General features: G+C 64.4%; 110 protein-coding genes (1 of these 110 only partly in view). 45 read left to right on the top strand and 65 right to left on the bottom strand.

Translation table 11 applies throughout. From position 1 onward, the window contains the following. Both PAF18_RS00550 and PAF18_RS00545 read left to right on the top strand, forming a co-directional pair. On the top strand, nt 1-144 hold the 3' portion of the coding sequence (locus tag PAF18_RS00550; RefSeq protein ID WP_271116703.1) for a heavy metal translocating P-type ATPase. It extends 2,304 nt beyond the left edge of the window; the window shows 144 of its 2,448 coding nt (coding positions 2,305-2,448); its start codon lies beyond the left edge, outside the window; the stop codon is at nt 142-144. A gap of 196 nt (nt 145-340) precedes the next feature. Next, nucleotides 341-1,339 (top strand): serine hydrolase domain-containing protein, encoded by a 999-nt coding sequence (locus tag PAF18_RS00545; protein WP_271116702.1) that lies wholly within the window; start codon nt 341-343, stop codon nt 1,337-1,339. A 24-nt stretch (nt 1,340-1,363) separates the two neighbouring features. On the opposite strand, the gene PAF18_RS00540 is transcribed toward PAF18_RS00545, so the two are convergent. From PAF18_RS00540 to PAF18_RS00515, 6 genes are all read right to left on the bottom strand, one after another. Further along, complete coding sequence (locus tag PAF18_RS00540; RefSeq protein ID WP_271116701.1) at nt 1,364-2,554, bottom strand: DUF1501 domain-containing protein; 1,191 nt, start codon at nt 2,552-2,554, stop codon at nt 1,364-1,366. 2 nt (nt 2,555-2,556) lie between these two features. After that, nucleotides 2,557-3,930 carry a DUF1800 domain-containing protein gene (locus tag PAF18_RS00535; RefSeq protein ID WP_271116700.1) on the bottom strand — a complete coding sequence of 458 codons (1,374 nt, stop codon included), beginning with the start codon at nt 3,928-3,930 and terminating at the stop codon, nt 2,557-2,559. A 152-nt stretch (nt 3,931-4,082) separates the two neighbouring features. Further along, nucleotides 4,083-4,568: a copper chaperone PCu(A)C gene (locus tag PAF18_RS00530; RefSeq protein ID WP_271116699.1), complete on the bottom strand. Its 486-nt coding sequence runs from the start codon at nt 4,566-4,568 to the stop codon at nt 4,083-4,085. A 40-nt stretch (nt 4,569-4,608) separates the two neighbouring features. Then, nucleotides 4,609-4,947: a hypothetical protein gene (locus tag PAF18_RS00525; RefSeq protein ID WP_271116698.1), complete on the bottom strand. Its 339-nt coding sequence runs from the start codon at nt 4,945-4,947 to the stop codon at nt 4,609-4,611. Nucleotides 4,948-5,067: 120 nt separating this feature from the next. Further along, a complete protein-coding gene (rpmB, locus tag PAF18_RS00520; RefSeq protein WP_271116697.1) occupies nt 5,068-5,370 on the bottom strand; it encodes a 50S ribosomal protein L28 in 303 nt (100 codons plus the stop codon). A gap of 153 nt (nt 5,371-5,523) precedes the next feature. After that, nucleotides 5,524-6,597 (bottom strand): bifunctional transcriptional activator/DNA repair enzyme AdaA, encoded by a 1,074-nt coding sequence (locus PAF18_RS00515; RefSeq protein ID WP_271116696.1) that lies wholly within the window; start codon nt 6,595-6,597, stop codon nt 5,524-5,526. A gap of 196 nt (nt 6,598-6,793) precedes the next feature. Between PAF18_RS00515 and PAF18_RS00510 the strand changes: the two genes are divergently transcribed. The 3 genes from PAF18_RS00510 (at nt 6,794) to PAF18_RS00500 (ending at nt 9,342) form a co-directional block, all read left to right on the top strand. Further along, a complete protein-coding gene (locus PAF18_RS00510; protein WP_271116695.1) occupies nt 6,794-7,183 on the top strand; it encodes a thioredoxin domain-containing protein in 390 nt (129 codons plus the stop codon). Between the two features lie 85 nt (nt 7,184-7,268). After that, entirely contained in the window at nt 7,269-8,561 is a 1,293-nt protein-coding gene (gene serS / locus PAF18_RS00505; RefSeq protein ID WP_271116694.1) for a serine--tRNA ligase, read from the top strand. Nucleotides 8,562-8,670: 109 nt separating this feature from the next. Further along, nucleotides 8,671-9,342 (top strand): hypothetical protein, encoded by a 672-nt coding sequence (locus tag PAF18_RS00500; RefSeq protein WP_271116693.1) that lies wholly within the window; start codon nt 8,671-8,673, stop codon nt 9,340-9,342. Nucleotides 9,343-9,346: 4 nt separating this feature from the next. Here the strand turns inward: PAF18_RS00500 and der are convergent, their stop codons facing one another. Genes der through PAF18_RS00485 form a run of 3 tightly spaced genes read right to left on the bottom strand, consistent with a single transcriptional unit; the run spans nt 9,347 to nt 12,904 of the window. After that, nucleotides 9,347-10,828, bottom strand: coding sequence for a ribosome biogenesis GTPase Der (gene der / locus PAF18_RS00495; RefSeq protein WP_271116692.1), 1,482 nt, complete (start codon nt 10,826-10,828; stop codon nt 9,347-9,349). Next, on the bottom strand, nt 10,825-12,156 hold the full coding sequence (locus PAF18_RS00490) for an outer membrane protein assembly factor BamB family protein (RefSeq protein WP_271116691.1): 1,332 nt from the start codon (nt 12,154-12,156) through the stop codon (nt 10,825-10,827). Before PAF18_RS00490 ends, der begins: the two co-directional genes overlap by 4 nt. Nucleotides 12,157-12,169: 13 nt before the next feature. Beyond that, the gene (locus PAF18_RS00485) at nt 12,170-12,904 is read right to left on the bottom strand and encodes a tetratricopeptide repeat protein (RefSeq protein WP_271116690.1); all 735 of its coding nucleotides are present in this window, start codon (nt 12,902-12,904) and stop codon (nt 12,170-12,172) included. Nucleotides 12,905-13,062: 158 nt separating this feature from the next. Here PAF18_RS00485 and PAF18_RS00480 point away from each other — a divergent pair, with 158 nt between their 5' ends. Beyond that, nucleotides 13,063-13,629: a hypothetical protein gene (locus tag PAF18_RS00480; protein ID WP_271116689.1), complete on the top strand. Its 567-nt coding sequence runs from the start codon at nt 13,063-13,065 to the stop codon at nt 13,627-13,629. On the opposite strand, the gene PAF18_RS00475 is transcribed toward PAF18_RS00480, so the two are convergent. The 4 genes from PAF18_RS00475 to PAF18_RS00460 form a co-directional block, all read right to left on the bottom strand. Further along, a complete protein-coding gene (locus tag PAF18_RS00475) occupies nt 13,626-14,084 on the bottom strand; it encodes a MarR family winged helix-turn-helix transcriptional regulator (protein ID WP_271118164.1) in 459 nt (152 codons plus the stop codon). The two genes, PAF18_RS00480 and PAF18_RS00475, sit on opposite strands and share 4 nt — an antisense overlap. 5 nt (nt 14,085-14,089) lie before the next feature. Beyond that, a complete protein-coding gene (locus tag PAF18_RS00470) occupies nt 14,090-14,941 on the bottom strand; it encodes a carbon-nitrogen hydrolase family protein (protein WP_271116688.1) in 852 nt (283 codons plus the stop codon). A gap of 1 nt (nt 14,942) precedes the next feature. Continuing rightward, the gene (gene grxC, locus PAF18_RS00465) at nt 14,943-15,200 is read right to left on the bottom strand and encodes a glutaredoxin 3 (RefSeq protein ID WP_271116687.1); all 258 of its coding nucleotides are present in this window, start codon (nt 15,198-15,200) and stop codon (nt 14,943-14,945) included. Between the two features lie 90 nt (nt 15,201-15,290). Continuing rightward, nucleotides 15,291-16,052, bottom strand: a complete 762-nt coding sequence (locus tag PAF18_RS00460) for a ComF family protein (RefSeq protein ID WP_271116686.1) — start codon at nt 16,050-16,052, stop codon at nt 15,291-15,293. On the opposite strand from PAF18_RS00460, the gene PAF18_RS00455 reads away from it, so the two are divergent. From PAF18_RS00455 to PAF18_RS00445, 3 genes are all read left to right on the top strand, one after another. Continuing rightward, a complete protein-coding gene (locus PAF18_RS00455) occupies nt 16,051-16,884 on the top strand; it encodes a methyltransferase domain-containing protein (RefSeq protein WP_271116685.1) in 834 nt (277 codons plus the stop codon). The genes PAF18_RS00460 and PAF18_RS00455 overlap by 2 nt on opposite strands. Then, nucleotides 16,881-17,918 (top strand): ferrochelatase, encoded by a 1,038-nt coding sequence (gene hemH / locus PAF18_RS00450; RefSeq protein ID WP_271116684.1) that lies wholly within the window; start codon nt 16,881-16,883, stop codon nt 17,916-17,918. The genes PAF18_RS00455 and hemH overlap by 4 nt, the downstream gene beginning before the upstream one ends. Nucleotides 17,919-17,991: 73 nt before the next feature. Beyond that, nucleotides 17,992-18,291 (top strand): 4a-hydroxytetrahydrobiopterin dehydratase, encoded by a 300-nt coding sequence (locus PAF18_RS00445; RefSeq protein WP_271116683.1) that lies wholly within the window; start codon nt 17,992-17,994, stop codon nt 18,289-18,291. Between the two features lie 66 nt (nt 18,292-18,357). On the opposite strand, the gene PAF18_RS00440 is transcribed toward PAF18_RS00445, so the two are convergent. Then, the gene (locus PAF18_RS00440; RefSeq protein ID WP_271116682.1) at nt 18,358-18,963 is read right to left on the bottom strand and encodes a L,D-transpeptidase; all 606 of its coding nucleotides are present in this window, start codon (nt 18,961-18,963) and stop codon (nt 18,358-18,360) included. Between the two features lie 205 nt (nt 18,964-19,168). Here PAF18_RS00440 and dalA point away from each other — a divergent pair, with 205 nt between their 5' ends. Continuing rightward, nucleotides 19,169-19,681 (top strand): divisome-associated lipoprotein DalA, encoded by a 513-nt coding sequence (dalA, locus tag PAF18_RS00435; RefSeq protein ID WP_271116681.1) that lies wholly within the window; start codon nt 19,169-19,171, stop codon nt 19,679-19,681. Nucleotides 19,682-19,701: 20 nt separating this feature from the next. On the opposite strand, the gene PAF18_RS00430 is transcribed toward dalA, so the two are convergent. Next, on the bottom strand, nt 19,702-22,734 hold the full coding sequence (locus PAF18_RS00430; protein ID WP_271116680.1) for a M10 family metallopeptidase C-terminal domain-containing protein: 3,033 nt from the start codon (nt 22,732-22,734) through the stop codon (nt 19,702-19,704). 262 nt (nt 22,735-22,996) lie between these two features. Here PAF18_RS00430 and rfbC point away from each other — a divergent pair, with 262 nt between their 5' ends. The 4 genes from rfbC to rfbA are packed head-to-tail and all read left to right on the top strand — an operon-like array spanning nt 22,997 to nt 26,311. Continuing rightward, nucleotides 22,997-23,557, top strand: coding sequence for a dTDP-4-dehydrorhamnose 3,5-epimerase (gene rfbC, locus PAF18_RS00425; protein WP_271118163.1), 561 nt, complete (start codon nt 22,997-22,999; stop codon nt 23,555-23,557). Continuing rightward, a complete protein-coding gene (gene rfbB, locus PAF18_RS00420; RefSeq protein WP_271116679.1) occupies nt 23,554-24,591 on the top strand; it encodes a dTDP-glucose 4,6-dehydratase in 1,038 nt (345 codons plus the stop codon). The genes rfbC and rfbB overlap by 4 nt, the downstream gene beginning before the upstream one ends. After that, nucleotides 24,591-25,442 carry a dTDP-4-dehydrorhamnose reductase gene (gene rfbD / locus PAF18_RS00415; protein ID WP_271116678.1) on the top strand — a complete coding sequence of 284 codons (852 nt, stop codon included), beginning with the start codon at nt 24,591-24,593 and terminating at the stop codon, nt 25,440-25,442. Before rfbB ends, rfbD begins: the two co-directional genes overlap by 1 nt. Next, nucleotides 25,439-26,311, top strand: a complete 873-nt coding sequence (gene rfbA, locus PAF18_RS00410) for a glucose-1-phosphate thymidylyltransferase RfbA (RefSeq protein ID WP_271116677.1) — start codon at nt 25,439-25,441, stop codon at nt 26,309-26,311. The genes rfbD and rfbA overlap by 4 nt, the downstream gene beginning before the upstream one ends. Nucleotide 26,312: 1 nt before the next feature. Here rfbA and gph read toward each other — a convergent pair whose 3' ends face one another. The 12 genes from gph to PAF18_RS00350 form a co-directional block, all read right to left on the bottom strand. Then, nucleotides 26,313-26,957 carry a phosphoglycolate phosphatase gene (gph, locus tag PAF18_RS00405; RefSeq protein ID WP_271116676.1) on the bottom strand — a complete coding sequence of 215 codons (645 nt, stop codon included), beginning with the start codon at nt 26,955-26,957 and terminating at the stop codon, nt 26,313-26,315. Then, entirely contained in the window at nt 26,954-27,646 is a 693-nt protein-coding gene (gene rpe / locus PAF18_RS00400) for a ribulose-phosphate 3-epimerase (protein WP_271116675.1), read from the bottom strand. Before rpe ends, gph begins: the two co-directional genes overlap by 4 nt. Nucleotides 27,647-27,718: 72 nt before the next feature. Beyond that, a complete protein-coding gene (locus PAF18_RS00395) occupies nt 27,719-28,648 on the bottom strand; it encodes a glycosyltransferase (RefSeq protein ID WP_271116674.1) in 930 nt (309 codons plus the stop codon). Nucleotides 28,649-28,891: 243 nt separating this feature from the next. Then, the gene (locus PAF18_RS00390; protein WP_271116673.1) at nt 28,892-29,440 is read right to left on the bottom strand and encodes a hypothetical protein; all 549 of its coding nucleotides are present in this window, start codon (nt 29,438-29,440) and stop codon (nt 28,892-28,894) included. An 8-nt stretch (nt 29,441-29,448) separates the two neighbouring features. Beyond that, entirely contained in the window at nt 29,449-30,174 is a 726-nt protein-coding gene (flgH, locus tag PAF18_RS00385; RefSeq protein WP_271116672.1) for a flagellar basal body L-ring protein FlgH, read from the bottom strand. Further along, entirely contained in the window at nt 30,171-30,602 is a 432-nt protein-coding gene (gene flgA / locus PAF18_RS00380; protein WP_271116671.1) for a flagellar basal body P-ring formation chaperone FlgA, read from the bottom strand. The genes flgH and flgA overlap by 4 nt, the downstream gene beginning before the upstream one ends. Further along, entirely contained in the window at nt 30,602-31,387 is a 786-nt protein-coding gene (flgG, locus tag PAF18_RS00375) for a flagellar basal-body rod protein FlgG (protein ID WP_271116670.1), read from the bottom strand. The genes flgA and flgG overlap by 1 nt, the downstream gene beginning before the upstream one ends. Nucleotides 31,388-31,399: 12 nt before the next feature. Then, nucleotides 31,400-32,119: a flagellar hook-basal body complex protein gene (locus tag PAF18_RS00370; RefSeq protein ID WP_271116669.1), complete on the bottom strand. Its 720-nt coding sequence runs from the start codon at nt 32,117-32,119 to the stop codon at nt 31,400-31,402. After that, on the bottom strand, nt 32,119-32,388 hold the full coding sequence (locus tag PAF18_RS00365; RefSeq protein ID WP_271116668.1) for a flagellar biosynthetic protein FliQ: 270 nt from the start codon (nt 32,386-32,388) through the stop codon (nt 32,119-32,121). The genes PAF18_RS00370 and PAF18_RS00365 overlap by 1 nt, the downstream gene beginning before the upstream one ends. A gap of 1 nt (nt 32,389) precedes the next feature. After that, nucleotides 32,390-32,671: a flagellar hook-basal body complex protein FliE gene (gene fliE / locus PAF18_RS00360; RefSeq protein WP_491899797.1), complete on the bottom strand. Its 282-nt coding sequence runs from the start codon at nt 32,669-32,671 to the stop codon at nt 32,390-32,392. Between the two features lie 8 nt (nt 32,672-32,679). Beyond that, nucleotides 32,680-33,072 carry a flagellar basal body rod protein FlgC gene (gene flgC / locus PAF18_RS00355; protein ID WP_271116666.1) on the bottom strand — a complete coding sequence of 131 codons (393 nt, stop codon included), beginning with the start codon at nt 33,070-33,072 and terminating at the stop codon, nt 32,680-32,682. A gap of 18 nt (nt 33,073-33,090) precedes the next feature. After that, nucleotides 33,091-33,480 carry a FlgB family protein gene (locus tag PAF18_RS00350; RefSeq protein ID WP_271116665.1) on the bottom strand — a complete coding sequence of 130 codons (390 nt, stop codon included), beginning with the start codon at nt 33,478-33,480 and terminating at the stop codon, nt 33,091-33,093. A 99-nt stretch (nt 33,481-33,579) separates the two neighbouring features. On the opposite strand from PAF18_RS00350, the gene PAF18_RS00345 reads away from it, so the two are divergent. Both PAF18_RS00345 and PAF18_RS00340 read left to right on the top strand, forming a co-directional pair. Continuing rightward, nucleotides 33,580-34,902: a FliI/YscN family ATPase gene (locus tag PAF18_RS00345; protein WP_271116664.1), complete on the top strand. Its 1,323-nt coding sequence runs from the start codon at nt 33,580-33,582 to the stop codon at nt 34,900-34,902. A gap of 103 nt (nt 34,903-35,005) precedes the next feature. Continuing rightward, the gene (locus PAF18_RS00340) at nt 35,006-35,734 is read left to right on the top strand and encodes a Crp/Fnr family transcriptional regulator (protein ID WP_271116663.1); all 729 of its coding nucleotides are present in this window, start codon (nt 35,006-35,008) and stop codon (nt 35,732-35,734) included. Between the two features lie 6 nt (nt 35,735-35,740). On the opposite strand, the gene PAF18_RS00335 is transcribed toward PAF18_RS00340, so the two are convergent. From PAF18_RS00335 to PAF18_RS00325, 3 genes are read right to left on the bottom strand one after another with little or no spacing between them, the layout of a single operon-like run. Continuing rightward, the gene (locus tag PAF18_RS00335; RefSeq protein ID WP_271116662.1) at nt 35,741-36,595 is read right to left on the bottom strand and encodes an extensin-like domain-containing protein; all 855 of its coding nucleotides are present in this window, start codon (nt 36,593-36,595) and stop codon (nt 35,741-35,743) included. 3 nt (nt 36,596-36,598) lie between these two features. Beyond that, nucleotides 36,599-38,101 (bottom strand): L,D-transpeptidase family protein, encoded by a 1,503-nt coding sequence (locus tag PAF18_RS00330; protein ID WP_271116661.1) that lies wholly within the window; start codon nt 38,099-38,101, stop codon nt 36,599-36,601. A 57-nt stretch (nt 38,102-38,158) separates the two neighbouring features. After that, the gene (locus PAF18_RS00325) at nt 38,159-38,887 is read right to left on the bottom strand and encodes a GntR family transcriptional regulator (RefSeq protein WP_271116660.1); all 729 of its coding nucleotides are present in this window, start codon (nt 38,885-38,887) and stop codon (nt 38,159-38,161) included. A 269-nt stretch (nt 38,888-39,156) separates the two neighbouring features. Between PAF18_RS00325 and rnhB the strand changes: the two genes are divergently transcribed. Together rnhB and PAF18_RS00315 are read left to right on the top strand one after the other, a co-directional pair. Then, nucleotides 39,157-39,807, top strand: a complete 651-nt coding sequence (rnhB, locus tag PAF18_RS00320) for a ribonuclease HII (RefSeq protein WP_271116659.1) — start codon at nt 39,157-39,159, stop codon at nt 39,805-39,807. Between the two features lie 89 nt (nt 39,808-39,896). Further along, complete coding sequence (locus PAF18_RS00315; protein WP_271116658.1) at nt 39,897-41,009, top strand: site-specific DNA-methyltransferase; 1,113 nt, start codon at nt 39,897-39,899, stop codon at nt 41,007-41,009. Between the two features lie 112 nt (nt 41,010-41,121). Here PAF18_RS00315 and arsB read toward each other — a convergent pair whose 3' ends face one another. The 4 genes from arsB to PAF18_RS00295 form a co-directional block, all read right to left on the bottom strand. After that, nucleotides 41,122-42,168: an ACR3 family arsenite efflux transporter gene (gene arsB, locus PAF18_RS00310; RefSeq protein ID WP_434802265.1), complete on the bottom strand. Its 1,047-nt coding sequence runs from the start codon at nt 42,166-42,168 to the stop codon at nt 41,122-41,124. 48 nt (nt 42,169-42,216) lie between these two features. Further along, nucleotides 42,217-42,561 (bottom strand): ArsR/SmtB family transcription factor, encoded by a 345-nt coding sequence (locus PAF18_RS00305; protein WP_271116656.1) that lies wholly within the window; start codon nt 42,559-42,561, stop codon nt 42,217-42,219. Between the two features lie 71 nt (nt 42,562-42,632). Beyond that, nucleotides 42,633-43,757, bottom strand: coding sequence for an alkane 1-monooxygenase (locus tag PAF18_RS00300; protein ID WP_271116655.1), 1,125 nt, complete (start codon nt 43,755-43,757; stop codon nt 42,633-42,635). A gap of 126 nt (nt 43,758-43,883) precedes the next feature. Then, nucleotides 43,884-44,753, bottom strand: a complete 870-nt coding sequence (locus PAF18_RS00295) for a branched-chain amino acid aminotransferase (RefSeq protein WP_271116654.1) — start codon at nt 44,751-44,753, stop codon at nt 43,884-43,886. 148 nt (nt 44,754-44,901) lie between these two features. Between PAF18_RS00295 and PAF18_RS00290 the strand changes: the two genes are divergently transcribed. Both PAF18_RS00290 and PAF18_RS00285 read left to right on the top strand, forming a co-directional pair. Continuing rightward, nucleotides 44,902-45,426 carry a MarR family winged helix-turn-helix transcriptional regulator gene (locus PAF18_RS00290; protein WP_271118162.1) on the top strand — a complete coding sequence of 175 codons (525 nt, stop codon included), beginning with the start codon at nt 44,902-44,904 and terminating at the stop codon, nt 45,424-45,426. Continuing rightward, complete coding sequence (locus PAF18_RS00285; RefSeq protein WP_271116653.1) at nt 45,423-46,124, top strand: response regulator; 702 nt, start codon at nt 45,423-45,425, stop codon at nt 46,122-46,124. Before PAF18_RS00290 ends, PAF18_RS00285 begins: the two co-directional genes overlap by 4 nt. Before the next feature lie 57 nt (nt 46,125-46,181). On the opposite strand, the gene PAF18_RS00280 is transcribed toward PAF18_RS00285, so the two are convergent. Then, nucleotides 46,182-46,505 (bottom strand): DnaJ family domain-containing protein, encoded by a 324-nt coding sequence (locus tag PAF18_RS00280; protein WP_271116652.1) that lies wholly within the window; start codon nt 46,503-46,505, stop codon nt 46,182-46,184. Beyond that, nucleotides 46,505-49,558, bottom strand: coding sequence for a valine--tRNA ligase (locus PAF18_RS00275; RefSeq protein ID WP_271116651.1), 3,054 nt, complete (start codon nt 49,556-49,558; stop codon nt 46,505-46,507). The genes PAF18_RS00280 and PAF18_RS00275 overlap by 1 nt, the downstream gene beginning before the upstream one ends. 112 nt (nt 49,559-49,670) lie before the next feature. Between PAF18_RS00275 and PAF18_RS00270 the strand changes: the two genes are divergently transcribed. Together PAF18_RS00270 and PAF18_RS00265 are read left to right on the top strand one after the other, a co-directional pair. Further along, the gene (locus PAF18_RS00270) at nt 49,671-50,603 is read left to right on the top strand and encodes a diacylglycerol/lipid kinase family protein (RefSeq protein ID WP_271116650.1); all 933 of its coding nucleotides are present in this window, start codon (nt 49,671-49,673) and stop codon (nt 50,601-50,603) included. Further along, nucleotides 50,600-51,355, top strand: coding sequence for a metallophosphoesterase family protein (locus PAF18_RS00265; RefSeq protein WP_271116649.1), 756 nt, complete (start codon nt 50,600-50,602; stop codon nt 51,353-51,355). Before PAF18_RS00270 ends, PAF18_RS00265 begins: the two co-directional genes overlap by 4 nt. A gap of 20 nt (nt 51,356-51,375) precedes the next feature. On the opposite strand, the gene dapB is transcribed toward PAF18_RS00265, so the two are convergent. Continuing rightward, entirely contained in the window at nt 51,376-52,185 is an 810-nt protein-coding gene (gene dapB / locus PAF18_RS00260; RefSeq protein WP_271116648.1) for a 4-hydroxy-tetrahydrodipicolinate reductase, read from the bottom strand. Nucleotides 52,186-52,257: 72 nt separating this feature from the next. Here dapB and rbfA point away from each other — a divergent pair, with 72 nt between their 5' ends. From rbfA to PAF18_RS00240, 4 genes are read left to right on the top strand one after another with little or no spacing between them, the layout of a single operon-like run. Next, on the top strand, nt 52,258-52,677 hold the full coding sequence (rbfA, locus tag PAF18_RS00255; protein WP_271116647.1) for a 30S ribosome-binding factor RbfA: 420 nt from the start codon (nt 52,258-52,260) through the stop codon (nt 52,675-52,677). After that, entirely contained in the window at nt 52,661-53,422 is a 762-nt protein-coding gene (locus tag PAF18_RS00250) for a phosphodiester glycosidase family protein (protein ID WP_434802230.1), read from the top strand. Before rbfA ends, PAF18_RS00250 begins: the two co-directional genes overlap by 17 nt. Before the next feature lie 40 nt (nt 53,423-53,462). Further along, nucleotides 53,463-54,356 (top strand): tRNA pseudouridine(55) synthase TruB, encoded by an 894-nt coding sequence (truB, locus tag PAF18_RS00245; protein WP_271116646.1) that lies wholly within the window; start codon nt 53,463-53,465, stop codon nt 54,354-54,356. Then, on the top strand, nt 54,353-54,862 hold the full coding sequence (locus PAF18_RS00240) for a GNAT family N-acetyltransferase (protein ID WP_271116645.1): 510 nt from the start codon (nt 54,353-54,355) through the stop codon (nt 54,860-54,862). The genes truB and PAF18_RS00240 overlap by 4 nt, the downstream gene beginning before the upstream one ends. 133 nt (nt 54,863-54,995) lie before the next feature. Here the strand turns inward: PAF18_RS00240 and PAF18_RS00235 are convergent, their stop codons facing one another. From PAF18_RS00235 to PAF18_RS00225, 3 genes are all read right to left on the bottom strand, one after another. Further along, a complete protein-coding gene (locus PAF18_RS00235) occupies nt 54,996-55,829 on the bottom strand; it encodes a C40 family peptidase (protein WP_271116644.1) in 834 nt (277 codons plus the stop codon). Next, on the bottom strand, nt 55,826-57,205 hold the full coding sequence (locus tag PAF18_RS00230) for a leucyl aminopeptidase family protein (RefSeq protein ID WP_271116643.1): 1,380 nt from the start codon (nt 57,203-57,205) through the stop codon (nt 55,826-55,828). Before PAF18_RS00230 ends, PAF18_RS00235 begins: the two co-directional genes overlap by 4 nt. Before the next feature lie 148 nt (nt 57,206-57,353). Then, nucleotides 57,354-57,722, bottom strand: a complete 369-nt coding sequence (locus PAF18_RS00225) for a hypothetical protein (RefSeq protein ID WP_271116642.1) — start codon at nt 57,720-57,722, stop codon at nt 57,354-57,356. A gap of 144 nt (nt 57,723-57,866) precedes the next feature. Here PAF18_RS00225 and PAF18_RS00220 point away from each other — a divergent pair, with 144 nt between their 5' ends. The 4 genes from PAF18_RS00220 to PAF18_RS00205 are packed head-to-tail and all read left to right on the top strand — an operon-like array spanning nt 57,867 to nt 61,354. Continuing rightward, nucleotides 57,867-58,514, top strand: coding sequence for a carbonic anhydrase (locus PAF18_RS00220; RefSeq protein ID WP_271116641.1), 648 nt, complete (start codon nt 57,867-57,869; stop codon nt 58,512-58,514). Continuing rightward, nucleotides 58,514-59,701 (top strand): MFS transporter, encoded by a 1,188-nt coding sequence (locus PAF18_RS00215; RefSeq protein ID WP_271116640.1) that lies wholly within the window; start codon nt 58,514-58,516, stop codon nt 59,699-59,701. Before PAF18_RS00220 ends, PAF18_RS00215 begins: the two co-directional genes overlap by 1 nt. After that, a complete protein-coding gene (locus tag PAF18_RS00210; RefSeq protein ID WP_271116639.1) occupies nt 59,694-60,734 on the top strand; it encodes a glycosyltransferase family 4 protein in 1,041 nt (346 codons plus the stop codon). Before PAF18_RS00215 ends, PAF18_RS00210 begins: the two co-directional genes overlap by 8 nt. Then, nucleotides 60,731-61,354: a glycosyltransferase family 29 protein gene (locus PAF18_RS00205; RefSeq protein ID WP_271116638.1), complete on the top strand. Its 624-nt coding sequence runs from the start codon at nt 60,731-60,733 to the stop codon at nt 61,352-61,354. Before PAF18_RS00210 ends, PAF18_RS00205 begins: the two co-directional genes overlap by 4 nt. 290 nt (nt 61,355-61,644) lie before the next feature. On the opposite strand, the gene pheT is transcribed toward PAF18_RS00205, so the two are convergent. The 8 genes from pheT to PAF18_RS00165 all read right to left on the bottom strand — a co-directional run bounded on the left by pheT (nt 61,645) and on the right by PAF18_RS00165 (nt 72,071). After that, on the bottom strand, nt 61,645-64,050 hold the full coding sequence (gene pheT, locus PAF18_RS00200; RefSeq protein ID WP_271116637.1) for a phenylalanine--tRNA ligase subunit beta: 2,406 nt from the start codon (nt 64,048-64,050) through the stop codon (nt 61,645-61,647). A gap of 118 nt (nt 64,051-64,168) precedes the next feature. Continuing rightward, nucleotides 64,169-65,521, bottom strand: coding sequence for an alanine/glycine:cation symporter family protein (locus PAF18_RS00195; RefSeq protein WP_271116636.1), 1,353 nt, complete (start codon nt 65,519-65,521; stop codon nt 64,169-64,171). A 138-nt stretch (nt 65,522-65,659) separates the two neighbouring features. Further along, nucleotides 65,660-66,145, bottom strand: a complete 486-nt coding sequence (locus PAF18_RS00190) for a hypothetical protein (RefSeq protein ID WP_271116635.1) — start codon at nt 66,143-66,145, stop codon at nt 65,660-65,662. Nucleotides 66,146-66,246: 101 nt separating this feature from the next. Continuing rightward, on the bottom strand, nt 66,247-66,597 hold the full coding sequence (locus tag PAF18_RS00185; RefSeq protein ID WP_271116634.1) for a DUF6173 family protein: 351 nt from the start codon (nt 66,595-66,597) through the stop codon (nt 66,247-66,249). Nucleotides 66,598-67,071: 474 nt separating this feature from the next. Next, complete coding sequence (gene pheS / locus PAF18_RS00180) at nt 67,072-68,154, bottom strand: phenylalanine--tRNA ligase subunit alpha (RefSeq protein WP_271116633.1); 1,083 nt, start codon at nt 68,152-68,154, stop codon at nt 67,072-67,074. 130 nt (nt 68,155-68,284) lie between these two features. Continuing rightward, entirely contained in the window at nt 68,285-69,763 is a 1,479-nt protein-coding gene (locus PAF18_RS00175) for an alanine/glycine:cation symporter family protein (protein WP_271116632.1), read from the bottom strand. Nucleotides 69,764-69,894: 131 nt separating this feature from the next. Continuing rightward, a complete protein-coding gene (locus PAF18_RS00170) occupies nt 69,895-70,992 on the bottom strand; it encodes a pyridoxal phosphate-dependent aminotransferase (RefSeq protein ID WP_271116631.1) in 1,098 nt (365 codons plus the stop codon). After that, nucleotides 70,992-72,071: a zinc-ribbon domain-containing protein gene (locus tag PAF18_RS00165; RefSeq protein WP_271116630.1), complete on the bottom strand. Its 1,080-nt coding sequence runs from the start codon at nt 72,069-72,071 to the stop codon at nt 70,992-70,994. Before PAF18_RS00165 ends, PAF18_RS00170 begins: the two co-directional genes overlap by 1 nt. Before the next feature lie 114 nt (nt 72,072-72,185). Between PAF18_RS00165 and PAF18_RS00160 the strand changes: the two genes are divergently transcribed. The 4 genes from PAF18_RS00160 (at nt 72,186) to PAF18_RS00145 (ending at nt 75,001) form a co-directional block, all read left to right on the top strand. Next, entirely contained in the window at nt 72,186-72,863 is a 678-nt protein-coding gene (locus PAF18_RS00160) for a cell division ATP-binding protein FtsE (RefSeq protein WP_271118160.1), read from the top strand. Continuing rightward, nucleotides 72,860-73,786 carry a cell division protein FtsX gene (locus PAF18_RS00155; protein ID WP_434802229.1) on the top strand — a complete coding sequence of 309 codons (927 nt, stop codon included), beginning with the start codon at nt 72,860-72,862 and terminating at the stop codon, nt 73,784-73,786. Before PAF18_RS00160 ends, PAF18_RS00155 begins: the two co-directional genes overlap by 4 nt. A 35-nt stretch (nt 73,787-73,821) precedes the next feature. Beyond that, nucleotides 73,822-74,607, top strand: a complete 786-nt coding sequence (locus tag PAF18_RS00150; RefSeq protein WP_271116629.1) for a lysophospholipid acyltransferase family protein — start codon at nt 73,822-73,824, stop codon at nt 74,605-74,607. A 103-nt stretch (nt 74,608-74,710) separates the two neighbouring features. Then, the gene (locus tag PAF18_RS00145) at nt 74,711-75,001 is read left to right on the top strand and encodes a hypothetical protein (RefSeq protein ID WP_271116628.1); all 291 of its coding nucleotides are present in this window, start codon (nt 74,711-74,713) and stop codon (nt 74,999-75,001) included. Nucleotides 75,002-75,013: 12 nt separating this feature from the next. On the opposite strand, the gene metH is transcribed toward PAF18_RS00145, so the two are convergent. Further along, nucleotides 75,014-78,745 (bottom strand): methionine synthase, encoded by a 3,732-nt coding sequence (metH, locus tag PAF18_RS00140; protein ID WP_271116627.1) that lies wholly within the window; start codon nt 78,743-78,745, stop codon nt 75,014-75,016. Nucleotides 78,746-78,863: 118 nt separating this feature from the next. Beyond that, entirely contained in the window at nt 78,864-80,006 is a 1,143-nt protein-coding gene (locus PAF18_RS00135) for a hypothetical protein (protein ID WP_271116626.1), read from the bottom strand. A 147-nt stretch (nt 80,007-80,153) separates the two neighbouring features. Between PAF18_RS00135 and metG the strand changes: the two genes are divergently transcribed. The 5 genes from metG to truA all read left to right on the top strand — a co-directional run bounded on the left by metG (nt 80,154) and on the right by truA (nt 85,599). Beyond that, the gene (gene metG / locus PAF18_RS00130; protein WP_271116625.1) at nt 80,154-81,860 is read left to right on the top strand and encodes a methionine--tRNA ligase; all 1,707 of its coding nucleotides are present in this window, start codon (nt 80,154-80,156) and stop codon (nt 81,858-81,860) included. A gap of 97 nt (nt 81,861-81,957) precedes the next feature. Further along, nucleotides 81,958-82,719, top strand: a complete 762-nt coding sequence (locus PAF18_RS00125; RefSeq protein ID WP_271116624.1) for a TSUP family transporter — start codon at nt 81,958-81,960, stop codon at nt 82,717-82,719. A 66-nt stretch (nt 82,720-82,785) separates the two neighbouring features. Then, complete coding sequence (gene rocF / locus PAF18_RS00120; protein WP_271116623.1) at nt 82,786-83,706, top strand: arginase; 921 nt, start codon at nt 82,786-82,788, stop codon at nt 83,704-83,706. A 157-nt stretch (nt 83,707-83,863) separates the two neighbouring features. Next, complete coding sequence (locus PAF18_RS00115; protein WP_271116622.1) at nt 83,864-84,817, top strand: 5-bromo-4-chloroindolyl phosphate hydrolysis family protein; 954 nt, start codon at nt 83,864-83,866, stop codon at nt 84,815-84,817. After that, nucleotides 84,817-85,599: a tRNA pseudouridine(38-40) synthase TruA gene (truA, locus tag PAF18_RS00110; RefSeq protein ID WP_271116621.1), complete on the top strand. Its 783-nt coding sequence runs from the start codon at nt 84,817-84,819 to the stop codon at nt 85,597-85,599. The genes PAF18_RS00115 and truA overlap by 1 nt, the downstream gene beginning before the upstream one ends. 95 nt (nt 85,600-85,694) lie before the next feature. Here truA and carB read toward each other — a convergent pair whose 3' ends face one another. The 7 genes from carB to PAF18_RS00075 form a co-directional block, all read right to left on the bottom strand. Beyond that, nucleotides 85,695-89,030: a carbamoyl-phosphate synthase large subunit gene (gene carB, locus PAF18_RS00105; protein WP_271116620.1), complete on the bottom strand. Its 3,336-nt coding sequence runs from the start codon at nt 89,028-89,030 to the stop codon at nt 85,695-85,697. Between the two features lie 386 nt (nt 89,031-89,416). Beyond that, the gene (locus PAF18_RS00100; RefSeq protein ID WP_271116619.1) at nt 89,417-90,154 is read right to left on the bottom strand and encodes a DUF1217 domain-containing protein; all 738 of its coding nucleotides are present in this window, start codon (nt 90,152-90,154) and stop codon (nt 89,417-89,419) included. An 80-nt stretch (nt 90,155-90,234) separates the two neighbouring features. After that, a complete protein-coding gene (gene flbT / locus PAF18_RS00095; RefSeq protein WP_271116618.1) occupies nt 90,235-90,636 on the bottom strand; it encodes a flagellar biosynthesis repressor FlbT in 402 nt (133 codons plus the stop codon). Next, nucleotides 90,633-91,004 carry a flagellar biosynthesis regulator FlaF gene (flaF, locus tag PAF18_RS00090; RefSeq protein ID WP_271116617.1) on the bottom strand — a complete coding sequence of 124 codons (372 nt, stop codon included), beginning with the start codon at nt 91,002-91,004 and terminating at the stop codon, nt 90,633-90,635. The genes flbT and flaF overlap by 4 nt, the downstream gene beginning before the upstream one ends. 97 nt (nt 91,005-91,101) lie before the next feature. Continuing rightward, nucleotides 91,102-92,343, bottom strand: coding sequence for a flagellin (locus PAF18_RS00085; RefSeq protein ID WP_271116616.1), 1,242 nt, complete (start codon nt 92,341-92,343; stop codon nt 91,102-91,104). Between the two features lie 160 nt (nt 92,344-92,503). After that, nucleotides 92,504-92,812, bottom strand: a complete 309-nt coding sequence (locus PAF18_RS00080) for a hypothetical protein (protein WP_271116615.1) — start codon at nt 92,810-92,812, stop codon at nt 92,504-92,506. Further along, the gene (locus PAF18_RS00075; protein ID WP_271116614.1) at nt 92,805-93,035 is read right to left on the bottom strand and encodes a hypothetical protein; all 231 of its coding nucleotides are present in this window, start codon (nt 93,033-93,035) and stop codon (nt 92,805-92,807) included. Before PAF18_RS00075 ends, PAF18_RS00080 begins: the two co-directional genes overlap by 8 nt. A gap of 81 nt (nt 93,036-93,116) precedes the next feature. Between PAF18_RS00075 and PAF18_RS00070 the strand changes: the two genes are divergently transcribed. Beyond that, the gene (locus PAF18_RS00070; RefSeq protein WP_271116613.1) at nt 93,117-94,919 is read left to right on the top strand and encodes a flagellar hook-length control protein FliK; all 1,803 of its coding nucleotides are present in this window, start codon (nt 93,117-93,119) and stop codon (nt 94,917-94,919) included. Here the strand turns inward: PAF18_RS00070 and PAF18_RS00065 are convergent, their stop codons facing one another. Next, complete coding sequence (locus tag PAF18_RS00065) at nt 94,920-96,116, bottom strand: IS256 family transposase (RefSeq protein ID WP_271115968.1); 1,197 nt, start codon at nt 96,114-96,116, stop codon at nt 94,920-94,922. Between the two features lie 314 nt (nt 96,117-96,430). Here PAF18_RS00065 and PAF18_RS00060 point away from each other — a divergent pair, with 314 nt between their 5' ends. Beyond that, nucleotides 96,431-97,093 carry a flagellar hook capping FlgD N-terminal domain-containing protein gene (locus PAF18_RS00060; protein WP_271116612.1) on the top strand — a complete coding sequence of 221 codons (663 nt, stop codon included), beginning with the start codon at nt 96,431-96,433 and terminating at the stop codon, nt 97,091-97,093. Nucleotides 97,094-97,274: 181 nt separating this feature from the next. Here PAF18_RS00060 and PAF18_RS00055 read toward each other — a convergent pair whose 3' ends face one another. Continuing rightward, the gene (locus tag PAF18_RS00055; protein ID WP_271118158.1) at nt 97,275-98,252 is read right to left on the bottom strand and encodes an SDR family oxidoreductase; all 978 of its coding nucleotides are present in this window, start codon (nt 98,250-98,252) and stop codon (nt 97,275-97,277) included. 426 nt (nt 98,253-98,678) lie between these two features. Then, entirely contained in the window at nt 98,679-99,668 is a 990-nt protein-coding gene (locus PAF18_RS00050; RefSeq protein ID WP_271116611.1) for an LLM class flavin-dependent oxidoreductase, read from the bottom strand. A 112-nt stretch (nt 99,669-99,780) separates the two neighbouring features. Between PAF18_RS00050 and PAF18_RS00045 the strand changes: the two genes are divergently transcribed. The 3 genes from PAF18_RS00045 (at nt 99,781) to PAF18_RS00035 (ending at nt 102,795) form a co-directional block, all read left to right on the top strand. Then, entirely contained in the window at nt 99,781-101,259 is a 1,479-nt protein-coding gene (locus PAF18_RS00045) for an AMP nucleosidase (protein WP_271116610.1), read from the top strand. A gap of 187 nt (nt 101,260-101,446) precedes the next feature. After that, a complete protein-coding gene (locus PAF18_RS00040) occupies nt 101,447-101,743 on the top strand; it encodes an HU family DNA-binding protein (protein WP_271116609.1) in 297 nt (98 codons plus the stop codon). Nucleotides 101,744-101,865: 122 nt separating this feature from the next. Continuing rightward, nucleotides 101,866-102,795, top strand: coding sequence for a DMT family transporter (locus tag PAF18_RS00035; RefSeq protein WP_271116608.1), 930 nt, complete (start codon nt 101,866-101,868; stop codon nt 102,793-102,795). A 110-nt stretch (nt 102,796-102,905) separates the two neighbouring features. On the opposite strand, the gene PAF18_RS00030 is transcribed toward PAF18_RS00035, so the two are convergent. Both PAF18_RS00030 and gyrB read right to left on the bottom strand, forming a co-directional pair. Further along, on the bottom strand, nt 102,906-103,643 hold the full coding sequence (locus PAF18_RS00030) for an outer membrane protein (RefSeq protein ID WP_271116607.1): 738 nt from the start codon (nt 103,641-103,643) through the stop codon (nt 102,906-102,908). A 179-nt stretch (nt 103,644-103,822) separates the two neighbouring features. Continuing rightward, nucleotides 103,823-106,258 carry a DNA topoisomerase (ATP-hydrolyzing) subunit B gene (gene gyrB / locus PAF18_RS00025; RefSeq protein ID WP_271116606.1) on the bottom strand — a complete coding sequence of 812 codons (2,436 nt, stop codon included), beginning with the start codon at nt 106,256-106,258 and terminating at the stop codon, nt 103,823-103,825. 164 nt (nt 106,259-106,422) lie between these two features. On the opposite strand from gyrB, the gene PAF18_RS00020 reads away from it, so the two are divergent. Next, nucleotides 106,423-107,970, top strand: coding sequence for a phospholipase D family protein (locus PAF18_RS00020; RefSeq protein WP_271116605.1), 1,548 nt, complete (start codon nt 106,423-106,425; stop codon nt 107,968-107,970). Between the two features lies 1 nt (nt 107,971). Here the strand turns inward: PAF18_RS00020 and recF are convergent, their stop codons facing one another. The 3 genes from recF to dnaA form a co-directional block, all read right to left on the bottom strand. Then, complete coding sequence (gene recF / locus PAF18_RS00015; RefSeq protein ID WP_271116604.1) at nt 107,972-109,045, bottom strand: DNA replication/repair protein RecF; 1,074 nt, start codon at nt 109,043-109,045, stop codon at nt 107,972-107,974. Then, nucleotides 109,042-110,160, bottom strand: a complete 1,119-nt coding sequence (gene dnaN / locus PAF18_RS00010; RefSeq protein ID WP_271116603.1) for a DNA polymerase III subunit beta — start codon at nt 110,158-110,160, stop codon at nt 109,042-109,044. The genes recF and dnaN overlap by 4 nt, the downstream gene beginning before the upstream one ends. Before the next feature lie 88 nt (nt 110,161-110,248). After that, nucleotides 110,249-111,604, bottom strand: coding sequence for a chromosomal replication initiator protein DnaA (gene dnaA, locus PAF18_RS00005; protein ID WP_271116602.1), 1,356 nt, complete (start codon nt 111,602-111,604; stop codon nt 110,249-110,251). Nucleotides 111,605-111,855 lie beyond the last annotated feature (251 nt).

The raw sequence follows: 111,855 nt of genomic DNA, 5'->3' as shown, positions 1-111,855 counted from the left end.
AACGTCTTGCTGATCCCGGTGGCGATGGGGTTGCTGGTGCCGTTCGGCGGGCCGCAGCTTTCTCCGATGCTGGGTGCGGCGGCGATGGCGCTGTCCTCGGTCTTCGTGGTCACCAACGCGCTGCGGCTGCGCCGGTTCTCCTGACCGGCGGTCACGGTGTCGGGCGGGGATTGAACCCCGCCCCCCCCCCGCCCGGCATCGGAACAAGCCTCTGCAAGCCCCATCGCGCCGCGCCGATTGCGAAAACGTGAAGCCGCGCCGCCAGCGGATCTGGCCGACGATGTTGAAACCGGACGGCGAAGATCCCCAATTGGGATGAGAGGATTTGAGGGAGATGTTCATGCCGGGTCTGTCGCGCCGTCACCTGATCGCCACCACTGCGGCAAGTCTTGCCGCCCCGCTTCTGTGGCAACCCGCACGGGCGCAAACAGCCGCGCTCGGCGGCGCGGCCGAGCAGGCGGCGCGACTGGATCAGCTTTGGGCGCTCGTGGTGCGGCAGAACGGCGAACAGGTCTTTGCCCGCGCCTTTCGCGGCCCGGCACTGGAACGCCCGGCCAATGTGAAATCCGTGTCGAAGACCCTCGTCGCGCTGCTGACCGGCATCGCGATCGAGCGCGGGGTGATCTCGGGCGTCGATCAGCGGGTTCTGCCTTTGCTGGGTTACGATCGTTTCGGCGACGCAAGGGACGAGATGACCATCGCTGACCTGCTCTCGATGCGGGCCGGGCTGGCCAGCACCTCGGGCGGGGATTACGGCGCCTGGGTGTCGAGCTCAAACTGGGTGGATTACGTGCTGAACCAGCCGTTGGAATCTCAGCCCGGCGGGCAGTTCATCTATTCCACCGGCGGCTGGCATATTCTCGGGGCGGCCCTGGCGCGAGCCTCGGGGCAGAGCCTGCACCGGCTGGCGCAGTCCTGGCTCGGCAACCCGCTCGACATCGTCATCCCGCCCTGGGTGGCCGACCCGCAGGGACGCTATCTCGGCGGCAACGACATGGCGGTCAGCCCGCTGGGCCTCGCCCGGATCGGGGAGATGGTCCTGAACGGGGGCCGGATCGGCGGGCAGAGCGTCGTGCCGCAAAGCTGGCTGGAACGGTCATGGGAACCTCGCGCACGCTCGCCCTTCTCGGGGGACATGTATGGCTATGGCTGGTTCCTGACCCGCTTCGGCGACAGCCCGGCGGCTTATGCGCGCGGCTATGGCGGCCAGATGCTGGTGGTCGTCCCCGAACGGCGCATGACCATCGCGATGACCTCGGATCCGAACCGACCCGCGCGGAGCGGCGGATATTTCGGAGATCTGCGCGGTCTGGTGAACCGGATCGTCGCCGCAAGCTGAGCCTGCTGCCGTCGCGCCTCTGCCCTAAAGCAGGATGCGCGGCGGAGCGGCGAAGTCGAGACCCGGAAAGATCGACGTCTCGATATCGCTTGCGGATAGGCCGAACAGGCCCGAGATCGCGGCCCCGGCATAGCTGCGCACATCCGCCGTCGGCATCAGGTCGCGCCCGGCATAAAGATCGGATTCACCAAGTCCCGGCCAGCTTCCATAGACCTGACGTCCCTTCACCGCGCCGCCCGCCATCACCATCAGCCCGCCCGTGCCGTGATCGGTGCCGCGCGTGCCATTCTCGCGCACGGTGCGGCCGAACTCTGTCATCGCCATGACCACGGTGTCGTCCCAAGTTCGCCCCAGATCGCGCTTCAGCGTCAGGATCGTCTGCGCCAGAACCTCGAGCGGCTCGGAAAGCGCGGCAGTCTGGTTGCGATGCGTGTCCCAGCCGGTCAGCGAAAACGCGGCGATCCGCGTGTCTCGGTTCAGCCGGTCGGCGGCAAAGCTGGCAAGCGCCTCGGCGTCGCGCGCGCCACGATTGGCCTCGGGCATGGCGGTTTCCGCGCTGATGCGGATCGCGGCCTCGGCGGCGCTGTGGAATGGGGCGTCGCTCTCGTAGATCTGCTGCAAGAGACGCTGCGCCTGGGTCGACAGCGCCAGTCGCGACTCGGGGGACCAGCTTGCATGGGGTGCAGCGCCGTCGAGGATCGACAGCTGATCCGTTCCCACTGCATAGGCGGTTTCAAAGCGCGCGCCGGGGATCAGCGGCAGCAGCCTGTTCAGCCACCCGCTCGACATCTCGGCGCCCGGCCCGGAACCGATATCGGCACCGCCCGTGCCTGCCTCGAGAATATCCTGCCCGTCAAAGTGACTGCGACGGTCGCGATAGGGGGTCGAGACGGCATGGGCGAACCCAAGCTCGCCGGACCGCCAAAGCGGCATCAGCGGCGACAGCGCCGGATGCAGCGCGAAGAATCCGTCGAGGTCGAGCGCGCCCTTTTCTGGGCCGCCCGACAGATTGCGCCTCAGCTTGCGCAGAAGCGGGTCGCCATAGGGCTGAACCGCATCGAGCCCGTCCATCGCGCCGCGCAGCAGGATGGCGACGAAACGCCGGTCTCCGGGAACCGAGGCGAGGCTCATCGGGACAAAGGCCGGCATGGCCGCAGCCGAGCAGGCACCCCCCATGAGCGCGTGAAGAAAGCGGCGGCGATCGATCTGGATCATCGTCATCTCCGGTTGAATTGCGGCGAGGCGAGGATCACGCCAATCCCGTCCGACAGCGTTTCGGCCCGCGCGGCCATTGGCCCGATTTCGGCGGCCTGTTCGGCAGGCAGCGCCGCGTTCACGAAGTCGCGCGGGTCGGGCAGACTATCGCGGATCAGTCCCGGCCAGTTCATCGCCCAGTCGATCCGCGCCGCCAGAAGCTGCGGTGACAGCCAGGCATCGAGCCGCTCCGGCCATCCCTCGGGCTGAGGTGCGCCCTCAGCCGTCTGCCCCATCCGCTCGACCGGGTTGAACAGGCCCTGCCGCGTGCTCGGTCCGCGCCAGGCCATGATCTCTTTGCCCGTGACGCCGAGCGCACGCAGCCCGGCCTGGATCAGATCATAGGGCTGGCGCAGCTTCAGACCGAATGTCTCACGCGCGAGGGGATGGGCGACCATCACCGCATAGACCTCCATCAGGTCGCCGCCCGTGGCGCGGAAACGGTCGCGCATATCGGCGACGAGCGCCTGTGGCGGGTCGTCAGCGCAAAAATGCGTCGCCAGCTTGCGCGAGATATAGGTCGCGGTATCGGGATGGGTGGCAAGATCCTCGAGAAACGCTTCGATGTCATCCAGCTTGGGCGGGCGCTCGCCGCCATAGCTGGCCCCGAGCACCTCTTCCGCGCCCGGCTCGACCCGGCGGGTGTTGAACTCGAAGCGGCGATTCTCGCTGACCGTCAGCCCGGTCATCAGCTCGGCGAGCTGGCGGACATCCTTCTGCGCATAGCTGCCCTCGATGCCGAGGCTGTGCAGCTCCAGCAACTCGCGGGCATGGTTCTCGTTCAGCCCCCGTCCGCGATTGCCCTTCCGGCGGGTGGCGCTGACCGAGCCCGGGCCCACAGAGACATATTGATCGAGATAGAGCAGCATCGAGGGGTGCAGCGTCGCCGCCTTGAGCAGATCGGCGAAGCGCCCGCGAAGATTGGCGCGGATGGCATCATTTTCGAAAGCGCATTTCAGGGCGCGCTGCCTGGGACCATCTGGCCGGATGCTGAAATGGTTCGACCAGAACTGCACGAGACGTTCGGCAAAGCCGGTTCGGTCATCCATCGCGCGGGCCAGCCGGGCACGCGACGCGATATAGATCGCATCCAACAGGGCACGGCGCGCCTTGTCGAAAGCTTCTTCACTGCCCGGGACACCCTCGCGCTCGGCGGCGCGGGCCAGGTTGAATTCCGCGATCATGTCGTTGACGGCACCTGTGCGCAGCGGCGCATAGGACTTCAGCCCCTTGTCGCGGCGCAGCGAGCGCATCAGTGCCTCAGGCGAATCCGGGCCGCTCTGGCGCGGTGACAGCCCCCCACCGAAGCGGATCATCGAGAATTCGGCATAGTTCATCGCGTCGTTCCTGGTCCTTTGCCAGCCTTCGGTCTCTCTGTGCCATAAAGCGTCGCGCGTCAGGATCACATCCGCGTCGAAATGACGTTACGGCATCATGAAAGACGGGGGCCGGACCTGCCCCCGCTGAAATTGCGTCACGCGATGCGATCTCAGCCTGAGTGGCCGGGCTGATGTCCGCCTTCCATGGTGCTGTCTTCCGTGCCGCTGCGCTTGTTGTCGACAGGGACAGTCAGATCGACCATGCCGCAATCGCCGAAATCAAGCGTGAGGGCCAATTCGTCGCCTTCTTCCAGGGGCTCGGTCAGCCCCATCAGCATGACGTGGTCGCCGCCGCGGGCAAGCGCATGTTCCCCGCCTGCGGCGATCTCGATCCCGCCCTCGATGGGCAGCATCCGCATCATGCCCTGATCGTCTTCCTTGCTGGTGTGCAGCTCGGCCTTGTCGGCGCGTTCGGTCGAGACAAGGCCGAGCGTGCAGTCCTGATCGCCGGTATTGCGGATGGTCATGAAGGCCGCCCCGCTTTTCGGGTTCGAGCTGCGCGCATAGGCATCGGCGATTTGCAGGTCAGAGCTCTCGGCGAGGGCGGCGACGGGCGAGCAGAGCGCGGTCAGCGCCGCGATGGTGAGGAGTTTCATCGTGTAATCCTTGGGTTCGGGTGATGTGAGTTGGATATGGTCACACCGCCAGCGGGGGCGCGCGCGCATGCGCCCGCGGCGCATCGCGTCCGGCGATCGCCGGCATGCTCACATCTGGATCAAGACAAAGCCCGCTGCGCCGCAACAGCGGTTCCGGCGCGTCAGATTCAATCGCCGCCATCAGGTTCAGCGCCATGTCGGGGCAGATCACCACGCGCGAGACGGGCTCTCCGTTCTCGTCGACATAGACGGTCACCAGCTCGCCGCCCGCGCAGATCGCCATCTGCCCCGCCACGCGCGGCTGGCCCCGCGCCACGGCGAGGCTGTGCGAGGTCATCACCATCAGGACGACCAGCAGAAGGCGGAAGGCGATCTTCATGCGCCGAGGTTTAGCCCGCGTCCGCGCGCCGCGCCAGTGACCAAAGCGCGCAGCCCGCCAACGCAAAACGCCCCGCCGGTCGAGCCGTGGGGCGCTTCGCAATCGGTATCGAGCTAGGGCTCAGGTCTCGAGATTCGCCGCAGTGTCGCTCGACTTGGCGATCTCTTTCTTGATCTTCAGCGCGCGCGCCGAGAGATCCGCATCCTTCGCCTTCGCCAGGAACTCGTCCAGACCGCCCCGGTGATCGACCGAGCGCAGCGCCGCAGCCGAGATGCGCAGAGAATAGCTGCGGCCGGTCTTTTCCGAGGTCAGCGTGACATCGTTCAGGTTCGGCAGAAAGCGGCGACGGGTCTTGTTGTTGGCGTGGCTGACATTGTTCCCGGTCATCGGGCCCTTGCCGGTCAATTCGCAGACGCGCGACATGGTGTTATCCTCGTTTAACGTTCGCGGGACGGCGCGTCCCAATGTGAAAGGGCGCCGCGAGGCAGCGCCCGGAAATCTGATCGCGGCTGATTACTGGCTCGCGCATGAAAGGTCAAGCCGAATCGGCCAGACAATCCGCCATGACCGCTCTGCTCAGCTGCGAGGCCCATAGCTCCGTTCGACCGCGATCAGCTTCTGCTTGCGCCACAGCCCGCCCGCATAGCCGGTCAGCGTCCCATCCGCACCGATCACGCGGTGGCAGGGTATGATGATGGCGATGCCGTTCGTGGCATTGGCGCGGGCGACCGCGCGGGTCGCGGTGGGCTGTCCGATGGCGCGGGCGATTTGGGCATAGCTGCGGGTCTCGCCGGCGGGGATCTGTTGCAGAGCGGCCCAGACACGATTCTGGAAATCGGTGCCGTGCGGAGCAACAGGCACCTCGAAACGGGCGCGATCGCCGCTGAAATAGGCCTCGAGTTCCTCGGCGGTGCGGCGAGTGACTGATGTCTGGCCTAGCCCCACCTGCCCGCCCGCCGCGCGCGAGACCCGCGCCAGCTGCGGCTTCAGCGCCTTGCGGTCGGTGAACTCCAGCAGATGCAGCGCCTCATCGTCGGCCACGGCGATCATCCCGCCAAGCGGCGTGTCGATCCAGTCGGCGACCAGACCCGCCCCCTTGCGCATCGCTGCGGGCGGATGGCCGAACAGCCGCGCGAAAGCCTGGCGGAACCCGCTGGCCGATTCGAAGCCGGCATCGAGCTGCGCCTCGATCACCGCATCGCCGCTGGCCACGCGACGGGCGCCTTCGCGCAGCCGGGCCTCGCGCGCCATTTGCAGGAAGGTCATGCCGAAATGACGGCGGAAGGCGCGGCGAATCGTCGAGGGGTCATGGCCCATTTCTTCAAGATCGGCCTCGGACCAACGCCGCCCCGGATCGGCCTCGATCGCGGCGCGCAGCGCGGTGACCGCGGCCTCGCCCTCGGCCGCGATGCCCGACGGATGGCAGCGCTTGCACGGCCGGAACCCGGCCTCGGCGGCCGCCTCTGACGTGCCGAACCAGCGGCAATTCTCGGGGCGCGGCTTGCGCGACGGGCAGGTCAGCCGACAAAAAATCCCGGTCGAGGTCACACCGACAAAGGCGCGCCCTTCAAAGGACGGGTCGCGCGCGGTCAGCGCGTGGTACAGCGTTTCAGGGTCTGGCAGATCAAACATGGCGGTGTCCTTGGTCATCCTGCCTCCTGTCTAGCGCGCCGCGACCGCACCCGCGCCGCCATTTCGGGCGTTACATCCGGGATCGGCGCACGATGCCGGTATCGTTACGCATCCGCGTTGCCAAAAGGAAGCCGCCGACTGTAACGCTTGTTGCATTCAGCCAGTCGCGGCACCATCCTGCCCGGGCTTTCGACCCGCCGGAGTCCGCTATTTCATGATGCGATTTGAGATCCTTTGCATGTTGGCCGCGCTGATTCTGGCCTCGGTCGGAATGGCAGCCTATGCCGGGATTCGCGTGTCACCGGTGCAGCTGCTGATGATCCGTCAGGATGGCTGCCTCTATTGCGCAAGATGGGAGAGCGATATCGGAGCCGCCTATGATGACCGGCCCGAAGGGCGCGCAGCACCGCTGATGCGCATCAATATGCACGGGCCCTGGCCTGACGGGCTGGCGCTCGACCGGCGGCCGCATCTGACGCCGACCTTCATCCTGGTTCAGAACGGCCAGGAAACCGGCCGGATCGAGGGCTATCCCGGCGAGGATGAGTTCTGGCGCCGGTTGAGCGGAATCCTGACCGAGAACGGCGTCGAGATTTCGCGCTGAGCCATTCTCAGCACAGCGCCGTGGATATTTCATTCCGCCGCGCCTTGGGCTAACACCCGAGCCATCAAGCAAGACAGGATCCGCCATGCACGACATCCGCGCCATTCGCGACAATCCGGACGCCTTCGACGCCGCCCTGCAACGCCGCGGCGCGGCTCCGGTCTCGGCGGAGATCCTGTCGCTCGACGAAGATCGCCGCGCCAAGATCCGCGCCGCCGAAGAGGCCCAGGCCGAGCAGAACCGCGCCAGCAAGCAGGTCGGCGCAGCCAAGGCCAAGGGCGACGAGGCGGAGTTCGAACGTCTTCGCGCGCTGGTGGCAGAATCAAAGGCGCAGATTGCCGCCATGCATGGCGAAGCCTCGGAGCTCGACGGCAAGCTGCGCGATCTGTTGATGACCATCCCGAACCTGCCTCTGGATGCCGTTCCCGATGGGGTGGACGAAAACGACAATGTCGAGCTGCGGCGGTGGGGCAATCCGCGCGAGTTCGACTTCACCCCTGTCGAGCATTTCGAATTGGCCGGGGTCGTGCCGGGCATGGATTTCACCACCGCCGCGAAACTCTCGGGATCGCGCTTCGTCGTCCTTCAAGGCGCCGTCGCGCGTATTCACAGGGCGCTTGCACAATTCATGATCGACATGCATGTCGATGCGCACGGGCTGACCGAAACCTGGGCTCCGGTGCTTGTCCTGCCCGAGATGATGGAAGGCACCGGCCAGCTGCCCAAATTCGGCGAGGACAGCTATCAGACCCGCGAAGGCTGGTGGCTGATCCCCACGGCCGAAGTCACGCTGACCAATATCGTCAACGGAGACGTGGTCGAGGCCGCGTCCCTCCCCCGCCGGATGGTCGCGCATTCGCAGTGCTTCCGGTCCGAGGCCGGCAGCGCCGGGCGCGACACCGCCGGGATGCTGCGCCAGCACCAATTCGAAAAGGTCGAGATGGTCTCGATCACCGCGCCGGATGCGGGTCTGGAGGAACATGCGCGGATGACGGGCTGCGCCGAGGCGGTGCTCGAGGGTCTCGGGCTGCCCTACCGCACCGTCTTGCTCTGCACCGGAGATATGGGCTTTGGCGCGCGTATCACCCATGACATCGAGGTCTGGCTGCCAGGTCAGCAGAGCTATCGCGAGATCAGCAGCGTCAGCTATTGCGGCGATTTCCAGGCGCGGCGGATGAATGCGCGCTTCCGTCCGCAGGGCGGCGGCAAGCCCGAGTTCCTGCACACGCTGAACGGTTCGGGCCTTGCCGTGGGGCGCACCCTGATCGCGGTTCTGGAAAACGGGCAGCAAGCGGATGGCTCGGTCACGCTGCCAGAGGCGCTGCAACCCTATCTGGGCGGGCGCACGACACTGCGGGCGGATGGCCAACTGCACTAGCTTGATGTTAATATGACGCAACCTTCCAGCATTCAGGGGGTTGAACTGCATGAAGCACTTACGGGCGTCCCTTGTGTGCATCTCGGTACTGATTTTCGTCGCGAGCAGCATGCTGCTCGCGTTTTACGAGGATCAGAATAAGCTGCCGAGCTATATCGTCGATATGGACGAGATCGAGCCGAACCTCATCGCGGCTGTGTTCCTGATCCCGAATGATCCGGCAATGTGGATCATGATGAGCTGTGTGTGGCTCGCGGCGCTCGCCTTTGCCTGGCAAACGGTCACGCAATACCGAAACGAGCAGGCGCTGCCGCTGGCCGATATAGGGTTGTTGGTCGGTGCGTTTCTCTGCGCCGCGATCTGGCCATGGGTAGGTAAGGCGGTGCCACTGGCCGGATTGCTGATCAGCATCCTGACGCTGATGTCGCTGATCGCTGCGGTGAGCCGGAAGCTCTCGGACGGGCGGCTCGGACGCAATCCGCTGATCGGCATATTGCTCGGCTGGTCCACCATGCTGAGCTTCAGCGCCTTTGCATCCTTCATCAACGACGCCATGGCGATCCCGTCCGAGATCGCTTCGCTGGTCGGCGCGATCCTTGCCTGCACCACCACAATGGCAATCCAGCTTCGTATCCCGCAAAACGCGCTTTACGCGATCACGGTGATGTTCGCTTTCCTCGCCATTGCCGCGACCATGATCGAGGCGGCCCCGGTCATATCGGTCATCGCGGTGCTGTCGATCGCGTCGCTGACATTCCTGCTGGTCCGCGTGACAACCTGAACTTCTAGCTGCCCTTGGGCTTTTGCCGGTTCTTGTGCTTGGCCAGAGCGCCGGATTGATTGATCTTCTCGGCCTTGTGCCGATACGGGTTCACCTTGCCCTGATCGCGGAAATAGATGCGAATGGGCGTGCCGGGCATCTCGAAATCGACACGCAGGCCGTTCACCAGATAGCGGTGATAGCTCTCGGGGATCTTGTCGGTATGCGTGGCCTTTACCACAAAGGCCGGGGGCCGCGTCTTGACCTGAGTCATATAGCGCAGCCTGATCCGCCGCCCGCCAGGTGCTGGGGGCGGATGCGCCTCGGTCATCGCCTCCAGCCAGTTGTTCAGCTTCGAGGTCGAGACGCGGCGATTCCACACCGCATATGCCTGCATGATCGCGTTATGCAGCCGCTCCAGCCCCTTGCCGGTCCGCCCAGACACCGTCACCAGCGGCGCGCCCTTCAACTGAGGCAGCAGGCGTTCGAAGGACTGGCGCAGCTCTTTCAGCTTTTCGGGCTTATCCTCTTCGAGATCCCATTTATTCGCCGCCACGACCACCGCCCGGCCCTCTGTCTCGGCCAGATCGGCGATGCGCAGATCTTGCTGCTCGAACGGGATCGCCACGTCCAGCAGAACCACCACCACCTCGGCAAAGCGCACCGCGCGCAAACCGTCCGCCACGGACAGCTTTTCCAGCTTTTCCGTGACCCGGCCCTTCCTGCGCATCCCCGCCGTGTCGAAGATCCGCATCGGCGTGCCCATGAGTTCCGTCCGCACCGAGATCGCGTCGCGCGTGATCCCCGCCTCTGGCCCGGTCAGCAGCCGGTCCTCGCCCAAGATCTTGTTGATGAGCGTCGATTTCCCGGCATTCGGGCGACCGATCACCGCAAGCTGCAAGGGCCGTTCTTCGGTGGGCATCCAGTCGGGCGTGGCATCCTCGTCGAACTCGGCATCTTCGGGTAGTTCGACATCCACGGAAGGCTCATGCACCGCATTCTTGACGCTGAGATCCTCGGCCAGAGGCTTCAGCGCGGCATAGATATCTTCCATCCCCTCGCCATGTTCAGCCGATATGCGCAGCGGCTCGCCGAGACCAAGAGCATAGGCCTCCATCGCACCCGCCTCACCGGCGCGGCCCTCGGATTTATTGGCGGCGAGGATCACATGCTTGGCGCGCTTGCGCAGGATGTCGGCGAAATATTCATCCGCCGCCGTCACCCCGGCCCGCGCGTCGATCACGAACAGCGCAACATCGGCCTCGTCCACCGCGCGTTCGGTCAGGCGGCGCATACGGCCCTGAAGACTGTCATCCTCGGCCATCTCCAGCCCTGCGGAATCGACGACGATGAAGCGCAGATCACCCAGCCGGCCCTGCCCCTCGCGCAGATCGCGGGTGACGCCCGGCTGATTATCGACAAGGGCCAGCCGCTTGCCCACCAGCCGGTTGAACAGCGTCGATTTGCCGACATTGGGCCGGCCGACAATGGCGAGCGTGAAGCTCATCGGAAGGCGAACAGGCGGCCATCACGGCCGGTTACGTAAAGCGTGTTGCCCGCGACGACGGGTGCGGTGGCCGCGCCGCCGGGGATCTCGGTCTGCCCGACAAGGCTGCCCGAGGCCGGGTCAAACGCGCGCAGCGCGCCATCCGACGAGGTGACGTACAGCTTGCCCCCCGCGAGAACCGGGCCGAGCTGGGCATAGATGCGGTCCTGCTTGCGGATCCGTTCATCCGCATACCAGGGCAGATTGCGCGCCCACAGAATCCCGCCGGTCGAGCCATCCAGCCGGATCAGCTGGTTCTGATCGTTCACCGCGAAGATCGCATTGCCCACAGGCAGCACGGGCGAGACGGCACCTTCACGCGCCGACCACAGCTCCATCCCGGTCTGCCGGTCAAATGCGGCGATCCGGCCCGAAGACGTTCCGGCATAGACCGCGTCGCCGGTGATGACCGGCTCGCCGGTCATGTCGCGGATATAGGCGACGGCACGGCCCACGCGGTTGCCCGCGACCTGCGCCGACCATCGCTCGATCCCTGTCTCGGCATCGACAGCCAGAAGCTGGCCCGAGGCGAAGGGAAACACCACCAGATCGCCATCGACCGCGGGCGCCGCGACCCCCATGACGCCGGTCGGCTGGGGAATGCCGGCGACCTGCCATTGCAGCTTGCCGTCCGAGGCGCGCACCGCATATCCGGTCGCGCTTCGGTCGGTGACATAAACCACGCCATTCTGCACCGTCGGCGCGCCGCCGATCGGCGCGGTCACCCGCTGCCGCCACAGAACCCCGCCAGATGCGGCGTCAAGCGCGACCAGCTCTCCGAAGCCGGTCGTCACGAAAACGCGACCGGCCTCATAGGCTACGCCGCCGCCCGAGACGCTGGCGGGGTTCTCGCCCGCCGGGGTCAGATCGACGGACCAGCTCTGCCCGCCCGATTGCGAGGTCGCAGTCACGCGCGCACGGCTGTCCATGGTAAAGACCCGCCCCGCGGCGACGATGGGATCTGCTGTGATCCGGTGGCGCTTGCCGTTCGGCTGGCCGATCTGCGAGGCGAAGGCGAGATTGGTGCCCGCCCCGATCGCGACATGGCCGCTATAATGCGAGGCGCTGCCGCCGCGATGCGTCCATTCGGCATTCGTGCGCATCGCTGGCAGCGAGAGCGCCGAAGTGGTCGGCGCGGGCTCTTCCACCGCGGGGCCGTCGGGCGAGGTCACGGCGCGCGGGTCCAGACGCGGGCCCGGCAGGATCGTCTCACGCTCCTGACAGGCGGCGAGGAACAGGGCGGCCAGAAGCGCCACGCGCCCGGAACGAAGCACAGTGTTGAGCGTCATCGCAGTCCTCATCTCAGTCCGCCGGCACGGCCATTGCGGCCGCGTCATCGGAATCACTCGTCATCTCGGTATCGCTGGACCCGGCCGGAGTCGGCGCCGGATTTTCCAGCGGCTCGGCACCAAGCGCAATCATCAGCTCGAACAGCCGGGCCCGCAGCGCCTGACTGACGCCACTTTCGGCCAGAATCTCGCGGATCAGCGTCACCGCGTCCTCGGCGCGCCCGGCCTCGGCCAGGGCAACCGCCTTCTGTTCCAGGGCCAACAGCCGGAACGGCGCACCGGGTTCGGACAATTCGGTCAGCGCCGCATCGCGGTCGGCGGCATCCATGCTGTCCCCAGCCGCGAGCAACGCCTTGAACCGCGCGAGATCGCGCAGAACTGCGTCCTCGGCGCTTTCGGCGGCGCTGTCCAGCAAGGGCCCCGCCGCCGCGTCGTCGCCCGCCTCGACCGCGGCACCTGCGGCCAGCAGCGCGCCGAGTGCCGCGCGATCGCCATTGCCACCCGCATCCAGCTCCGACAGGGCGGTTGCCGGGTCTTCGGCCTGCTGCGCGGCAAGCACGGCATCGCCCCAATCCTGCGCCGCCGCGCGCCGCTGCGCATTGGAATATTCGCGCCACGCCGCGCCGCCGACAATCACCGCGATGACCAGCAAGGCGATCCAGCCATAGCGCCGGAACACCGCATAAAGACGGTCACGGCGGACTTCTTCGGTGACTTCGTCGATGAAACTGTCGCTCTCGTGGCTCATATCGTCCTGCCTTGTGCTCGCCGACCCTTATAGCTGAGACACCGCAAGGGACAAGCCGCAGGGCGTCGCCGCGCGGCGCGAAATCGGCGCATGGCCTTGACGCGGCAGGGCGGGCGAGGTTTGCAGTGGGGTCGGAACGTCACGCCAGAGGGGCTTGCATGACTGCGGACGAGATCACCGAGCTGTTCACCCGTGACGGGAGCTATCTCTGCGCGCGTTGGCGGCGCCCCGTGGCGCCGGTGATCTTCGGGCTGGCGGACGAAAGCCTCGGCATTTTCCGGTCCGTGATCCACGCCGCCTTCGCCGATGCCGGCCACCCGGTCACCGACACCGATCCCGAGATGGGCGCGAATCTGATGATGTTCTTCTGCCGGGACTGGGACGAGCTGGCTGGCATCCCCGATCTGGACCGGCTCAGCGGGCAGCCGGATCTCGTGACCCGGCTTCGCGGTGCAGATGCGGATGCCTATCAGATCTTTCGCTTCGAAGAAGATGGCGCAATCCGCGCCTGCCTTTCATTTATGCGGATGCAGGGCGCGATGGCCGGGCAGCACCCGGCGATGCTGGCCGAGACACTCGCCACGAGGGCGCTGCTGACCTTCTCGCGTGAGGTGACTGCCTCGACCGAGCTCGCGTCGCTGATCCGCGCCGCCTATGATCCGGTGATGCCGCATTCCGCCCGGGACCCCAGCCATGCGCTGCGTCTCGCGGCGAGGCTCGGCTAACCGTCGCCCTCCAGCCGATCCCGCAGGGCGCGCAACACCGGCAGAGCCGCGCGCACGCGCTCGGCCCCGATATCCCGGACCACATCCGACATGGCGGGCAGGATCGCCGCCAGCGCCGCATCGCGCGCCGATCGTCCTGACGGGCTGATCGAGACGAATTTGCGCCGCGCATCGTCCCAGTCGGGCCGGATATGGACATGACCCGCCCATTCCAGACGCGCCAGCGTGTTGGTCATCGCCCCGCGGGTCACGTGAAACGCCTCGGCAAGCTGCGCGGGCGTGCGTTCCTCATTGATATGGGCGAGCAGGTTCAAAACCGAGAAATGCGAGATCTGCATCCCGTTCGGCAGGGTGCGACCGATCAGCGCCCGGGCAAGCTGTTCGACCACCAGAACCTCGGCAAAGAGGCTCGCCGCGACAGAGGCGCGGCTCGGGTCGTCGGTCGGGGCGGTCAGGTCGGTCACGGCATCTCGAAAGGCTGGTCGGCATTCATCGACGGAATGCGGGACCGTGCCTTGCGAACATCGTTCAAGTCAAGCGAAACGACGCTGATACCGGGCTGTTCCCCTGCGTCGGACATGACTTCGCCCCAAGGCGTGACGGCAAGGCTGTGACCAAAGCTGCGCCGCTGCGACGGCTTCGCGCTGTGCGCCGCCTCGTGCAGACCGGTCTGCGCGGGGGCAAGCACGAAGCTGCCGGTCTCGATGGCGCGGGCGCGCAGCAGAACCTCCCAATGGGCGGCGCCGGTCGTGTCGTTGAAGGCCGACGGCACAGTGAGAATCTCGGCCCCCGCCTGAGCGAGCGCGCGGTAGAGATACGGAAAGCGCAGGTCATAGCAGACGCTCATCCCGATCCGCACCGGGCCACCCGCGACCACGGCGCGGCTGCCGGGTCTGTAGGCCTTCGATTCGCGGTAGGACTCACGCTCGGAGATGGTCACGTCGAACATGTGGATCTTGTCGTAGCGGGCCCGGATCGCGCCATCCGGGCCGATCAGGAAGCTGCGATTGACGAAGCGATCCGCATCGGCTTCGTCCTGTTTCAGCGCGAGAGAGCCGATCAACAGCCAGATCCCCAGCCCATCGGCCTGGGCGCGCAGGGCGGCGAGCGTCTTATCCTCGGCCTCGGGGCAGAGCACCTCATTCTGCCAGCGCCGGTCGCCAGAGACCAGATTGGTGCATTCCGGCGTCAGCACGAACTGCGCGCCCAGCCCCGCCGCCTCTGCGATCAAGGCGCGCGTGTCGGGCAGGTTCGCAGCCGGGTCATCCCCGACCGAGAGCTGCACCAAACCCGCCCGGAGCGCCAGGCTCATCTCATGCCGCGAGCATCTGGTCGAGCTTGCCCGACTTGTCTATTGCGTGAAGCTCGTCCGAGCCGCCGACATGCTGATCGTCGATGAAAATCTGCGGCACGCTGCGCTTGCCGCCCGCCCTTTCGGTCATCGCCTCGCGCAGCGACGGATCGCGGCTGACATCGATTTCGGTGAACGAGACCTCTTTCGCGTTCAGCAGCCGCTTCGCGGCGAGACAGAAGGGGCAGGTCGGGGTGGTATAGATCTCGACATTGGCCATACGGCTATTCCTTCAAATTGCTTACATTTGCATCTAAGCGGTCAGGCAGCGATTTTCCAGCACCCGCCGAGGCATGACGATGCACGGCGATCAGAGCGTCTTGACGGCGCGGGCAAGTACCGCAACCGAAACCGGCCCGGCCCTAGCTGCGGCGAGCACCCGGCTGGCCGCATCAAGCGTTGCGCCCGAAGCCATGACATCGTCCACGAGCAGCACGGGACGCCCGGCAATCCTGTCCCGGTGACGCGGGGCCACGGCGATGGCGCCTTCCAGATTGCGGTGACGCTCTGCATGGCTGCGATGATCCTGCGCGCCGGTGGCGCGGATGCGGCGCAGAAGCCCCGGCAGATGGGTCAGCCCGTGAGCGCGCGCCAGCCGATCAGACAGCAGCGCGGCTTGATTATAGCGCCGCTTCATCATCCGGGTCGGATGCAGCGGGATCGGCGCCACGATCATGCCCGGCGCGATCAGTGCAGAGGCCGCATTGCTCAGCCACGCCCCAAGAGGCTCGGCGAGATCCGGTCGGTCTGCATGCTTCAGAGACAAAGCCAGCGCCCGGCCCACATCGCCATAGACGAGCGCGGCCCGCCCGCGCTGCCAAGGCGGCGGCGCCGTCAAACAGTCGTCGCAGCGCAGATCGGTGACGTTCTCCTGCTGCCCTGCAAGACCCGGCAGGGGGACCCCGCATAGATCGCAGGCGCATCCCGTGATGAAATCGCAATCGCGCCAGCATTCCGGGCATAGCGCGCCTGTTGCATCCACCGCGGTGCCGCAGGCGATGCATTGCGGCGGATAGATGAGACGCAATGCCGCTTTCATCACCCCACCGAGCGATTTATGACTGGCGCCCATGAGCTCTGACCCCTCTTCCACCGCCGCGCCCCGCCTGGTCGACCGCCGGGCGCTGACGCAGCATCGCGCCCGCGCCGCACGGATCGGCATGGCCGAGCCGCTGCACAGGATCGCCGCCGATGAGATCGAGGATAGGCTCGCAGAGATTAACAGAAGGTTCACGCGCATCGCCATCGTGACCTCTTGGCCGGAGTTCTGGGCCGCCGCTTTCCCGACCGCCCACATCCGCGCCGATGACGAATTGCTGGATCTGCCCTCGGAGCTCGATCTGGTGATCCACGCCATGGCGCTGCACTGGGCCGAGGACCCGGTCGGGCAGATCGTGCAATGCGCCCGCGCGCTGAAACCTGACGGGCTGTTCATTGCTGCCTGTCTTGGCGGCGACACGCTGGCCGAGCTGCGCGACGTGCTGACCCGTGCAGAGATCGAGGTGACGGGCGGGCTGTCTCCGCGGCTGCTGCCGATGGGCGAGATCCGCGACCTGGGAGCGCTGTTGGCGCGGGCCGGGCTGGCGCTGCCGGTCGCCGATCACCTGAGCCTTCCGGCCAGCTATCGGGACCTGTTCCACCTTGCCGCCGATCTGCGCGCCATGGCCGAGACCAACGCCCTGACCGACCGGTTGCGCATCCCGACGCGGCGCGAGATCTTTGCACGCGCCGCCCTCGATTACGCTGCCCGCTACCCGGACCGCGCCGATCCGTCGCGTATCATTGCGACCTTCGACATGATCTTTCTCACCGGATGGGCCCCCGATTCGACCCAGCAGAAACCGTTGCGCCCCGGCTCGGCAAAAATGTCGCTCTCGGATGCGCTGAATGCGAGGAAACCATGAAACCCGATCACGCCCCGTCCGATCATCCCGAGATCACGCCGGCGAAGACCGGCATCCTGATCGCCAATCTCGGCACGCCGGACGGCTATGATTACTGGTCGATGCGGCGCTATCTGAACGAGTTCCTGTCGGACAAGCGGGTGATCGACTATCCGTCCTGGAAGTGGCAACCGCTTTTGCAGGGGATCATCCTGACCAGACGGCCCTTCAGCTCGGGCGCGAACTACAAGCTGATCTGGAACGAGGACAAGGGCGAAAGCCCGCTGATGACCATCACCCGCGACCAGACCCAGGCGCTGCGCGCCCGCGCCGAGGCCGAATGGGGCGATCAGGTCATGGTGGAATTCTGCATGCGCTACGGCAACCCCTCGACACAGGACGTGCTGGACCGCATGGTCGAGGCCGGATGCCGCCGCATCGTCTTCCTGCCGCTTTATCCGCAATATGCGGGCGCGACTTCGGCCACTGCGAACGATCAGCTGTTCCGGGCACTGATGAAACAGACATGGCAGCCGGCCGTGCGCACGGTCGAACCCTATTTCGGCCGGCGTGACTATATCCAGGCCCTCGCGGCTTCGGTCACCCGCGCGCTTGACGGCAAGACCCCGACCAAGCTGGTCGCGTCCTATCACGGGATGCCGAAGCGCTATCTGATGCAGGGCGATCCCTATCACTGCCAGTGTCAGAAGACCTCGCGCCTGCTGAAAGAGGCGCTTGGCTGGCAGGACGGCATCATCGACACCACATTCCAATCGGTGTTCGGCCCCGAGGAATGGCTGCGCCCTTACACCGTCGAGCATGTTGCGGAACTCGCAAAGCAGGGGCACAAGGACATTGCTGTGATCTCTCCGGCCTTCGCATCGGACTGCATCGAGACGCTGGAGGAAATCAACGGCGAGATCCGCGAAAGCTTCGAGGAAGCGGGGGGCAAGACATTCACCTATATCCCGTGCCTCAACGACGATCCGGCGCATATCGAGGTGATGATGAACGTGCTGCGCGAAAATCTCGGCGGGTGGATCGCGACTGGCTGATGTGGGCGGCGTGATGGAGCCATCGGACCGCCAACCGCGTTGGGCTGTCTGGATCACGCGCAGGAGGAAAATCATGCCCGCAGACGACACCGCCTATGACGCCGCGACCGCGCGGGACAGGCTGAGCCGCCTGAATGGCTGGAACCTGTCGGAGGACGCCACCAAGATCACCCGGCGCTTCGAGTTCAAGGGCTTCCTGAGAGCGGTCGAGATGGCCAATCTCGCCGCCTGGCTCGGCAACAAGCGGGACCATCACCCCGATATCAGCTTCGGCTTCGGTTATTGCGAGGTAACCTTCACCAGCCATGACGTCGGGGGGCTGACAGATCGGGACTTCGACGCCGCGGCTCAGCTGGATGAGCTGACCGCATAGCAGCATCGCGTCTCGCATGAAAAAGGGGCCGCGCGGCCCCTTTTCCCATCCCGGTTTCAGATCAGTCTAGATCAGCAGCACCTGCGTGCCGATCTTGGTCAGATCATACATTTCCTTGATATGTTCGTTGTAAAGCCCGATGCAGCCATTGGACGACTTGCGGCCGATCTTGCGTGTGTCATGGGTGCCGTGCAGCCGGTAGTACTGCCAGCTGAACCACAGCGCATGGGTGCCAAGCGGGTTGTCCGGCCCGGGAGGCACGAAATCGGGCCACTCAGGGTTGCGCTTTTTCATGTCGGGTGTCGGTGCCCAGCTTGGGCCTTCGACCTTCTTGATGATCTCGGTCCGGCCCTTGCGGGTCAGGTCCTTGCTGACCGGGATCGAGGACGGGTAGAGCCGATATATGCTTTCATCCTCGGACCAGTAATGGACCGCGCGCGAGGTCAGGTCACACAGGATCGCGCCATTGGTCAGCGTGGTGAAGTAAGGGCGCCAGTCCTGCGCCCGAAAGCTCGAAATATTGCGGCGCTGGTCGGCCTCGCTGTCATATTGGACCAGCCCTGCATCCGGCGTATTCTGCGCCAATGCCGGCGCCGCCAGCCCTGCCGCGCCCAGTGCGGCGGCGGCGCCCACGAAATGTCGGCGGCTGAAGCCGCGATATTGATCGGTCATGTCTGTCTCCTGCTCGGGCCGTCTGACGCGGCCTTGCAACTCTGTCATCAGCGATAATCCGCCGAATCGCAGCGGGCAACTCAAACTCTCGTCAGCGGCAGAGATCGGCGCGGCGTTGTGGTGAAAATCACGCAATATTGGCTTTGCCAGCGGCGTTCAGCGCTGTAAACGGGGTAAAAATCACAACAAGACTTCAGAGGGCAGCATGAAGCGTATCACCCTGATTCTCGCCGTCGGCCTGACGCTGGCCGGCTGCGCACCCCGCACTCCCGGCAGCCAGCTTGGCCCGGACGGCCAGCCGATCCCGGTCGCCTATACGATCGGCGCATCCGAGGCTGCGGCCATTCCGAACCGCGTTCTGGAACAGGTGAATATCCTGCGCTCGGGCTCAAGCGCATCGCCGCTGACGCTCGACCCGGCGCTCAGCGCCGCTGCCGCCGCACATTCGCGGGATATGGCGGCGCAGAACCGGGCCTGGCATTTCGGCTCTGACGGGTCTTCGCCGCTCGATCGCGCGCGGCGCGCCGGGTATGCCGGCGAACTGGTGGGCGAGAATATCAGCGAAAGCTATGAAAACGACATCGCGACGCTGCAAGCCTGGATGGAAACGCGCGACACGCGAGACGTGATCATGGACCCGACTGCGACAACGCTCGGCATTGCGTGGTATCAGGAGCCGTCGAAGAAAATCTGGTGGACGCTCATCACGGGGAAATAGGCCGGGCGGGCCGCCGCTGGTCAAAACAACAGATCGAAGGGGCTCAGCCGGGTTCCTTCGATGTCGATGTAAAGATCGCTGTCGCCGTCCCCGTCAATGTCGATCATGAGGCGGGTCTTGCTGCTGTATTCGTGCATTCGGATCTCGGCCCGGCCGCTGGCACGATAGGGCGCGTCGTCGATCCAGGTCAGCGATGACGGCATCGCCGACAGGTCGATTACATCTTCGCCACTGCGGAAATCCGCGATCAAATCCCTGTCGGGACGACCCTTGGCCGAAGGCCGCGCAAAGACGAAATGGTCCGCCCCCGCCCCTCCGCTGAGCGTGTCCCAGCCCGCGCCCCCGTCCAGCGTATCATTGCCCGATCCGCCCGAGAGCCGGTCTGCGCCTGACCCGCCCTCCAGCCGATCGTCGCCGGTGCCGCCGAAAATCTGATCTTTCCCCGAGCCCCCAAAGAGCCGGTCATTTTGATCGCCGCCGCTCATATGATCGTCGCCGCTGCCGCCGAACAGGCTGTCACGACCGTCCTCGCCCTTCATCCGGTCATTGCCGCGATTGCCCTGAATTGAATCGCCGTCGGCGCCGCCAAACAGCAAGTCGCGGTCGGCACCGCCAGACAGCCGGTCGCGACCGGCACCGCCGACGAGCTTGTCATTCCCCATTTCTCCGCGCAGGGTATCGTTGCCGCGATCGCCGCGCAGCGTGTCGTTCCCAGCGCCGCCGGTGATCCGGTCGTCGTCCTCTCGGCCGATCAGACGATCATCGCCGCGATTGCCGGAAAGGCTGTCCGCGCCCGGCCCGCCCTTGATCAGATCATCTCCACTCCGGCCAAAAGCGCGGTCGTCGCCAGCGCCGAGAAAGATGAAGTCGTCGCCCATGCTACCATGCACCGTGTCATGGCCGTTGCCCGCGACCTGCGTGCTTTCCGTGCCCCAGCTTCGCATCATGTCGTTGCCGTCGCCGCCGCGCAGCTTGCTCTTATCCGCGCCTGCGATGAGCCGGTCGTGACCCGATCCGCCATCCAGCGTGTCCCGGCCCCGACCCCCGCGAAGCAGATCGTTGCCGCTGCCGCCGCGGATAAGGTCGTTCCCCTTACCGCCGATGATGATGTCGCCGCCAGTGCCGCCAAACAGCTTGTCGGACCCATTTTGGCCCCAGATGCGATCATTGCCAGAGCCACCCTGCACCACGTCGCCACCCTCTCCGGCAGAGATCCTGTCATGGCCCGACTGTCCCCAAAGCGTGTCATTTCCCGCGCCGCCATCCAGCTTGTCGCCGGCTTTCGCGCCCTTGATGAGGTCATCGCCGCGACTGCCGAACAAGCTGTCCCGACCAGGGCCACCCAGGATCGTATCGTCGCCCGCCCTGCCGAAGATGGTGCTGCCTTCCGGCCGGGCGGCGATCCTGTCTTCGCGCATCGAGCCGACCAGCTTACCTGTCTCGGGGATCTTCGGCAGCGGCGGCGGCGCAACATATCCGGGATGAGAACTGCCGCCACCCGACCCGCCTTTCGACGGGCTCCCCGGATCAGGAACGACCGGAGTCACCAGATCCACATAATCGATATCGTTCACGTAATGTGCCAGCCGGAAAATCTCGTCTGTAAAATGCCACGGCATCAGCGTCTCGCCGCCGGCACTGCGAATCTCAATCCGCAGCTCACCCGCAACGAGCAGAGCGCCCTCTGCTGTCGGCGTGATGCGCAGCTGCGCAACACTGCGAATATAGGCCAGTTCGGACAGATCCAGCACATCGCGCTGGCGATCGAAATCATGGATGATGACCTGCTCGGCGCCGTGGCCCGGCACGAAAATATCCGCCCCCGCGCCGCCACGCAGGGCGGCATTCCCCGTGCGCGCCACCAGAATATCGTCGCCCGCGCCACCAGAGATTGCGGATGAGGCCCCGCGCCCGACGACAATGTCATCCGCCGCAGTGCCGCTGATCCGTCCGCTGCCGACCTTCGATGCGCCGATCTCTCCCGGATCGAGCCGGAGCTGCGTCACCCCGCCCTCTGTCGCGCTCGCGACAAAAAGCGCGATCTGCCCACCGATCACCCCCGCCTCGATCGCAGAGACGTCGGCGAGCGCCATTGCGTGGCTATCCGCCAATACCTTCAGCAAGATCAGCCGGCCATCCCCGTCCAGCGTGAGGACCGAGATCCCGTCATCCGCGCCGCCGACGAAGATAAAGCCGCGCCCGCCGATCTCGACCGTGGCGATCGCGGTCGCGGATTGAAAGCGCGTCAGAAGGGAATCGACCACATGATCGGTCAGATGCAACTTTCCCGATCCATCGAGCCGAAACACGCTGAGCGAGTCGCTCTCTGCCCCGGCGACGATCACGAAGCTGCCGTGATCGGTGACCAGCGTCCCGATCCCGCGCGGCGCGGTGATGCCGATATTGTCGCTTGAATCGACCCGCTCGGTCAGGCGCAGCCCGTCCGATCCGATACGGTAAATCGCGATGACGTCGCCACGCGCCGAGACACCAATGGCGAAATCCCCGCTGCCTGCCTTGAGCGTCTGTATGTCGTCATATTCGGCGTCGACGCGGCGAAGCCGCCCCGGCCCGGCGCTGCCGATCTCGGTCAGATGTGCGTCGCTGCCCATCCGGTAAAGCGTCATCGTCATATTGCCATCGCGCCCCGCGATGAGATAATCCCGACCGCCGACCGAAACTGTCTCCAGTGCCACCACATCACCGGGAATATCGCCGGGCCTCAAAAGCGGCGCGAAACCGGCCATCGAGCCCTTGCTGGTCAGCACCAGACCCTCATGTACGCTGCCATGCTGACCTGTCACGACCAAACGCGGCCCATCCGCGGTGTCGATCAGCTCCAATGTGGGGGCGTCGTAGTAGATGCCGAAATCGGGCGGCATCTGAAGCCGGATTCCCTGTGCCGGCTGGTCAGCGTCGTTAAGGCCGAAGCTGACCAGCCCGCCGCCCTTGTTCGAAGCGGTGATCAGAACCGGGCCGCGCGCCATATCGACCAGCATCATGTCGGCGATATTGCTTGAGAACCCGGCCTTGCGGACGGTCAAAGTCGTCACGTGTTTCAGATACATCCCCGGCACCACCCAAAACCACTCAGAACCCGCCTTTCATGGTGGCAGAAAGCCCTTATCCATTCGCTAGCGCGCGCGCGTTTTCCGCCGCTTTCTGCATCGGAATTGAGATGAACTTTATCCGACCCGCGCGCCGCCTTGAGGCCGCGTGTCTATCGGGGCCGCCCCCCGGCAACGGGCCGCGCCGCTTGTGCAACGCAAGAAGTCGTGGCAGGTGAGACAGGGATCGGAACAGGACCGCGCCGCTATGAATATCGAGACGACCCCCCTGCCCGGTGTCCTGCTGCTGACGCCCGAGCGTCACGGCGACAGCCGCGGCTTCTTCAGCGAAAGCTGGAACCGTCAACGGCTTGAGGAGGCAGGGCTGCATCTGCCGGAATTCGTGCAGGACAATCATTCCATGTCACACGAACCGGGCACGCTGCGCGGGCTGCATTACCAGTCTCCGCCGATGGCGCAGGGCAAGCTGGTGCGTTGCGGGCGCGGGGCGCTTTACGATGTCGCCGTCGATGCGCGGCAGGGCAGCCCGAGCTATGGGCAATGGTTCGGCGTCACTCTGAGCCATGACAATGGCCGTCAGCTTTGGGTGCCGCCCGGTTTTCTGCACGGCTTCGTCACCACCGAAGCCGAGACCGAGATCATCTATAAATGCACCGCGCATTATTCGCGCGAACATGACGGCGCCGTGCGGTGGGATTCCATCGGCATCGACTGGGGCGTCGAGACCCCTATCCTTTCGGAAAAGGATCGCGCGGCGCCGGCCTTCGTGCAATGGTCCTCGCCCTTTACCTATGAGGACGGCGCATGAAGATCCTCGTCACCGGCGGGGCGGGGTTCATCGGCTCGGCCGTGATCCGGCAGGCGATCCGGGACGGGCATCAGGTCGTCAATCTCGACGCGCTGACCTATGCCGCAAATCTTCGCAATGTCGACAGCGTCGCCGGGGCGCCGGGCTATGCCTTCGAACATGCCGATATCCGGGACCGCGCCGCGCTTGATCGTATACTTGCCGCGCATCGACCCGACGCGGTGATGCATCTTGCCGCCGAAAGCCATGTCGACCGCTCGATCGACGGGCCGGGTGCCTTCATCGACACCAATGTGACCGGCAGCTATCATCTTCTCGAAGCTGCCCGCGCCTATTGGGTTGCGGCGGGCCGACCCGCGCAGTTCCGGTTTCATCATGTATCGACCGACGAGGTCTTCGGCTCGCTCGGGCCAGAGGGGCGGTTCACCGAGGACAGCCCCTATGACCCGCGCAGCCCCTATTCGGCCAGCAAGGCGGCGAGCGATCATCTCGTCCGAGCCTGGCACGAAACCTATGGGCTGCCGGTCCTGCTCAGCAATTGCTCGAATAATTACGGGCCGTTCCACTTCCCCGAAAAGCTGGTGCCGGTGGTGATCCTCAAGGCACTCGAGGGGGCGCCGATCCCGGTCTATGGCGATGGCGGGAATATCCGCGACTGGCTGTTCGTCGAGGACCACGCCGATGCGCTGCTGACAGTGCTGACCCGAGGCGAAGTCGGGCGCAGCTATCATATCGGCGGCGAGAGCGAGGCCCGCAATATCGACCTCGTCCGTATGATCTGCGCTCATATGGACGAACGGCGCCCGGATCATGCGCCCCATGAGAATCTCATCACCTTCGTGCCCGACCGCCCCGGCCATGACCGCCGCTATGCCATCGACCCGAGCCGCATTCGCGACGAGCTCGGCTGGCGCCCGTCGGTCTCGCTCGAAGAAGGGCTGCGACGCACCGTGGACTGGTATCTGGAACATGGCGACTGGTGGCGCCCGCTTCTCACTCGCGACGGGGTCGGCATGCGGCTGGGGACCGGGTGATGCGCGGCGCGTTGGTTTTCGGAAAGACCGGACAGGTCGCCACAGAGTTGGCGCGGATCGCGCCCGAGGCGCATTTCGCAGACCGTCACGAGGCCGATCTGACCGATCCCGATGGCTGCGCGACGCTGATCCGCGCCCGCAACCCGAGCGTCGTCATCAACGCTGCGGCCTATACGGCGGTCGATCAGGCCGAAAAGGACGCTCAGGCGGCGCAGCGCATCAATGCTGACGCACCGGCCGCGATGGCACGGGCCTGCGCTGCGATAGGGGTGCCCTTCCTGCATATCTCCACCGATTACGTGTTCGATGGCAGCGGCGATCATCCTCGCGCCGAAGCCGCCGAGACCGCTCCGATCGGGGTCTATGGCCGGACCAAGCGCGACGGCGAAAGCGAGGTCGTCGCGGCGGGCGGACAATACGCGATCCTGCGCACCAGCTGGGTGTTCTCGCCGCATGGCCGGAATTTCGTGACCACGATGCGCAGGCTCGGCGCTGAGCGGGACCGGCTCAGCATCGTCTCCGACCAGATCGGCGGGCCTACCCCGGCCTCTTCCATCGCGCGTGCGCTGATCCGCATGGCAGAGGCGATGTGCGCCGATGCGTCCAAAGCCGGCATCTATCACTTCGCCGGCGCGCCCGACACAAGCTGGGCCGGTTTCGCCCAAGAAATCTTCGCGCAATCCGGCATGGACGTCGAGGTGACCGAGATCGCCACCGCAGATTACCCGACCCCGGCCAGAAGACCGCTCAATTCGCGGCTTCATTGCGCCGCCATCAGCCACGACTTCGACATCCCCCGCCCCGATTGGCGCGCGGCGCTGCGCGACGTCATATCGGAGCTCGACGCATGACGCAGCGCAAGGGCATCATCCTCGCCGGAGGCGCAGGCACGCGGCTTTATCCCATTACCATGGGGCTGTCGAAGCAGCTTCTCCCGATCTATGACAAGCCGATGATCTACTATCCGATCACCACGTTGATGCTGGCCGGCATCCGCGAGATCGCGATCATCACCACCCCCGAGGATCAACACCAGTTTCAGCGGCTGTTGGGCGATGGCAGTCAGTGGGGGCTGGACTTCACCTGGATCGAGCAGCCCTCGCCGGACGGGCTGGCGCAGGCCTATCTGCTGGCAGAGGGTTTTCTTGGCGGTGCGGCCTCGGCGATGGTTCTGGGCGACAATATCTTTTTCGGTCACGGCCTGTCCGAGCTGCTCGCCGCGGCCGATGCGAAACCCGAGGGCGGCACCGTGTTCGGCTATCGCGTCGCCGATCCCGAACGTTACGGCGTCGTCGATTTCGACCGCGACGGAACGGTGAAAGCGATTATCGAAAAGCCAGAACAGCCGCCCTCGCCCTTTGCGGTGACCGGGCTTTATTTCCTCGATGGCAGCGCGCCTGAACGCGCCGCCAAGGTCCGCCCCTCCGCCCGTGGCGAGCTGGAAATCACGACGTTGCTGGAAACCTATCTCCGCGATGGGCTGCTGACCGTGGAGCGCATGGGGCGCGGCTATGCATGGCTCGATACCGGCACCCATGCGAGCCTGCTGGATGCAGGCAATCTGGTGCGCACGCTGGAACAGCGGCAAGGCCTGCAAACCGGCTGCCCTGACGAGATCGCCTTCGAGCAGGGCTGGATCAACCGTGAAGACCTGGCCCGCCGGGCCGAGATCTTCGCCAAGAACGAATATGGGCGCTATCTCGCCGGGTTGCTGAAATAGCTCAGCCCAGCGTCGCAACCAGCCCCGGCAACAGCGCGAAGTCCGAGAACGCAGCCTTGTGCGGCAGCGTGTCGACCGGCGCCTTGCGATAGCCTTCGGTGAAAAGCAGGAATGGCAGTCCGGCAGAAGCCGCGGTCTCTGCATCCACCTCGCTGTCGCCGATAAAAACCGCCCGTCCGTCCCCAAGAAGCCGGGCCGCTTCGTGCAGCATCGCCGGATCTGGCTTGCGCGGCAGACCGCTAACCCCGCCGATCACGACATCGAAGAACCCGTCAAGTCGAAGATGCGCCAGCACGGCCCGCGCCGGTGACAGCGGTTTGTTGGTGCAGACAGCCATGTCATGCCCCGCCTGACGCAATGTCTGCAACGCCTCCGGCACGAAAGGATAGGGCCGCGTCAGGGTCACAGCGCTCTCATAGCGGGCCAGCATCTTCTCGACCATCCGCGCCGCCCGTTGCGGATCCGCGATGCCATGCGCGTCCAGGATCCGGTCGACCAGATGCGGCAGCCCCCGCCCGACGAAACCGCGGATCGTGGCAAGATCGAAACCGGCCAGCCCCTCATCCGCGAGCACCGCATTCGCGGTCGCGTGAATATCCGGCGCGCTGTCGATCAGCGTGCCGTCGAGATCGAAAATCAGCTTCACCCTTGCGCGGCCTCGGCAGCGTCGCGAATGGCGCGGATATTGCGCCCGTAAATATCGGCCTGATCGACCGATCCGCCCTTGAACACCGCCGAGCCCGCAACCAGCACATCGGCCCCCGCCTTCGCAACCAGGGGCGCGGTCTGCGGATCGACACCGCCATCGACCTCGATATGGATCGGCCGGTCGCCGATCATGCCACGCAGCCGGGCGATCTTGTCGATCTGGCTGTGAATGAATTTCTGCCCGCCGAACCCGGGATTGACCGACATGACCAGCACGAGATCGGCCAGATCCAGCACATATTCCACCGCTTCGAGCGGCGTGCCGGGGTTCAGCGCGACCCCCGCCTTCTTGCCGGTTGCGCGGATCGCCTGAAGCGTGCGGTGAATATGCGGCCCGGCCTCGACATGGGCGGTGATCAGATCGGCGCCGGCCTCGGCATAGGCCTCGATATAGGGATCGACCGGCGCGATCATCAGATGCACATCCATGACCCCGGTCACATGCGGCCGGAACGCCTTGACCGCAGGCGGCCCGAAGGTCAGGTTCGGCACGAAATGCCCGTCCATCACGTCGACATGAACCCAGTCGGCGCCCTGGTTCTGCACCGCGGCGATCTCGCGGCCGAAATCGGCGAAATCGGCAGACAGGATCGAGGGCGCGATCTTGATGCGGCGGTCGAAGCTCATGGCGGTCCTCTCGGCTTGGAATGCGGCTGAGCCATAGGGCCGAAACGCCGCGCGCGTCAACCGTCAGCAGTCCTATCGCCGCCGCAGCTTGCCTGCGAGCGCCGCCGCATAGAGAGCAGCCGATCCCGCCCAGCTCTGGCGCCGCACCCCGATCCGCGCGAATTCTGCCGCCATCGCCGGCCCCGTCTTGCCGAGCGCCGCGTAGAAACGGCTCAGCACGGCGCGGTTCTCTGGCGTCAAAAGATCTGACGCGGCGCGCAGAGCAGCGATATTGGCATGAACCCAGCCGCCGTAATCCCCGGCAAAAAGCTGACCGAGACGCGACTTCATCGCCGCTGCCGTGTCGTTGCGCCCCTTGAGATTATCCGCGTGCTGGCGATACAGCAGAACCTCTTCATCGTCGCGGATGACGCCGAAGCCAGCGCCCGAGACGATCTGATAGATCCACCAGTCATGCGATTCGATGCCCGCGCTTGCCGCCGCGCCCGCCGCGCGGCGCGCGATACCGGCAGCGGCAGGTGTCAACACGCAGGTATTGCCCGCGGTGACCGCCTGAACGAGCGCATTGCGGAACCCGTAAGGTCCGGGAAAGCTGCGCGATCCAACGAGCGGCGCGAGCTGCGCATCGCAAATCGTGGTGCGCGCTGCATACACACCGGCCTCGGGCGCGGCCGAAAGCCGCTCGATCGCACGGGCCAGCTTACGCGGCTGCCAGACATCGTCCTGATCGGCAAATGCCAGATATTCCTCCGATGCCGAGCGCGCGATCAACGACAGGAAATTGCGCGTGGCCCCGGCGCGCGGCCCTTCGACCAGCCGGACTTGTCCCTCGGGATAGCGCGCCGCAAAGTCGCGCACGATCTGCGGACCGTCATCGCTCGAACCGTCATCCGACACGACGAGCCGCCACTCTTGATGGCTCTGTGCCGCGATGCTGGCGAGTTGTTCGCCGAGATGTTGCGCCCCGTTATAGAGCCCAAGCCCGATGCAGATCCTCGCCATATGCCTCTCTCGCTTCGTCACAGACCGATTTATCCGGCTTTGCGGCGGTTTCAAAGCATCCTCGGCAGGCTCTTTCTGCGGCCCGTTTTTCCTCCCGGGACAGATCCCAACCGCTTGCTGTTCCTGCGCGGGCCTGATGAACGTCTGTCTCGGCGATGGGCCGTTCGCTTGCAAGCCTGTGGGCGCGCACTTCTCGATTGCGGCGGTGGCATTTCGGCTGCGGCAGATCCGCTTTTTGGCGGTTCACGACGAATCCTGCCGCGCGATATCCTCGATCAGCACGTCGGTTACGACGCCATCGCTGAGGTCCCGCGCCGTCTTCAGCAGCGCCTCGCGCAGACTTCGCATCCGCGCCTCGACGGTGAAGTTGCCGTCGAAACCGCCCGTGTTGGCCTGAATCAGCAACGTTCGCAGCAGCCCGTCACGCAGCCGGAACTCCTGCCGATAGATCTCCTCTTGCATGTCCTTGGGCATTTCGAGCGCGAGGCTCAGCACCATCATCCCATCAAGCCGGCTGCCCCGCATGACCGGCACGAAGAACTGCGAGGGAAAGCGGAAATAGGATCGCTCACCGCCCTTCCCTACCGCCTTGTCCGCGCCGACCACCGCATCATGTTGCGGCGCATCTTTCGCTTCGCTGCCTTCGCCGTGGGAACCGCGATCACCTTCCGCGACTTCCGCCATGTCACCGCTGCCCAGCGCCGGATTGTCGGGACGCAGCAGCTGGCCCCCGATCGCGCCGGCTGCCGCGCAGAAAAGCGCCAGCAGAATGGGCAAAAATTTCTTCAGCATGGGAGACCTCAGTAAGGCAGGATGACGTCGGCGATCTGCTGGCCATAGCGCGGCTGCTGCACATCGGTGATCTGGCCACGTCCGCCATAGGAAATCCGCGCACCGGCGATGCGGTCATAGGACACCTCGTTGTTGCGCCCGATATCCTCGGGGCGAACGAAGCCGGAGACGGTCAGCTCGCGCATCTCGAAATTCACCCGCACCTCCTGGCTGCCTTGTAGATGCAGCGTGCCGTTCGGCAGCCGGTCGATGATCGTCGCCGCCACGCGCAGCGTCAGCTTGTCACGCCGCGAGATCTTGCCGCTGCCCTTGTAGCTCGACGAGGCGTCGGCATCGACGAGGCTGCCCATCGTCGCACCCTCGGGCAGTCGCGCCTCGACACGCTGCGGAAGCCCGGCGAAATCGGGCATGCTGATCTGATCCGCCGCCGATCGCGAACGGTTCGAGCTGTTCGAGATTTCGGCACGGTCGTCGATCTCGATCACCACGGTCAGGATATCTCCGCGGGCGGCGGCACGGCGGTCCCGCACCAGAGAGTTCTGCGCACCGGACCAGAGCGAGGCGCGCGATTCGGGGCGCTGCGGCCCTTGGGGCAGGTTCAGTTCCGGCTCGGTCATGGCGATGAATTCGGGCGTGCTGCGCGACTCGGTCATGCTTGGAGGGCGACCGATATGATCGACGCGATTGCACCCGGCAACGACAAGCAGCAGCAGAGCGGTCAGATAGCGGTTCATTTCCAGCCTCCTGTCCCATGCCCCGCGAGCAACGTGCCGTCCGGCTGGATGCGTGCCGAAATCGTGCTGCGCGAACCGAGGTTCATCACCCGGATCACGTCGCCCTCTGCTCCTTCAGAAAGCGCGCGGCCCTCGGTCTCGATCCAGAGCGGACCGGCGGCGAAATGCACGCGCACAAGCTCATTCCGACCGACGAGAACCGGGTCACGCAGGGCGCCCGCGACAACCGGACGGCCCTCATAGATGGCGATGCGCGCCTGTCGTCCGATAGCCTGCGCGGGATCGGCGATGCCTGCCGTCACGGTCTCGGACAGCGTCACATCGCCCGGCCCGATCACCGTCCCGGCGGGAAGATCTCGCGAAGCGACGATGCCCGCAAAGGCCAGCGAGGGCGACGCGGCGAGGATCAGGGCAAGAAGCAGCCGCATCAGCGCACCTGCACCGTGGCGCCCAGCATCTGGTCGGCGGCGGTGATGACCTTGGCGTTCAGCTCATAGCCGCGCTGCGCCTTGATGAGTTCGGTGATCTCGCGCACCGGATCGACCGAGCTTTCCTCGAGATAGCCCTGCCGCAGCGTGCCGAGCCCCTCCTGTCCCGGCAGCGAGACAAAGGCCGGGCCGGAGGCGTTCGTTTCGAGGAACAGGTTCGAGCCGATCGCCTCCAGGCCTTTCTCGTTTGTAAATCCGGCGAGCGTGACCTGCCCGAGCAACTCGGGTTCCACCCGATCATTGAAATAGGCGTAAACCTCGCCATCGGCATTGATGGCCACGCTGCGGGTCTCATCGGGAATGGTGATATCGGGCGCAACCGGATAACCGTCCGAAGTCACAAGCTGCCCTTCCGCCGAGCGTTTCAGCGCCCCGTCCCTCGTATAGCCCGGCAGGCCGGAGGGCATTGTCACTTCGATATAGCCATGGCCATCAATCGCGAGATCCAGCTCACCCCCGGTCGAGCTGAGCGAGCCCTGCGCGATATTGACCGTCACTGCGGTGGGACGCGCGCCGAGGCCAAGCTGGATGCCGGCGGGCACCGCCGTGCCGTCAGCGGCGGTGATGGTGCCCGGCCGCGTGGCCTGCTGGTAATGGAGATCGGCAAATTCGGCGCGCCTTGCGTTATAGCCGGTTGTCGACATGTTCGCCAGGTTGTTGGAAATCACCTCGACGCGCATCTGCTGAGCGCTCATCCCGGTAGCGGCAATCTGAAGGGCTTTCATCTGGTTTCTCCGTTAACGGGTCATGGCGGTGATGGTGTCGCGGATACGGCGATCCTCGCGGTCAAGCAGGGTCTGTCCGATCTCATAGGCGCGCTGCACCTCGATCATACGGCTGATCTCGGCGATGGGGTCGACGTTGGAATCCTCGAGGAAACCCTGCTGGATCCGCGCCTCTCCGGCCGGTTCGAGCGTGGCGGGATCGGCGGCGAACATGGTGCCGCCCTGGCGCAGCATGGTGGCCGGATCGGGCGCAGCGAAAAGCCCGACCCGAGCGATTTGCTGGCCGTCCGCCGAGACGGTGCCATCCGGCCCGATGGCAATCTGCGCCGCACCCGGCGGAAGCTGGATCGGCGCCAGCCCTTCATCGAGAAGCCGGTGTCCCTCGGCGGTCATCAGCTCGCCCTCGGCCGAGGCCAGAAAGGCGCCTGCACGGGTGAGGCGTGGCCCTTCGGCGGTTTCGACGGCGAAGAAGCCCGGCCCGTCGATGGCCAGATCATAGCTGCCGCCGGTGCGCGTCATGCCGGCCTGTTCCAGATCCAGCAGACGACCGCGCGCATGGGCCATCGACAGCCCCTCGGTGCCACGTCCGGTCGCGCTGAGATATTCCGAGAAGATGACCCCCTCCCGGCGGAACCCATTGGTATTGGCATTGGCGATATTGTTGGCGATGACGCGCATCTCGTTCATCAGCCCGGACTGGCGGGTCAGCGCGGCGTAGATCGCGTTCTCCATCAGCCGAGTCCCGAGATGAGGGGGATGATCCCGTCGGTGAAAAATCCCGACAGGATCGCGGTCATGAAGCTCATGGACACCCAGAACACACCCAGCATCAGACCGATCTTGGGCACGAAGGTGAGCGTCATCTCTTGGATCGAGGTGAGCGCCTGAAACAGGCCGATCAGCACCCCGGTCACCAGCGCCACGGCAAGCAGCGGCGCGGACATGCGCACCGCGATCCACAGCGCCTGACGGACCATATCAAAGATCAGATTCTCATCCATGTCAGACCGGCATCCTCAGGATTTCCTGATAGGCCTCGACCACCTTGTCTCGGATCGCCACCGCCGCATCGAGCGCCAGCTCGGCCTCGGTTAGCGACTGGACGAGCGCATGGGTGTCCGCGGTGCCGGACATGGCGCCGATCGAGCTCTTATCAGCCTGGGAAACAACCCTCTCGAATTCCTGCGCCGCTTCCGTGGCGGGGCTGTCTTGCGGCGCGCCGGGGCGGGCGGCTTCGGCGGCGCGCAAATAGGCGCTCGCGGCGGTCGATGCGTTTATCATCATGGCTCCTTTCAGCGGCGCAGAAGTTCAAGCAGCGACGCGCTCATTCGGCGCGACTGTTCGAACATCTTCAGATTGGCCTCGTAGCTGCGGCTGGCTTCGCGCGCGTCGGCGATCTCGGTGACCAGATCGACATTCGACCCGCTATAGAATCCTTGCGCATCGGCCATCGGATGGGCGGGGTCATAGATCCGGCTCAGCGCGCTGCGGTCGAGAAATGGGCGCGAGGCCGCGACCTGACCGGTCTGCCGCCCGCCTGACATGATCGCCTCGAAGCTGACCAGCTTGCGACGGTAACCCGGCGTGTCGAGATTGGCGATATTCTCCGAGACATGCCGCAGCCGGTCGGCCTGCGCGCGCATGCCCGAGGCGGCGATCTGGCGGGCGGAAATGATCTGATCCATCGGCCCCCTCCCTTGTCCTTACCGTGCCCGTCCAAGCGCGCTGCGCAGCATGGTCAGCGACGAGCGATACACCGCCAGAGACAGCTCGTGCTGGCGGCTTGCATCGGCGCTGCGCATCATCTCGGCCTCGAGAGAGACAGAGTTTCCGTTCGGCGCGCGGCCGCCCCGGTCCTCGACCAGCCGGGCTTGCGCAATGCCGCCACCCGCGTCGCGAAGATGCCCGGCACGGGTGGCGCGCAAGGACGACGTGCCACCGCCGCGATAGGTCTCGTCGAAGGGCCGCAGATCGCGGGCGCGATAGCCTGGCGTATCGGCATTGGCGAGGTTGCCCGCGATCACGGTCATGCGCCGCGCGGCATGGGCGTTCATCGCCCGCGCCATCCGGATCGTTTCGAGGCCGTTCAACATGTCTGTATCTCCTGCTCGGCGATAAACCCGGTCTTAACTCCGAGAGATTTACAAACAGTTTCGACAGCGCCGATTCCCGGCACGGCAGGGGACAGAAAATTGGATAAACTTGATTCCATTGCGGCCCGCATGGCGCGAATACGCCCGGCGCGGCATTTCGGCACCGTGACCGAGATCCGTGGCGGGCTGGTCCGCGTGGCCGGTCTCGGCGCGCATGGGGCCATCGGGGACCGGGTGCGTCTGGGCGGTGGCGGCAAACGCACCGGGGAAATCGTTTCGCTCTGCCGCGACAGCGCCGAGATCCTGCCCGAATCACCTCTGGACGGTCTCTCGACTGGCGCGGGGGCCGAGCTGATCTTTGCGCCGCGTCTCGCGCCGGATGATAGCTGGATCGGCCGCGTGATCGACCCGTTCGGCCGCCCGCTCGACGAACGCCCGCTGCGCGAGGGCGCGCAGCAGCGCCGCTTCCGCGCCCCGGCCCCGCCTGCCGCGACAAGGAACAGGCTGGGCGCACGGCTGGATACCGGGCTCGCGGTGTTCGACACGCTGCTGCCGATCGTGCGCGGCCAGCGGATCGGGCTGTTCGCCGGGTCCGGGGTCGGCAAATCCACCCTGCTGTCCGATCTCTCGCGCGGGGTCGCAGCGGATCTTGTGGTGATCGCGCTGATCGGAGAGCGCGGGCGAGAGCTGCGCGAATTCGTCGAAAACGTGCTCGGCCCCGAGGGGATGGCGCGCGCGGTGGTGGTCGCCGCCACCTCGGATCAGTCGCCGCTGATCCGCCGCCGCTGCGCCTGGGCCGCAATGGCCGTCGCCGAGCATTTTCGCGATGCCGGCCGACATGTGCTGCTGCTCGCCGATTCGGTCACCCGCTTTGCCGAGGCGCATCGCGAAATCGCGCTGGCGTCCGGAGAACCCGCCTCGGATCGGGGTTTCCCGCCTTCGACCGCGCATCTCATCATGTCGCTGGCCGAACGTGCCGGGCCGGGTCCGCAAGGCGCGGGCGACATCACCGCGATCTTCAGCGTCCTGGTGGCGGGTTCTGACATGGAAGAGCCAATCGCCGACATTCTGCGCGGCGTGCTGGACGGTCATGTCGTGCTGGAGCGCGCCATTGCCGAACGCGGGCGATTTCCCGCCGTGGACGTGCTGCGCTCGGTCTCGCGGGCGCTGCCCGTCGCGGCGAGCGAAACCGAAAACGCGCTGATCGGACGCGCCCGCGCCGCCCTTGGCGCCTATGCCGGCTCCGAGCTGATGATCAAGGCCGGGCTCTATGCCGCAGGCTCCGACCCCGCGCTGGATGAGGCGGTGCAGCTTTACCCTTCGCTCGACGCCTTCGTGGCGCAGAAATCACCCGGCGGCTGCGCGGATAGTTTCGCCCTGCTTAGCGATGCGCTGCGCCCGCCACCCCGCAGAGCACATTGAAGTTACTCGGGGAACATGAGACGATTGCTGAATGTTATCCTGTATGCGCATTGCGGTTTTCTGTCGGATTATGCAGTTTCGCCGGGATCTGTAGGGACAAGACGTGGCACTATCTGACTACTTTATCCGGTTTCTCGAGCAGCGGGATTCGCTGTCCGATGCAGAACGCGCCCGGCTGTCTGGCATCCAGACCCGCCGGGTCACATTCGCCTCGGGCGAGGTCATCGTCGCACGTCAGGTCGTGGTCGATCAAAGCTGTCTGATGCTTAGCGGCATGTCCGCTCGGATCCACAATCTGGCGCAGGGCAATGACCGGGTGATCACCGCGCTGCATGTGCCCGGCGATTTCGTCGATCTGCACGGTTTCGTGCTGGCCGGGCTGGAACATACCGTGATCGCGATGGGCCAGACCGAGGTCGAGTTCGTCAGCCATGACCAGCTTCGCCAGCTCACCGATGAATGGCCGCATCTGACCCGGCTTCTGTGGATGTCCACCACCATCGACGCGGCGATTCACCGGCAATGGCTGGTGGCGGCGGCCTCGCTGCGGTCGAGTGCGCATCTCGCGCATTTGCTGTGCGAGATCTATACGAGGCTCAGCAGCGTCGGCGCGGCGGCGGATTACCGCTTTACCCTGCCACTGCTGCAACGGGACCTGGCGAATATCCTCGGCTACTCTCCGATCCATATCAACCGCGCCGTCCGCGACCTGCGCGAACGCGGGCTGATCCGATGGGCGGGGACCGAGCTGGAGATTCTCGATTGGCCCGGCCTGACCAAGCTGGCGCGGTTCCGGCCCGATTATCTCGACATGGAAAAGCTCAGCCGCTGAACGCGCCTATTCGCAAAGCCGCCAGCCGCCGCGCCGCGCGATGATGTCGAAATGCAGGTGATCGTCATGCGCTGCATTCGATCCCGGCCCGAGCACCGTGGTGAAGAACAGGCAGCCGCCATGCCGGATCGCTTTCTGGAATGCTTCTTCGATCCCGCCGGTCTCATTGCGCGGCGCGATCATCATCTCGGTCCCGTCCGAGAATTGCAGACCCGCAATGTCGAACGCGTTGCCGAGCGCATGTTCCGAGATCCGGTCCGAAGTTCCGCCGACCCGCTCCCGGCATTGATAGGTCGAGCCGGGCAGCAGCGCGGTGATCCGCGGCGCGCCGGGCAAGAGCCGCGCGGCGGGCTGCGCTTCCTGGCGGACCCACCGCGCCAGTTGCCGCGCTGTGGCGCAGCGCATCAGCGGCGCGCCTGACAGCGCAAGCCCCGGCTGGATCTCGCGCACCCGGATGGGCCTCGCAATACCGCAATCCCGATCCTCGGCAGAGCTTACCGGCGCGGCGGTCTCATAGGCCACGCCCATCATGCTGAGCCCCAAAAGGCAGGATTGAAATCCGAATTCATCCTCGGCCAGGCGCTGCCAGGCAGGCGGTGCCGCGATCTGCGGCCCGTCCGGCAGCGGCTGCGGCTGGCTCCGGTCGGGTCTGTTGTCGGCGGGAGGCTCTGGCAAAGGATCCGTGATGTCTTTCGACGTATCGGGCGCAGCGGGCATCGGGGGACGCGCCTCGGGCCGGAGGCTTTCGGTCAGCGGCGCGGCCTCGGGCCCCGCTTCGCGCGACGCGTCGCCGGGCCGGTCCTGCGCCGCCACAGGCAGCGCCGTCAGCACGGCCAGCAACAAGGCGGCCCTGCGCGGCATGGCTCAGTCCCCGGCGGTCGCGGCGGGCGGCACCGCCTGCCCCGGCTGCGGCAGCACAAAGCGGCTCCGCTCGGCATCGGCACCAGAGGCGGGCGCGGCGGTGGCAGGCTCTCTCACATCCACATCCGGCACATCCGAGGTCGCCGCCTCGACCGCCGCGGTCAGCGGATCGGCGGGCGCCGTCTCTGGCGACGAAAGCGCTGCGGGGGCCGCCGGCGCATCAGCATTGCCCGTTGCAGAAGCAGCCGTAGCGGGGGCCTCTACCGCAGTCGCATCCGTCGCCGTCCCGGTCGCCACCGTCTCAGCCCCGCTCACCTCCGACGCGACCGTCGGCGCACTCGGCGGCGCCGCAGCCGTCCCGGCGGGCACACTCGGAACAGAGGGCCGACGCGGCGGCGCGGTCGAAGCCGCCAGCGTCAGCGACCCCGCGCTCGCCGGGTTGGTAACAGCCGAGGCCGCCGAAGCCGCCGCCTGCACCGCCTGCGACACCCCCTTTGCCTCGCCCATCACATCGGCAAGCGTCGTGCCGCGTTCCAGAAATTCCACCGCGGTCACGCCGGGCTGAACCATATGGGCAAGCTCCTCGGCGTCCCAGTTCGTCAGACGCACGCAACCATGCGATTCGCCGCGAAACAGCCGCTCGGGGTTAGGCGTGCCGTGCAGCCCATATGTTGGCTTGCTCAGCGCGATCCAGACCGAGCCGACCGGCCCGTTCGGCCCCGGAGGCAGGGTCAGCACCTGTGTATTCTCGCCCTGTGTGAAGTTGACGCGCGGGTTATAGGTGTATTCTGGGTTCAGCGCGACCGTGCGCACCTTGTGCGACCCGCTCGGGGAAGGAGTCTGCGCGGACCCGATCGTGGCGGGGTAATTCACCACCATGTGACCCTCGGAATCATAGGCTGCAACGCGGTTGGTGCCCTTTTCGACAAAGATCCGCGCCACTTTGGCCTTCAGCGGCTTCGACGGAGCGATTACCTTGATCGTGGTGCCCGGGCTCAGCGCCACGCCGGGATTCAGCGCGGTGACGAAACCGTCATCCATGTGAAAACGCTCGCCCAGCTTTTCCGCCACGCTGGTATAGCCCAGCGTGGTCATATTGGCTTTTTCCAGATAATCCGTCGGGATGCTCTGGGTCAGCTCGGCCGCATCGGCCTCGGTGATGGTGTAGTCCATCGTCATCGCGCCGCCCGCAAAGGGCTGCAATGCGGCCCAGACCTGCGGGTCCATCACCCCATCCGCCGGCAGCCCGCTGCGCCGTTCGAAAGCGGCGATGGCGCTGCGGCTCATCCCGCCCTTGATGCCGTCGATCACACCGGGAGATATCCCGGCCCGGTCGAGCAGCACCTGCACCTTGACCGTCAGCGCCGCCTGCCCGCCGGGCAACGCGCCGCCCTGATAGCTGGCCGCCTCGATCGCCTGCGCCGTCACCGGGGCCGCGGCCGCGGCGGCGGGCAGCGATGCGGTCATCAGCGCCGCGAGCGCGGCCGGGCGAAGGGCGGTCATCATCTGTCTTCTCCTGCGTCGATACTGCCTCAACGGCCCGGATTCGGCGCAGTTCCCGGCTTATTTCGCGAGACCGACCTTGTGACCGGGCGGATAGACGCGACGGGAATGCGACAGGGCCAGACCGTCGCACCACAGAGTGCGGTCCAGCGTCAGCACCGGCAAGCCCTTTTCGACCCCGAGGGTCTCTGCACACTCGGTTGTGAGTCGCGTGGCGTGGATCGCGACCCGGCCCGACAGCCGGTCCAGCCTTTCGCGCAGCCATTCCACCGGCTCGGCGCGCTCCAGCATCTCTCCATCCAGCCAGCCCGCCCCCTGCCGGGCGAGATATCCGACCTCGACGCAATAGGGCCGGTCGTTGGCGGTGACGAGCGCGCGATAGCGCAACAGCATCTCTCCGGGCTTCAGATGCATGGCGCGCGAAATGTCCTGCGGCGCGCCCAGCCGTTTCTGCGCCATGAGCCTGTAGCCATAGACGCCGCCGCTGGCCTCGACCTCCTGCCGGATCGGGATGGCCGTGTCGCCCGCGCCAGAAGGCGGAGCGTCGGCGACACGGGTGCCCACACGACGGCGGCGGTGCACGATCCCGTCGCGGGCTAGCTCGGTCAGGGCGCGGTTGACGGTGGCGCGTGCGCAGCCCATTTCGCGGGCAAGGTCCAGCTCTGTCGGGATCAGCTCGCCTGCGGCCCAGATCCCGGCCCGGATGCGGCGCAGGACCTCTGCCCGAACGCTCTGCCATGTATTCGGTCGCGGCCCGTCTGCCGGGGCGAGGCCGCCGCTCTCAAGCATGGACTCTTCCTTCGCGATCAGCATTAACCAACCTGTAATCGTTTTCGAAGCAAGGCTTATCGTGGTTAACCCTGCGTAAGGAAAGCTGTCCAAAGAGGCAGAGGCAAAAAACACAACATGATGATCAGATGTAATGGTATAGTAACGGAATCTATTTCTGACCCTGCCAACGCTATGAGACGTTTTCGCAAACAAATGAACAACAATAAATCGGCCGATCCTACCCGCCGCAACACGACGTCGCGGCACCTTGACGCAGGGCGGGGCTGATGCCCGCGCAAGCGGCAAGGATTTGCCCCGACTACGCCTATGAGCTGGACGCGCGGCTTGCCGGCGCCAGGCGCATCGCCGGCGTCGATGAGGCCGGGCGCGGGCCTTTGGCCGGGCCGGTGACCGCGGCGGCGGTGGTGCTCGACCCGCATCATCTGCCCGAGGGCCTGAACGATTCGAAAAAGCTCTCCGCGCGTCGCCGCGAACGTCTCGCCGCCGAAATCCGAGATACCGCCGATTGGGCCGTGGCGCATGTCACCGTCGAAGAGATCGACCGGCTCAATATCCATCACGCCGCGCATCTGGCCATGTGCCGCGCCGTCGACGGGCTGCGCGCGCCCCCCTGCCGGGTGCTGATCGACGGCAACGCCGTGCCTGCTCCGCTGAAGGATCGTGCCCTTGCTGTGGTCAAGGGCGACTCGCTTTGTCTGAGCATCGCGGCCGCCTCGATTCTCGCCAAGATTGAGCGTGACAAGCTCATGGTGGATTTGGCGCAACAGTTTCCCGGCTATGGCTGGGAGAAGAATGCCGGTTACCCGACTGCGGCGCATAAACACGCGCTGATGACGCTGGGCCTAACCCCATATCATCGGCGAAGCTTCAAGCCGGTCCACAATATCTTGTGTAAACCCACAAACGCAAAGCCCTGATTCAAATAAATAAATTGACGGCGAATCGCCTCTGACTCATCATTCGGAGCATATCAGACCGGGCAAATCCGGCGTTTCGAGAGGCAGAGATGATCGAAGATAACAGCGCATCCGCGCGCGGCTTACCGCTGAACCAGATTCTCGAGGGCGACTGTGTCGAGGTGATGAACGCGCTGCCCGAAGGCAGCGTTGATCTGATCTTCGCCGATCCGCCCTATAACCTCCAATTGCGCGGCGATCTGCACCGCCCTGACAATTCCCGCGTAGATGCGGTCGACGATCACTGGGACCAGTTCGCCAGCTTCGCCACCTATGACCAGTTCACCCGCGAATGGCTGGCCGCCGCGCGTCGCCTGCTGAAACCCAATGGCGCGATCTGGGTCATCGGCAGCTATCACAACATCTTCCGCGTCGGCGCCGAGCTGCAGAATCAGGGTTACTGGATCCTGAATGACGTCATCTGGCGCAAATCGAACCCGATGCCGAATTTCCGCGGCAAGCGCCTGACCAACGCGCATGAGACGTTGATCTGGGCCTCGAAATCCGAGTCGGCGAAATACACCTTCAATTACGAAGCCCTCAAATCGCTGAACGAGGGCATCCAGATGCGCTCGGACTGGGTGCTGCCGATCTGCAATGGCGGCGAGCGGCTGAAGGATGACAAGGGCGACAAGGCCCACCCGACCCAGAAACCCGAATCGCTGCTGCATCGCGTTCTCATCGGCACCACCAATCCCGGGGACGTGGTGCTCGACCCGTTCTTCGGCACCGGCACGACCGGGGCGGTGGCCAAGATGCTGGGCCGCGATTTCATCGGGATCGAGCGTGAATCCGGCTATCGCGCCGCCGCAAGCAAGCGGATGACACGCATCCGCCGCCTTCACGCCGAGGCGCTGACGACCTCGACCGGAAAACGCGCCGAGCCCCGCGTCCCTTTCGGCCAACTGGTCGAACGCGGCATGCTGCGCCCGGGCGAAGAGCTTTATTCCACCGGCAACCGCCACAAGGCCAAGGTCCGCGCCGATGGCAGCCTGGCGGGCGGCGACGTCAAGGGCTCGATTCATCAGGTTGGCGCCAAGCTGGAAGGCGCGCCCTCCTGCAATGGCTGGACCTACTGGCATTTCAAGCGCGAGGGTAAACTCCTGCCCATTGACGCGCTGCGCCAGCAGATCCGTGACGAGTTGGACGAGCGTCCGAACTAGACCAGCTCAACATACCAGTTTCGCCATGTCCGACTGCCTCGCTCGTTCGGCACGGACAAACTTGCCCCGCCATCCCTGATGGCGGGGTTTTTTCGCACAATTTTTCCGTGGATCACCGAGCCGGAAACCAGTGTCTCGTGCGGTTCGCGAATGCGACCAGGGACAGCATCACCGGCACCTCGACCAGCACGCCGACAACGGTCGCCAGCGCCGCGCCCGATCCCAGCCCGAACAGGCTGATCGCCACCGCCACGGCCAGTTCAAAGAAATTCGACGTGCCGATCAGCGCGCAGGGAGCCGCGACGTTGAACGGGATGCGCCATGCCCGCGCCAGCCCGTAAGCGATGAAAAAGATCCCGTAGGACTGGATCAGCAGCGGCACCGCGATCAGCACGATCACCAGCGGTCGGTCAAGGATTACTTCGCCCTGAAACCCGAAAAGCAACACTACCGTGATCAGCAGCCCCAGCACCGAAAAAGGCTGCACCCGCGCCTTGAACGCCTCGACCGCAGCCTCGCCGCCCTGCGAGACGAGACGCTGCCTAGTCAGGTAACCGGCCAGCAGGGGCAGCATTACATATAGCACGACCGAGATCAGCAGCGTGTCCCAAGGCACGGCGATATCGGTCACGCCCAGAAGAAACGCCACGATCGGCGCAAATGCAAAGATCATCACCACGTCGTTCACGCTCACCTGAACCAGCGTATAGGTGGGATCGCCGCGGGTCAGGTTCGACCAGACAAAGACCATCGCCGTGCAGGGCGCGGCCCCGAGCAGAATCACTCCGGCCAGATAGGCCTGCGCGTCATCCGGCGGGATCAGCCCGGCGAACACATGGTTGAAGAAGATCACACCCAGAGCCGCCATGCTGAACGGCTTGATCAGCCAGTTGACCGCAAGGGTCACTGCCAGCCCCTTTGGCTTCTCTCCGATCTGCCGCAGCGCACCGAAATCGACGCCGACCATCATCGGAAACACCATCGCCCAGATCAGCACGGCGACGGGCAGATTGACCGAGGCGATCTCCAGCCCAGCCAGCGCTGAAAAAAGCCCCGGAAACAGGTTGCCCAGCAGGATGCCTGCCGCAATGGCCAGCGCCACCCAAAGCGTCAGGAACCGCTCGAACCGGCCAAGCCCGCCGGGTGCGGGCACGCTCATCTCAGTCAAATCTCGTCCTTGTCTCTGTCGGCGCGGTTCCAGCGCCCTTCATGCCGCGCCCGGGCAGGCGCAAGCAATTTCGTCGATCAGCGGTTGGCACAGCTCGGCCCGCCCACCGCAACAATCCTCGAGCAGGAAGACCAGCAGCCCGCGCAGCCCCTCCATATCCGCGAAATAGCGGATCGAACGCCCCTCGCGGCGGCTATGGATCAGCCGGGCGTTGGACAGCACGGCGAGATTGGCAGACATGGTGTTCTGCCGAACATCCAAAGCCGCCGCGATTTCTCCGGCGGACATGCCTTCCTGCCCCGCTCGGATCAGCAGGCGGAACACATCCAGCCGGGTCGGCTGACCAAGCGCCGCGAAGGCATCTAGAGCGATTTTTTTATCCATATTTCGGGATATATAGATATGATAATGTCGGGTCAATCCCGAAACCAACCCATGCCAGCGACCCGATCAGGTCACAAAGCCTTCTGAGGCATCGGCAACGTCCCGCGATTATACTCGGACCAGTCCTCGATATCGGGATAGAACTGCCGCCGCCATGCCCGCACCCTCGGGTTCATTCGCCGCCGCCACAAAGGCGGGATCATGGCCAGAAACGTCATCCCCGGATAGCCCACCGGCAATTGCGGCGCCTCGTCCTCGCCATAGCTCTGCAACAGAGGAAAGCGGCGATCGGGCTTGTAGTGATGATCTGAATGGCGCTGCAAATTGATGAGCAGCCAGTTCGAGGCAGTATGCGCCGCGTTCCAGCTATGCCGGGGTAGGACATGTTCATAACGTCCCCCGCCGAGATGCCTCCGGCTCAGCCCGTAATGCTCGACATAGTTGGTCAACTCCAACTGCCATATTGCGATAAACGCCTGGAATATTAACAGCATGACTCCCTGCCAGCCGCCAAGGACGAAGGCCAGGATCAGCATGGCAAGCTGCAGCGCGCCATAGCGCCAGAACGGATTGCGCCGGTCGGTCGCCTTGCGCCCGGCCCGTGCCAGAAGGCTCCGCTCGGCCCGCCAGGCGCTACGCGGCGCGTCCCTCAGCACCCGCCAGAAAAACCGGTGAAACCCCTCATTATACCGCGCCGAGACCGCGTCACGCGGTGTTGCCACCCAGGCGTGATGGACCAGCAAATGCTCGGTCCGGAAATGCGAGTACAGCACCGATGCCAGCAGAAGATCGCCCAGCCACCGCTCCCATCCTGGCCGCTGATGCAGCAGCTCATGCGCATAGACGAGCCCCACCGTCCCCGTCGCCACGCCGAGCCCGAAAAACAGGCCCAGCTTCTCCCATCCGCTCAGCCCCGACCGCACGGCATAGAAGATCAGCCCGAAAATCAGACAGAACTGCACCGGAAACCAGATCACCGTGATCGCGCGATACCAGAACAGCTCTGAATCGGGCACGGAGGTATCCGGGTTCTCGCGGTTCAAGCCAAGCGCCGCGTCCAGCCCAGAGACCAGATACCACGCATAGCCCGGCATCAGCACCCACCACCAGCCACCCTGCCACGCGGCCAGAACCGCCAGCGGCACGAGGCCAAGGGACATCCAGAACGGCAGCGCAGAGCGAAGGGAATGCGTCATGGCCCGGACTATAGCCCCGGCGGTCTTGCCGCGAAACCATCCGCGTCGCGCTTCATCCTGACCCAAATATCCCGGGGTCCGGGGCGGCGCCCCGGTCCCCCGGAGGGGCCGGCGGAGGGGATCGGCTCAGCTCCGGACAAGAGCCTCATAGGCATCCGACACATCGCGGGTGATCTGGCCGACCTGGAAGTGATGCTCGCCGATCTGACCGACCGGGGTGATTTCCGCCGCGGTGCCGGTCAGCCAGCATTCGCTGAACTCCGCAAGCTCTTCAGGTCGAATGCGCCGCTCATGGACGACACGGCCGCTGTCTTTCAGCATCGCGATGACGGTCTGCCGGGTGATCCCGTCCAGGAAGCGGTCTGCCAGCGGCGTGTGAATCTCGCCATCCTTCACGAAGAAGATATTCGCGCCGGTTGCCTCGGCGACATATCCTTCCCAGTCATAGAACAGCGCGTCCGAACAACCTTTCGCCTCGGCGGCGTGTTTCGACATGGTGCAGATCATATACAGGCCCGCCGCCTTGGCCGCCGCCGGGATCGTGTCGGGATCGGGGCGCTTCCACGAGCTGATGTCCAGCTTGGCGCCCTGCCATTTCGCATCGCCATAATAGCTGCCCCACTCCCAGGCGGCGATGGCGACGCTGATCGGATTGCGCCGAGCCGAGACGCCCATATCCGGGCCAGAGCCGCGCCATGCAAGGGCGCGGATATAGGCGTTGCTCAGGTCATTCGCCTTCAGCAATGCTGCCTTGGCGGCATCCAGCTCTTCTGCCGAATAGGGCACGGGCATGTCCAATAGCCGGCCGGATTCGATCAGCCGCAGCGAATGCTCATGCCCCTTGAAGATCTTGCCGTCATAGCAGCGCTCGCCCTCGAACACCGACGAGGCATAGTGCAGCCCGTGGGTCAGCACATGAACCTTCGCGTCGCGCCAGTCGAGCAGCTCACCATCCATCCAAATCTTGCCGTCGCGATCATCATATGCGCCGTCCATCGGCACCTCCGCCCTGATTGTCAAATGTTGCGCAAAAAATCCTTATGAGGATCATATATTGCGCTACATCACCGATTTGCTAACGATTGATTCTTGGAAAGTCAACAAGACTGACTTAAAAGCGAAGATGACGACGGCGGAGACATGCATGACGGACCCAGCGATCAAACCCAGCGCCGGACAGGGTGCGGAGAATTTGCTGTTTCTCACGGATGAACAGATCCGGGGCGGGATCGAGGCATTCTTCTTTGCCTACCGCGCCTTCACCTCTGACCCCGACGCGATTCTGGAAGGGCTCGATTACGGTCGCGCCCATCACCGTGCGCTGCATTTCATCGCCCGCAAGCCGGGGCTGACCGTGTCGGATCTGCTGGATATTCTCGGCGTGACGAAGCAATCGCTGAACAGGGTGCTGCGGACGCTGCTGAAGGATGGCCTGGTCGAATCGCGCATCGGGCAGCGGGACCGGCGCGAGCGGCAGCTGTTCTTGAGCGTGCCGGGAACCGAGCTGGAGCAACAGCTGTCCAAGGCGCAGCGGGCGCGGGTCCGCGCCGCCTATCGCGCCGCCGGTCCGCAGGCTGTCGCCGGATTCCGGCAAGTGCTCGAAGCGATGATGGATGAGGCAGGCGCGCGACGTTTCCGCGAAATGCGCAGCGGAGAGGCCGCGGAATGACCGAGGCGGCGCATATTCTCGTCGTCGATGATGATGAACGCATCCGCAAGCTCTTGCGCAAATTTCTCGTCAAGCAGGGCTTCATCGTCTCGGCGGCGACCAGCGCGGAACATGCCCGAAAGATCCTGCGCGGGCTGGAATTCGATCTGATCGTGCTGGATGTGATGATGCCGGGAGAGGACGGCATCGCGCTGACCCGCGACCTTCGCAAGCGGCTCCAGACGCCGATCCTTTTGCTGACCGCGCGCGGCGAGACCGAGGATCGGATCGCCGGGCTGGAGGCCGGGGCAGATGATTATCTGCCCAAGCCTTTCGAGCCACGCGAGTTGTTGTTGCGGATCGGGGCTATCCTGCGCCGTGTGCCGCAGGCGCAGGTGGCCGGGCCGAAATTCATGACGCTCGGTCCGCTGCGCTATGACACGGAACGCGGGCAGCTTTTCGAGGGCGAGGCGCATATTCACCTGACCGGCACCGAGGCGGCGCTGATGCGGCGCCTGGCCGAGACGCCGGGCGAGCCCGTCAGCCGGCTGGATCTGACGCAGGATCTGGGCCGGACCCCCTCCGAGGATGCAGATGGGTCGGACCGCGCCATCGACGTGCAGATCACCCGGCTGCGCCGCAAGATCGAGCCGGACCCGAAAGAGCCGCGCTATCTTCAGACCGTGCGGGGCGCCGGGTATATGCTGATGCCGGATTAGGGGGCGCTGCCCCCGCGGCTGTGCCGCTCCCCCGGGATATTTCTGTCAGGATGAGGGCTAATCGCGCGTGGCGGCGCGGCGGGCATCGGTGATGATATTGGCCTTGAGCTCCATCATCGCAATGCGGCGTTGGAGGGCGCGGCGTTCCTCGGGGTCGTCGATCTGGGCGAGTGCGGCGCGTTTGGCTTCGACATCCTTGCGGATGCGGAATTCCTCGGGGACGAAACCGCCATCCGACATCATCCGGTGCAGCACATCCTCGGGGCGTTCGCGCAGCCGGGCGCGGTCGAGCGGTTTGCCCTCGCCGGCGAGCCCGCAAAGTTCGCCCTTCGCCTCTGCCTCATCCGCGCGGCGGTGGGCGATCCGCTCGAACCAGTGCATCACATCGCCTTGAGCTGCGTCAGCGCGGCGTCGAGCCGGGCAAGATCCTCGTCGAGATCGGCGAGTTTCTGGCGGGTTTCTTCGATCACCTCGAAATCGGCATTCTCGACGAATTTCGGGTTATCGAGCCGCTTGCGCAGCCCATCCGCATCCTTGCGGGTTTTGGCGGCGTTCTTTTCCAGCCGCGCGGTTTCGGCCTCCACGTCGATCACATCGCCGATGGGCAGCGCGAAGGAGGCACCCTGAGCGGGGACCGAGATCATGCCCTTGCCCGCAACACCGTCCCGCGGGGCGTTGACCCGGGCGAGCCGCTCGATCAGCGGGGCGTTGGCAGCAAGCGCAGCGCGGGCGGCCTCATCGGCCTCGGTCACGATCAGGTCGATCCGGGCACCCGCCGGCACGCCCATCTGGGCGCGGGCCGAGCGGATATTCTCGATCAGCTGGATGACCCAGTTCATCTGCCGGTCGGCATCCGCGTCGATCACCTCGCGGCCGAGTTCCGGCCAGTCGCCATGGATCAGCATCCCGTCGCGCTCGCCGGTCAGCGACCAGAGCTCTTCGGTCACGAAGGGCATGATCGGGTGCAGCAGCGCATAGCACTGATCCAGCACCCAGCCCATCGTGGCGCGGGTTTCCTCGGCATATTCGCCGTCAAACAGCGGCTTGGCGAATTCGACATACCAGTCGCAGACCTTGCCCCAGACGAAAGCGTAAAGCCCGTTCGCCGCGTCGTTGAAGCGATAGCTTTCCAGGGCCTCGTCGGTGGCCTGGGTGGCGCGGGCGACCTCGCCGATGATCCAGCGGTTCACCGTATGGCGCGGATTGGGGCGGTCGCCGCCACCGCGCACACCGTTCATCTCGGCGAAGCGGGTGGCGTTCCAGATCTTGGTGACGAAATTGCGGTTGGCCTCGACATGTTTCGGCCCGAGCTTCGGATCGCGGCCCATCGCCGCCATGCTGGTCAGCGTAAAGCGCAGGGCGTCGGCGCCATATTCATCCACGAGCGTCAGCGGGTCGATGACATTGCCCTTGGATTTGGACATCTTCGCGCCTTTCTCATCGCGCACCAGCCCGTGGACATAGACGGTGTGGAACGGCACGTCACCCACCACCTCGAGCTGCATCATCATCATCCGGGCCACCCAGAAGAAGATGATGTCGAAGCCGGTCACCAGCACATCGGTCGGGAAATATTTCCGCATCTCGGGCGTGTCGTCAGGCCAGCCGAGCGTGCCGATGGGCCACAGCCCGGAGGAAAACCAGGTGTCGAGCACATCCGGGTCGCGCCAGACCGGGTAAAGCAGCTTTGTCGGGTCCTGATTGATATTGTATTCGGCCAGGCTTCGGCTGAAGACGTCGATGGCTTCCTCGCGGTCCGAGACCTCGACCACGCGGCTGACCTCCAGCGGTTGCGGCAGACCGGCAATGTCATCGCGGAAGCTGTCGATCACATCCTCGAACCGCGCCGCGGCATGGTGAACCGAGCCGCGATGCACCAGCCCGTCAGCCAGAAGCTCGAGCAGCTCGACCTCGTCGAGCGCGCCGTCGCCTTCGTCATCCGTAAAGCCGCGCACCGCCAAATCCAGCCCGTACCAGACCGGAATCTGATGCCCCCACCAGAGCTGGCGAGAGATCGTCCACGGCTCGATATTCTCCAGCCAGTGCTCATAGACCTTGCGGTGCTGATCGGGCAGGATCCGCGTCCGGCCATCGCGCACGGCGTCGAGCGCCGGGCCGACGATGCGGGCGGTGTCGACGAACCACTGATTGGTCAGCATGGGCTCAATCACCACGCCCGAGCGGTCGCCGAAGGGCTGCATGATCTTCTTGTTCTCGATCACGGGCGCGCCTTCGGCATCGGTCACCGCAAGCCCCTCGGCGGTGATTTCCTCTACCACGCGGCTGCGCGCCTCATAGCGGTCGAGACCGCGCAGATGTTCCGGCACGAGATTCACGTTGGACACATCGCCCACATCCTCTCCCTTCGCGGCACGGGTGGCGATGGCAGCGCTTTCCTCATAGCTTTTGCCGTCGGCGCGCATCGCAGCCTTCGTGTCCATCAGCGCATAGAGCGGGATGTCGTTGCGGGTCGCGACGCCGTAGTCGTTGAAATCATGCGCGCCGGTGATCTTCACCGCGCCCGAGCCGAAATCGGGGTCGGGATATTCATCGGTGATGATCGGGATCAGGCGGCGATGTTCCTTGGGCCCGACCGGGATCTCGCACAGCTTGCCGACAATGGGGGCATAGCGCTTGTCGTCTGGATGCACCGCCACCGCGCCATCGCCCAGCATGGTTTCGGGGCGGGTCGTGGCGATGGAGATATAGTCGCGGGTCTCGCGCAGGGTGACATTGCCGTCCTCGTCGCGCTCGACATATTCATAGGTCTCGCCACCGGCCAGCGGGTATTTGAAGTGCCACATATGGCCGGGCGTGTCGCGGTTCTCGACCTCGAGATCCGAAATTGCCGTCTCGAAATGCGGGTCCCAGTTCACCAGCCGCTTGCCGCGATAGATGATGCCCTTGCTATACAGATCGAGGAATACCCGGATCACTGCATCGTGGAAATTGCCGCCCTCTCCTTCCGGGGCCGAGGGCGCGCCGGACATGGTGAAGGCGTTGCGCGACCAGTCGCAGGACGCGCCGAGCCGCTTGAGCTGGTTGACGATGGTGTCGCCGGATTCCTGTTTCCAGTTCCAGACCTTTTCCACGAAGGCCTCGCGCCCGATTTCGCGGCGCCCTGGCTCTCCGGCTTCGGCCATCTTGCGTTCGACGACCATCTGGGTGGCGATGCCGGCGTGGTCCTGACCGGGCTGCCACAGCACGTCGAAACCGCGCATCCGGTGCCAGCGGGCGAGGATATCGGGCAGGGTATTGTCGAGGGCATGGCCGATATGCAGGCTGCCGGTCACGTTCGGGGGCGGCATCATCATCGCGAAAGTCTCGGCGCCCGGCTGCGCATTGGCCCCGGCGGCAAACGCGTTGCGCTTTTCCCATTCGGCGCTGATGCGGGCTTCGGCACTGGCCGCGTCGAAGGTCTTGTCAATGCTCATCGTGATCCCCTGATCTTTGCCGATGTTCCTATCCCGTCCGGCAGGCAAGGCCAAGACCGGGAACCTCATCCGCTCTGCGCGGGTTGGCCCGCGGGCAGCAGGCGGGAACAGCATGACCGAAACATTCGATTTATCGGGGCTTCGCGTTGCGGTGATCCTCAACCGCAAATCGGGCAGCGGAAATGGCGACGATCTTGCCGCGACGCTGGAAGAGCGGATCGCACCGGCCTGCGACAGCTTCACCCTGCGACGCCCGGAGAGGGGGCAGAACCTTGTGTCTCTCGCCGCCGATACGGCGCGCGAGCATGATGTCGTCATCGCGGTCGGCGGAGACGGGACGCAGGCTGCCGTCGCGCAGGCGCTGGCCGACGCGGACGACGGCACGGTGATGGGGGTGGTCCCCGGCGGCACGTTCAACTATTTCGCCCGCGATCTCGGCGTCGGCGACACACCCGAGGCGGCCATCGACACGCTTCTGAATGCGCGGGTCGAAAACGTCTCGGTCGGGGACATGAATGGCAAGGTCTTTCTCAACAATATCAGCCTCGGCGCCTATCCCGAAATTCTCGAGCGCCGCGAATCCTTCTATAAGCGGTGGGGACGGCGGCGCGTTCTGGCCTATTGGGCGGCGCTGCGCACGCTGATGGATCTGCGCCACCCGCTGCATCTCACCGCGGTGGTGGACGGCGAAAAGCGCGAGTTCCGCACCGCGCTCGCCTTTGTCGCACAAAGCGAGACGCAGCTTGAAAGCTTCGGGCTGGAGGGCGCGGATGATGTGCGCCGCGACAAGCTGCCGCTCTTTGTGGCCAAGGCAGAGCGCGCCTGGCCGCTGATCGGGGCGGCGCTGCGGCTTGCCCTGGGACAGATGTCGCGCGGCGAGGATTTCGAGCTCATCGTCTCAGATCACTTCATCATCAATACCGACCGTCCGACCCGCCACGTCGCCCATGATGGCGAGCGATCCCGCGTCCCGGCCCCGCTCGAGCTGTCGATCCGCAGAGACGCGCTTAGGGTTCTGGTCCCTGCCAGCCCAACGGGGTCATGATGCGCCTCGCCTTGCTGTCAGACCTGCATATCGGGATGCATCGCGCCGCGCTTGTCGAGCCAATGCTTGAGGCGATTGCAAGGGCGAGGCCGGATCACATCGTCGTCGCGGGCGATCTCGTGCAGCGGGCGCGGCGCGAGCTGTTCGACGAGGCCGGGATGTTGCTGAGCCGGACCGGGCTGCCCTGGCTTTGCGTGCCCGGAAATCACGACATTCCGCTGATGAATCTGCCGGGGCGTCTGTTCTGGCCGTTCCGCGCCTATCAGCGCGCGGTGCCCGGCCCGCGAGAACCCCTGCTGGAGCTGCCGGGCTTGAAGATCATCGGGGTGAATTCGACCTTCCCCTATCGCTGGCGGAACGGGCGGATCACCGGGCGGCAGATCGACCGGGTGCGGCACCTGTCGCGCAGCGGGCCGGTAATGGTGGTGCAGCACCACCCGATCAGCCTGCTGCCGGGAGAGACGAAAGAGTTGATGCTCAATGCCGAGGCGGCCTTGTCCGCCTATGAGGAGGCCGGGGTGTCGCTGGTGCTGACCGGGCATCTGCACCAGTTCAACACGGCGATCTCGGATTCGGGCATGACCCAGATTCATGCGGGATCGGCGCTGTGCGACCGTTCCGAAGACCCGCCGAACGAATTCGCCCTGCTGGATGTGGAAAGCAATTCCTTCGCCCTGACGCGGATGATCGCTCCGAAGGGTGGTGGGGAGTTTCTTGCCCAACCGCCGATGAAGCTGCCGAAGCGGCGCTGACCCGACCCGTGACGCGGCGCTCAGTTCAGCCCGAGCACATCCATCATGTCATACTCGCCGGGCCCCTTGTCCTGACCCCAGATCGCCGCGCGCAGAGCGCCGCGCGCGAATATGGCCCGGTCAGTGGCCAGATGGCGCAGAACCACCCGCTCGCCCTCGCCCGCGAAGATCACGTCGTGCTCGCCCACCACGTCGCCGCCGCGAATGGCCGAGAACCCGATGCTGCCGGCCTTGCGTTCGCCGGTGATCCCCTCGCGCGCCGGCGTCCGCAGATCTTCCAGCGACGCGCCCCGCCCTTCGGCGGCAGCCTCGCCCAGCATCAGTGCGGTGCCCGAGGGCGCATCGACCTTGTGGCGGTGATGTGCCTCGACCACCTCGATATCCCAATCCTCGCCGAGCGCCGCCGCGACCCTGCGCGTCAAACCCATCAGCAGATTGACCCCGAGGCTCATATTGCCCGCCCGGATGATCGGCGCATGGCGGGCGGCGCGCGACAGGGCACCCAGATCCCCGGCTGACAGCCCCGTCGTGCCGATCACATGGACCGCACGCGCCTGAGCCGTCAGCTCGGCAAAACCGACCGTCGCCTCGGGCGTGGTGAAGTCGATCACGGCCTGCGCCTTGGCGATCGCGCTCACCGCATCATCGGTGACCAGCACGCCATTGGCCTGCCCGCCCATCGCCTCGCCCAGATCCTGCCCGATCCAGTCGCTGTCCCTGCGCTCAATCGCGCCGACCAGACGCACATCGTCCGACGCGCTGACCACCCGGACCAGCATCTGACCCATGCGCCCCGAGACCCCCGTGATCACCACTCCCGGCTTTTCCATGCCCATCTCCTTCCGCTTTCCCCTTCGCTTAGTCCATTGCGGGCCGGCCCCCAAGCCCCTACATCTGCGGCCATGGCACAGAACCGCTTTCATACCGGCCCCGGTCCGTCGCAGCGCCAGCTTCGCGTGGGCGAGCTGATCCGTCATCGCCTTTCCGAGCTGCTGCTGCGGGCCGAGGTGCACGACCCCGATCTGAACCGCCACTCGATCACCGTGGCAGAGGTGCGCACGTCGCCCGATCTCAAGGTGGCAACCGCCTTCGTCATGCCGCTTGGCGGGCACGAGGAAGAGGCCGCTCTCGAAGCCCTTCGCCGCAATGCGCGCGAGCTGCGCCATCTGGTCGCCAAAGGGCTGAACCTGAAATACGCGCCGGAGCTGCGCTTCCGCCTGGACGAGACCTTCGACCGGATGGACGACACGCGCCGGATCTTCGCCGATGAGCGGGTGCGCCGCGATGTCGAAGCCGGGCAGGACGATGACGAATTGGACTAGGCTGCTCTGCCGGCTGGGCGTGGCGGCGGGCGGGCTGATGGCGCTGACCATTCAGGCCGCGGCCGCCGAATGCGGTCGGATGGAGCATGACGGTCAAAGTTATTCGCTTTGCACGATCACCGCCGATGAAGAACCGCGTCTCGGGCTCTGGATCGACGATGCCGAGGGTAACAAGCTGCGCAACTTCAGCAATCTGCGCGCCGCGCTGCCCGCCGGCCGCGATCTGGTCTTTGCGATGAATGCCGGCATGTTTCATTCCGACTATGAACCGGTCGGCTTCTACAAATCCGATGGAGAGACGCGCGGTCAGCTCGTGACCGGGGGCGGCGGCGGGAATTTCGGCCTCTTGCCCAACGGTGTGTTCTGCACCGGCGGCGCGCAGCCTTTCGCCGTGATCGAATCGCGCGCTTTCGCTGAGAAACAGCCGCAATGCCGCCTTGCCACTCAGTCCGGGCCGATGCTGGTCATCGATGGCGAGCTGCATCCGCGTTTCCTTGTCGACTCGGACAGTCTCTATGTGCGCAATGGCGTGGGCGTATCGGCGGATGGTCAGACCGCCTGGTTCGCGATTTCCGATCGCCCGGTGAATTTCCACAGCTTCGGACGGCTGTTCCGCGACGGTTTGGGGGCGCGAAACGCGCTGTATTTCGACGGCTCGATCTCGCGGCTGCACGCGCCGTCGCTGAACCGTTCGGATTTCGGCTGGCCGATGGGTCCGATCATCGGGCTGGTTGACGAGGGCTGAACCCGGCGCTATGCGCGCAGGCTCCTGACAGAGGTGCGATATGGCACGCAAAAAGGGTCGCGATATTTCCGGCTGGCTGATCGTCGACAAACCCGCAGGGGTCGGCTCGACCGATGTGGTCGGCCGCGTCCGCTGGGCGCTCGACGCGAAAAAGGCCGGACATGCGGGGACGCTGGACCCGGATGCGACCGGAGTTCTGGCGGTCGCCCTGGGAGAGGCTACGAAGACCGTGCCGCTGCTGACCGAGGCGCTGAAGGCATATGATTTCACGGTGAACTGGGGCGCGGAGACGACCACGGACGATGCCTCTGGCGCGGTTGTGGAAACATCGGATCAGCGCCCCGCCAGCGACACAATTCGCGCTGCCCTGCCCGGCTTCACAGGCGAGATCATGCAGGTGCCTCCGGCGTTTTCCGCAGTGAAGGTCGATGGCGCACGGGCCTATGATCTCGCCCGCGACGGCGACGCGCCCGAGCTTCAGCCGCGTCCGCTCTATGTCGATGAGCTGTCGCTGATCGAGGCGCGCGAGGATGACGCGGATCTGCATATGGTCTGCGGCAAGGGCGGCTATGTCCGCGCAATCGCCCGCGATCTTGGGCGCGAGCTGGGTTGTCTCGGCCATGTCGCGACGCTGCGCCGGGTCTGGTCAGGCCCTTTCGAGGTCGCGGATGCGGTGCCGTTCGACCTGATCGACCGCGACAATCAGGCAGAGATCGAGACGCGTCTGCTGCCGATCCAATCTGCCCTCGCCGAGCTGCCCGAACTGCGCGCGACCGAGCAGGGCGCGATCCGCATCCGCAACGGCAATGCCGGTCAGGTGCTCGCCACCGCCCAGTTCGGAGAGACGGTCTGGGTCAGCCATGCCGGGCAGGCGCTTTGCATCGGCCGCTATCTGGGCGGCGAGGTGCAGCCCGACCGGGTGTTCAAGCTGTGAGCGCCGCTGTCCAGATCCGCCGGGAACGTTCCGGCGACGAGGCCGCTATCTTGGCACTCACAACCACAGCTTTTGAAACGGCGGCGCATAGCGACGGCACCGAGGCACAGATCGTCGAAGCCCTGCGCAAGGCAGATGCGCTGAGCCTGTCGCTTGTCGCCGCCGAGGGTGGGGCTCTCGTCGGACATATCGCCTTCTCGCCGGTCATGATCGGGGGCGCCGATTACCGCTGGGTCGGGCTCGGCCCGGTTTCGGTTGCGCCGCGGCATCAAGGTAACGGGATTGGTGCGGCGCTGATCCGCGACGGCCTTTCGCGTATGCGAGGGTCGGGCGCGCAGGGCTGCGTGGTGCTGGGCGAGCCGGGCTATTACGCGCGGTTCGGCTTTCAGGCGAACCCGGCGCTGACTCTGCCCGGCGTGCCGCCCGAATATTTCATGGCGCTGAGCTTCGAAGATTCCATCCCAAAAGGCGAAGTAGCATATCACCCGGCTTTCGGATCAATCTGATCCAGGCGGGGCCGCGGTCCAAATCCGGCCACCCGTCGGACAGGCCGCGCTGCGGGGCGGCGGCAGCAACACACCCGCCAACGGGGTAAGAACTTTTCGATAAGCTCTGCGTGGGAAAGCGTCTTCGGTTCTCTTAAAGATCCAGCGTCACGCCTCCGGCCCGCCGCGCGCCGCGGAAAGGGCCGTCCCCCGCCGCGTCGATGCGGGCGATGCCGGACTCTATATCCTCATGGATGACCCGCATTTTCCACGCAGTGGCATGGATCATCCGCCCGTCACCGCAGGCCATGGCGACATGGCCGGGCCAGAACAGAAGATCGCCGCGCTCGATCCGCTCCACCTGCTGAAATGCCGCCTCTTGCATATCGGCATCACCGGGACAGGCGATCCCGCAGCCATGCAGCGCCGCCTGCACCAGTCCCGAGCAGTCGATACCCGCGCGCGAATTGCCACCCCAGAGATAGGGAGTCCCGATCAGCGCCTCGGCCAGGTCAACCGGATCCGCCGCGAAGGCGTCGCCGATCCCCTGCACCGGAACCCACCCGCCTGTCGCGAGCCGCGCGAAACGACCCTGCGTTTCGACCACCGAGATCCGCGCATTCATCGACAACCAGCCGGTCTCGCGCTGCTTCATGTCCGGGACCGGATAAATATGCGTCGCCGGGGCGCTGACGCGGTGGGTGATCGCGGGCATCTCGACGCTCAGATCGCATTCGAAGACCCAGCCACAATACCCATCGCGCCCGGCCTGAACGAAGGCCCACCCGTCGCGCCGCTCGATCACCGTGACATCGGCGCCGAAATTCAACTGCCGGTCGCGTGCGCCATCGGGTTGCGCCAGCAATTCGGCCAGCGGGACGGCCACACGCGCGGCTTCGCCTTCGGTGTAATCCGGCCGCTCGATCCGCCCGCGCCAGGAAGCGAGCGCCACGCGATCGGTCGCCGGGGTCGCGCGCCGGTCGCTCATTTCAGCAGCGCGGGCAGCGCGCCAAGCAGCGCCCGCGCGCCCTGCTGTACGCCGCCCTTCGTGCGACCCGGCGCGGCAGAGAGTTGCCAGCCGTAAATATCGAAATGGGCATAGCGCCCCGCCCCCTCGGCAAAGCGGCGCAGGAACAGCGCGGCGGTGATCGATCCGGCCATGCCGCCCGCCGGTGCATTGTCGAGATCGGCAATGCCCGGCTCGATCATCTCTTCATAGGGTTCCCAGAACGGCATCCGCCAGACCGGGTCCCAGAGATCCTGCCCGGCCTGCTGGATGGCCTGCGCCGCCGCATCGTCATCGCAATAGAACGGCGGAATGTCGGGGCCGAGCGCCACCCGCGCCGCGCCGGTCAGCGTCGCCATCGAGACCAGCCAGTCGGGCCGGTCCTCGGCGGCATAGGCCATCGCATCGGCCAGGACCAGCCGTCCCTCGGCATCGGTGTTGTTGATCTCGACCGTGAGCCCCTTGCGCGAGGTCAGTATATCGCCGGGGCGCATCGCGTTGCCAGATATGGCATTTTCCACCGCCGGGATCAGCACGCGCAGACGCATTTCCCGCGTCGCCCCAGTTTCCGCCAGCATCTGTGCCAGACCCAGCACCGTCGCGGCTCCGCCCATATCCTTCTTCATCAGCTTCATACCGGCGGCGGGCTTGATGTCGAGACCGCCCGTGTCGAAGCAGACCCCCTTGCCCACCAGCGTCAGCACCGGCCCGGTTTCGCCTAGAGTCAGCTCGATCAGGCGGGGCGCCTGTGCAGCGGCGCGACCGACGGCATGGATCAAGGGGAAATTCCGTTCGCGCAGCGCCTCGCCCGCGATGACCTCGATACCGAAACCGTGTCGCGCGGCCATGTCGCGCGCCGCGGCTTCGAGCGCTTCCGGCCCCATGTCATTGGCCGGCGTGTTGATGAGATCGCGGGTCAGAAACTCGGCCTCGGCCATGGCAATCAGCCGCGCTGCATCCACGCCTTCGGGCGCGACGAGCCGTGCCTTCGCGCCTTCGGCCTTGCGATAGCGGCCAAAGCCGTATTGCGCCAGCAACCAGCCGAGAGCCGCCTCGGAAGGGTCGACATTCTCCGGCCAGCTTTCGATCCGCCAGTCACCCTCGGGCAATGCCGAGGCAGCTTTTGCCAGCGCGAAACGCTGTCGCGCCGGTCGCGCGGTGTTCGGACCGATCCCGACCAGCGCCCCGCCGAGCCCGCCCGCGCCATCCGGCAGCAGACAGATCTGACCCTGCTTACCGCTGAAGCCACTGGCCGATGCCCAGCTTCGCGCATCGGCATCGAGCCCCTCTGGCAGGGAATCACGCACCAGCCAGATCGGGCGGGCGGTGTGCGCATCTGCGGCAAATTCGGCGGTCATCTTCGTCCCTTTCGCTTCTGCGGCTGAGCATGTCACCCCGGCCATTCCCCCGCAAGCCGCGGCGGTCGGCTGACCGTGACTGCCCCGCTGGCCGAGGGGCAGACCGCCCGAAATTCAGTTGCAGCAATGAAGCTCGGCCCCGGCCCGATCACACCCGGTCCCAGATCTCGGTCAATGAGCGGTTCGCCACCCGAATCGCACGCGCCAAGGTCGCGGTCAGCGGGACCCGGTCTTCGTGCCGCGCGCATTGCGCCACATCAGATGCCACCGCCGCCAGCGACACCAGCCCGACCTGCCAGGCGAGCCGCGAAAGCCTGTCCGCCTGCGCCACGATCGCCGGCCCGTCCCCCGCCGTCGCGGCGGCCTGCAAGGCGGTGACGGCAAGCGCCATCTGTTCGAGCGCCATTTGGATGATGCCGTCGGCAGCGACCTGCCCCAACTCGTCGACGATGCTCTGCACGCGCGCCGTATCGACGCGGATATCTTCGGCCAGCCCGAGGGCCGCAATGTTACCCATCACTCACACTCCACACCTTCGTGTCCCCACACGGACATGCAGACTGGCAGCGGGCTGTTACGATTTCCTTACGCGCCCCGGCAAAAATCGCTCGAATTGCGCGCAATACCGGCCTATCAACGGGCCGGAACCAAGGAAAAGACGATGCATAACGCCAAGCTCCTGCCGCATTATCTCGTCAGCCGCTATACGGGCTGGCGCGCCACCACATTCGACGAAAACCGCGCCTGGTATGCGCGTCTGGCCGAGGACGGCCAGCGGCCGCGCGGGATGATCATCTCCTGTTGCGATTCGCGGGTGCATGTCACCTCGATCTTCGGGGCCGATAGCGGCGAGTTCTTCATTCACCGCAATATCGCCAATCTGGTGCCGCCCTACACGCCGGACGGTCAGCAGCATGGCACCTCGGCGGCGGTTGAATATGCGGTCACCGCGCTCAAGGTCGCCCATGTCATCGTGATGGGCCACACCAATTGCGGCGGCGTCGCGGGCTGCCACGCCATGTGTTCCGGCAAGGCGCCCGAGCTTGAAGAGGAATCCAGCTTCGTCGGCCGTTGGATGGATATCCTGCGCCCCGGCTATGACCGCGTGGCCGATCTGCCCGAGGCGGAACAGGTCCCGGCGCTCGAACGCGAGGCGGTGATGGTCTCGCTGGAAAACCTGATGGGCTTCCCTTTCGTGCGAGAGGCGGTCGAAAGCGGACGCATGCAGTTGCACGGGCTGATCCATGACATCGCGGACGGCACGCTGTTCCAGTTCGACGGCACCAAGGGCGAGTTCGTGCGCGTGTGATGCGCAGATTCACCGCCGGGATCTGGGTTCTGATACTGGGCTATACGCTCAGCCAGTTCTACCGCGCCTTCATGGCCGTGCTCAGCCCGGTTCTGCGGACCGAGCTCGGGGCCTCACCCGGCGATCTGGCGGTGTCATCGGGCATCTGGTTCTTCTGCTTCGCGGCGATGCAGATCCCGGTGGGCGGCTGGCTTGACCGCTTCGGGCCCCGTCGCACCGCCTCATCACTGATGCTTGTCGCCGCACTGGGCGCGTCGGTCTTTGCGTTGGCTCAGGCGCCCTGGCATCTTCACGTCGCGATGGGGCTGATCGGCATCGGCTGTTCGCCGGCGCTGATGTCGGCCTATTTCATCTTCGCCCGCAATTTTTCGGCGCGCGAATTCGGCACGCTGGCCGGAGCCTTCGTCGCTGTCGGCTCGCTTGGCAATATCCTCTCGGCCTCGCCGATGGAGGCGTTTGCCACCGCGGTCGGCTGGCGCGTGGCCACCTGGACACTGGTCGGAATATCACTGGCTGTCGCCGTGTCGGAGTTCGCCATGGTCCGCGACCCCGACCGGCTTGACGACAGCCATCCAGAAGGGCGTCTCGGCGATCTCTTCCGGCTGCGCGCGCTGTGGTTCATCCTGCCGCTCTTCTCGGTTAACTACGCAGCCTCAGCGGCAATCCGGGGGCTTTGGGCGGGGCCATATCTTCAAGAGGTCTATGCCGTTGACAGCAGCATGATCGGCTATGCCACGCTGCTCATGGGGCTGGCGATGATCGTCGGCAACTCTCTGGCGGGGCCGCTTGTCGGGCTGGTCGGATCGGTCCGCCGCACCATTCTGATGGGCACCGCAGCCACCGTCCTCGTGATCGCCGCGCTGTGGCAATTGACCGATGTCAGCCTTGCCGTGTCGGTTGCGCTGCTGACCCTGGTCGGCCTTTCCGGCGCGTCCTATGTGCTGCTGATCGCCCATGGCCGCGCCTTCCTGCCGGCCCATCTCGTCGGGCGCGGCGTGACCTTTCTGAACATGTTCTCGATCGGCGGCACCGGACTTCTGCAATTCGCCTCACGCCCGGTTTACCAATGGTCGTCCGCCACTCACCCGCCCAGTGAGGCCTATTCGATACTCTTCCTGTTCTTCACTGTCCCGCTTGCGCTAGGCTTGCTCCTGTATTTCCTCACACCGGAGTCACCGGATGACTGAGCCGACCGAGATCGAGGTCGTCGCCCCCAACCTCAAGCGCCGCCTCTCGGGCGTGACCGCAACCGTGGTGCGGCTGATCCCGGTGCAGGCGCGCATGATCGGCATCCGCGCCACCGGGCCGGGCCTGCCGCCCGAACTGCCGCATATTCCGCTGAGCCGCGCCGCCACCCTGCCCCGCAACCGCTGGCGGGTCTGGCATGCGCGGCGGAATACGGAAATGGCGCTCGGGCTGATCTTCCGCCGGATCCTTCGACGGCGCTATCGGCTGCTGTTCACTTCGGCGGCGCAGCGCGATCACAGCGGCTTCACGAAATGGCTGATCCGCCAGCAGGACGCGCTGATCGCCACATCGCCACAGGCGGCCTCATATCTGGAACGGGAGGCGACGGTGATCCTGCACGGGGTCGACACCGAAACCTTCCGCCCCTCCGAAGACCGCGCCGCGCTCCGCCGCGCGCTGGGGTTCAGCCCGGACGCAGTGCTGATCGGCTGTTTCGGGCGGGTCCGGGCGCAGAAAGGCGTTGATCTTCTGGTCCGCGCCGCGCTGCGCCTGTTTCCCGAGCGGCCCGAGGCGCAGCTTGTCTTTACCGGGCGCATCACCCCGGACAACGCGGAATTTGCCGACGGGTTGAAGGCCGAAATCGCCGCCGCGGGGCTGTCCGACCGCATCCGCTTTCTGGGCGAGCTGCCCTGGGCCGAGGTGGTCCGCCATTACCAGGCGCTTGACCTCTTTGCGGCGCCCGCGCGGTGGGAGGGGTTCGGCCTGACCCCGCTCGAAGCTATGGCCTGCGCTGTCCCGGCGGTGGCGGCGCGGGTGGGCGCCTACGAAACGCTGATCCGCGATGGAGAGACCGGTTCGCTGGTGCCGCCGGATGATCTGGACGCACTGACCGAGGCGCTGCGCCGCTGGCTCGACGACGCCGGTGCGCGCAACGCGGCCGGTGCTGCCGCGCGCGCTCATGTGACGCGGAACCACGCCATCGAAGGCGAGGCAGAGGCCATCGTCGCGATCTACCGCAAGCTGCTCTCATGACGCCGCTGCGCTTCCACGCCGCGCGGCTGTTGCGCAACGAAGCGATGCTGCGGCGGCTCTCGGTGCCTCAGGCAGAGCTGCTGGCGGCGGCAGAGGGCAGGAGCGTCGCGCTTGTCGGCAATGCTCGCGCCTTGGCCGAGGGGAGACAGGGGGCCGAGATCGACGCGCATGATCTGGTGGTGCGGATTAACCTTGCACCGATGCCCGGGTCGGAAAGCCATGGCACGCGCACCGACTGGCTGGGTCTCGCCACGCGGCTGAGCCGGGCAGAGCGGACACGGATCGCGCCCAAGCGGATCCTGTGGATGTCGCATAAGCGCAAGCGGCTCGACTGGCGCAGCGCCCATTCGCCCGGCTTTTATCTGCACCCGCTCGCCGACTACAAGGCGCTGAAAGAGACCCTTGCCGCCCCGCCCACGACCGGCGCGATGCTGATCGAACTTCTGCTGCGCTCTGGCCTCGCGCGTCTGGACCTTTACGGCTTCGATTTCTTCGCATCGCAGTCGCTCTCGGGTCGCCGCAGCGCCGAGCAGGTTCCCCATGATTTCGGCAGCGAAGCGGAATGGGTCGAGACGCTGATCCGCGAGGACGGAAGGTTGCGGCTCAATAAAGTCACGTAAGTTATCGCCGGCAGGCACGAAATCCGCGACCGCGGAAAAGCTTGTCCGCTTGTATCCGCAGCAACCACGGCGAGAAGCTGAATCCTCTCTCGTCGCCGAAAACCGGCAGGATCACTTGAGCACGGCGTCACAGGGGCGGGTCATGAGTGCCGACCACCGCTCATCGGCGCGATCACCTCCCCGCGACGTGTCTGAGCTGAGGGCGGGCGGCGCGTCTGAGGATAACCCCCGAAACAACTGATCCTTTAGAAAAAATCTCGCCGAAGGGCACAGTTCAGCCGGCCTGCCGATCAACTCCGCAAGACGCCTCCGGTCGCCTTCGCAACCTTCTCTACAATCTTCGCAGAAACGGCCTCGATCTCCGCATCGGTCAGGGTCTTGTCGCGCGGTTGCAGCCTTGCGGTGATGGCAACGGATTTCTTGCCCGCCCCCATCTGCGCCTCGGCCTTCTCGCCGGCGAACTGGTCGAAGACCCGCACGCTTTCGATCAGAGCCTTGTCGGCGCCCGTGGCGGCGTTGACAAGCTTCAGCGCCTCGACATCGGCATCTACGACAAAGGCAAAGTCGCGCTCGACCGCTTGCAGCGACGAAGCGTTAAGCGCAGGGCGCGTCGTGGCCGTCGATTTCGGCAGCGGCACATTCGGGATATATATGGTGAACGCCACAGCCGGGCCCTTCACATCCATCCCGCGCAGAACCTTGGGGTGCAGCTCGCCAAACGTCCCCAGACGGTTTGGGCCAAGCTGGATATTGCCCGCGCGGCCCGGATGCCACCAGCCATCAAGCTTGCGGTCGATCTGGACCTTCGACGGTGCGCCGATCGCCGACAGCACCGCTTCGGCATCCGCCTTGGCATCATAGATATCGACCGGGCGGCGCGAGCCATAAGCGTCGCGGGGCGCCGATGCCCCGACGAGAAGCCCGGTCAGCCGCAGCGCCTGATCGCCCGGCTCGCCACCCGAGAAAACCGGCCCGCATTCGAACAGCGCCAGATCCGCGAAGCCCCGCGCCTGATTGCGCGCCGCGGCTGCCAGCAGGCCGGGCAGCAGATCGGGACGCAGATGGGTCATCTCCGAGCTGATCGGATTTTCCAGCCGCACCGCGTCATTGCCGCCGCCAAACAGCGCCGCCGAGGCCTGATCGATGAAGCTGTAGGTCACACATTCGTTATAGCCCAGGGCCGCTGCCATCCGACGCGCCGCGCCCTCGCGCCGCTGCAACGGCGTGAGTATCGGCTGCGGCACGCCGGGCCGGGGCCGCGCCATCGGTGTGCCGACCAGCCGGGTCAGGCTGGCGATGCGCGCGACCTCCTCGATCAGATCGGCCTCGCCCTGCACATCGGGCCGCCAGCTTGGGACATGGGCCATGTCGCCCTCCATCCGGAAGCCGAGCGCGTCGAGCGTCTGGCGCTGCACGTCGGGGTCGATCTCCATCCCGACAAGGCTGACCACGCGATCCGTGTCCAGCCGGTAGGCGCGGCTGTGATCGGGAACCTCGCCCGCGATCACAGGCCCCGACGGCTCGCCGCCGCAGATGTCCAGGACCATTCGCGTGGCCAGATCCAAGCCGGTGAGCGTGAACTCCGGGTCGATCCCGCGTTCGAAACGATAGCGGGCATCGGAATTGATCTTCAGCGCCCGCCCCGTTGCCGCCGTGCTGATCGGATCGAAATAGGCGGCCTCGATGAACACATCTGTCGTGTCCTCCTGCGAGCCGGAGGCCGCGCCACCCATGATTCCGGCAATGGATTCCACGCCATTCTCGTCACAGATCACCACTGCGCCCTCTGGCAGGGTGTATTCCTTGTCATCCAACGCCAAGAGCGTTTCACCGGGCTTCGCGGCACGCAAATGCAGATCGCCCGACACCCTTGCCGCGTCGAAGACATGCAGCGGCCGATTGAGGTCATAGGTGAAATAATTGGTGATATCGACGAGCGCGTTGATGGGCCGCAACCCGATGGCACGCAGCCGTTTCTGCATCCAGTCCGGAGACGGACCGTTCTTCACCCCGCGCAGCATCCGGCCCGAGAAAAAGGGCGCCTTCTCCGCGATCTCGGGCGCGATGGTCACGTTGATGGGGCTGGCGAAACTGCCCTCGATATGTGCCTCTGCCAGCGGCTTAAGCGAACCGAGCCCCCGCGCCGCCAGATCCCGCGCGATGCCGCGCACGCCGAGCGCATCGGGCCGGTTCGGGGTAATCGCGATGTCGAAAACCGGGTCCACCTTGTCGGGGCTGTTTTCGGCCAGCCAGTCGGTGAAACGCTGCCCGACCTCGCCCGAGGGAAGCTCGATGATGCCGTCATGCTCATCCGAAAGCTCCAGCTCGCGTTCCGAGGCCATCATGCCGTGGCTCTCGACGCCGCGGATCTTGCCGACGCTCAGCGTGGTGTCGATGCCGGGGACGTAGTCGCCGGGTTTCGCGAGCACCCCGATCAGCCCGGCCTTGGCATTCGGCGCACCGCAGACGATCTGTTTCTCGCCCTCATCCGTTTCGACCCGCAGAACCCGAAGCCGGTCGGCATCGGGATGCTGCTCGGCGGCGACGACCTTCGCGATGGTAAAGCCCGAGAGTTTCGCGGTCGGATCGATGATCTCTTCAACCTCGAGCCCGAGATCGGTCAGGACCCGCCCGATTTCCTCGACGGAGGCGTCGGTTTCCAGATGGTCCTTCAGCCAGGACAGCGTGAATTTCATGGCGCACCTTGAATGATATGCGCCCGCCCCCGGAAGGGAACGGGCGTCTTCTCACGTCTTGAACCTTTCGCAGGCCGGGGCGTCAACCCCCGCGGCCTCGAGATGGATCCGGTTCGGCTCAACTCCGGGGATCGTTCTCCAGATACTCTCTGGTGAGCATGACAACCACCGGTGACAGCGCGATCAAAGAGATCAGGTTCGGGATCGCCATCAGCGCGTTCAGCGTGTCCGCCACCAGCCAGGCGAAGTCCAGCGTGACCACCGTCCCGATGAAGACCGCGATGGTCCAGCAGATGCGGAAGGGCATCGCTGCCTTGGTGCCGAACAGAAACTCCCAGCAACGCTCGCCATAGAACGCCCAGCCGAGGATGGTCGTGAAGGCGAAGACCGACAAAAGCAGCGCAAGAAGTTCTTCCCCGATGCCGGGCAGCGCCGATTCGAAGGCTGCCGCCGAAAGCGCCGCGCCCGATTCACCCGATGTCCAGACGCCCGTCACCATGATTGCAAGCGCCGTCATGGTGCAGATGATGAGCGTGTCGATGAAGGTGCCCATCATGCCGATCATGCCGGAATAGACCGGGTCCTTGGTGCGGCCGGCCGCCTGCGCGATACCTGCGGTACCAAGCCCGGCCTCGTTCGAAAAGATGCCGCGCGCCACGCCAAAGCGAATCCCGTGCATGACCGCTGCGCCGGCAAAGCCGCCGACCGCCGAGGTCGGGCTGAAGGCCGAGGTGATGATGGTCATCAGCGCACCCGGCAGCGCGGTCACGTTCAGCAGAAGCACGATCAGCACAGCGACGACATAGATCACCGCCATGGCCGGGATCAGCTTTTCGGCCACCGCGCCGATCCGCTTGATGCCGCCCAGGATCACCGCCCCGGTCAGCGCCGCGATCACCACGCCGGTGATCCAGCCGGGCAGACCGAACGCCGTGCCCATCGCCTCGGAGATGGAGTTCGACTGCACCATATTGCCGATCCCGAACCCGGCGAGCCCGCCGAAGATCGCGAAGGCGGCGGCCAGCCAGCCCCAGCCTTTCCCGAGCCCGTTCTTGATCGCATACATCGGGCCGCCGGCATGTTCGCCCTTGTCGTCAACCTCGCGATACCGCACCGCGACGACCACCTCGGCGTATTTGGTTGCCATGCCGACGAAGGCGGTCATCCACATCCAGAACACGGCGCCCGGCCCGCCAAGCGCGATTGCCGTGGCGACCCCGGCGATATTCCCGGTCCCGATCGTCGCCGAGAGCGTCGTCATCAGCGCCGCAAAAGGCGTGATCTCGCCGTCGCCGATATCATCCGGCACCCGGCTCTTGCGGACCATCCTCAGCCCGTAACCGATCTTCCGGATCGGCATGAATCCCAGCCGGATCTGCAGAAACAGACCCGTGCCCAGGATCAGCACGATCATCGGCACACCCCAGACGATGCCATTGATCCAGCCGACGAAATTGTTGATGGCTTCCATCGCCGTCCCTCCTCTTTTTCTTTTGTTTTGAGGGATGAACGCCGGCTTGTCGAGAGTTCTGTTGACCTTATTCGCGTTAGGGTTGATTTACCAAACCGCTTCGCCAACGGTCACTCGGCTGGCCGGGGCGCGTGAAAACTATCCCGTAAACACACCCACCGTCGCGAAAACCGCACCCGCCCCAAGCCAGAACGGCTTGTTCCGCCGCGCCAGCCAGCCAAGCGCGAGGCATGGCACAGCCAGAAACCACGCCCAGTTCCGGGCCATCCCCGGCCCCGCACCGGCCACCCAGTCAGGCGACAGAACCGCCAGAAAGAAGCCGAGAATCGCCAGAAACCCGAAATAACATGACGCCGCGAGACCGATCTCCAGCACGCGGCGCTCGGTGTCTTCGTTGTTCCAGCGATGGCTGCGCCGCAGATGCCCGCGCGACAGCGCCATCAGCGTCACCGCCCAGAAAGTGACCGCCGCGATACCCAGCACCGGAAGCAAAAATGCCCCGGTCACGGCGCTTGCCGCATGTCCGCCCGCACTGTCCATCCGCGCCGCATCAACCAGGCCAAACAGGCTGATCGACGCCATGAACGCCGTCGCATACATGGTCAGAGTCATTGTCCTGGTCATAGGGGCCCTCTGGCTTGGAACGATTGAAGCACTTCCATCGTCGGCAAGATAGCCGCGCCCGTGATCCAAGTCACCTGCCCGGCCGTGATGCGCGCATATAATCAGTCGGTCAGGTCTGCTCCGAAGCCGATCCGGTAGGGCTCTTTTTCAGCGGCGGGCGGCACCGCAACAAGCATGAAATTCAGCTGAGAGACATGCTGCACGACCGCCACCTGCGTCTTGCCGTCAAGCAGGCCATAGAACTCGATGATATTCGGATTGCGAAAGCCCATGCCGCGCACATGCACGGCGCGGCTGCCCCCGAAATTAGCAAGCTGTATGCCCAACTCGTAATTCTCGGGCAGAGTGTCCTGAAAATGCTTCACGCGGGTTTGCAGATGATCGAAAACCTGTTCAGCGGCCTGCATGACCGCCTGATCGGCCTCGTCGCAGATCGCGGCATGATTGGCCACCGCCGGGACGGCGGCGGGCTTTTCCCCGCGCGGCTCTTTCGCAGATGCCGGCGACTTTGTGGCCTTATCTTCACCGCTGGCCGAGGCTTTCGCCTTTCGGCCGGGTTTGGTCTTCCCGCTGGAACTCGGAGTTTTGCGTGTGCTGGGCTTTTTGCTCATTTTTCCTCGGTCGGGTGAACGCGGCCTTCGGTCAGAAAGCCCGGCAACAGCTTACCCCGCCCATTCCGGCTCGACCACCGGCGGCGCGGTGGTCTCTGCTCGGCCCGGTCATGCCGCAGCGGAGCGCAGGGATGGAAATTTCTGGCAGCTCCTCTGCATCCCCTCGCTCTGCGGCGCGCGATTCTGGCTGTGGCATCTCGCGAAGGCCGCAAGATTGGATTGGCGGCAACGCGACAATCGTCTTCGCACTCAGTATCACGTGGCCGGGCCAAGCCTAGAGCCCTGGCGAGAGACTTATACCGCCTGCCTGTAGCCTCACCGCGACAACCCGCCCGACACGCTCGGCACATCGCCCGCAGCAAACCCGTAATGACGCAGCCAACGCAGATCGCTTTCGAAGAAGGCGCGCAGGTCGGGGATGCCGTATTTCAGCATCGCCAGACGGTCGATCCCCATGCCGAATGCAAAGCCCTGCCACTCGGTCGGATCGACCCCGGCGGCCTCCAGCACCTTGGGATGCACCATGCCAGAGCCGAGGATCTCCATCCAGCTATCGCCCTGCCCGATCTTCAGGCTACCGCCCTCCCATGAGCAGCGGATATCGACCTCGGCAGAGGGCTCGGTGAAGGGGAAATGGCTCGCGCGGAAGCGCAGCTCGACCGCTTCGACCTCGAAGAAGGCGCGGCAGAATTCCTCGAGCACCCATTTCAGGTTCGCCATCGAGATGTCGCGCCCGATCGCCAGCCCCTCGACCTGATGGAACATCGGCGTGTGCGTCTGGTCCATATCCATGCGGTAAACCCGGCCCGGCGCGATGACCCGGATCGGGGCTCCGGTCTTTTCCATCGCGCGGATCTGCACCGGCGAGGTATGGGTGCGCAGCACATGGGGCGGGCGGTCGTCGCCCTCGGCGCGGTGCATGAAGAAGGTATCATGCTCCTGCCGCGCAGGGTGTTCGGGCGGAATGTTCAGCGCATCGAAATTATACCAGTCGCTTTCAACCTGCGGACCTTCGGCGACCGAAAACCCCATATCGGCGAAGATCTGGGTGACTTCTTCCATCACTTGGCTGACCGGGTGGATCGTACCCTGCCGACGCGGGCGGCCGGGCATGGTCACATCCAGCCATTCCTCGCGAAGCCGCGCATCTAGCGCGGCATCCTCCATCTCGGTCTTGCGGGCGCGGATCGCGGCGTCGATTTCTGCCTTCAGACGATTCAGCGCGGCGCCGGTGGTCTGACGCTCTTCCGGGGTCATCTTGCCCAATTCGCGCATCTTCAGACTGATCTCGCCCTTCTTGCCAAGTGCAGCGAGGCGGACCTCTTCCAGAGCATCGGCATGGGCGGCATCGGCCACACGGGTGAGATAGGTCGAGCGAAGCTGGTCGAGATCGGTCATCGGCGTCATCCTGAGTTGCCCGCGCGGCTTAACATGGCTTCGCCGGCCGCGAAAGATCCGGGCGGCAGGTCGCGGGGCGTGGAGTGAAAACACCCGCCCCGGCCGAAGCGGGGCGGGTGTTCTTGGATGCTCAGCTCCAGATCTCGCGATTCACGCCAGGCGCGATGTTCGGGTATTGCGAGATCCGGAACACCGGCTCTTCGCCGACCCGGCGCTTGGCCAGATAGTCGCGCGTCACCGCGGCCACGGTCCCCGAAAGCAGCACGATGGCGATCAGGTTGATTGTCGCCATCAGCCCCATCGAGGCATCGGCGAAGTTGAACACCGTCGTCACCGCCTGCGAGGCGCCCCACACCACCATGGCCAGCACCGCGACGCGCAGCGCGATGATGCCGCCACGCCCGCCACCCAGATGAACGATGGCGTTTTCGGCATAGGAGTAGTTTCCGATGATCGAGGTAAAGGCGAAGAAGAAGATCGCCACACCGACGAAGATCTGCCCCCAGGCCCCGAAATGATCCCCGAGCGCCGATTGCGTCAGGTTCACGCCGGTCAGTTCCTCCGAGGGGACAACGTCAGCCAGCAGGATCATCACCGCCGTCGCCGTGCACACCAGGAGCGTGTCGATGAACACGCCCAGCGCCTGCACGAAGCCCTGGCTGGACGGGTGATGCGGCGCCGGGGTGGCGACGGCAGCGATATTCGGCGCCGAACCCATGCCGGCCTCGTTCGAGAACAGGCCCCGCTTGATGCCGTTCATCGCCGCCGCGATCACCCCTCCGGTGACGCCTCCGACAGTTTCTTGCAGGCCGAAGGCGTTCAGCACGATGCCCGACAGGATCCCCGGCACACGCTCGATATTCATCACCAGAGCGATGATCGCGGCCAGCAGGTAAAGCCCGGCCATGATCGGCACGACCAGCTCGGCGACGCGCGCGATCGAGGGGATGCCGCCAAAGATCACCACTGCCGCCAACAGCGCGACCACCGCACCGACGATGATCTTGGCGGCGACGAAGGCGCTGAACCACGCATCCGGGTCGGCAAAATATGTGCTGTTCTCGGCCAGCATCCTTTCGATCGGCAGCGCGACCGCCTCGGCGATGGAATTCGCCTGAACCGCGTTGAAGATCAGCCCGAAGGAAAGAATCAGCGCGACAGAAAAGATCGCCGCCAGCCAGGGCATTCCGAGTCCGCGCGAAATATAGGCCGCCGGGCCGCCGCGATACATGCCGTCCGGCCCATGTGTCTTGTAAAGCTGCGCCAGTGTCGATTCCGCATACGCCGTCGCCATGCCGACAAGCGCGACCATCCACATCCAGAAGATCGCGCCGGGTCCACCCAGGGTCAGCGCCACGGCGACACCCGCGATATTGCCGGTCCCGACCCGGCTGGCGAGGCTGACGGTCAGCGCCTGAAACGGCGAAATCCCGTCCCTGTCGGTCTCGCCCGAGCCGGCGACGCAGCGCCACATCTCTTTGAAGTTCGCGAACTGAATAAAGCCGAGACGAATGGTAAAATACAGGCCCGTCGCCAAAAGACCGTAGATGAGGATATAGCCCCAGAACAGGTCATTGGCGCGGTCGATGATCGAATTGATGAGTTCCATGAAATTCCCCATGCATGATCTTCACAAAAGCTTAACAGCCTCGTGATCGTCGGCAAGCGGCGATCACCGCAGGGGACGGGCGGCCGGGCAAAGTGTTGCGGCCGCGCCGATATCGGTCCGGTGAATACGGCTCAGCCCGCGGCATCTCGCAGCGCTTGGGGCAAGGCGCGGGCAAAAGCGTCCAAGTCGGCTTCGGGGCCGCAGGACACCCGGATACAACGGTCGAGCGGAGCCACGGACGGCATACGCACAAAGATCCCGCCGCTGTCGAGCGCGCGCAGCAACTTGCGGGAGAACTCGCCGTCATGCCCGCAATCCACGGCGACGAAATTCGTCGCGGAAGGCAGCGCAACCAGCCCGTTTTCCGCCGCGATCCCGGCGATCCGCTGCCGTGCCGTCTCGACCTCTTGCCGAATATGGGCCAACCAGCCCGTATCGCCGAGCGCCGCCAACGCGCCCGCCTGCGCGACCCTGTTCACGCCGAAATGGTTGCGGATCCTGTCGAAGCCGTCGATCAGCGCGGGCGCACCGATGGCATAGCCGATCCGCGCGCCGGCCATGCCGTAGGCCTTCGAGAAGGTGCGCATCCGGATCACACGCTCATCTGCCGGGTCGATGCGGGGAATGGCGCGGTCGGGGGCGAATTCCGCATAGGCCTCGTCCAGAACCAGCAACGTGTCGCGCGGCAATCTCTCCAGCATGGCCTCGATCACCTGAGCCTCATGCCACGATCCCATCGGGTTGTCCGGATTGGCGAGATAGATCAGCCGTGCATCGGTTTCCGCTGCTCGCGTCAGCAGCGCCTCGGGGTCCTCGCGGTCGTCGCGATAGGCGACTTTATGCAGCACCCCGCCAAACCCGGCGACGTGATAGTTAAAGGTCGGATAGGCGCCATCCGAGGTGACCACCGAATCGTTCGGCGCCACAATTAGACGCACGAGCAGGCCGAGCAGACCGTCGATCCCCTCGCCGATCATGATGTTTTCGGGCGCCACGCCGTGATGAGCAGCCAGCGCGCTCCGCAGCTCGTGGCTGTCGGAATCGCCGTATTTCCACACCTCCGCGGCCGCCTGCCGCATCGCCTCTACTGCGCGGGACGACGGGCCGAACCCGTTTTCATTGGCGCCGAGCCGGGCATCGTAAGGGGCGCCCCGCTGCCGTTCCTGAGTCTCGGGTCCGATGAAGGGGACCGTGGCAGGCAGGCTGTCGGGCAGCGGTGCAAAGCGCATCAGTCAGCCCCCCGGCCAAACAGCGATTGCAGTCCGGCACGCGCCGTATCTATCGCGGCGAGCGCAGATTGGACGGGGGCGGGGGCAGTGCCGCTATGGACCCAGAAGACGGCGACGACATAGGCAACCACCAACAGCGCGGCGGCCAGCAGGGCACGGGTCAGCCCGGCACGATAGCGATCCGTTTGCGGAGCCTCTGTATCGTCAGGCCGGGTTGACGTTTCCGCGGCTGATGGCGCGGCGTTTTCCGCTTTGGCGGACGTGGAAGGAGAGGCCGAGGCAAGCGTCGCGGCAAGCGCCTTCGCATCCGGCACGCCGCGCCCCTGTCCGCGATCTCGCTGGTGCGGGGCGGTGGACGCGACGTCGCTGCCGGTTTCTTCGGGCGGACGGTGCGGCGACGCGGCGGGGATCGGCGCGGGGGGCCGTTTTTCGTCGCGCCGGTCGCGGGCAGGCAGGATGCGAGGCTCTGTATCGTCGGGCGCGGTGACGGTGGTGGCCGGCCAATCGAGTTCTTCCCCAGGCGCATCGGAGATCGGCTGCGCAGCGCCCGGCTGGCTTCGCTGTCCGGGTCTTTCCTCATCCGCAGCGGTGGTCGAGATCGGCGGCTTGGCCGGTGCACTCTCTGCCGGCGGGCTTTCGGGCCGCGTCGGGTGCTGCGGATCGGAGCCTTCCGCCGGCGTCTCCTCTGCGCTGCGGCCCTGCTGGCGCGCGGCGCGGCGGGCGGTCAGCTCGCGCGCCGTTTCCTCGCGGAGGATGGACAGCACATCATCGGGCAGAGGACGCTGAAGCGCAGGCGCCTCGCCGAGATCGGGCCGCTCGACATCATGGGCCCGCCCCAGCCCGGCCAGCCTCAGATCGTCGGAGAGCCCGCGAGACAAAGCCGCACCGCCAGTGATTTGCGGCGAGGGCGATGACGAAGACGGCGGCGCTGCCGGACGGGCATCACGCGCCGCGCTTTCACCCGGGCGCTCTTCCCAGACATGGCCGCAAGCCGAACATTCGACCTCGCGCCCCTCTTCGGGGATCATTTCGTCGGGCACCTCATACAGCGCGTTGCATTCGGGGCAAATCAGCCGCATCCGTCGTCCTGTCAAAAGCTGCGCCGTTTCTGGCATTCCGGCACGGGCTGTTCTATCAACGCAGCGTCCGGCTTCCAAGCGCCGCGGCATCACGAGAACGCCATGGAGGCCGCTTTGATCGAAATGCAGGACGTGTCCTTTGGTTACCGCGAGGGCGGAGCCTTGCTGTCGGACATGACGCTGAGCCTGCCAGCGGGCTCTTTCCATTTTCTCACCGGACCGTCTGGCTCGGGTAAGACGACCTTCCTGCGGCTGTGCTATGCCGATCTTCTGCCAAGCAAGGGACGGCTGACTGCCTTTGGCCATGATGTCGGCGAATTGTCGCGCGACGGAATCGCCATGCTGCGCCGCAAGGTCGGGGTGCTGCATCAGGATGCTCAGTTTCTCGACCATCTGCCGATGGCGGAAAACATCGCCCTGCCGCTGACCGTCGCTGGTCAGCCTGTGGATATGCAGGCGCTGAAGGAGTTGCTCGGCTGGGTCGGCATGACCGGCCATGCCCGCGCCCTGCCCCCGTCTCTTTCGGGTGGCGAGCGTCAGCGCGCGGCTCTTGCTCGCGCGGTCATCATGTCGCCCGATTTCGTCATGGCCGACGAACCGACGGGCAATCTCGATTGGGAAATGTCGTTGCGGCTGCTTCAATTGCTGGTCGAGCTGAACCGTTCGGGCAAGACCATCCTGATCGCGACACATGACATGGACCTGATCCGTGCCGCACGCCAGATGGAGGTGCAGGCGCGCGTGCTGAGGATCTCGGGCAAACAGGTGCAACAGGCAGGAGCGGATCTATGAAGGCGGATCTTCGCAATGTGGACTGGCGCAGCCTGTGGCGCGGGATGATCGGGCGGGACAGCGCCGGCTCGGGCCGGATCGTTCCGCCGACCGGCCTCACCGCACAGCTCACCCTCCTGACTGCCGGGGCGATGGCGTTTCTGGCGGTCTTCGCCCTCGCGCTGAGTTTTGCCACCGGGCGGCTGGCCGAGCGCTGGTCTCAATCGCTCGCTCAGACGGTTACGGTACGGGTCTCGGCCCCTGCCGACGAGATCGAGACGCTTTCGGCCAGCGTCATGGGCATCATCGACCAGACAGCTGGCGTCACCGAGGCGCGGCTGATGCCGCAGGACGAGGTGGAAAATCTGCTGACTCCTTGGTTCGGTCCCGATGTGCCGGTCGAGGCGCTGCCGGTGCCGCGGCTGATAGAGATCCGTGAGGATGGCGACGAATTTGACGCCGATGGGTTGCGCCTTCGCCTGGAGGCAGAGGCGCCGGGCGCCGTTCTGGACGATCACACGCGCTGGCGGCGACCGCTGGTGTCGGCGGCGAACCGGCTGCGTGTGCTGGGTGTGGTCTCGCTGGGTCTGATCGCGGCGGCGGGTGCGGCGATGATGGCGCTTGCGGCGCAGTCCTCGCTGGCGGCGAATGGCCAGGTGATTAGGGTGCTGCGGCTGATCGGCGCGCGCGACGTGACCATCGCGCAGGCCTTCGTGCGGCGCTTTACCCGCCGCGCAGCGCTCGGCGCGCTTGTCGGGACATTGCTGGGCATGATCGGCATCGCGCTGCTGCCCGGCATGGATCAGGCTGGCGGCTTTCTCACCGGGCTGAGCTTTCAGGGCTGGGGCTGGCTTTGGCCGCTGCTGATCCCAGTCATCGCCGCGGGCGTCGGCTTTCTGGCCACGCGATGGGCTGCGCTGCGGATGCTTCGGGCGGTGCCATGAGAGGGCCGCTGCTAAGCGCGGCGCAAAGCGCGGGAATGTCACCCGAGCCGCGGCGCACCGGGATCGTCAGCTATCTCCGGGCGATCAGCTATTACATCCATATCGGTCTCGCAACACTGGTGCTCGGGATCTGGGGGCTGAGCCAGCGCCGACACGGGCGGCGCGGCGCGAACCGGGTGGCGACGGTCTGGATCGGCTATATGCTGCGCGCCGCGCGCTGGCATATGGGCGTCGCGGTCGAGCTGCGCGGCACGCCGCCGGTGCGGGGCGAGGACGCGCTGATCGCCGCTAAGCACCAGAGCTTTCTTGATATCCTTGCCATTGCCTGCGCCGCCGGGCGCCGCGCCTTCGTCATGAAGCGCGAGGTGCTGCGCGTGCCGATCATGGGCTGGTATGCCCATAAGGTCGGCTGCATTCCCATCGACCGCACCCGCGGTCGCGACGCGATGGGCCAGATCGTCTCGCGGATTCGCGAGCGCATGGCGACGCCGGACGGTGTCGGCCATCTGATCGTCTATCCCGAGGGCACGCGGACGCTTCCGGGCGAACACCGCCCCTATAAGCACGGCATCGGCACCATCCATCTGGAGACCGGCCTGCCGGTGCATCCGGTGGCGGTGAATTGCGGCATGTTCTGGCCCAAGCGCGGATTGCCCATCGCCGCCGGCCGCGCCGTGATCGAGTTTCTGCCGCCGATGCAGGCCGAGCCGGGTGAATCGCGTGAGGCTTTCATCGCCCGGCTTCGCGACGCCATCGAGAGCCGCAGCGACGCGCTGATGCAGGAAGCCGGGCTGAAGGTGACAAATCTGCCGGGTCGGTGAAGTTCCGCCGACGCGCCCGTCCCGAGATTGCCGCATATCGTTTTCCGGTTATCATTCCGCAAGATGCGCGATCCGCATCGGGTTGACGGAAGGGACGAGTGACATGTCGACTTGCAAAATCTCGATAGCGGCGGTGGCTGCGGCGGTCCTGGTCGCGGGTTGCGACATCACCCCGACGAATTTCGAAACGACGCCCGTCCGGGTCGACACAAAGCAGGGACCGGTGATCTGCCAGCTTTACACCCAGGCGCAGGTTGCCTGGGATCGCGCCGTGGACCGGCCCGAAAGCATGGATGTCGAAACCGCAGACGAGATCTGCCGCACCGAGGGCGAGCGTGTGCAGGAGGGCGGTCAGCCCGACTATGATGGGGTCGAACCGGCCGCGCTTGGCTAGTGCCGCGCCCGCCTATTCTGCCGCTGCCTGCCCGGGAACATAGTTCAGCACCGGCGCGAGCCAGCGTTCGACCTCGGTGACCTCCATCCCCTTGCGTTCTGCATAATCGAGCACCTGATCCTCCTCGACCTTGGCGACGCCGAAATAATAGGCGTCCGGATGGCCGATATAGATGCCCGAAACGGATGAGCCGGGCCACATCGCCATCGACTCTGTCAGCTCGACCCCGGTCGCCTCGGTTGCATTCAGCAGGTCGAACAGCGTCACCTTCTCGGTATGATCTGGCTGTGCGGGATAGCCGGGCGCGGGCCGGATGCCGCCATAGCCTTCAGAGATCAGCTCGGCATTGGACAGATCCTCGTCGGGCGCATAGCCCCAGTGATCGCGGCGCACGCGTTCATGCATCAATTCGGCAAGCGCTTCGGCAAAGCGGTCCGACAGCGCCTGCACCATGATCGCGGAATAATCGTCACCCTTTTCCTTGAACCGGTTCGCAAGCTGGTGATCCTGCGGACCCGAGGTCACCACGAAGCCGCCGACATAATCCGCCTGCCCCTCGGGTGCCACGAAATCGGCAAGCGCCGCGTTGGGCCGCCCCTCGCGTTTCGAGACCTGCTGGCGCAGCGTGTAGAAGGTCGCAAGCTCGGAATTGCGGTCTTCGTCGGTGTAAAGCCGGATATCGTCACCGACGCGGTTCGCAGGCCAGAAACCGATCACCGCACGCGGAGTGAGCCAGTTCTCGGCGATGATCTGGTCCAGCATCGCCTTCGCATCGGCAAAGAGCGCCCGCGCGGCCTCGCCCTGTTTTTCATCCTCGAGAATGCGGGGATAGACGCCGCGCATCTCCCATGTCTGGAAGAACGGGGTCCAGTCGATATAGCGGGCGATCTCGGCCAGATCGAAATCCTCGATCACCCGAGTGCCGAGGAATTTCGGCGTGGTGGCCTGCCACTCCGCGAAGTCCACCGGGACCGGATTGGCGCGCGCATCTGTCAGAGGCAACCGCGTCTTGTTCTTGTCGCCGCGGTTATATTTCTCGGCCGCTGCCTCATATTCGGCGTTGATATTGGAAGCGTAGCTCTCGCGCTGATCCGAGAGCAGCGCCGAGACCACGCCCACCGCGCGGCTAGCATCGGTCACATAGATCGCCTGACCCTTGTGATAGCGCGGGTTGATCTTGACCGCCGTATGCACCCGGCTGGTCGTCGCCCCGCCGATCAGCAGGGGAAGATCGAAACCCTCGCGCTCCATCTCGGCGGCGACATGGACCATCTCATCCAGCGAGGGGGTAATCAGCCCCGACAGGCCGATGATATCGACCTTCTCGGCCTTTGCGGTTTCCAGGATCTTCGTCGCCGGCACCATCACGCCAAGGTCGATGATCTCGTAATTATTGCAGGCCAGCACGACGCCGACGATGTTCTTGCCGATATCGTGCACATCGCCCTTCACCGTCGCCATCAGCACCTTGCCGTTGCTGCTTTCCTCGCCGGATTCGGCCTTCTCGGCCTCCATATATGGCAGCAGATGGGCCACGGCCTGCTTCATCACCCGGGCGGATTTCACCACCTGCGGCAGGAACATCTTGCCCGCGCCGAACAGGTCGCCCACCACGTTCATCCCCGCCATCAGCGGGCCTTCGATGACATGCAGCGGGCGCTCGGCCCTCTGCCGCGCCTCTTCCGTGTCGGCGTCGATATATTCGGTGATGCCGTTGACAAGCGCGTGTTCCAGCCGCTTTTCGACCGGCAATTCGCGCCATGACAGGTCCTTTTCGCGCGCCTTCGCCCCGCCCTCGCCGCGATATTTCTCGGCAATCTCCAGCATACGCTCGGTCGCGTCGCTGCGGCGGTTTTGGACGACATCCTCGCAAGCCTCGCGCAGCTCGTCGTCGATCTGGTCATAGACCGCCAGCTGGCCGGCATTGACGATGCCCATATCCATCCCGGCCTGAATGGCGTGATAGAGAAACACCGCGTGCATCGCCTCGCGCACGGGTTCGTTGCCGCGGAAGCTGAAGGACAGGTTCGACACCCCGCCCGAGATATGCACATGCGGCAGGGTCTGGGTGATCCGGCGCGTGGCGTTGATGAAATCGACGCCGTAATTGTCGTGCTCCTCGATCCCGGTCGCCACGGCGAAGATATTCGGATCGAAGATGATGTCCTCGGGCGGAAAGCCGATTTCCTGCGTCAGCAGCTCATAGGCGCGGGTGCAGATCTCGACCTTGCGGTTTTCGGTATCGGCCTGCCCGGTCTCGTCGAAGGCCATCACGATCACCGCTGCCCCATAGGCCCGGCAAAGGCGGGCCTGGTGCAGGAACTGTTCCTCGCCTTCCTTGAGGCTGATCGAGTTCACCACCGGCTTGCCCTGAATACATTTCAGCCCGGCCTCGATCACCTCCCATTTCGAGCTGTCCACCATGATCGGCACGCGCGCGATATCCGGTTCCGAGGCGATCAGGTTCAGGTAATCGACCATCGCCTTTTCGCTGTCGATCAGCCCCTCATCCATGTTCACATCGATAATCTGCGCGCCGTTTTCCACCTGATCCCGCGCCACGTCGAGCGCGGTGGCATAGTCGCCATTGGTGATCAGCTTGCGGAACCGGGCCGAGCCGGTGACGTTCGTGCGCTCACCGACATTGACGAAGGGAATATCGTCGGTCTTGGTGAACGGCTCCAGCCCGGACAGGCGCAGCAGCGGCTCTTTTTCCGGGATTTCGCGCGGGGGCGCGTCGCGCACCGCCTCGGCAATGGCCCGGATATGGTCATAGGTCGAGCCGCAGCAGCCGCCGACCACATTCACCAGCCCCTCGCGCGCGAAATCCGCGACCTGCGCCGCCATCTGCTCGGGCGTTTCGTCATACTCGCCCATCTCGTTCGGCAGGCCGGCATTGGGATAGGCGCAGACCAGTGTGTCCGCCGCGTCCGAGATTTCCGCCAGATGCGGACGCATCGCCTCGGCCCCAAGCGCGCAATTCAGCCCCACGGTCAGCGGCTGCGCATGGCGGATCGAGTGCCAGAAGGCGGTCGGCGTCTGACCCGAAAGCGTCCGCCCCGACAGATCGGTGATGGTGCCCGAGATCATGACCGGCAGGCGCAGATTGTTTTCCGCAAAGACCTGCTCGCAGGCAAAGATCGCTGCCTTGGCGTTCAGCGTGTCAAAGATCGTCTCGATCAGGATCAGATCGGCCCCGCCCTCGATCAGGGCGCGGGTCTGTTCGGCATAAGCCTCGGCAAGCTGGTCGAAGGTCACCGCGCGATAGCCGGGATTGTTCACATCCGGGCTGATCGAGGCGGTCCGGTTGGTCGGCCCAAGCGCACCCGCCACGAAACGCGGCCGCCCGTCTTCGGCCGTGGCGCGATCCATTGCCTTGCGGGCCAGCCGTGCGCCTTCGAAGTTCAGATCCCGCACCTTGTCCTGCAACGCGTAATCCGCCTGCGCGATGGTGGTCGAGGAAAACGTGTTGGTTTCCACGATATCCGCACCAGCCATCGCATAGAGATAATGGATCTCTTCGATCGCATCGGGCCGGGTCAGGTTCAGCAGGTCGTTATTGCCCTTTTGCGGGTGATCCGAGTGGATATGGCAGGCGCAGCCCGCACCATGACCGGTGAAATCCTCCTCGGACAGGCCGAGTTGCTGGATCTGCGTGCCCATGGCGCCATCGAGAATGAGGATACGCTGCTGCGCCAGCTTGCGGATCTGTTCGAAGACATCAGAGCGGGGAAGTTCGGCCACGTTTTCACCTGTTTCGCAATCAAGCGCAGCTTGTAACAGGGCGGCACAATTTAGACAAATTCATGTCGCGCATGAAGAAGTTGCGCGCTGCTCATATAAAGCCACCGCTCAGGCGCGCTCAGCCTTCATCCCCATCTTCGCCCGAGTCAGCAGAACCGCGACCCTCTGCATCGCCAGCCGAAGCGTCTCTACGCTCGGCCGCATTGGTGGAAGCGGCCGCGCGGGCCGAGCCTTTCCGCGTCTGTCCGCCCTGCTTCGATTTCGTCCCGGAACCGGGATCATCGCTGTCCGACACATCGCCCTCGCCCTCTTGGCCGGCAGCAGCGTGGGCGTCGGTGCCGGCAGAGCCTTCGGCGTCGGGGGCCGTATCGGCACCGGCTTCGCGGCGATCGGTGCCGTCTTCGTCGTCGCTGTCGTCGCTTTCTTCGGCATCAGCTTCGGCAGTTTCGTCGGCACCGTCATTCACTTCACGCGCTCTGGCGTCGTCGCCTGCGGTTTCGCCGCGCTCGGTCTCGTCGCCCTCTCCGGCACCGTCGTGATCCGCCGCGCCACCGCCAGACGCAGCCTCTCCACCGCCATCCGCGTCGTCATCTTCTGAAGGCTCGTCACCCTCTGAGGGCGTTTCATCGGGCCCGGACCCGTCGCCCGATTTGGGCTGTTCGTCCGATCCCACTGGCCCATCGTCGGGCTCACCATTGTCAGAACCTTTGGGCTGCGCTGCTACGCTGTCAGAATCCGACCCCGTTGTCATCGCATCATCAGCCGGGACCGCCGTGCCGTCATCTGCGTCGTCAGTATCGGCATCGATACGAAACGCGTCCGCGCCGCTATCACCGATGATGATTGCGGGAACGGATAGCCGCAGCTCGTTCTCGAACTCACCATCCGGCGCCGCGCGCGTTTCCTTCGCATCCTCGCGATGCTCTGTGGCCCGGCTTTCCGCGGCAACAGGGTCGCCGGCGCGCGGCATGGCAGCGGCCTCCTCTCTCGTATCGGTTGCGTCACCCGCTGACGCATTCCGCTGGCTGACCCGCTCCAGCAGGATTTCGCCGGTTTCGAGATCATATATCGTCAGGATCCGCAGTTTGCCGCGCACAGCAGTCACCTCGACCCGGCCGTCCGCCTGCGTGAATGTGATGTTTTCGTAACCCTGCGCGGCGAGCTGCGCGCGGATCCGGTCCTCTGACACTTGTGCAAGAGCAGTCCCGGCAAGGGAGATCAGCAGACATCCGATAAGCGCAGCGCGCATGGGGCGGTCCATTCCAGGTTTCTGCCGATTATGCCCAAAGCGGAGATGGGCGTCTATCTATACGACTGGTCAATAACCCGTGCGCAGGCCAGAGGTTCCGGCCCTTTCCAACGGATGCGCCAAAGGTTAAAAGCCGCGCGACCCCAACCCGGAAATTTCATGGCACGCCATCTTATTACCTCCGCACTGCCTTATATCAACGGCATCAAGCATCTTGGGAATCTCGTAGGCTCTCAGCTGCCGGCGGATCTCTATGCCCGCTACCTGCGCGGGCGCGGCCATGAGGTGATGTTCATCTGCGCCACCGACGAACATGGCACGCCGGCGGAACTCGCCGCCGCCAAGACCGGCGAGAACGTGGCCGATTACTGTAAGCGGATGCATGCGGAACAGTCCAAGCTGGCCGACGGGTTCGGGCTGAGCTTCGATCACTACGGGCGCTCCTCCAGCCCGCAGAACCACCGGCTGACCCAGCATTTCGCGGGCAGGCTGGACGAGGCCGGGCTGATCCGCGAGGTCAGCGAGAAACAGGTCTATTCCAACGCCGATGGCCGGTTCCTGCCCGACCGCTATATCGAGGGCACCTGCCCGAATTGCGGCTATGAGAAGGCACGCGGAGATCAATGCGAGAACTGCACCAAGCAGCTTGACCCGACCGACCTGATCGACCCGCGCAGCGCGATCTCCGGCTCGACCGATCTGGAAGTGCGCGAAACCAAGCATCTCTTCCTGCGCCAGTCCGCCATGCGCGACAAGATTGCCGAATGGATCGACAGCAAGACCGACTGGCCGGTGCTGACCACCTCGATCGCGAAGAAATGGCTGTTCGACGGGGACGGGTTGCAGGATCGCGGCATCACCCGCGATCTCGACTGGGGCGTGCCGGTGCAGAAGGGCGACCAGCCATGGCCGGGGATGGAGGGCAAGGTCTTCTATGTCTGGTTCGACGCGCCCATCGAATATATCGGCGCGACGGCGGAATGGGCCGATGCGAATGGCGGCGACTGGGAGCGTTGGTGGCGCACCGACAAGGGCGCGGATGACGTGATCTATACCCAGTTCATGGGCAAGGATAACGTGCCGTTCCACACTCTGGGCTTCCCGGCAACGATCATGGGATCGGGAGAGCCGTGGAAGCTGGTCGATTACATCAAGAGTTTCAACTACCTGACCTATGATGGCGGGCAGTTCAGCACGTCGCAGGGGCGCGGCGTGTTCATGGATGACGCGCTCGACCTGCTGCCGGCGGATTACTGGCGGTGGTGGCTGCTGTCCCACGCACCCGAATCCGGCGACAGTGAGTTCACCTGGGAGAATTTCCAGCAATCGGTCAACAAGGATCTGGCCGATGTGCTGGGCAATTTCGCCAGCCGGGTGACCAAGTTCTGCCGCTCGAAATTCGGCGAGGCGGTGCCCGAGGGCGGCGCCTGGGGCGATGCCGAGCGTGAACTGGCCGAGGCGCTGACCGTGCGGATCCGCAACTATGAAAGCTTGATGGACCGGATGGAGATCCGCAAATCCGCCGCCGAACTGCGCGCGATCTGGGTGCTTGGCAATGAATATCTGCAAGCTGCGGCCCCCTGGGCAACCTTCAAGGAGAACCCGGAGCTTGCCGCGATGCAGGTCCGCATGGGGTTGAACCTGATCGCGCTTTACGCGGTGCTCTCGGCTCCGTTCATCCCCTTCACCGCCGAGAAGCTGCGCGAGGCGATGAACAGCAGCGCGGAGTGGCCCGGCAATGTCGACACCGCCCTGACCGCCTTGCCGCCCGGTCACGCATTCACCGTCCCCGAGAATCTCTTCGCCAAGATCACGGACGACCAGCGCGACGCCTGGCAAGAGAGGTTCGGGGGAACGCGCGGCTGACATGCCCTCTTGCATCGTGGGCACTGGACATTTGCGCGACGCGAAGGACTAACTTGGCGCGCCGTGCGGGCTTCTGCCGTGCATCAATCGGAGCGCCATGTCCGTAGATCCCAATATGCTGATATTCTGGGCCATCGCGATGCTGGCGGCCTGGGTGCAAACGCTGACCGGCTTTGCGCTCGGTCTGATCCTGATGGGCGCGACCGGCGCACTTGGGCTGATGCCGGTGCCGCAGGCGGCGGCGATCACCTCGCTTCTGGTGCTGGTCAATGCGGTGATCGTGCTGGCGCGGGGCTGGCGCGACGTGGACCGGGCCGCGCTCTGCCTGATCCTTGCGGGCGCTTTTCCGGCCCTGATCGCGGGCTATGCGCTGCTTGGCTGGCTCGCGGGCTCGGCGCTTGGAGTGCTGCAATTGCTGCTCGGGATCGTCATCGCGGGGTCGGCAGCCCAGCTCGTCGTCCGGCCGTCGCCCAGACAAAACCGCTCGACCCCGGGAACCTTCTTTCTTTCGGGTCTGACGGGCGGGCTGATGGGCGGGCTTTTTGCCACCACCGGGCCGCCGGTGATCTGGCATCTCTATCGCCAGCCGATGACGCTGGCCAGCGTTCGGGTCACGCTCGTGTCCGTGTTCTGCGTCACCCAGATGCTGCGCAGCGCCCTTGTCGCTGCCTCGGGCGCCATCGACGCCGCCCTGCTGACAAGTGCAGCCGGAGCTGCACCTGCCGTCATCCTCGGCACGTTTCTGGCCCGCCGCCTGCCGCCGCCGGTCAGCACCGCGACGATCCGCAAAACGGCCCTCGCGCTGCTTTTCCTCTCTGGCATGTCTCTGATCGTTTCGGCCGCGGGCAAGCTCTGGTAGCGGCGAAAGGGTGGCGCCGCCCGCGCGGCTTGCCTATTCTCCCGGCGCAAGGAAACGGGAGAATTGATGACACATTGCATCCTGATCGGCGCACCGGTCGATGAAGGGCAGCGCCGCGCCGGCTGCCTGATGGGGCCGGCCGCCTATCGCGTGGCGGGTCTGGTCGAGGTGCTGCAATCGCTTGGCCATACGGTCGAGGATCGTGGCGATGTGGTTCGACCCGAACCGGGCCACGAAACCCATCCCAACCCGGCCGTTCACCATCTGCCCGAGGTCATCGCCTGGACCAATGCGCTAAGCGTTGCCGCCCGCAATGCCATGCCCGACGGCATGCCGGTGTTCATGGGTGGCGACCATTCGCTCGCGCTCGGCACGGTGGCCGGCGTCGCGGCCCATGCCAAGGCGGTGGACAGACCGCTTTTCGTCATCTGGCTGGACGCGCATAGCGATTTCCACACCCCCGTCACCACAAGTTCGGGCAATCTCCACGGCACGCCGATGGCCTATGCGTCGGGGCGCGAGGGTTTCGCGCCATTCCCGGACTTCCCCGCGCCCATCCCCGGCGAAAATATCTGCATGTTCGGCATCCGCAGCGTCGATCCCGCCGAGCACGAGATGCTTGCCGAGACCGAGATCACCGTGAACGACATGCGCGTGCTCGATGAAGAGGGCATCGTCGCGCCGTTGAAAACCTTCCTCGAACGGGTCCGCGCGGCGAACGGCATGCTGCATGTCTCGCTGGATGTGGATTTCCTGGACCCTGCCATCGCGCCGGCTGTCGGCACCACAGTGCCTGGCGGCACCACCTTCCGCGAAGCGCATCTGGTCTGCGAGATGCTGCATGAATCGGGGCTCGTCACCTCGCTGGATCTGGTCGAGCTGAACCCGTTTCTCGATGATCGCGGGCGAACGGCAAAGCTGATGGTCGATCTTGTCGGCTCGATGATGGGCCAGAAGGTGTTCGACCGCCGCACCCGCAGCTTCTGAGAGCGACGCTTGCAATCGCGGGCCGACCGGCCCATCTGTTCAGGAACCGCAAACGGAGAGAACGATGTCCCGGAAGGCCACGCAAAGGCTGTCATTCTACCTGCTCGTGCTGCTGACGCTTTATGCGTCTCTGGCCGGCGCGGCGTAAGGGGTCGTCATGGCGAAACGTTACGGCGGACGCTTCTCGCCCGGCGCAGGGGACATGCCTCAGCCGCAGGGCGAGCCGGTCCACCCGCTGGAATCGCGGGTGAAATGGATCACGATTTCCGCCTCTCCCTTTCTACTCAGCGCATTCTGGCAGGACCCGTTCGGGCTGGTGACCAATCTCGCCGGCTTCGGAATCGTCGCGCTCGGCTCGGTGCTGACCCGCGAGGGGCTTCAGGCCGAGGCGGCCTATGATGCGCGCCGCGTCGCCCGCCGCCCTGCATGGCCGCGCAAGCTGTTCGGCGGCGTGGCCACGGGGCTTGGCCTCGCGGTCGGCGCAGCGGAACCCAACGCGATGTTCGGGGCCGGTCTGATCGGCTTTGCGGGCGCGGTGCTGCACCATCTCTCATTCGGCGCCGATCCGGCGCGCGACAAGGGGATGGAAGGGATCGACCCGTTCCAGCAGGACCGCGTGGCGCGGATCGTAGACGAGGGTGAGGAATATCTTGCAGGGATGCTTGACGCGATCCGCCGCACTGGTGACCGCAGGCTGGAAGCGCGGGTGCAGGTTTTCGCCGAAACTGCACGAGAAATGTTCCGCCGGGTCGAGGAAGACCCCGGTGATCTGACCGCCGCGCGGCGCTATCTGGGCGTGTATCTGATGGGCGCGCGCGACGCGACGGTGAAGTTCGCCGATCTCTATGCACAGACCAGCGACCAGTCCGCGCGCGAGGATTACGAGGCTCTGCTGACCGATCTCGAGGGCAATTTCGCCGCCCGCACCCGCTCGCTGATCGAGGGCGGACGCAGCGATTTCGATATCGAGATGCAAGTGCTGCGCGACAGGCTGGCGCGTGAGGGGGTGCGCCCCAGGGACCCCACAAAGCCGGCGCTCGAAAATCGGCGGGGCCATGATCTCAGCGATCTGATCCGCGAGACCGTCAAGGCGGGGCGTCGTCGGGACTGATGCCGCGCTATGCATTCCGGGTCGAGTATGACGGCGCGCCTTTTGCGGGCTGGCAGGCGCAGTCCGGCCAGCCGAGCGTTCAGGGCGCGATCGAGTCGGCTCTGGCGCGGCTCGATGACGGATTCGCGAAAGGCGCTCGGATCGCGGCGGCGGGACGGACCGATGCCGGGGTGCATGCGTCCGGGCAGGTCTTTCACGCCGATCTCAGCCGGCAATGGAAGGCGTTTCGGCTTGGCGAGGCATTGAACTGGCATCTGAAACCGGCGCCGGTGGCCGTGACGGCAGTGGCCTCGGTCAGCGCGGACTTTCACGCCCGGTTCTCTGCGCTCGAAAGGCGCTATCTTTTCCGGCTGGTGGCACGGCGGGCGCCGGTGGTCGCAGATCGGGGGCGCGTCTGGCAGGTGCTGAAACCGCTGGATGTTGAGGCAATGCATGAGGCGGCACAGTATCTTGTGGGGCGCCACGACTTCACCACCTTCCGCAGCACGATGTGTCAAGCGGCCTCGCCGGTGAAGACGTTGGACGAGATCCGCATCTCGGCGCATGACTACCCCGCCGGGCAGGAGATCCGCTTTCATCTGCGAGCCAGAAGTTTCCTGCATAATCAAGTGCGTAGTATCGTCGGCACGCTGGAGCGCGTCGGCACCGGCGCGTGGGAGCCGGCGCGCGTCCGCACCGCTCTGGAGGCGCGGGAGAGGGCAGCCTGCGGGCCGGTCTGTCCGCCTCAGGGCCTCTCGCTCAGCGGGGTTACATATGACCCCGATCCGTTCGACGCCGCCTGAAAATGCGCGCACAACCCGTGCACAGAGCTTACGCAGACTGAGAACCGCACCCTACAGGGGGATTATCCGTCATGCGGGCGGGACCGCACAGACGGTCAAGCCTGCAGCGACCTCACCCCGACTTCCCCTTCCTCACGCGACTTGATCGCTGCGACGGCCGCGATGCTGCCCGCCGCCGTCGTGTAATACGGGATCTTGTCATACAGCGCGACGGCCCGGATTTCGCGGCTGTCAGCGATGGCCTGGGCGCCCTCGGTCGTGTTCAGGACCATCGCGATCTCGCCGTTCTTCAGGCGGTCGACGATGTTCGGACGGCCCTCGTAGACCTTGTTCACCCGGCTGGATGCGACGTCATGACCGGCAAGGAAGGCGGCCGTTCCGCTGGTCGCGATGATCGAAAACCCCATCTCGACCAGATCGCGCGCGGCGCGGGCCACGGCTTCGGTCTTGTCAGCGTCGCGGATAGAGATGAACACCGCCCCCCCTGACGGCAGCTGCGTGCCGGCACCGAGCTGGGCCTTGAGGAAAGCGCGGGGGAAATTGCGGTCCCAGCCCATCACCTCTCCGGTGGAGCGCATTTCCGGCCCCAGCAGCGTGTCCACGCCGGGGAAACGGGCGAAAGGCAGCACCGCCTCTTTCACGGAATACCATGGGGTGAGCGGGTCGGCGAGCGTCAGCGGGTCGGCGAAGGGCAGATCATCCTCGGGGCCGACGCCGTCGGGATAGGGCTCGCGGGCGGGGAAGGCCGACATCGGCTCGCCCGCCATCAGCCGGGCGGCGATGGAAGCGATGGCGCTGTCGGTGGCCTTGGCGACGAAGGGGACCGTGCGCGAGGCGCGGGGGTTGACCTCAAGCACGAAGATTTCGCCGTTCTTGATGGCGAACTGGACGTTCATCAGCCCGACAACGCCCAGTTTCTTCGCCATTGCGACGGTCTGGCGCTTGAGTTCGTCAATGGTCGCCGCATCCAGCGTGTGCGGCGGCAGCGAACAGGCCGAATCGCCGGAATGGACGCCGGCTTCCTCGATATGTTCCATGATGCCGGCGACATGGACCGTCTCGCCGTCCGAAAGCGCGTCGACATCCACCTCGATCGCGCCGCTCAGATAGCTGTCGAGCAGCACCGGGTTCTTGCCCGACACGTCAACCGCATGGGTGATGTAGCGGTTGAGATGGTCCATATCCCGCACAATCTCCATCGCGCGGCCGCCGAGCACATAAGAGGGGCGGATGACCAGCGGGAAACCGACCTTTTCGGCGATGGCTCGGGCTTCGTCGTCGCTGTGGGCGATGCCGTTGACGGGCTGTTTCAGGCCCAATTCATTCAGCATCTTCTGGAACCGCTCACGATCCTCGGCCAGGTCGATGGCGTCGGGCGAGGTGCCGAGGATCGGGATACCTGCGGCCTCCAGATCATTGGCCAGCTTCAGCGGGGTCTGGCCGCCGAACTGCACGATGACGCCGTGCAGCGTGCCGTTTTCCTGTTCGATGGACAGGATTTCAAGGACATGTTCCAGCGTCAGCGGTTCGAAATACAGCCGGTCCGAGGTGTCGTAATCGGTCGAGACGGTTTCCGGGTTGCAGTTGACCATAATGGTTTCATAGCCCGCATCGGTCAGCGCGAAACAGGCGTGGCAGCAGCAGTAATCGAACTCGATCCCCTGCCCGATCCGGTTCGGGCCGCCGCCGAGAATGACGACCTTCTTGCGATCCGAGGGGCGCGCCTCATTCTCGACCTCACCCATCGCCGGGGATTCATAGGTCGAATACATATAGGGCGTCTGCGCCTCGAACTCGGCGGCGCAGGTGTCGATGCGTTTGAAGACCGGATTGATGCCCTGATTGTGGCGCGTGCGACGAATTTCGGCTTCGGCGAGACCGGTCAGCGTGGCGAGGCGGGTGTCGGAAAAACCCATCATTTTCAGGCGCCGCAGCCCTTCGGTGCCGGGCAGGCCGTTGCTGCGGACCTCGTTCTCAGCCTCCACGATTTCGCGGATACGGGCGAGGAACCACGGCTCGAACGCGGTGACATTGTGGATTTCGTCATCCGTCATGCCTTCGCGCATGGCCTGCGCGATCACGCGGATGCGGTCCGGGGTCTGTTTCGCAAGAGCGCGGATGATCGCGGGCTTGCCCTCATCCGCGGCGCCGGGGATGTCGATTTCGTCCAGCCCCGTCAGGCCGTTTTCCATCGAGGCCAGCGCCTTTTGCAGCGATTCATGAAAGGTCCGGCCGATGGCCATGACCTCGCCCACGGACTTCATCGCAGTGGTCAGTTCGGGCTTGCTGCCTGGAAATTTCTCGAACGCGAAACGCGGGATCTTGGTCACGACATAGTCGATGCTGGGTTCGAAACTGGCCGGCGTGACCTTGGTGATGTCATTGTCCAGCTCATCCAGCGTATAGCCCACGGCGAGCTTCGCGGCGATCTTGGCGATGGGAAAGCCAGTCGCCTTCGAGGCCAGCGCGGATGAGCGGCTGACCCGCGGGTTCATCTCGATCACCACCATGCGGCCGTCATCGGGGTTGATCGCCCATTGCACGTTCGATCCGCCGGTCTCGACCCCGATTTCGCGCAGCACCGCAATCGAGCCGTTCCGCATCCGCTGATATTCGCGGTCGGTCAGGGTCAGCGCCGGCGCGACGGTGATCGAATCGCCGGTATGGACGCCCATCGGATCGACGTTTTCAATGGAGCAGACGATGATGGCGTTGTCGGCATGATCTCGCACCACCTCCATCTCGTATTCCTTCCAGCCGAGCAGCGATTCATCGACAAGGATCTGACCGACCGGTGAGGCATCCATGCCCGAGCGGCAGAAATGGATGTAATCCTCACGGTTATAGGCGACGCCGCCACCTGTGCCGCCAAGAGTGAAGGCAGGGCGGATAATCGCAGGCAGCCCGATATCATCGAGCGCGTCGAGCGCGGTCTGCACCCCGGCCTCAAGATCGAACCTGCCCTTGGCGTCTTTCGGCGCAGTGACGATGGTCGCCTTGGGGTTTTCGAGCCCGATCCGATCCATCGCCTCGCGGAACAGTTTGCGGTCCTCGGCCATTTCGATGGCGGCGCGCTGCGCGCCGATCAGCTCGACCCCGTATTTGTTCAGCACCCCGGCATCAGCCAGCGCCAGCGCGGTGTTCAGCGCGGTCTGCCCACCCATCGTCGGCAAGAGCGCGTCGGGCCGTTCGTCAGCAATGATCTTTTCGACCATATCCGGGGTAATCGGCTCGATATAGGTGGCATCGGCCATCTCGGGATCGGTCATGATCGTGGCCGGGTTCGAGTTCACCAGGATGACCCGATACCCTTCCTCGCGAAGCGCCTTGCAGGCCTGAGCCCCGGAATAGTCGAATTCGCAAGCCTGCCCGATGACGATGGGACCGGCGCCGATGATGAGGATGGACTTGATGTCGGTTCTCTTCGGCATGGATGACCCCTGGGCTCTTCACTGTCGGCAAATCGAACGGGGTTATAGTGCAGAAGCGCCGGGAAGCAAGGGCTGGCTGTGCGACGTTACGGATCGAACTACGCTTTCTCCTTTCTGATCTGAGGGCGGGATGGAACCGACAGCGCACAGTGGACATGCTGGGCTCGATGAATTGGGCAGCGCGCAGCCTGCGCAAGGTATCACTCGCTGACCGAGCTCGCCTGCCGTCGATGAACCGCATTAGCCACATGCCGCACGCGGCTACCTGACCCGTTCCGCTTCGCAAGCACAGACCTTCTTCATCGGCTCCCGCACCGCTGAAGCGAGCGCGAGAGGCATCTAAACCGCCGGCAACCGGCTGGGGCTCAGTCAGCGAGATTTCCATCTCACCGAGCAAGGGGGGCGACAGCGTTAGAGAGCAATGTCAGTGCGGTGTAGAAGCGGTTTGACGTGGCACCGGCGGCCGCTGTGCTTCGCACGATGAAGCGGCGGATCAGCGTTTCGACCTGTTCGCCATCCTTGAACAGCGAGGGCGAGGCGGTGCCGAACATCCTATCCGCTGCCTCCTGATACTCTGCAAGCTGGCGGTCGATCGGAAGTTTCGCATAGCTGTCGCCAAAGCCGAAGGCACCATCGAACACTTTGCGTAGCGGGATGTTGCCCATGATCTCGTACCACTTGGTGACATCGCTGACATTTCTTTGGGCCAGCGTAGCCAGCTCTCGCCGCGCGTTGAGCGCGAGGCGCAGATTCTGGTCGCCTTCACCCACGCGCCGTTGGTATTCGCGCTCGACATATTGGGAAATGATGCGCTCAGCGAAATTCGGTGCGGCGCTGAGAGGTTTTGACTGCGCAGCCGCCGCAGATTGAAAGCCGAAGGCCTCGGCAAGGCGGCGGTAACTTTGGTCTGAAAGTCGATTGGCGATGCTTTTCTCATCACTCAGATCGCTGTTCAAGACTTGCCGCAGAAAGGCCTTGCCGCCCATGTCCCCTTCGAGCCCAAAAGCGCGCAGCGTCACATTCAGCATCCGGTAGTCGGAGAGAAGCTCATCGGCAGAGCGGATCTTCGATACATTTTCCCTGAAATGATCACTGGCCGAGCGGACCGCCACGTCCGACGCCACCAGCCCGCGCTGCCGGTCAGCAGTTCGGTTCAGCAGAGCCCACCCCGAGAGCCCGCCAGAGCCGATCTGGACCTGATAGCTCATCTACCCGCCCCGATCAGCCGCGCCTCGCGCGGGAGAAGGTCGCGCAGCGCCTTCAGTGCCGGATAGAATTTCTGGCTCAGAACGCTCTCAGTTGCGTCGGCCAGCAGCTTGCGGCTGTCGCGATCTTCGAAAACCTGGGAAATCTGTTCGAGATGCTGCAGAAGAAGCTGCCGCCCCTGATCTGCGTCGCGATCACCCGAGAGCACCAGCTGTGCCTCATAACAGGCGCGGGAAACGGGTGTGCGCGCCTCATCCGGATGAATGGCGTCGCGCAGCCGAAGAATATTCACCTCAGCGGTCTTGATCGAAAGCCGGGTACGACGGGCGCCGTTTTCGATAACTGCGCCGTTGATCAGCAACCGTTCATTCGGCGCGAGTTTCAGAACCAGCCCGCTCATCCTATGCGCTCCTGTCCGGACAGTCCCCTAATGATGGCGAGGTTCAGGTCCGTCAACGCCTGTGCCGAGGCCGCGCCGCTTCGGACCTTGGCGCTGTGCGCGATCACAAACCCAGCCAATGAGATCAGCGCCGCGCGCATTTCACCCGGCAGCCGATTGTCATCATGTGCCAGATCGGTCGCCAACTGGACCCAGAATCGTTCGTTCGCATGCAGCGCACGCGTAAAGGCGGGGTAATTGCGCGCGACGTCCGACGCGCTTCGCGCAAGATCCGCGTTCAGGCGCGACAGCAGCCGCGCTTCAGCTTCGCGATCCGTTTCGACCTGCGTGAGAGCTGAGGAGTAGCCGCGCGTTTCGAGTGCATTCATTCAGGATCTCTCTAAAAAATTCTGTCTAGCCTTTCCAGACAGATGCCCGTTGCGTGCGGGCAAACGAGAGGGGCGCCCGAAAGCGCCCCATTCTATCTTAACGGAACAGCGACAGCAGAGCCTGCGGCGCTTGGTTCGCGATGGAAAGCGACTGCGTTGCCAACTGCTGCTGAACCTGCAATGCCTGCAAGCGCGCCGAGGCCTCTTCCATATTGGCGTCGACCAGAGCGCCGATGCCCGAACGCATCGAGTCGGTCAACTTGCCGATGAAATCGCGTTGCGTCTCGAAGCGGCCTTGGGCTGAACCGAAGGTTGCGGTTGCATCCACGGCGACCTGAATCAGACCTTCGATCGAATCCAGGGCCGCTTCTGCACCCCCGTCCACGGTTACGTCGAGTGTTTCAAGATCGGCGAGACCTCCGGTCCCTCCGCCAGCGGGAGTTCGCGAGGAGGACAGCGACACCGCCATGTCGCCCGAACCGGTTCCGGCGTCAAAGCTCAACTGGCCAGCGCTCTGCGTCAGCGTGCCGCCGACACCTGCCGTCGTCTTGGCGGCGTTCAGGCCGGTAAGGATCTCAGCGGCAGTGTCACCTTCCTGAACGGTATAGCTGAAGCTGTCGCTATCGACCGTGATTTCAATGACGTCGCCTGCAAGAAGCGAGGTGCCATTGCTTGGGTCAGCCAAAGGATCGTTGGCCGCGATCGCACCCGACCCGCCCTGGAAGCCCAGAGCCGAGCCGATGTTGACAGCGCCCCCGCCATCGGTCGCCGTTGCAGTCGCGCTGAGACCGGTGACCGCACCTCCCGGCGCCGCATCACTCATACGAAGATCGAATGTCTGCACGTCGATGGTGCCAACAGACACCGACCCGTCCAGGCTGCGATCCAGCGACGACATCACCTTCATCGGACTGGTCGTGGTGCCGTTAATCAGGTTTTTGCCACTGAATTGCGCAGAGTTTACTGCCGAAGCGATGGATTGCTTCAGCGCGTTGATGTCTTCCTGGATTTTCTTGCGGTCTTCGGCCGAGGTCCCTGCCTCCTGAGCAGAGATCACCTTCGTCTTGATCTTGTTCAGAAGGTCGGTGATCGACTCGGTAGCGGCTCGGGCAACGGCCACGGTCGATTCTCCGAGGGCGAGCGTCTGGTCGATGGTTTTGAACGAAGCAACATCCGATTCCATTGTCTTCGAGATGGCCCAGATCGCCGCGTTATCCTTTGACGAATTGATGGTTTTGCCGGTTGAGATCTGGTCCTGGGTTTTTGCCAGGCTAGCATTGATCCCCTTGAGGGTCTGCAGCGCGACCATCGCGCCGTTATTCGTGAGAATACTGGACATATCGTCCTCCAATAAGAATGGCATCTGCCGTTTCGTAGGGGGCCATTCTGACCGCGGGCGAAGCCCTGTGCTTTTCCGCACGAAGCCGTTTCTACCAGCTCAAAATTATTCTTTCCCTAATCTCATCCATTTTTCCAGAGCTCTTCGCCGTTTATTTAATTCAAAATCTTCCTATAGCCCCTTTCACAACCCTTAGCTTTGCTGAGTTTCCTTTTTTATCATAAGTGCAAACATGGTCCGCATCGCTTTGTGCCCGACCAATCAACTGGCGGGCGTCATTCATCCCACTCATCGCAGCTCGAACCAGCTGTGCCACATGCGCGAGAGCGTCGCTGAGATGCTCATCAAGCATTTCTGGTCGCGCATTTACCAACTTTTCCAGCCCAGAGAGGGAATCAAACGCCCTTTTGTGATCGCCGGAGATCAGCGCCTTGGTCGCCTCCTCGATCACCGCTTCAGCGTCAGTCATTTTTGGCTGGTTCCTGACCAGGATTGAAGCGCACGGCGAGCATTTTGGCATATTCGCGATTCAGATAGGACTGAAATTGCTGTTCACCAATGCCGCCAGAAAATTCTGATTTGCCTGAATCGGACCGGACACATTGAAGCAAGTTTTCCAGAAGCAGTTGATCCAGCTTCTGCGCTGACCGATCAAGTCTTGCATAAAATGCGGTGTTTTTTTCGACTATCATTACTTACTCCGAATCGAGATCTTCTTTAGATAAGCTGGCGGCGGTAAATATTCGGTAACTGAAATCGTCTAGTAAAGATTCATGGAGATACGAATCACCCCCTCTACGACGATTGCCCTTTTGCAACCCTTGCGGAAGGCTGGCGTAATGGGGCTGGGGCAGGGCATTATCTTCGCCGAAATGTCCGACCGATGGAGTATTGGCGACCCTGCATCAACCTTCCCAGTTGCCGCGACGGTCGCGCCTGTGGATGGGGCTTATCCCGCCGGGCTAGAAGAGGCTGGGAACGAGGCTAGCGATGCCCCGCCTGAGGGACCCTCTGGGTTGGAACCTACGGATTTTGAAGACGAGCAGCCGTGGTTAATCCCGCGCGTGGCCGCTGGCCACATGGAAGATCCGGAAAAAGGAGCTCATTCTGAAGAGAGTGAAAAAGGACCGGAAGAAACGTCTGTTCGCGCGTCGGCTGATCAGCCGCCGATGCAGAACGACATTGGTTCGGGCGCCACAAGAATCAAGCCAATATCGGTTACGCTACTGTGGCAAAAAGACAGCGGCTTCGGCGCTTTCTCGGAAGAGCGTCAGGTCTCCGATGCCTCCTCGGAATACCCGAGAGAGAAATTGGCTACGCCCGCCGCCCTCCTCAGCGGCAGAGTATCCGAGCGAATGGCAGCGCAAGATCCCGCTGGGCAACGCTTGCATGCTGATCGGAGTGTTGCCGGTACTGCAGCAATGAACGAAAGGCGCGTGCCGCTCAGCGTCGACGTTCGTCAGCCAATCTTGTCTCAATCGGCTATCGCAATTGACAGCAATCCGGGTCTAGCCAGCACCGAAGCGATGCGCAACTCCGGGGTCGAGATGGGCTTTCCGCCGCAGCAAATCACGAAGGCCACTGTCCTAGAAGACGAAACCGCAGCCAGCCCCGTTTTTTCAGATGCAGCTCTGTACGCGCGGTCCAAGATAGAGACGGCGGACGGCGCTTGGCGATCAGCATCGAATGCAACAGTTCACCAGTCCCCCGATAAATTTTCGCTGTTCCAGCAGAGGAACCTGAGCGATTCAATTCACACCAAAAATCAAACTGCAGATTTGCGATCCGTCTTGGTCATGGATGATCAACCCGAGACGGTTAGGACGACCTATGGCACCGCGCAGACGTCGCGTTCAGCTCAGCTTCGGGGGCCGAACGACAGTGCCCTGGAGCCCGTCGGCGCGTCAGATGTCGAGAGGCTTTCGAATTATCATACGTCGTCAACTGGCTCGTCGTCACAATTCAAGACTGCGATTGCTGGTGAAAATGAGCGCTTCATCGTCTCTGACTCGGAAAAGAGTGGCGCGTATCTGGCGTCGGGTCTTGTGTCACAGAAAACTGCATCCAATCCGACCGTGAGCTCAATCAATTCTGCCAAGCAGAGCGAAGCAAGCACTGCTCCCTGGATCACCGGACGCAGCCGGCCGGACCTGCAGCATCAGGTCGATGAGGATCTGCTGGCGGCGGTGGTGGGGCATGATTCCCCGCCTCGCCAGCCGACGTCACCATCGGCGGCAGCTTCGACGGTCTCCACGCCGCCACCGCCGGTGACGCGTCAAATTGCCGAAATGATCTCTCTCTCGCCGTTCCGGACCGGAGAAACGGAACTGTTGCTCGCGCCAGAAGAATTGGGAAGGGTGCATTTTGCATTCTCCCAGACAGAAAGCGGCCTGTCTGTCACGGTCGCGGCGGACCGACCAGAGACGCTGGCAATGCTACGCCGCAACGCCGAGATGCTGTCGACTGAACTTGCTCAAGCGGGCATCGGCGATGCTCTGATCGGCTTTCGTGAAGGACATGGTAGTGCCCCGGGGGATGGTGTAAGAGCGCCGACCTTCGGAGAGGTCCAAAGCTGATCAGGTCGCCACGGCGGACAGCCTGATGTCGGGATTGTCGGTGACGCGCGCGAGGCTTTCAAGAGACATATATCTCCGCGCAACCGTCCATTCGTCATTGGTTTCAAGCATCAGCGCGCCGACGAGCCGGATGATTGCCTCGTCGTTCGGGAAGATGCCGATGACGTCAGACCTGCGCTTGATCTCCCGGTTCACCCGCTCCAGTGGATTTGTCGACGCGATCTGAGCCCAGTGCTCGCGGGGAAAATCCATGTAGGCGAGCACGTCGTCGCGCGAGACGTCCATGAGGGTGCCGAGCCTCGCCTGCTTCTCGCGCAGTGCGTCCGCGACGACCTCCCATTGGGCTTCGGCATCCGCCTTGTTTTCCTGGGCGAAGATCGTCTTCAGCATGGCTGCCACAGCCGTGCGCTGCTTGGTCGGAGCATGGGCGAGCGCGTTGCGCATCCAGTGAACGCGACAGCGCTGGTGCGTTGCATCGAACACTCGCCGCGCAGCAGCCCGCAGCCCCTTGTGGTCATCGGCTACGACCAGCTTCACACCGCGCAGGCCACGGTCTGCGAGAGAGCGCAGGAAGTCGGTCCAGAACGTTTCTGCTTCGGAAGGACCGGTGGCGACGCCGAGAACCTCGCGCTTGCCGTCCTCGTTGACCGCGACGGCGATTATCACAGCGCGGCTGACGATCCGTCCGCCCTCACGCACCTTCACGTAGGTCGCGTCGAGCCAGAGATACGGCCAGGCTCCTTCCAGCGGGCGAGAGAGGAAGGCGTTCACCCGCTCGTCGATTTCGACGCAGAGGCGACTGACCTGGCTCTTCGACATGCCGCCCGCGCCCATGGCCTTCACCAGATCGTCCACGGAGCGCGTGGAAACACCTTGGACGTAGGCCTCCTGAATCACCGCCACGAGCGCCTTCTCGGCTGTGCGGCGCGGCTCCAGGAAGCTGGGCAGGTAGCTCCCTTTTCTCAGTTTCGGGATCTCCAGCGCGATCCGCCCGGCACGGGTGTCCCAGTCCCGGTCCCGGTAGCCGTTCCGCTGAACCTCCCGCAGGGGCGAACGTGCGCCCTTCGCGGCGCCGGTTCGCTCTTCTACCTCCGCTTCCATGATCCGCTCGGCCGCGAAGGCCAGCATCTCGCGGACGAGGTCGCCGTCAGCCTGCTTCTCAACCAGCTCGATCAGCGTCATTCTGTCGTCGGTCATCGTCATCTCCGTTCTTGGTTCAAGGTCTCGCAACCCGAACCTGCCCGAAGATCGACGATGGCCGCCAGCGTCACACCCGGCCGCGCGCTGCGCTACGCCAGGGGCTCCGCGCGCGGCCTCCTACACCAACCGGTGGGGCACTACCAAGGACATCAACAGCATGCTCAAACAGCGCGTCGCGGCGCCCCCGACGAAGCGAGAATATTAGCGGAAACCGCCCTCCCGATGCCAACGGACGCCGCCAGGCCAAGCACGCCTTCGCCGGGGCGGCGCCTGGAATTGCGTCTTTGAACGCACAAGAAAGGAAACTGAAGATGGTGACCACCAATCCGACAGCCGCACCTGCCGTCGCCCCGCCCCCGACGGCGAGCCCCCCAAGCAAGGCAAGCTTCGCGGGTGGTGATTTCGAGACTTTTCTGAAAATGCTGACCGCGCAGATCAAGAACCAGGACCCTATGAACCCGATGGAGGGCGCGGATTTCGCTGTTCAGCTTGCCACATTCTCCGGGGTCGAACAGCAGGTGAAGACAAACGACCTCCTTGAAAAGATCGCCGGGCAAAGCGGTGCAGGCGCTCTTTCAGGCTATTCTGACTGGATCGGAAAAAAGGTGCGGACCACGGGTGAGGTGTATTTCGGCGAGCAGCCTCTTACCATGGAGATTCAGCCAGATCCTGCGGCGGACGAGGTTATTCTCGTCGCAACGGACCAATATGGGCGTGAGATCAGCCGAGAGGATATCGGTACCGGCGCGGGCACAGTCGAATGGTTCGGCAGAGACGCTGGCGGCGACCGCCTTCCGCAGGGCCTGTATCGCTTTTCGCTGGAGAGCATGCGCGGCGGCGAGGTCATCGCTCGCAGTGACGTACCTAGCTATAGCGCGGTGCAGGAAATTCAGATGGGCGATCGCGGCGTCTCCTTCGTGCTCAGTGGCGGTGCGATGGCGACGCTGGATGAGGTCGATGCGCTTGCGATGTAACCTGCAACCCTACGCAGTTCGGCCCCAACGCAGTTGGACGGATATCTTACGACGGCGTCGTCTGTCAGCAATCAGATCCTGGGCAGATCAAGCCGATGGAGCGCGACAACACGAGGCCGCAGGGCGACGCGATTTCGACAGGTCTTACTACCGGATGAGATCGAATCTCCAGCCCGATGCGTCAGCGAGTTGTGGGCATCTCGTCGCGAAGGATCGCGGCAAGCCCGCTTTTCAGATCCGGATATTCATAGCAATAGCCGAGCTCCTGCCTAGACCGTGCGTTGCTGACCCGTTTGGAGTCACCATAAAAACTGCGCGCCATAGGGCTCAGATCGGCAGTTTCAAAGGCTTCCTTCGGCGGAGGCTCAACCCCAAGCAGCCGAGCGGCGGCCTCGAGGGTTTCCTCCGGCGCTGCGGGGGCGTCGTCGCAGAGATTGTAGATCGAAACGCTTCGGCCATTTTGGCCGGTATCCACCGTAGCCCCTACGTCGCCGAAAACCTGTTGGAGGGATGCGAGAATCGCCCCGGCGATATCCTCGACATGGACACGAGAAAAGACCTGGCCCGACTTGACGATCCGCCGCGCCGTCCCGCGCCGCAGCTTTGCAAGCGGGCCGCGCCCTGGACCATAGATACCCGCCAAGCGGAAGATGATCAGCGGCCATACCGCGTCGCGGGCAAGATCGGACCACGCATGCTCTGCCGCGAGCCGAGCCGCCGCGCGCGGCGACGAAGGGGTGGGTGGTGTGGCTTCATCCACCCAAGCGCCGCCGTGATCGCCGTAGACGCTGGTCGAGGAAAGATAGCCAACCCATCTGGCCGGTGCGGAACGCAAGCTCTCCGAAAAACAACGCAGTACTGGATCCAGCGCAAAACTCGCCGCAACGGTGGATTCGTGCCGATTCCTGGTGATAGGCGCGACCTCGTTGGTCAGATCCAGCTGACTGTCGGGCGCCACGCAGGTCAGGATCGCGTCGGCGCCGGCGATCTCTGTTCGCAGCCGCGCGTCGTCACCGGGCCACAGCAGCGGCTCGGCCCCCGCCGCGACAACACGCTCAGGATCGCCGCGCGTTGTTCCGACAACATGCCATCCAGCATCCACCAGGCGTGGCGTCAGGGCAGAGGCAGAATAGCCATGTCCAAGAATGAGGATGTTCATAGGCGGCACGGTTCCTTTTGCGGCAGCATCCGTCGTCCGCTCGCGAAGATCAGCTCGTCGGCCCTTTCGATGCTCTGGCTTCATCCTTCGAGCTTGACAAGTTCGCCGGGCAGGATGGGCAGGTTGATCGCCGCGAAAGATTCTGCGGCGGGGATTCGGATAGCGTCACGACATCTCAATCCTGAACGCAATGCTACGCAGTCGCCGAGAGGCGGTGACCGCGTAACGCGCGAGAAGCCAGCTTCCGATGACGCACGGCGTGCGCCTCTCCACCTAGCGAATTCAGATCACCACCGCCGATCGCGGTCATTCTCAGAAAACCAGCCTCGATTTGGTTCGATCAGCAGTGACACGCCATACCCCACTGCGATCATGCCCTACATTCCCAATGAAATTTGGAGAGTGTCAGACTGTGGCAGGACTCCCTTAAAGATCCTCCAAAACCTCGGCGGCAAGGCGAAAGGATGTTTGGCGCGCTTCCGGATCATGGATCTGGCCGGTCAGAATCAACTCGTCGGGTCGATATTGCGCGATCAGATCCGACAGCTCTTGCCGCAGCGTCACCGGACTGCCGACCGCGCTGACGCGCAGCGCCTGGCCAACCATCCGCCCGATTTGTGGGGTGATCTCGGACAGATCGCGCGTCGGCTTCGGCAACCTTCCCGGTCGGCCGCTGCGAAGTCGCGCAAAGGCCAGCTTCTGGCTGGAATGAAGATAATGCGCCGTCTCGTCCGTGTCGGCGGCAATGACGTTGACGGCCAACATGAAATGCGGACCGGTCTCGGCCCCGGGGCGGCCCGAAGGCTCGAAACGCTCGCGATAAACCTGCAGCGCCTCGTCCAGCGCGCCGGGCGCGAAATGCGAGGCGAAAGCGTAGGGAAGCCCCAGCATCGCGGCAAGCTGTGCGCCGAACAGCGACGAACCCAGTATCCAGACCGGCACATTCGTCCCTTGCCCGGGATGTGCCACGACCTGCGCGTTCGGCTGGCTTTCCGCCAGATAGCCCATCAGCTCAACCACATCATGCGGAAAATTTTCAGCCATGTCGGGCGTCTTGCGCAGCGCACGGAAGACGGCGCCGTCGCCACCCGGGGCCCGCCCAAGGCCAAGATCGATGCGGTCTCCGTAAATCGTGGCGAGCGTGCCGAACTGCTCGGCAATCGACAGCGGCGAATGGTTGGGCAACATGATCCCCCCGGCACCGACGCGGATACGCGATGTCTGGGCAGAAATATGTCCGATCATCACAGAGGTCGCGGCCGAGGCTATGCCGATCATGTTGTGATGCTCGGCCAGCCAATAACGGTGATAGTTCAGCCCGTCAGCCATCCTTGCGAGCGCGACGCTGTCGGCGATGGCCTCGGCGGTGGAGGAGCCTTCGGGCACGGGGGCGAGATCAAGAATGGAATAGCGCATGGAGACCGGCTTTCGTAAGATCGTTCGGGCGTGATCCTGATCTATGTACTCGCCCGCCGTCTTGCCAGTGTCGCCTTGCGCTGGCACTGTCGGATGAAACGCGAGGCAACTGATGAACGACGATTTTCTGCCCCTCGAGACGCCGGATGCGGTCGAGCGGGATTATTTCAGTGATCCGAAAGCTGCGGTGCAACGGCTCGCCGAGCTGTATGACCGGGCCTCAGGCTTTCTGACCGAACGCTTCGTGGCCTGTCTGGGCGGCGAGCGGCCAAAGGCCCGCTATCGGGCGTTTTACCCCGAGGTTCGACTGACCACGACCAGCCACAGCAAGACGGATTCGCGGCTTTCCTTCGGCCATGTCACCATGCCCGGCAGCTATTCGGCGACGATCACGCGACCAGAGCTTTTCGCGAATTACCTCGAAGAGCAGCTTGGTCTGCTGATGAAGAACCACGATACGCCCATCGCCGTGGGCTATAGCGACACGCCGATGCCGGTGCATTTCGCCGTTGCCACGCGAACGGATTTGAACGTCCCGCAGGAGGGGGTGCTGAATTTCAGCCTCCGCGATGTGTTCGACGTGCCAGATCTGAATACGGTGAATGACGACATCGTAAACGGTGTGGCCGAGCCTTACGCCGACGGCTCGCAGGATCTCGCGCCTTTTACCGCGCAGCGCGTGGATTATTCGCTCGCCCGGCTGGCCCATTACACCGCGACCGATCCGGCGCATTTCCAGAACTTCGTCCTGTTTACCAATTATCAGTTCTATGTGGACGAGTTCGAGGCCTTTGCGCGCAGCGTTCTGGACGATCCGGCTTCGGGCTATACCGAGTTCGTCGCGCCGGGGAACCAGATCATCGGCCGATCCGATGGAGAGCTGATCCCGCTGGCGAAAATGCCGCAAATGCCGAGCTATCACCTCAAGCGCGCCGGCAATCAGGGCATCACGCTGGTCAATATCGGCGTCGGCCCGTCCAACGCCAAGACCGCGACCGACCATATCGCGGTGCTGCGACCGCATACCTGGCTGATGGTCGGGCATTGTGCGGGGCTGCGCAATTCACAGAGCCTCGGGGATTTCGTGCTCGCCCATGCCTATCTTCGCGAGGATAATGTTTTGAACGACGACCTGCCCGTCTGGGTGCCGATCCCGGCGCTGGCCGAGGTTCAGGTCGCATTGCAGGAAGCCGTCGCCGAGGTCACGAAGCTGGACGGCTATGAGCTGAAGCGGATCATGCGCACCGGCACGGTGGCCACGATCGACAACCGTAACTGGGAGCTTCGCGATCAGTCGGGCCCGATCCACAGGTTGTCACTTTCCCGCGCCATCGGGCTGGATATGGAAAGCGCCACCATCGCGGCGAACGGTTTTCGCTTCCGCGTCCCCTATGGCACACTGCTCTGCGTGTCGGACAAGCCTCTGCATGGCGAGCTGAAACTGCCAGGCATGGCCACCGACTTCTATCGCACACAAGTTGCCAACCATTTGCTCATCGGGGTGCGCGCGATGGAAAAGCTGCGCGATATGCCGCTGGAGCGGATCCACTCTCGCAAGCTGCGATCTTTCGCCGAAACCGCGTTCCTCTGAGCGCAAGGCAGCCAATTGACGCTGCGTCATCCTCGAATTCGCGTCAGAATGGGCCGTTTCTGCCGGATTGCGCGGCGCAAGCTTAGAAAAACAGTTGAATTATCCTGAAAAACCTAGTGTAGCAGTTCCATGCCGCATGAAAGCGGTCATGGACTTCCCCAGATTGGGGCAACGAGGAGACAGATAAATGGCTCAAGCCGTCAAGCCGATGACCAAGACGCAATTCGTCGCCACGCTCGCCGAAGAGATGGGCAGCGACAAGAAATCCGCCGCCGCCGCTCTGGACGCGATTGCGGCTGTGGTAACCCGTGAAGTTTCCAATGGCGGCGCCGTGACCCTTCCGGGCATCGGCAAGGTTGCCTGCCGCGCCCGCCCCGAGCGTCAGGTCCGCAACCCGCAGACCCAGGAAATGATGACCAAGCCGGCCGACAAGCAGGTCAAGGTCACCGTCGCCAAGGCGCTCAAGGACAGCGTCAACGCCTGATCGGCATCGGACGAGATCCTGAGGCCGCCTTTCGAGGCGGCCTTTTTCTTTTGCAGCCGCGGGGTCTGGTGGATACCCCGCCACGCGCCTATGGTCACAGCGTCAGTGAAGCGGGGTCGGAAATGGATATCAGATCCGTCTTAATGGGGCTCGCCTTCGCCTTCATGTGGGCGTCGGCCTTCACCTCGACGCGTGTCATCGTGACCGCCGCGCCGCCGCTGACGGCGCTGGTTATCCGCTTCGCTCTGTCTGCCGTGATCGGCATCCTGATCGCCCGCGCCATGGGTCAGAGCTGGCGTCTCAGCCGTAATGAATGGCGCGTTCTGATCGTCTTCGGCATTGCTCAGAATGCGCTTTATCTGGGGCTGAACTGGATCGCCATGCAGACGGTCGAGGCCTCGGCTGCGGCGATCATTGCGTCGATGATGCCCCTCTTGGTGGCATTCTTCGGTTGGGTCTGGCTGGGTGAGCGGCTGCGCCCCATCGCGGTGGCCGGGCTGATCCTCGGCGTGATCGGCGTCGTGCTGATCATGGGTGTGCGGTTGCAAGACGGACTTGACCCGTTCGGCGTGGCGCTGTGCCTGATCGCCGTTGTGGCACTGACCGTGGCGACGCTGGTGGTGCGCGGCACGAGCGGCAGCCGCAACATGCTGATGATTGTCGGGCTGCAAATGGCGGTGGGCGCGGTGGCGCTGGCGGTTCCCGCAGTTGTGATGGAATGGGGCCGCGAGATCGCATGGAGCTGGACGCTGCTATTCGCGTTTCTCTATACCGTTGCCGCGCCGGGGCTGGCCGCGACGTTCATCTGGTTCCTGCTGGTGAACCGCATCGGCGCGGTCCGGGCGGCAACCTTTCACTTTCTGTCTCCGATCTTCGGCGTGACCATCGCCGCGATTTTCCTGGGCGAACGCTTTGGCCTGATTGATGTGATCGGGGCATGTATCGTGGCGGCGGGCATCCTGATGGTGCAAATGGCGCGGCTGCCAGTGGTGCAGACCCCGCCCTCGCGACCCCAAGACGCCGATGCAAAGCAGGCCGCACCACGATCCTGAGGCGCGGCGACCAGTGGCGCGACGCTCTGCGGATCTCCTGTCAGGCTGGCGCGGAAGAAAAAGCCGCGCCCGAATGAGCGCGGCCATGATCGGGCATCAGGGACGGCCGCTCAGAACTGATAGTTCAGACCCAGCTTGAGCTGTTGCCAGTCTGGCGTCGCCTCGGTCGATTTGCCGTTCACGTCCTCGAGATGCTCTTTGCCGTAATTGTGGTATTCCCACTCGCCCGTCACGGACCAGTCCGCCGAAAGCTTGCGCTCGATGCCGAGCCCGAGAATATAACCGGTCGCGGACTTGCCGCTTTCGTCGATATCGACTGCGCCCGCCGCGCCGTTCGTGCCACTGATCTGATAGTCGAAATCAGCCTGGCTGATCCCGGCAATCCCATAGAACCAGGTGTTCTTTGCCTGGTTCAGCACACCGGATTTAAGCCGCAGCGACAGGACATTGCTAATCTCGTTCGACGCTTCATAACCTGCGGTATCGAACTCGTCGCTGATACCGCCGGCTTCATAGCCAAGCTCCCCCGCGAAGACCCAGTCGCGCGCGGCTCCGGTCCGCTGCATCCGATAACCGAGCCGCCACCCATAGGCTGCGCCGCTGAGTTCGAGCGTATCAGGCGTCGTATAGACGAAATCCTGCCCTTGCCCGATGCCGACCTCATCATCGCCGGCGAACCCATAGCCAAGCGTGCCACCGACATAGGCGCCCTGCCAGCTGAGCGGCTCACTGACGACGACCGGCGTGACTTCGGTTTCGACGAGGGGGGCGATGTAACCGCCCGCGAGCGCCGCCGACGCCGCGAAGCTGGCGGTCAGAGCGGACAGGGCGAACTGGGTTCTTTTCATGAATAACTCCACGGACAGAGAGCCGAACTCTCGGTGAATATCTTCTGACACGATATGGCGTGACCGTTTTCACGGCAATCTGTCTAACGGACAGGCGTGGCTTCTGTGCCAATCCTGCCCTCAAACTGCGGCAGGATTGACACAATGTTGTCAGACTTAACCAATCCGCAATCCGCGGGTCAGATATCGAGATTCTCGACGCTGAGTGCGTTCTGCTGTATGAATTCGCGGCGCGGCTCGACCAGATCGCCCATCAGCTTGGTGAAGATATCCTCGGCATCCGAGACGTCGTCCACCTTCACCTGCAGCATGGTGCGCGCCTGAGGATCGAGCGTGGTTTCCCAGAGTTGCTCCGGGTTCATCTCGCCCAGCCCCTTGTAGCGCTGAAGTGACAGGCCCTTTTCGCCTTCGAGGAAGATTGCCGACAATAGGCTGAGCGGGCCATGGATCGCGATCTCGCGGTCCTTGCGCACCAAGGCAGCCGGGCGGGAATAGACATCCTGCAAGGCCTGCGTCATCTCGCCCAGACGTCGCGATTCCGCCGAACGCAGCATCGGGCCGTCCAGCGTCCGCGCCTCTTCGACGCCGCGAAGCTGGCGGGTCATGCGGATGCCGCCATCCTGGGTCGGGCGGCCGGTCCACCCACGCTCATATTCCTCGGCCACGTCATCGAGACGCTGCGCGACCGCCGTCGCCACCCCTGCGGCGTCCTGATCGACGCGGCCCGGCACGAGAGCGCCGGCGATCGCTGCCTGTTCGGTGATATGGGGCGGGTAATGGGTCGGATAGGCGCGCAGGATGCGGCGCGCGGTCCGGGCTTCCTCGATGACGCGCAGCAGGTCGTTGCCGGTGATCGATTCACCCGATGCCAGCCGCAGCGCCGCGCCGTCCACCCCTTGCTGGATCAAATAATCCTCGAGCGCCGCCTCATTCTTGAGATAGACCTCGGACCGCCCGCGCCCGACCTTATACAGAGGCGGCTGCGCGATATAGAGATGCCCGTGCTCGATCAGCTCGGGCATCTGGCGGAAGAAGAAGGTCAGCAGCAGCGTGCGGATATGCGCGCCATCGACATCGGCGTCTGTCATGATGACGATCTTGTGATAGCGCAGTTTCGAAAGGTCGAACTCGTCCCGCCCGATCCCGGTGCCAAGCGCGGTGATCAGCGTGCCGACGGTTTCCGACGACAGCATCCGGTCGAAGCGCGCGCGTTCCACGTTCAGGATCTTGCCTCGCAGCGGCAGCACCGCCTGGTTCTTGCGCGAACGCCCCTGCTTGGCCGAGCCACCGGCCGAGTCACCCTCGACGATGAACAGCTCGGACAGGGCCGGGTCCTTTTCCTGACAATCGGCCAGCTTGCCGGGCAGGCTTGCGACATCCATCGCGGTCTTGCGGCGGGTCAGTTCGCGCGCCTTGCGCGCGGCCTCGCGCGCCAGCGCGGCCTCGATGATCTTGCCGACGATCTGCTTGGCCTCGTTCGGATTTTCCTCGAACCACTCGGCCAGTTTCTCGCCCACCAGACCCTCGACCGCCGGGCGCACCTCGGAGGAGACCAGCTTGTCCTTGGTCTGGCTGGAAAACTTCGGGTCCGGCACCTTGACCGACAGCACGCAGGTCAGCCCCTCGCGCGCATCGTCGCCGGTGAAATCCACCTTTTCGCGTCGGGCAATACCGCTATCCTGCGCATAGCGCGAGATCACCCGCGTCAGCGCCCCCCGGAAGCCCGCCAGATGGGTGCCGCCATCGCGCTGCGGAATGTTGTTGGTGAAGGGCAGCACGGTTTCGTGGTAGCTGTCATTCCACCACATCGCCACCTCGACGCCGATGCCGTTACGCTCGCCCTCAATGAAGATCGGCTCTTCCATGACCGCCGTTTTCGAGCGGTCGATGAACTTCACGAATTCGCGGACGCCGCCTTCATAGTAAAGCTCGGTCTTCAGCGGTTCTGCCGGGCGCTCATCCTCGAGGATGATGCGCACGCCGGAATTGAGGAAGGCGAGCTCGCGCAGCCGGTTTTCCAGCGTCTTGAAGCTGAAATCGAGATTGGAGAAAGTGCCGCTTTCGTCGTTTTCCTTGGACGAGGCAAGGAAACGCACCTCGGTCCCTTTCTGATCGGGTGCGTCGCCGACGACCTTCAGATGCTCGGCGGTTTCGCCCTTTTCGAAGCGCGCGACATGTTCCTTGCCGTTGCGCCAGATGCGTAGCTCCAGCCAGTCGGACAGCGCATTCACCACCGAAACCCCGACGCCGTGCAGACCGCCCGAGACCTTATAGCTGTTCTGGTCGAACTTCCCGCCTGCATGAAGCTGGGTCATGATGACCTCGGCCGCCGAGACGCCCTCGGTCTTGTGCATCTCGACCGGGATGCCGCGTCCGTTATCGCGCACCGAGACGCTGGAATCGGAATGGATTTTCACATGCACGTAATCGGCATGACCTGCCAGAGCCTCGTCGATGCCATTGTCGACGACTTCGTAAACCATGTGATGCAGGCCGCTGCCGTCATCGGTGTCGCCGATATACATGCCCGGGCGTTTCCGGACGGCTTCCAACCCCTTGAGAACCTTGATGGAATCGGCGCCGTATTCGGGCTGTTGCGAAGCGGTATCTGTCATGCCTGAATTTTCCTGTTATTCTGCCCAAGATATAGTCTTTCGCGGCGGCAAAGTCACGGCAAAGACACAGTATTTCGTGGTTTTCCGGCGGCGTCGCACGACCTGTTGCAACGTGGGTCCATAGCGTTCCAGACAGGCTTGATCGTATTTTGTCAGAGGTCGTCATGCGTTGGTTATTGCTCATATTCTGGATCGTTCTCATCATCGCCGTATTCTGGCTTTTGGGACGTCTGGTTTTTCCGATGCCCACCCGCGCCGATGAGGCGAAAGAAACCGCGACTCCTTTCGATCCCGAGACAACTTTCGGCCCCCGCGCACAGGAAGCGACGGCCGACCATCCGGGGCAAAGCGGCGTGGTCCCGCTGGCCGATGGGACACAGGCGCTTCAAAGCAGGATTGCGCTGGCCAACGGGGCCGAGCGCTCGCTGGATGTGATGTATTATATCTGGCACCAGGACGAATCCGGCATGATGCTGATGAGCGCGCTGCGCGATGCCGCCGAGCGCGGGGTCCGGGTGCGGCTTTTGCTGGACGATAATGGCATCGAGGGCTGGGACCCGATGCTGGCGGCGCTGAACGGCCTGCCGAATTTTTCGGTGAGGCTGTTCAACGCCTCTCCGATCCGCCGCCCGAAGCTGGCAGGCTTCGCCCTGCATCCGCTGCGCATGAACCGAAGGATGCACAACAAGGCCTTCATCGTCGACGGGGCGGCGGCCATCGTCGGTGGGCGCAATATCGGCAATGAATATTTCGCCGTGGGCGATGCGCCGGCCTATCTCGACCTCGATGTGCTCGGGGTCGGACAGGTCGTGCCGGACACTGCGGCGATCTTTGACGAATACTGGAACAGCGCGCCGGTGGTGGCGCTTGACAGGGTCGTGCCGGGACCCGGGGACATGGCCGCCTTCGACAAGGCGGTGAGCGAAGCGCGCAGCTCGGAAGCCGGTCGCGCCTTTGCCGAGACCGCGCGCACCCCGGCGGAACGAATGGCCGGGGGCGAAGCGCCGCAGATGGAATGGACCGAGGTCGATGTCGTGGCCGACGATCCCGCAAAAGGCATTGGCGAGGTCGAACGCGGCGAGCTGATGATCACCCGGCTCAGCGATATTCTGGGCAATGTGGACCGAAATCTCGACCTGATCTCGGCCTATTTCGTGCCGGGAAAGGAGGGCAGCCGTTTCTTCGCGGATCTCGCCGGCGCCGGTACCAAAGTTCGCATCCTGACAAACTCCTGGCGGGCGACCGATGTGCCGATGGTTCACGCAGGCTATGTCAAATACCGGCGCGAGTTGCTGGAAGCCGGTGTCGAGCTGTTCGAGTTGAAACCTCGCGAGGGTGCGCTGACCGGCAAGGCCGAGCTGGGTCCGATCGGTTCGTCCGGTGCGTCGCTTCATGCCAAGACATTTTCGGTGGATGATGCGCGGCTGTTTATCGGGTCGTTCAACTTCGACCCACGCTCTGCTTTGCTGAATTGCGAGATGGGGTTCCTGATCGACAGCCCCGGCATGGCGCAGACCGGGGCCGAGGCGATGACCGACCGGCTGGGGGGTCGCAGCTATCAGCCGATGCTGACCGAGAACGACAAGATGGTGTGGCGCGAGCCGCGGCAGGATGGCGGCGCGCGTCTGCTCGAAAGCGAGCCGGGTCTGGGTCTGCTGGACCGGGTTGCGGTCTATGTGCTGAACGTGCTGCCGATCGAGTGGCTGCTTTAGATCAGACGTCTTCGGCCTTGGACGCACCGGCCTCGCGCCGGACCGACAAGCGACGGGCGCGGTCGCCCAGATCGGCGAACAACTCTGCCCCGGTTCCGGTCAGCAGGCTCTGCGCACCGAGCGATGTGACCTGATCGTAAAGTGCTGCGCGGCGTCCTGCATCGAGATGCGCCGCCACCTCGTCAAGCAGCAGCACCACCGGCTGATCGGTCAGCGCGCGGGCATTGGCGAGGATCAGCGACAGCAGCAAAGCTTTCTGTTCGCCTGTCGAGGATAGCGCGGCGGGCATATCCTCCGCACCCCAGCTTGCGCCGAGATCGGCGCGATGCGGCCCGGTCAGGCTGCGCCCTGCGGCGATATCGCGCGGGCGCATCGCCTCCAACCGCCCTGCGATGTCTGCGCCATTCGGATCATCGGAGAAGCCCTCGCCCGGCAAAAGCCGCAGACGCGCGGCGGGAAAGCCGATTCCGTCATCCTGCGCCGCCATGATCGCGTCGATTGCGGCCAGCCTGTTGCGGGTGATGCGCCCGCCTGCCTCGCCCATCTGCGTCTCCAGCGCGCGATACCAACCGGGATCGGTGATCTGCTCGCGCAATAGCCGGTTCCGCTCGCGCATTGCCTTGTCATAGGCCAGCGTCGCCTCGGCGTGATCGGGATGAAAGCTCAGCGTGATGCGGTCGAGAAAGCGCCGGCGTCCTTCGGGAGCCTCGGTCCAGACGCGATCCATCGCAGGTGTCAGCCAGATCACCCGCATCAGCTTGCCAAGCGTCACCTGCGGGGAGGGTTTATCATCCAGAACGACTTCGCGCCGGGCACCGGGAAGCGCGGTGGTCTCGACCTGATGCTCGCCGATCCGCGCCCGGATCCGCCAGCCCGCGCCGACCCCCTGCCGCGCCTGATCGCCGGGGGCTGCGCCGCGCATGCCCCGACCCGGCGACAGCATCGACACCGCTTCCAGCACATTGGTCTTGCCCGAGCCATTCGGCCCGTAAAGCGCCACTGGCCGCGCATCGAGATCAAGTTCGAGGCGCGGCCAGGATCGGAATTGGGCAAGTGTCAGGCGGTGAAGCGTCACACGCGCATCGGCATGACGACATAGACGGCCGAAGGGTCGGTGCCCTCACGGATCAGCGCCGCATCGCCAGAGCCGTTGAACATGAAGACCGCATTCTCGCGGTCGATCTGGGCCGCGATTTCCTGAAGATATTTGGCGTTGAACCCGATCTCCAAAGCCTCGTCGCCATAGGCCACGGCGAGTTCTTCATCCGCGGTGCCGGAATCGGGCGCGTTGACCGACAGCACCACCCGATCCATGTCGAGCGCCAGCTTGACGGCGCGCGAACGTTCGCTGCTGACCGTCGCCACGCGATCCACCGCGCGGGCGAAGTCGCTCGCATCGACCTCCATCTTGCGGGCATTCCCCATCGGGATCACGCGTGTATAGTCAGGGAAGGTGCCGTCGATGACCTTCGAGGTGAGGGTAATGTTCGGCGTGGCGAAGCGGACCTTGGTCTCGCTGACAGAGACGGCGATCTGCGCCTCATCGTCTTCCAGAAGCTTGCGCAGCTCTGCCACGGTTTTCTTCGGCACGATCACGCCCGGCATATCCTCTGCCCCCTCGGGCAGTGGCGCGTCGATCCGGGCCAGGCGGTGGCCATCGGTCGCCACGCAGCGCAGCACCTTGCCTTCTTCCGAGTCGGTCACATGCATATAGACGCCGTTCAGGTAATAGCGGGTCTCTTCATTCGAAATGGCGAATTTCGACTTGTCGAAAAGCCGGCGCAGCATCGAAGCGGGGGCGGCAAAATTGGCGCTGTATTCAGAGCTTGCCATCACCGGGAAGTCCTCGGTCGGCAGCGTGGCAAGGCTGAAATTCGAACGGCCCGCCTGCACGGTCAGCCGCTCATTCGCGCTGTCCACGGCAATGCTGACAAGCGAGCCATCGGGCAGCTTGCGCGAAATCTCGTTCAGCATCTGCGCCGAAACGGTCGTCGCTCCGGGTCGCTCGACATGGGCCGGGGCGCGGTCGACAACTTCGGTGTCGAGATCGGTGGCGCGGAAGCTAACCCCATCGGGCGTTGCCTCAATCTGAACATTGGCGAGGATCGGGATGGTGTGGCGGCGTTCGACCACGGATTGCGCCTGCGCCACGGCTTTGACCAGATCGGCCCGTTCGATCGAGAATTTCATATCCTGTCCCCTGTCTCGCGCGCCGGATTGCACGCCTCATCCGGCGTGGTGGCCGGTCCGTGGAATGTCGATGGAAACGCGTCCGGAATCAAGCCTCAAGGGCGCGGCGCAGAAGCTGAACATCCTCGGCCAGACCGTGATCCTCGCCACAGAGTTCCTCGATCTTGCGCACCCCATGCATGATGGTGGTGTGATCGCGGCCGCCAAAGCGCCGTCCGATCTCGGGAAGGCTGCGCGTTGTCATCTGCTTGGCCAGATACATCGCCACCTGACGCGGCCGCGCGATGGTGCGCACGCGCTTCTGCCCGACAAGATCCGAGAGCTTGATATTGTAATGCTCGGCGACCTTGCGCTGGATGTCTTCGATGGACAGCTTGCGGTCCGATGCGCGCAGAATATCGGTCAGGCAGTCCTGGGTCAGCTCCATGTCGATCTCGCGCCCGACAAGCGAGGCGAAGGCAAAGAGCCGCTGCAACGCGCCTTCGAGCACCCGCACATTCGAGGTGATGCGATGAGCAAGGAATTCCAGCACACCCGGCGCGATCTGAAGACCCGAATACTGGGCGCGGAACGCATCGGCCTTGGATTGCAGAATGCCAAGGCGCAACTCGTAGTCGGTCGGATGCAGATCGACGACAAGCCCGCATTGCAGCCGCGACTTGATGCGGTCTTCCATGCCCTTGATCTCGCCCGGCGCGCGGTCGGCAGAAATCACGATCTGCTTGCCCTGATCGACGAGCGCGTTGAAGGTGTGGAAGAATTCCTCCTGCGTCGATTCCTTGCCGGCGATGAACTGGACATCATCCACCATCAGCACCTCGACATTGCGGAACATCTCTTTGAAATCCATGATCGTGCGCTCGCGCAGCGCCTGCACGAAACGATACATGAACTGTTCCGCCGACAGATAGAGCACCCGCGATTCCGGGCGACGGCTGCGGATCTCGGACGCGATGGCATGCATCAGATGCGTCTTGCCCAGACCGACACCACCATAAAGGAACAGCGGGTTGAAGGTCACAGGCCCGCCCTCGGCCACGCGCCGGGCGGCAGCATGGGCCAGCTCGTTCGGTTTGCCGACGACGAAATTCTCGAAGGTGAAACGCGAATCGAGCGGGGCAGAGATCTCGTGCTCGGCGCCGCGCTGAGCCTCGGCAGGGCGCTCGGTTTTGCGGCGCGCCGCAATGGAGGATGAGGGCTTACGTGCTGCGGTGACGCTGAATTTCAACCGCGAAACGGGGCTGCCGGCCTGGCTCAGAGCTTCGCGGATTGCCTCGGCGTAGTGGCGCTGCACCCAGTCCGAGATAAAGCGCGTCGGCGTCGCGATGCTGGCCTCGCCGGCATCGATCGAGGTCAGTTCGAGCGGCGCGATCCACGCCGTGTGATTATTGCTGCCAACCCTGTCACGCAAACTGTCACTGGCCCGATCCCATAGATCTTTCATTCTTGTCGTCTCGTTGTCTTGTCCCCGTTTCCCGCCGCTGGCGCGACGAGGCGGACCCACATAGCAATGGAGGACCGCGGGCGGGCTGGCGTCAGGCTGAATGCCCATGCCAGACCAGCCCCGGACAATGACACACTGACGGTGACGAGCGGGTGGCAGCCCTCTCGGTCTTGCAGTGTTCGACCGTTGGACGGTCTCGTCTATCGCATCTACTTATGCCCGGTGGCAGAACCGGATCGACGCGACTTCCC

The sequence above is a fragment of the Paracoccus sediminicola genome (assembly GCF_027912835.1).
GTDB lineage: Bacteria > Pseudomonadota > Alphaproteobacteria > Rhodobacterales > Rhodobacteraceae > Paracoccus > Paracoccus sediminicola.
Note: the sequence above shows the minus strand (reverse complement) of the source record. Positions and strands in the feature narration are given on the sequence as shown.

What these genes read in the sequence shown, in the direction of transcription:
- PAF18_RS00545 (WP_271116702.1), top strand. Translation starts at nt 341, where the DNA reads ATGCCGGGTCTGTCGCGCCGTCACCTGATCGCCACCACTGCGGCAAGT.
- PAF18_RS00540 (WP_271116701.1), bottom strand. Translation starts at nt 2,554, where the DNA reads ATGATCCAGATCGATCGCCGCCGCTTTCTTCACGCGCTCATGGGGGGT.
- PAF18_RS00535 (WP_271116700.1), bottom strand. Translation starts at nt 3,930, where the DNA reads ATGAACTATGCCGAATTCTCGATGATCCGCTTCGGTGGGGGGCTGTCA.
- PAF18_RS00530 (WP_271116699.1), bottom strand. Translation starts at nt 4,568, where the DNA reads ATGAAACTCCTCACCATCGCGGCGCTGACCGCGCTCTGCTCGCCCGTC.
- PAF18_RS00525 (WP_271116698.1), bottom strand. Translation starts at nt 4,947, where the DNA reads ATGAAGATCGCCTTCCGCCTTCTGCTGGTCGTCCTGATGGTGATGACC.
- rpmB (WP_271116697.1), bottom strand. Translation starts at nt 5,370, where the DNA reads ATGTCGCGCGTCTGCGAATTGACCGGCAAGGGCCCGATGACCGGGAAC.
- PAF18_RS00515 (WP_271116696.1), bottom strand. Translation starts at nt 6,597, where the DNA reads ATGACCAAGGACACCGCCATGTTTGATCTGCCAGACCCTGAAACGCTG.
- PAF18_RS00510 (WP_271116695.1), top strand. Translation starts at nt 6,794, where the DNA reads ATGATGCGATTTGAGATCCTTTGCATGTTGGCCGCGCTGATTCTGGCC.
- serS (WP_271116694.1), top strand. Translation starts at nt 7,269, where the DNA reads ATGCACGACATCCGCGCCATTCGCGACAATCCGGACGCCTTCGACGCC.
- PAF18_RS00500 (WP_271116693.1), top strand. Translation starts at nt 8,671, where the DNA reads ATGCTGCTCGCGTTTTACGAGGATCAGAATAAGCTGCCGAGCTATATC.
- der (WP_271116692.1), bottom strand. Translation starts at nt 10,828, where the DNA reads ATGAGCTTCACGCTCGCCATTGTCGGCCGGCCCAATGTCGGCAAATCG.
- PAF18_RS00490 (WP_271116691.1), bottom strand. Translation starts at nt 12,156, where the DNA reads ATGACGCTCAACACTGTGCTTCGTTCCGGGCGCGTGGCGCTTCTGGCC.
- PAF18_RS00485 (WP_271116690.1), bottom strand. Translation starts at nt 12,904, where the DNA reads ATGAGCCACGAGAGCGACAGTTTCATCGACGAAGTCACCGAAGAAGTC.
- PAF18_RS00480 (WP_271116689.1), top strand. Translation starts at nt 13,063, where the DNA reads ATGACTGCGGACGAGATCACCGAGCTGTTCACCCGTGACGGGAGCTAT.
- PAF18_RS00470 (WP_271116688.1), bottom strand. Translation starts at nt 14,941, where the DNA reads ATGAGCCTGGCGCTCCGGGCGGGTTTGGTGCAGCTCTCGGTCGGGGAT.
- grxC (WP_271116687.1), bottom strand. Translation starts at nt 15,200, where the DNA reads ATGGCCAATGTCGAGATCTATACCACCCCGACCTGCCCCTTCTGTCTC.
- PAF18_RS00455 (WP_271116685.1), top strand. Translation starts at nt 16,051, where the DNA reads ATGAGCTCTGACCCCTCTTCCACCGCCGCGCCCCGCCTGGTCGACCGC.
- PAF18_RS00460 (WP_271116686.1), bottom strand. Translation starts at nt 16,052, where the DNA reads ATGGGCGCCAGTCATAAATCGCTCGGTGGGGTGATGAAAGCGGCATTG.
- hemH (WP_271116684.1), top strand. Translation starts at nt 16,881, where the DNA reads ATGAAACCCGATCACGCCCCGTCCGATCATCCCGAGATCACGCCGGCG.
- PAF18_RS00445 (WP_271116683.1), top strand. Translation starts at nt 17,992, where the DNA reads ATGCCCGCAGACGACACCGCCTATGACGCCGCGACCGCGCGGGACAGG.
- PAF18_RS00440 (WP_271116682.1), bottom strand. Translation starts at nt 18,963, where the DNA reads ATGACCGATCAATATCGCGGCTTCAGCCGCCGACATTTCGTGGGCGCC.
- dalA (WP_271116681.1), top strand. Translation starts at nt 19,169, where the DNA reads ATGAAGCGTATCACCCTGATTCTCGCCGTCGGCCTGACGCTGGCCGGC.
- rfbC (WP_271118163.1), top strand. Translation starts at nt 22,997, where the DNA reads ATGAATATCGAGACGACCCCCCTGCCCGGTGTCCTGCTGCTGACGCCC.
- rfbB (WP_271116679.1), top strand. Translation starts at nt 23,554, where the DNA reads ATGAAGATCCTCGTCACCGGCGGGGCGGGGTTCATCGGCTCGGCCGTG.
- rfbD (WP_271116678.1), top strand. Translation starts at nt 24,591, where the DNA reads ATGCGCGGCGCGTTGGTTTTCGGAAAGACCGGACAGGTCGCCACAGAG.
- rfbA (WP_271116677.1), top strand. Translation starts at nt 25,439, where the DNA reads ATGACGCAGCGCAAGGGCATCATCCTCGCCGGAGGCGCAGGCACGCGG.
- rpe (WP_271116675.1), bottom strand. Translation starts at nt 27,646, where the DNA reads ATGAGCTTCGACCGCCGCATCAAGATCGCGCCCTCGATCCTGTCTGCC.
- PAF18_RS00395 (WP_271116674.1), bottom strand. Translation starts at nt 28,648, where the DNA reads ATGGCGAGGATCTGCATCGGGCTTGGGCTCTATAACGGGGCGCAACAT.
- PAF18_RS00390 (WP_271116673.1), bottom strand. Translation starts at nt 29,440, where the DNA reads ATGCTGAAGAAATTTTTGCCCATTCTGCTGGCGCTTTTCTGCGCGGCA.
- flgH (WP_271116672.1), bottom strand. Translation starts at nt 30,174, where the DNA reads ATGAACCGCTATCTGACCGCTCTGCTGCTGCTTGTCGTTGCCGGGTGC.
- flgA (WP_271116671.1), bottom strand. Translation starts at nt 30,602, where the DNA reads ATGCGGCTGCTTCTTGCCCTGATCCTCGCCGCGTCGCCCTCGCTGGCC.
- flgG (WP_271116670.1), bottom strand. Translation starts at nt 31,387, where the DNA reads ATGAAAGCCCTTCAGATTGCCGCTACCGGGATGAGCGCTCAGCAGATG.
- PAF18_RS00370 (WP_271116669.1), bottom strand. Translation starts at nt 32,119, where the DNA reads ATGGAGAACGCGATCTACGCCGCGCTGACCCGCCAGTCCGGGCTGATG.
- PAF18_RS00365 (WP_271116668.1), bottom strand. Translation starts at nt 32,388, where the DNA reads ATGGATGAGAATCTGATCTTTGATATGGTCCGTCAGGCGCTGTGGATC.
- fliE (WP_491899797.1), bottom strand. Translation starts at nt 32,671, where the DNA reads ATGATGATAAACGCATCGACCGCCGCGAGCGCCTATTTGCGCGCCGCC.
- flgC (WP_271116666.1), bottom strand. Translation starts at nt 33,072, where the DNA reads ATGGATCAGATCATTTCCGCCCGCCAGATCGCCGCCTCGGGCATGCGC.
- PAF18_RS00350 (WP_271116665.1), bottom strand. Translation starts at nt 33,480, where the DNA reads ATGTTGAACGGCCTCGAAACGATCCGGATGGCGCGGGCGATGAACGCC.
- PAF18_RS00335 (WP_271116662.1), bottom strand. Translation starts at nt 36,595, where the DNA reads ATGCCGCGCAGGGCCGCCTTGTTGCTGGCCGTGCTGACGGCGCTGCCT.
- PAF18_RS00330 (WP_271116661.1), bottom strand. Translation starts at nt 38,101, where the DNA reads ATGATGACCGCCCTTCGCCCGGCCGCGCTCGCGGCGCTGATGACCGCA.
- PAF18_RS00325 (WP_271116660.1), bottom strand. Translation starts at nt 38,887, where the DNA reads ATGCTTGAGAGCGGCGGCCTCGCCCCGGCAGACGGGCCGCGACCGAAT.
- rnhB (WP_271116659.1), top strand. Translation starts at nt 39,157, where the DNA reads ATGCCCGCGCAAGCGGCAAGGATTTGCCCCGACTACGCCTATGAGCTG.
- PAF18_RS00315 (WP_271116658.1), top strand. Translation starts at nt 39,897, where the DNA reads ATGATCGAAGATAACAGCGCATCCGCGCGCGGCTTACCGCTGAACCAG.
- arsB (WP_434802265.1), bottom strand. Translation starts at nt 42,168, where the DNA reads ATGAGCGTGCCCGCACCCGGCGGGCTTGGCCGGTTCGAGCGGTTCCTG.
- PAF18_RS00305 (WP_271116656.1), bottom strand. Translation starts at nt 42,561, where the DNA reads ATGGATAAAAAAATCGCTCTAGATGCCTTCGCGGCGCTTGGTCAGCCG.
- PAF18_RS00300 (WP_271116655.1), bottom strand. Translation starts at nt 43,757, where the DNA reads ATGACGCATTCCCTTCGCTCTGCGCTGCCGTTCTGGATGTCCCTTGGC.
- PAF18_RS00295 (WP_271116654.1), bottom strand. Translation starts at nt 44,753, where the DNA reads ATGGACGGCGCATATGATGATCGCGACGGCAAGATTTGGATGGATGGT.
- PAF18_RS00290 (WP_271118162.1), top strand. Translation starts at nt 44,902, where the DNA reads ATGACGGACCCAGCGATCAAACCCAGCGCCGGACAGGGTGCGGAGAAT.
- PAF18_RS00285 (WP_271116653.1), top strand. Translation starts at nt 45,423, where the DNA reads ATGACCGAGGCGGCGCATATTCTCGTCGTCGATGATGATGAACGCATC.
- PAF18_RS00280 (WP_271116652.1), bottom strand. Translation starts at nt 46,505, where the DNA reads ATGCACTGGTTCGAGCGGATCGCCCACCGCCGCGCGGATGAGGCAGAG.
- PAF18_RS00275 (WP_271116651.1), bottom strand. Translation starts at nt 49,558, where the DNA reads ATGAGCATTGACAAGACCTTCGACGCGGCCAGTGCCGAAGCCCGCATC.
- PAF18_RS00270 (WP_271116650.1), top strand. Translation starts at nt 49,671, where the DNA reads ATGACCGAAACATTCGATTTATCGGGGCTTCGCGTTGCGGTGATCCTC.
- PAF18_RS00265 (WP_271116649.1), top strand. Translation starts at nt 50,600, where the DNA reads ATGATGCGCCTCGCCTTGCTGTCAGACCTGCATATCGGGATGCATCGC.
- dapB (WP_271116648.1), bottom strand. Translation starts at nt 52,185, where the DNA reads ATGGAAAAGCCGGGAGTGGTGATCACGGGGGTCTCGGGGCGCATGGGT.
- rbfA (WP_271116647.1), top strand. Translation starts at nt 52,258, where the DNA reads ATGGCACAGAACCGCTTTCATACCGGCCCCGGTCCGTCGCAGCGCCAG.
- PAF18_RS00250 (WP_434802230.1), top strand. Translation starts at nt 52,661, where the DNA reads ATGACGAATTGGACTAGGCTGCTCTGCCGGCTGGGCGTGGCGGCGGGC.
- truB (WP_271116646.1), top strand. Translation starts at nt 53,463, where the DNA reads ATGGCACGCAAAAAGGGTCGCGATATTTCCGGCTGGCTGATCGTCGAC.
- PAF18_RS00235 (WP_271116644.1), bottom strand. Translation starts at nt 55,829, where the DNA reads ATGAGCGACCGGCGCGCGACCCCGGCGACCGATCGCGTGGCGCTCGCT.
- PAF18_RS00230 (WP_271116643.1), bottom strand. Translation starts at nt 57,205, where the DNA reads ATGACCGCCGAATTTGCCGCAGATGCGCACACCGCCCGCCCGATCTGG.
- PAF18_RS00225 (WP_271116642.1), bottom strand. Translation starts at nt 57,722, where the DNA reads ATGGGTAACATTGCGGCCCTCGGGCTGGCCGAAGATATCCGCGTCGAT.
- PAF18_RS00220 (WP_271116641.1), top strand. Translation starts at nt 57,867, where the DNA reads ATGCATAACGCCAAGCTCCTGCCGCATTATCTCGTCAGCCGCTATACG.
- PAF18_RS00215 (WP_271116640.1), top strand. Translation starts at nt 58,514, where the DNA reads ATGCGCAGATTCACCGCCGGGATCTGGGTTCTGATACTGGGCTATACG.
- PAF18_RS00210 (WP_271116639.1), top strand. Translation starts at nt 59,694, where the DNA reads ATGACTGAGCCGACCGAGATCGAGGTCGTCGCCCCCAACCTCAAGCGC.
- PAF18_RS00205 (WP_271116638.1), top strand. Translation starts at nt 60,731, where the DNA reads ATGACGCCGCTGCGCTTCCACGCCGCGCGGCTGTTGCGCAACGAAGCG.
- pheT (WP_271116637.1), bottom strand. Translation starts at nt 64,050, where the DNA reads ATGAAATTCACGCTGTCCTGGCTGAAGGACCATCTGGAAACCGACGCC.
- PAF18_RS00195 (WP_271116636.1), bottom strand. Translation starts at nt 65,521, where the DNA reads ATGGAAGCCATCAACAATTTCGTCGGCTGGATCAATGGCATCGTCTGG.
- PAF18_RS00190 (WP_271116635.1), bottom strand. Translation starts at nt 66,145, where the DNA reads ATGACCAGGACAATGACTCTGACCATGTATGCGACGGCGTTCATGGCG.
- pheS (WP_271116633.1), bottom strand. Translation starts at nt 68,154, where the DNA reads ATGACCGATCTCGACCAGCTTCGCTCGACCTATCTCACCCGTGTGGCC.
- PAF18_RS00175 (WP_271116632.1), bottom strand. Translation starts at nt 69,763, where the DNA reads ATGGAACTCATCAATTCGATCATCGACCGCGCCAATGACCTGTTCTGG.
- PAF18_RS00170 (WP_271116631.1), bottom strand. Translation starts at nt 70,992, where the DNA reads ATGCGCTTTGCACCGCTGCCCGACAGCCTGCCTGCCACGGTCCCCTTC.
- PAF18_RS00165 (WP_271116630.1), bottom strand. Translation starts at nt 72,071, where the DNA reads ATGCGGCTGATTTGCCCCGAATGCAACGCGCTGTATGAGGTGCCCGAC.
- PAF18_RS00155 (WP_434802229.1), top strand. Translation starts at nt 72,860, where the DNA reads ATGAAGGCGGATCTTCGCAATGTGGACTGGCGCAGCCTGTGGCGCGGG.
- PAF18_RS00150 (WP_271116629.1), top strand. Translation starts at nt 73,822, where the DNA reads ATGTCACCCGAGCCGCGGCGCACCGGGATCGTCAGCTATCTCCGGGCG.
- PAF18_RS00145 (WP_271116628.1), top strand. Translation starts at nt 74,711, where the DNA reads ATGTCGACTTGCAAAATCTCGATAGCGGCGGTGGCTGCGGCGGTCCTG.
- PAF18_RS00135 (WP_271116626.1), bottom strand. Translation starts at nt 80,006, where the DNA reads ATGGACCGCCCCATGCGCGCTGCGCTTATCGGATGTCTGCTGATCTCC.
- metG (WP_271116625.1), top strand. Translation starts at nt 80,154, where the DNA reads ATGGCACGCCATCTTATTACCTCCGCACTGCCTTATATCAACGGCATC.
- PAF18_RS00125 (WP_271116624.1), top strand. Translation starts at nt 81,958, where the DNA reads ATGTCCGTAGATCCCAATATGCTGATATTCTGGGCCATCGCGATGCTG.
- rocF (WP_271116623.1), top strand. Translation starts at nt 82,786, where the DNA reads ATGACACATTGCATCCTGATCGGCGCACCGGTCGATGAAGGGCAGCGC.
- PAF18_RS00115 (WP_271116622.1), top strand. Translation starts at nt 83,864, where the DNA reads ATGGCGAAACGTTACGGCGGACGCTTCTCGCCCGGCGCAGGGGACATG.
- truA (WP_271116621.1), top strand. Translation starts at nt 84,817, where the DNA reads ATGCCGCGCTATGCATTCCGGGTCGAGTATGACGGCGCGCCTTTTGCG.
- carB (WP_271116620.1), bottom strand. Translation starts at nt 89,030, where the DNA reads ATGCCGAAGAGAACCGACATCAAGTCCATCCTCATCATCGGCGCCGGT.
- flbT (WP_271116618.1), bottom strand. Translation starts at nt 90,636, where the DNA reads ATGAGCGGGCTGGTTCTGAAACTCGCGCCGAATGAACGGTTGCTGATC.
- flaF (WP_271116617.1), bottom strand. Translation starts at nt 91,004, where the DNA reads ATGAATGCACTCGAAACGCGCGGCTACTCCTCAGCTCTCACGCAGGTC.
- PAF18_RS00085 (WP_271116616.1), bottom strand. Translation starts at nt 92,343, where the DNA reads ATGTCCAGTATTCTCACGAATAACGGCGCGATGGTCGCGCTGCAGACC.
- PAF18_RS00080 (WP_271116615.1), bottom strand. Translation starts at nt 92,812, where the DNA reads ATGACTGACGCTGAAGCGGTGATCGAGGAGGCGACCAAGGCGCTGATC.
- PAF18_RS00075 (WP_271116614.1), bottom strand. Translation starts at nt 93,035, where the DNA reads ATGATAGTCGAAAAAAACACCGCATTTTATGCAAGACTTGATCGGTCA.
- PAF18_RS00070 (WP_271116613.1), top strand. Translation starts at nt 93,117, where the DNA reads ATGGAGATACGAATCACCCCCTCTACGACGATTGCCCTTTTGCAACCC.
- PAF18_RS00065 (WP_271115968.1), bottom strand. Translation starts at nt 96,116, where the DNA reads ATGACCGACGACAGAATGACGCTGATCGAGCTGGTTGAGAAGCAGGCT.
- PAF18_RS00060 (WP_271116612.1), top strand. Translation starts at nt 96,431, where the DNA reads ATGGTGACCACCAATCCGACAGCCGCACCTGCCGTCGCCCCGCCCCCG.
- PAF18_RS00055 (WP_271118158.1), bottom strand. Translation starts at nt 98,252, where the DNA reads ATGAACATCCTCATTCTTGGACATGGCTATTCTGCCTCTGCCCTGACG.
- PAF18_RS00050 (WP_271116611.1), bottom strand. Translation starts at nt 99,668, where the DNA reads ATGCGCTATTCCATTCTTGATCTCGCCCCCGTGCCCGAAGGCTCCTCC.
- PAF18_RS00045 (WP_271116610.1), top strand. Translation starts at nt 99,781, where the DNA reads ATGAACGACGATTTTCTGCCCCTCGAGACGCCGGATGCGGTCGAGCGG.
- PAF18_RS00040 (WP_271116609.1), top strand. Translation starts at nt 101,447, where the DNA reads ATGGCTCAAGCCGTCAAGCCGATGACCAAGACGCAATTCGTCGCCACG.
- PAF18_RS00035 (WP_271116608.1), top strand. Translation starts at nt 101,866, where the DNA reads ATGGATATCAGATCCGTCTTAATGGGGCTCGCCTTCGCCTTCATGTGG.
- PAF18_RS00030 (WP_271116607.1), bottom strand. Translation starts at nt 103,643, where the DNA reads ATGAAAAGAACCCAGTTCGCCCTGTCCGCTCTGACCGCCAGCTTCGCG.
- gyrB (WP_271116606.1), bottom strand. Translation starts at nt 106,258, where the DNA reads ATGACAGATACCGCTTCGCAACAGCCCGAATACGGCGCCGATTCCATC.
- PAF18_RS00020 (WP_271116605.1), top strand. Translation starts at nt 106,423, where the DNA reads ATGCGTTGGTTATTGCTCATATTCTGGATCGTTCTCATCATCGCCGTA.
- dnaN (WP_271116603.1), bottom strand. Translation starts at nt 110,160, where the DNA reads ATGAAATTCTCGATCGAACGGGCCGATCTGGTCAAAGCCGTGGCGCAG.
- dnaA (WP_271116602.1), bottom strand. Translation starts at nt 111,604, where the DNA reads ATGAAAGATCTATGGGATCGGGCCAGTGACAGTTTGCGTGACAGGGTT.